The following is a 115,343-nucleotide window of genomic DNA, read 5'->3' as shown; positions in this document are numbered from 1 at the left end:
AAAATGGGACTACGTTGAATCCCTTCCCAGTCGTGAGATTGAAGTCACAGCCAAGGCGCAGGTGGTGTCCGAGATCCCTTATATCATGCAGTGTGGGGCGTACACTAATGCTTCTCAGGCCGAAGCGCGTAAGCTCGATATTGCTTTTCAGGGGATCAACAGCAAGATCCGCAAGAAAGAGGGTAGCAAATGGTATCGTGTGGTGTTAGGGCCATATAAGTTCAAGCGTGATGCAGAACGAGATAAGCACAAACTTCAGCGTGCTAAGATTGAACCTTGTGCGATCTGGAAAGACAGTCAGTAGATAAATGAAGCGAGCCAATTGGCTCGCTTTCTTGTATAGAGCCTAAGTTCGCTAGAGATTTTGTTCTACGCGTTTGTAGCAATATCTTGATGCTCATTGCTTCCTTTAAGCGTGCTCCTTAGCACCGACTGCCCTTGAATTCCCTTTAAGCTAACCTCATATATCTTCTAACACTAAGATGAAAACTATTATGAGGCCCTACTCGTGACTACCATTGTATCTGTACGTCGTAACAACAAAGTCGTCATCGCTGGTGATGGACAAGTATCTCTGGGTAACACAGTAATGAAGGGTAATGCGCGCAAAGTGCGCCGCCTGTACAACAACAAAGTGCTTGCTGGCTTTGCTGGTGGTACAGCGGATGCCTTCACGTTGTTTGAAAAGTTTGAAAGCAAGTTGCAGATGCATCAAGGGCATTTGACGAAAGCGGCGGTAGAGTTGGCCAAAGACTGGCGTAGTGACCGTGCGCTGCGCAAATTAGAAGCGCTATTGGCTGTGGCGGATGAGACTGCCTCTTTGATCATCACAGGTAATGGTGATGTGGTTCAGCCTGAAAATGATCTGATTGCGATCGGTTCCGGCGGTAATTTTGCTCAAGCTGCAGCGACCGCATTACTAGAGAACACCGAACTGGATGCGCGTGATATTGCTGAAAAATCATTGAAAATTGCCGGTGATATTTGTGTGTTTACTAATCATCACCACACTATCGAAGAACTAGAAATTCCAGCTCTATTAAGTGCTGAATAACCCAAGATAGTGGCTACTAGAATTTAAGGAATTTGATTATGTCTGAAATGACTCCTCGCGAAATTGTGCATGAACTGAACCGCCATATTATCGGTCAAGATAATGCGAAACGCTCTGTAGCAATTGCACTACGTAATCGCTGGCGTCGTATGCAGCTAGAAGAAAGCTTGCGTGCCGAAGTTACCCCGAAAAATATTTTGATGATTGGTCCTACGGGCGTGGGTAAAACGGAAATCGCTCGCCGTCTTGCAAAGTTGGCGAACGCGCCATTTATCAAGGTGGAAGCGACCAAATTTACTGAAGTAGGTTACGTTGGTAAAGAGGTCGAGACTATCATTCGTGATCTGACGGATGTTGCCATCAAGATGACGCATCAGCAAGCAATGGAAAAAGTAAAATTCCGTGCTGAAGAACAAGCTGAAGAACGTGTTCTTGATGCGCTTTTACCACCCGCACGAGATGCATGGGGGCAAAACGAGCAACAGGACGAAAGTGCTTCAAATACACGTCAAATTTTCCGCAAGAAGCTACGTGAAGGCAAGCTAGACGACAAAGAGATCGAAATCGATGTGGCAGCTCCTCAGATGGGTGTTGAGATCATGGCGCCTCCTGGTATGGAAGAGATGACTAACCAACTGCAGGGTATGTTCCAAAACCTAGCGGGCGATACCAAGAAGAAGCGTAAACTGAAAATTAAAGATGCCTTCAAGGCGCTCACAGAAGAAGAAGCTGCAAAGCTTGTGAACCAAGAGGAGCTAAAAGAGCAGGCAATCTTTAATGTTGAAAACAACGGTATCGTATTTATCGATGAAATAGACAAGATCTGTAAGCGCGGTGAAAGCTCTGGCCCAGATGTGTCTCGCGAAGGTGTTCAGCGTGACTTACTGCCGCTTATTGAAGGCAGTACGGTCTCAACCAAGCATGGTATGGTAAAAACTGATCACATTTTGTTTGTTACGTCTGGCGCATTCCAAGTGGCAAAACCATCAGATCTTATCCCTGAATTACAAGGTCGCTTGCCAATTCGTGTTGAACTAGAAGCGCTCTCAAGCAATGACTTCAAACGTATTCTGACAGAGCCTAAAGCATCGTTGACAGAGCAGTACATTGCCCTGATGAAAACTGAAGATGTGGATATCGAATTTACCGAGGATGGTATTACTCAAATTGCTGAAGCGGCGTGGACGGTTAACGAAACCACGGAAAACATTGGCGCTCGTCGCCTGCATACTGTGATGGAACGCTTGATGGATGAGATCTCGTTTGAAGCAACGGATAAATCCGGCTCGAAATTGACGATAGACTCTGACTATGTAAAAGCCAAACTGGGCAATACAGTCGAAGATGAAGATCTGAGTCGTTTTATTCTTTAGCTTCACTTAGATAGTAATAAGCCCGCTCCATTGAGCGGGCTTATTTTATCACCAAGAACTCAGTTGTTTAAATCATAAAGATAAAGATCACTGCGAGGGCAGAGATCAAGCCTGCAAATGCGTAACAAGCGATTTTTCCGACCAAACCGGTATGGAATTTAAGGTCGTGCATACCATGATGAACACGGTGCATTGCATGCCACATTGGTAGCGCGAGTGTACCAATGATAAATAGAGCGCCAATGATGCTTGTGGCAAAATCAACCACTCGCTCATAGCTTAGGGCTTCTGCATTGATGATGCCTAATGGAGCAAGTACACCAAGAACCAGAATCGTCACTGGTGTAATCATGGCAAACCAAGTACCGCCAGCGCCAAACAGTCCCCACCAAATTGGTTCATCAGAACGCTTAGGAGCTCTATCTACAGAAAAATTAGGTTTCATAGTCATAGCTCCTTAAGCGATTACTAGCACAATCAGAGAAATAAATGCCACGGCTGCCCATTGAGTAAGCACAATGATCTTCTTATCCACTGGCTTACCTTTTAAGCGAATCGGCATTACCTGCGGCATCATGCTGAAGAACGTTTGAGCATGCAGTAGGCTACCCGCAAGTGCAACGATGTTAATCGCGACTACAAGTGGATTGGCCATAAACTCAATCCAACCTTGCCACGCTTCTGGCCCTTTTACTAAGCAACCTAAACCGAAAGTTAGGAAGAGCGTAAAGAGGATCAGAGGCAGCACCGTTGCTTCACGCAGCATGTAGAAGCGGTAAAATGGATGATCTTTCCACCAAGTGCGTTTTACCTCGCGAACGTAAGGTTTACGGTTACTCATCTTACGCCTCCTGTGTAGTCTTTGTTGGTGTGCCATCAGGCTTGAACATTGAGATCACGAAGTCCATAGAAGACTCGACCTTACCTTGGTTTACTGCAGCTGCAGGGTCTACATTCTTCGGACAAACTTCAGAACAGTAACCCACAAAGGTACAGCCCCAAGCACCGTTCTCGCCATTAATGAGTGACATACGCTCATCTTTACCGTTGTCACGACTGTCGAGGTTGTAACGATGGGCAAGAGTCAGTGCTGCAGGGCCTATGAACTCTGGGTTTAGACCAAACTGCGGACACGCTGCGTAACATAGACCACAGTTGATGCAACCAGCGAACTGCTTGTACTTAGCCATTTGCTCTGGCGTTTGTAGGTTAGTGCCGTCTTCAGGTTTACGATCGTTACCGATGATGTAAGGCTTGATGGCTTCAAGGCGCTCAATGAATGGCGTCATGTCGACAATCAAGTCTTTCTCGATTGGGAAGTTTGCTAATGGCTCGATCTTCACGCCGTTTGGGTAGTCACGGAGGAAGCTTTTGCAAGCAAGTTTTGGTACGCCGTTCACCATGATGCCGCATGAACCACAGATCGCCATACGACAAGACCAACGGTAAGACAGATCTTTATCTAGGTTATCTTTGATGTAGCCAAGTGCATCAAGGGTCGACATAGTTTCATCGAATGGCACTTCAAAGGTCTGGAAATGCGGTTCTGCGTCTTTCTCTGGGTCATAACGCAGGATCTCTACTTTTTGGATGCGATTTGCTGACATTATGCTTGCTCCTCTGCGTTCTTCTGTGCCGCTTTTGCTGCTTCTTCAGCGGCTGCTTTCTCAGCAGCTTCACCGTATAGACGAGCTTTAGGCTGTGACTTAGTGATAGTCACCTTGCTGTAGTCGATAGTTGGCGCTGCATCTGGTTGGAAGAAAGCCAGAGAGTGTTTGAGGAACTCTACGTCATCACGTTCAGTACAGCCATCATCTAGACGCTGATGGGCACCACGCGACTCTTTACGCAGGATCGCAGAGTGAACCATTGCTTCTGCGACTTCTAGGCCGTAACCGACTTCGATAGCGTACAGAAGGTCAGTGTTGAACACTTTGCCTTTGTCTTTGATGCTGATGCGCTTGTAACGTTCTTTCAACTCAGTGATTTTGTCTATGGTGGCTTGCATCAAATCTTCTTGGCGGTAGATACCACAGCCCGCTTCCATGGTATGACCCATTTCAGTGCGGATATCTGCCCAGTTTTCATCGCCTTCTTGGTTCATTAGTGCTGCGATACGCTGCTCAACATCTTTGACTTGAGCTGCAATAGACTCTTCGTTCCAGCCCTTGAATTCTGCTGCACGCTTCACAGCTTGTTCACCAGCAACACGGCCGAATACCACGAACTCAGCCAGTGAGTTAGAACCTAGACGGTTAGCGCCGTGAAGACCAACAGAAGCACATTCACCTACCGCGAATAGACCTTTAATGCGCGTTTCACATTCGCCGTTCGTTTCAATGCCACCCATGGTGTAGTGTACCGTTGGACGAATTGGAATCGGCTCTTTCGCAGGGTCAACGTTAACGTATGCTTTCGCTAGCTCACAGATAAACGGTAGACGCTCTTGCAGGTACTCTTCACCAAGGTGGCGAAGGTCTAGATGAACCACATCACCTAGAGGGTGTTTAATGGTGTTGCCTTTCTGCTGTTCGTGCCAGAAAGCCTGAGAAACCTTGTCGCGAGGACCGAGTTCCATGTATTTGTTCTTTGGCTGGCCAACTGGAGTTTCAGGGCCCATACCGTAATCTTGTAGGTAACGGTAGCCGTTCTTGTTAACGATGATACCGCCTTCACCACGACAGCCTTCAGTCATCAGAATACCTGTTCCTGGAAGACCAGTTGGATGGTACTGAACGAATTCCATATCACGTAGAGGTACGCCATGACGGTAAGCCATTGCCATGCCATCACCGGTTACGATACCGCCGTTAGTATTACAGTGATAAACACGACCTGCGCCACCTGTTGCTAAAACAACAGACTTGGCTTTAATCGTAACGAGTTCACCTTCTGACATGTGAATGGCGATAAGACCTTGCACTTCACCTTCATCGACAAGAAGATCCACCACAAAGTACTCATCAAAACGTTTGATATTGTCGTACTTCATTGATGTCTGGAATAGGGTGTGAAGCATGTGGAAGCCAGTTTTATCTGCCGCGAACCATGTACGCTCAACCTTCATACCACCAAAGCGGCGTACGTTGACTTCCCCGTTTTCTTTACGACTCCATGGGCAGCCCCATTGCTCCATTTGGATCATTTCGCGAGTCGCGTTTTCTACAAAATATTCGACAACGTCCTGTTCACATAGCCAGTCACCACCACCAACGGTGTCGTTGAAGTGATTGTCTAGGCTATCTTCATCCTTGATAACTGCTGCTGAGCCACCCTCTGCTGCGACTGTGTGAGAACGCATTGGATAAACTTTAGAAATTAGTGCGACTTCTAAATCAGGGTTTGCTTCAGCTGCTGCAATAGCAGTGCGAAGACCAGCGCCGCCAGCGCCGATGACTGCGATATCTGTGATGATAGTTTGCACAGTTATCCTCCAGTGTGAAATTGCGGAGTGTTCCGCTTGTTATCATAAAATGAGGGAATTCCCCCAAAAGTGGTAGGGGTAGTGTAGAAGAGTATCGTTATGGAAAAGTTGATGTATTTAGGTTTTTTCCCCAGTAATGCATATGAGAGCATAGAAAATACAGGTTATGTGATTACTATCACGGCAAACTTATTTTAGCTCTAAGTCTCTGCAGAACCCGCTGTTACGGGTATGTTGCGAGTGAGATTTGTTATTAATTTCATCAATGTTAAAGCTGGGGAATTATTTCTTGTAGTACGTTATTTTAACGCTTCAAGCTAAGAGCTGTTCATTTGCAATCTGAGTGAAAGATGATAGTTTGCGCCACAATACATCGTCACGAGAGAAGAGCTATGCAGGCAGATTGGCAACCCACGGCAAGCATTGAACAGTTAAGGCAACGCGCGGATTTGATTGGGCAGATACGTCAGTTTTTTAAGGATAAAAACGTCCTTGAGGTTGATACACCCGCGATGAGTCATGCAACAGTGACAGATATTCATTTGCACACGTTTCAAACCAAATTTGTTGGCCCTGGCTATTCGCAAGGTAAGAATCTCTATCTAATGACCAGCCCAGAGTTTCATATGAAGCGTTTGCTAGCTGCAGGAAGTGGCTGTATCTACCAGATCTGTAAATCTTTTCGCAATGAAGAAAATGGCCGATATCACAACCCTGAGTTCACCATGCTTGAGTGGTATCGGATTGGCTTTGATCACCATCAGTTGATGGATGAGATGGATGAGCTACTGCAACTGATTCTGAAGGTTGGAGCCGCAGATCGTATGACCTATCAACAGGCTTTTCTCTCAATATTGAAAATTTGTCCGCTAGAGGCGTCGATGGAAGAGCTGAAAGTAACGGCTGATTTGTTAGGACTTAGTGATATTGCTCAGCCAGAACAGGACAGAGACACCTTGCTGCAACTATTATTTAGCGTTGGAGTTGAGCCTGAAATCGGTCAGCAAGTTCCTGCCTTTGTGTACGATTTTCCTGCGTCACAAGCGGCATTGGCAAAGATAAACGACCAAGACAGCCGTGTTGCCGATCGCTTTGAGGTGTATTCTAAAGGAATAGAGTTAGCAAATGGCTTCCATGAACTGGATAGGGCCGAAGAGCAGCTTAAACGCTTTGAGCTAGATAACGTTAAACGACAACAAATGGGCCTAACCACACAACCCATTGACCATCATTTGATTAAGGCATTAGAAGCAGGCTTACCACGATGCGCAGGAGTGGCATTAGGTATCGATCGTCTAGTTATGCTGGCAACCAATAATGATCATATTGATAAGGTAACCGCATTCCCTTTCCCTAGAGCGTAAGAGTAAAAGGCTGGCAGCACTGCCAGCCTTCGCCAATTCTACTCAACGGTGCTAGGCCGTTGATACCATTGAGAACGAACGTCTGTTTTCTCAAATAGGTTGTATTGTTTCTTCAGCATTTGCCCGCCATCTCGGGTAATTGGCTCCCAAGAGATGTCAGCGCGACTGGTACTTGGCTTAATCGTCATGATGTCCAGAGGAATCGAAATATAGAAGCCTTTGTTATAGCTTCCTTCACCATACTCTTCTGCTGTCAGATCGGTAAAGGTCGCGTATGCACCGACGATAACTCCAGAATTAAATTGCTTAGAAAAATCGAAGCGAGCTCCTACCTAGCTGAGACTGAGATTTAGAGTGATGTCTAAATTACTAAAGTGCTTTCTTACGGTACATATTTACCGTCAAATAAACCCGTACCGCTAAAATAACGAACTTCAATTGATGTCTCAGGCAGCCAGTCCTCTTCTTGCCAAAGACGGACTTTGGTGTAGATCCCTTTATCGGTTCTCCGCTGTAGAAAGGAGGGCTAATACATAGTAGTTCGGGCCACGTGTGTAGTTTACGTTTGAATCGAACCAGTTCATCAATTGTATTGTCACTGTCAGTATCACTCATTTATCACCTTTTGTTGCTCAGCAATGGACTCAATGGTTAGTTAAGGAGCTGAACTTATGGATGAAAGAAGAATCTTTAACGGAAACCAATCGCAATATTGAGTATCTAGAACAGCAGTTAGAACGAACTAAAGTGGTAGATATGCAGAACGTGTTTTATCAATTGATTGAGGAACAAACTAAGACACTCATGCTAGCTGAGGTGAAAGATGAATATGCGTTTAAAGTGATTGACCCCCCGGTTGTACCAGAAGAAAAAGTTGGACCCAAACGAGCATTGATATGCGTATTAGCGACGTTGCTGGGAGGGATGTTGGGAATTGCTATTGTACTGGTTCGTTATGCATTTGGTCGAGAGAATGATGCGCTTATTGTACATCAAGCTTAAGGTGGCCTCGCCTTAAGTTCTTATCCTCGCTATACTCCCAAACTGAATTTGAGTCCAGAGCTGCTTATATTTAGGCCGCTCTACAATTTAAGAGCACAGGACATGCAAGAATATATCGCATTTTTTCAAGAGAACATGATACTTTCTCTAGTATGGGTGGGCCTTTTGGTTGCCTTAATCATGAATATCGTAAAATCCACAACGGCGGCATATAAAGAAGTGACGGCCTCTCAAACGACACAACTGATGAATCGTGAAAATGGTGTTGTGGTTGATATTCGTAGTAAAGACGAGTTCCGTAAGGGGCATATTACTGATGCAGTTCACATTTTACCTTCTGACATTAAAGCAGGTAATTTAGGTAGTCTTGAAAACCATAAATCTAACCCAATTATTGTGGTATGCAAAACGGGCCAAACAGCGCAAGAGAGTGCTAATCTCCTAGCAAAAGCTGGCTTTGAAAATGTTAGTTTGCTGAAGAATGGTTTAATCGCTTGGAATGAAGCGAATTTGCCTCTGGTAAAAGGCAAGAAGTAAATTGCATGAATTTTACGAAAGCGCTGAATAAAAAATCAGCGCTTATTAGAGAGAGATGTGAACAATTCCACGAATTGTTTGGAAAACCTAGTCACAATCAACTCTCTCAGTTAGTCTCCAAGCAGACGACTTGATCTATTAAAGGATTTTTAAAATGGCTGAAGCAGCACCCCAACAAGAAGCGCAAAATTTCGCAATCCAACGTATTTTCTTAAAAGACGTCTCTTTTGAAGCGCCTAACTCACCAAATATGTTCCAGAAAGAGTGGAACCCTGATGTGAAATTGGACTTAGACACCCAGAGCCGTGAGCTAGGTGAAGGTGTGTACGAAGTGGTTTTACGCCTAACCGTGACGGTTAAAAACGAAGAAGAAACAGCATTTCTATGTGAAGTACAACAAGGTGGTATCTTCACAGCGGAGAAGATGGAAGCAGGCCAGCTTGCGCATTGTCTAGGTGCGTTCTGCCCTAATATTCTATTCCCATATGCTCGTGAGACGATTTCTAGCTTAGTGGTTAAAGGTACGTTCCCACAACTTAACCTAGCACCAGTTAACTTTGATGCTCTGTTTATGAACTACCTACAGCAGCAAGCTCAGCAAGAAGGTACAGCGGAAGCTTAATTGTTTCATCGCTATTTCTTAAAGAAATGCACAGAGCATCGAGGGATGTGCTGTGCATTTTTTATTTATTGCTGATAATAGTGCCTTACACTGAAATCATTCCAAGTTCCACATATTAGATACGATCAGGCGGATTAATGACGGACTCAGACATTCAAAACAGCTATGGTAAAGAGATAGCAATGACAGTGCTTGGCGCGGGTTCCTATGGTACTTCTCTAGCTATTTCACTCGCGAGAAATGGTGCGAATGTGGTGATTTGGGGGCATGACCCTGAGCATATGGCGCGCTTGGAATCTGATAGAGCTAATCACGAATTTTTACCGGCGATTGATTTTCCTGACTCACTGATTATTGAATCAGATCTAGAAAAGGCTGTACAGGCAAGTCGTGACCTATTGGTTGTCGTACCCAGCCATGTTTTTGGTATTGTACTGAATAATGTTAAGCCTTACCTAAGGCCGGACTCCAGAATTTGTTGGGCAACCAAAGGGCTTGAGCCTGAAACAGGTCGATTGTTGAAAGAAGTTGCAGTTGAAGCTTTAGGAGAAAGCCACCCAATGGCGGTTTTGTCAGGGCCGACCTTTGCTAAAGAGCTAGCGATGGGAATGCCAACAGCAATCTCGGTGGCTTCTCCTGATAAAGGTTTTGTTTCTGATCTGCAGGAGAAAATTCATTGCAGTAAGACCTTTCGAGTATATGCCAACAGCGATTTCACCGGTATGCAGTTGGGTGGTGCGGTGAAGAATGTGATTGCTATAGGGGCTGGAATGTCCGATGGCATTGGTTTTGGTGCGAATGCACGTACGGCATTAATTACCCGTGGTCTTGCGGAAATGACACGTCTTGGCGCTGCATTAGGCGCGCAGCCAGAGACCTTCATGGGTATGGCAGGACTTGGCGATTTGGTTTTGACTTGCACAGATAATCAATCACGTAACCGCCGTTTCGGGCTCGCTCTAGGACAAGGTAAAGATGTCGATATGGCGCAGGAAGAGATTGGCCAAGTTGTTGAAGGCTACCGCAACACAAAAGAGGTTTGGTTGCTGTCTCAGAGAATGGGCGTGGAGATGCCGATTGTTGACCAAATTTATCAAGTATTGTATCAAGGAAAAGATGCTCACTTGGCAGCAAAAGATTTGCTTGCTCGAGATAAGAAATCAGAGGCGTAAACGCTGATAGAAATGGAAAGCGATAAGCACTTAAGCCGGCTTAGGTGAAGGGTTGATAAATGAAACATTGTGAAAAACAGAAAGTCTGGCAAGCCATTGTCCGTGAAGCTCGAGAGCTGTCAGAGCAGGAGCCGATGCTCGCAAGCTTCTACCATGCGACGATCATTAAGCATGAGAGCTTAGCTGCTGCTCTAAGCTATATTTTGGCGAACAAGCTGAACACAGCTTCGATGCCAGCGATGGCTGTTCGTGAAGTCGTAGAAGAAGCTTTTAACGCTGATCACTCGATCACGGAGGCCGCGGCTTGTGATATCTGTGCAACAGTGAATCGAGACCCTGCGGTTTCCATGTATTCAATGCCTCTTTTATACCTCAAAGGCTATCATGCTCTGCAAGGCTATCGTGTAGCAAACTGGCTATGGAGCCAGGGGCGCATTGCTTTGGCGACTTACTTGCAAAATCAAATTTCAGTTGCGTGCCAAGTTGATATTCATCCTGCTGCGAAAATTGGCCAAGGCATCATGCTGGATCACGCAACCGGCATAGTGATTGGTGAAACGGCTGTGGTTGAAAATGATGTATCGATCTTGCAAGACGTGACGTTGGGCGGCACGGGGAAAGAGTGCGGTGATCGTCACCCTAAAATCCGAGAAGGCGTAATGATCGGAGCCGGAGCTAAGATTTTGGGTAATATTGAAGTCGGTGAGGGGGCTAAAATTGGGTCTTGCTCAGTGGTGCTGCAAGCTGTCCCTGCTCATACGACAGTGGCTGGAGTACCAGCTAAGATCGTTGGTCGACCTAAAACAGATAAGCCATCATTGGATATGGATCAACAATTCAATGGGCGCTCGCAGAGTTTTATTGGTGGCGATGGTATTTAAGAAGGTTCTTTCTTAAAAGAAAAAGGGTTGAAGCTTTGGCTTCAACCCTTTTTTGTCTCTTTAATCTAGAGAGCTTAGTTCCGCGAGCACTTCTTCTGCCCACTCAATCCATGCTTGGCGCACCAAGAGATTACGGCGAAGCGTTAAACGTTCTAAGCGTTGCTGTTTATCCAGCGTTGCAGGCGTTGAGTAATATGCGTTTTCAATTTCCTGATAGTGAGCAACTAACTTGCGTGATTCTTCAACAAGTTCTGCAAGTTGTTCACGATAAGGCGCTGAAGGCTGAACAGCACAAGCCATCAGCTTCGCAGAGAATTCATCACGAACGGTTGGGTGCGCTGTGGGTTGATCAAACCATTCACCTAATGCAACACGACCGGAGTCGGTAATAGAGTATACTTTTCGGTCTGGCTTGCCTTCTTGAGGTTCTAAAACGCATGTAACCAACTCGTTTTGAGCCATTTTATTTAGCTCACGATAAACTTGTTGGTGGCTGGCTTTCCAGAAGTAGCCAATAGTGGCCGAGAATTCTTTGGTGATATCATATCCAGTTGCGTCGCGCGTGCTTAGAACTGTCAGGATAACGTGTGGTAATGACATGTCTTCAATCCAAATGGTCAAATAACTACTAACAACTGCTTAGTTACTGTCGTGCTTCTTTGGCACTTATCATCAGTGAATGTATTTAAGCAGCGCCAACAAAGTTGGCCATGTCACCTTAAAAAAGCCGTTTTATCACCTAGAGCGATATGTAGATGTTGTTGTGTATCGCAAGGGAGCAACATTATATCTAAATAATAAGCATAAAGTGGAATAGAAGAACAAAATAAACCAAAAAACTGATAATTTGCTCAATAAATAAATATTTTGGATTATTATTCTGTAAAATCTGTATTGTTACTATTTTTTTGTTTAAATAATGCTAATTGCTTTGACGTTTTTAGAATCAGATATAGCAAAGGCTGTCTAGGATGACAGCCTTTTTGTGCTTTGGTAATGGTTTATCCAGTATTACGCATACCTGCTGCAATACCAGCAATCGTGACCATTAATGCTTCTTCAAGTTCAGGAGAAGCTGTTTCACTTTGGCGAGTGCGATAGAGTAACTCAGCTTGCAGCATGTTCAATGGCTCAACGTAGATATTTCTCAGGCGAATAGACTCTTGCCCCCAAGGATCGCTTTGCATTAAGTTTTCATTGTTTTCGACATTCAGTACGGCTTTGATGTCTTTTTGTAGCTGCGTTCGAAGCTTATCGCCAAGAGGTAAGAGCTTTGGCTCGACCAAACGTTCGTCATAGTATCGGGAGATCTCAAGGTTACATTTGGTATAAACCATCTCGAGCATGCCTAGGCGAGTGGAAAAAAACGGCCACTCACGGCACATCTCTTCAAGCAATGTTTGATGGCCCTTGTCGATAGAATACTGAATGGCTTCTCCTGCTCCTAACCATGCTGGCAAGACTAAACGGTTTTGGCTCCAAGAGAAGATCCATGGAATCGCACGCAAGCTTTCTACGCCACCTTTAGGGTTACGTTTCGCTGGACGAGAACCAAGAGGCAATTTGCCGAGTTCTAATTCAGGGGTAGTCTGACGGAAGTAAGGAACAAAGTCAGGTTCACCACGGACGACTCGTCGATAAGCTTCACAACTCACTTCTGATAGGACATTCATCAGATCGCGCCATTCCTGTTTCGGCTCTGGTGGTGGTAGCAAGTTAGCTTCCAAAATTGCACTGGCATATAGGTTGAAGCTGTTTACTGCCACTTCTGGTAAGCCCAGCTTAAAGCGGATCATTTCGCCTTGCTCGGTTACTCGAAGGCCACCTTTCAGGCTTTTTGGTGGTTGAGATAATAAAGCGGCATGAGCCGGGGCACCACCACGGCCAATCGTTCCACCTCGACCATGGAATAGGGTGAGCTCGACTCCTTCTTCTTCAGCGACTTTCACCAAGGACTCCATCGCGTGGTATTGAGCCCAGCCTGCAGACATTACTCCGGCATCTTTCGCTGAGTCAGAATAGCCAATCATGACCATTTGGTGGTTTTGAATAAAACCACGATAGAGATCAATGCCCATCAGCTGCTTGATCACTGACTCTGCATTATTCAGATCGTCCAACGTCTCAAAAAGTGGACAGACATCCATACGATATGGGCATCCCGCTTCTTGCAGTAATAGGTGTACCGCTAAAACATCAGAGGCGGTACGCGCCATCGAAATAACGTAAGCCCCGAATGCTTCACGCGGTTGGGCTGCGACAATCTTACAGGTATCCAGTACTTCTTGGACGGGCTCTGATGGTTGCCAGTCACGTGGGAGAAGTGGACGTTTAGAAGCCAGTTCATTGGTCAGAAAGGCGATTTTGTCTTGCTCACTCCACTGGTTGTAGTCACCAATGCCAAGGTAGCGAGTCAATTCGGATAACGCATCTGAATGGCGGGTACTCTCTTGGCGGATATCCAAGCGTACCAGATGCACCCCGAAGGCTTTGATACGTCGCAGGGTATCGAGTAGAGAACCATCTGCAATAATGCCCATACCACATTCATGTAGAGATTGGTAACACGCATAAAGTGGTGCCCATAGTTGTTCGACACGCTGAAGTGGGGCTTTAACGGCTAGCTTCTGGCCGTTTACTTTTGCATCAAGTATCTCTTTGGTTTCGGTCAGTAGGGCTCGTAGTTGCTTTAGTACCGCGCGGTAAGGCTCATGTTCATCTTCACCAGCTAGTGCACGTACCGCCTCATTACAACGAGTCATTGATAGTTCGCTTACCAACTCATTGATATCATTAAGATATAGATCTGCCGCTTTCCAGCGTGACAGCAGCATCACTTCACGGGTAATGGTGTGAGTGACAAACGGGTTACCGTCACGATCCCCTCCCATCCAAGACGAGAAGTGGACAGGGCGAGCATCAATGGGCAGGCCTTCCTCAAGGTAGCCTCGTAGGCGGCCGTCCAATTCGCGTAGGAAATCAGGCACTGCTTCCCACAGTGAATTTTCTACAACCGCGAATCCCCATTTAGCTTCGTCAAGGGGAGTCGGGCGCTGCTGGCGAATGGTGTCTGAATGCCAACTTTGGGCGATCAATTGTTCGAGGCGGCGTTCTGTCTTTTGACGTTCCTTCACTGACAGATCGTTTAACTCTAATTTCGATAAGCACTTATTGATTTTGACCAGTTTGTTGATCATCGTGCGGCGTGTGATCTCAGTGGGGTGCGCTGTAAGTACCAACTCTATATTGAGGTCACGGACCGCTTGAGCGGTATCGAGTTTACTGATGCCATTTTGGCTTAGTTTGGAAAACAGGGTATTGATGGCATCGGGTTCACAGACGTGCGCATCACAATGACGAGAGATCGTATGGTACTGCTCTGCCATATTGGTGAGGTTGAGAAATTGGTTGAAGGCATGCGCAACAGGAGTGAGTTGCTCATCAGGTAAGCTTTTGATCTCTTCAATCAAGCTTTCACGATCAGATTGATTACCAGAAAGCGCGGATTTAGAAAGTTTACGAATAGTTTCTACTTTTTCTAGAAGGGCATCACCATGCGCATCCTTGATCGTGTTGCCAAGTAAATGCCCTAGCATGCTTACATTACTTCTGAGAGCAGAGTATTTCTCGTTCATTGTCATCCTGCCTTGTAAAAAAATTACATCCATTGTTCCTTGTTAAGTAGACAATCTAGCGAAAAATATCGCTTTGAGTCAAATGGTGTAGGCTAAGTTTGCAGATATTGTGCAAATGAATGTAATCAATTTGGCTAGACGGTGTTTTCTATATTTGTTGAAATTTTATTACAAAAATGCGACTCGCTTAGAATCTATATAGTGACTTAATGCCCTAAATGCTCATGCACATATTGTCGAATGAACGGGACTACTTCATTCTCAAACCAAGGGTTACGCTTTAGCCAGAGCGTATTTCGCGGCGAAGGGTGGGGTAGAGGTAAATAGCGTGGGGCCCATTGTTGCCAGACTCTCACGGTTTCAGTCAGCGTCCTCGGTTTATCTTGCAGGTAGTAATTTTGCGCATATTGGCCGATTAACAATGTCATCCCTACATTGGGTAACTGCTCAAGAATTTTATTGTGCCATTGAGGAGCGCATTCTTTTCTCGGTGGTAGGTCACCACTTTTCCCCTTACCCGGATAGCACAACCCCATGGGCATGATGGCGATATTATTTGAGTCATAAAAGTGAGCTTTGTCGAGATCAAGCCATTGACGAAGCCTGTCACCACTTGGATCATTCCAAGGGATGGAGGTGTTGTGCACTCGGGTACCTGGCGCTTGCCCTATGATTAGCAATTTGGCTTGCTTACCTGCCTGAATGATTGGATTTGCACCGAGCGGTAGCTCTGGCTCACAAAGCTTACACTGGCGAACCTCTTTGAGTAATTTTTCTAGCATTAATAACCTTTCTCGAGATCGACTTCATTGATGAGTGAAAAGCCGTCTCGCCAGCGTTGATAGTTCTCAGCAAAGATCTCGACAACTTGCTCAGGAAAACTGAGCGCGGCGATATGAGGAGTCACTGTAATGGCAGGATGATGCCAAAAGGGATGCTGGGCTTCTAGTGGTTCGTTTTCAAACACATCAAGATAGGCGTGAGTGATAGATTGGTTTTCAATCGCAGATAATAGGCCAGATTCACAGATAGCATTACCACGGCCAACATTGAACAGTAGTGCAGAGCGACAATGAGAAAGAGATTGGCTATTGAGAATATGCAGTGTATCGGGTGTACTCGGAAGCGTGTTAACAATAACGTCGACTCGGCTGAGTACACTTTCCAGCTCTTGAATATGGTAAGTCTCCGCGAAAGGCGAGTGCATGGCCGGAATGCCGCTACGATTAATGCCGATCACTTTTATGCCAAATGCTTGAGCCGTTTTGGCGAGGTGGCTACCTATCGAGCCTGTCCCTAAGACCAATAAAGTGAGTGCGCTTAGAGATTGGTAGGGTCTCGGCACCCATTTGGCCTGATTCTGACTTTCTTGATAGTGCAAAAAGTGGCGATGGTGTTGGATGAGGTATCCCAACACATATTCTGAGATTTGTTGACCAAATATCCCCTTCACATTGGTGAGAAGAAAATCAGACTTTTCTACTGTAGCGAGCGCATCCACTCCTGCATAGACAGATTGCATCCATTCTACGTTGGGAAAGTCACTAAGCCGCTTGGCGACCAGTGGTGGAGAGGCGAGTAAAATAGAAGCATCTTCTGGATTGTCGGTGATCTCGAGATCCGGTAACTGCAGCTTGTCGATCTGCTGCTGGTAAGTTTCGTTGTGCTCAGTCAGTAAATAGACTTTGTTGGTGAAATTGTTCATCGGCTTTGCTTTTTTCCACTATGGTTATCAAGTACACTTCCGCTGTCTTTTTCTGAACCAATGAGTCCCTATGCTACAGAACCCTCTTCAACTTCGTCTCGAGAAGTTAGAACCTTGGAAGCAGATTACCTTCATGGCGTGTCTGTGTGAACGTATGTACCCTAATTATGCGATGTTTTGTGACAGTACGGAATTTGCTGAGGCACGAATTTATCGCGATATTCTCGATAGTGTATGGGAACAGCTGACGGTTAAAAATGCGAAAGTAAACTATGAACGTCAGCTAGAGAAATTAGAAGAGATTATTCCGAGCTCCGAAGATTTCGACTTTTATGGGGTGTTGCCTGCTATTGATGCGTGTGTTGGACTGTCGACATTATTGCATGGTTTGCTAGATCGTGATGACTTGTTTGAAAGTATGCAAAAGGTCAGTCAACAATCAGTACAGACAGTTGCTCAGCTCGAGGAAGCTCAAACGGGTATTGATATAACCAATGAAAATCAGAAAGACAATGAAGCCGTATGTGAAGAGTGGGACGTTCAGTGGGCTATTTTCCGACCACTGAAAGACGCTCAAGAACGAGACATCGATTTAATTAAAGATCTTCGCTTAGAGCTCAGAGAAGAAGGCATGAGTAATATTGGTGTGAGCCTTTAATCTGTAACGGGAGCTCAAGGCTCCCGTTATGATTAATTATCTTCTTTTCTACTGAATTCTGACGCTTGATCCTCGTCGTCGTCTCGACTTTCAATCACACCGTGGGTTTCTTTCCACTTTTCCCAGCGTTCAAAGGCTAATTCTTGCATATCGGTTGCGCGATCCGCTTCATCGACAATTTCTTCTCCCACTAAGTGCTCGAAGATGTCTTCCAAGGTCAGAATACCTTGCACTGTACCATATTCATCAACCACCATCGCGAGCTGGAGACGCTTAGCCATCATCTGCTCGAATGCTTTAGGCAGAGACAAGTTATTTAGTAACACATGGACAGGACGCATTACCGCCCCCAGTTGTTTTTCACCACAGCCTGCTTGTTGGAGTTTGAAGAGTTCTAAGCGATGTGCAAATCCAATGATGTTATCTTTTGATTGGCTATACACCAGCGGGCGTGAAAAAGGCGTTTCTTTATATTCAGAAAGAAACTCATTGATGCTCATTTCAGCATCGACGCGGAATACTACTGGCCGTGGTGTCATTACCTGAGTGACTGGCACATTTTGGATACCCAGTAAGTTGTTAAGGATTTTGGTTTCGCCTTCAGCAAACTCACCACTTTCTTTCGCTAGGATGGCCATCGCCGATAACTCGTCGCGCATTTTTGGGGCTTCGTGGCCACGTGCGAGACGTTTAGTAATCTGCTCTGAAAACCACACAAATGGGGTTAATGCCCAAACCATCCATCGCAATATCACTGCCGCTAGAGGGGCAAGCTGTCGCCAGTAGGTCGCCCCAATCGTTTTCGGCACAATTTCAGATAGCACCAGAATACCCAGTGTCAGGACACCAGAGAACACGCCTAGCCACTCACTGCCGAATACAACAGCTGCTTGAGCACCAGCGCTGGCCGCACCAATAGTGTGAGCAATTGTGTTCAGGGTTAGAATCGACGCCAATGGGCGGTCTATATCTGCTTTGAGCTTAGAGAGTTTGTTGGCCGCAGGGTGTCCCTGCTGACGCAATTGAGCCAAATAGCTCGGGGTAATACTCAAAAGAACCGCTTCCAAAACGGAGCAGATAAAGGATACGCCAATCGCAACAGAGACGTATATGGTTAGCAGTAACATAAGTGTCCTATATAGGTTATACCAGCACCAAATTTTGCAATGCACTCATCAAAATTATCAATCATGAAATGAGCCATTATGCCTGGGCATTATTGGTGTGAGTATTTTATATTCGCTTCAAGCCCCACAATATCAGGCTTCGTGGACCATCAGCGCTTTATAAATAAGGTTAATTATGATGAAAAACAAGCCTTCTCATAGGAGAGGAAGGTAACAAATTGTGAGTTAATACTCATATTATGGTTAAAAGTACGTCATGAAAGCTAAAGATCGCTTACAAACCTTTGCCAGATGGGGCATTTATGCTTTAGAGTGAGTTGAATTCGATAACATATGAGAAGGGAAACCTAATGAACAAGACCCAATTAATCGACTTTATCGCAGAGAAAGCAGATCTATCTAAAGCACAAGCTAAGGCTGCTCTTGAAGCAACTCTTGATGGTGTGACTGATGCACTTAAAGAGGGTGACCAAGTTCAACTAATTGGTTTTGGTACATTCAAAGTAAACCACCGCGCGGCTCGCACTGGTCGTAACCCAAAAACGGGTGCTGAGATCCAAATCGCTGCTGCAAACGTTCCTGCATTTGTTTCAGGTAAAGCTCTGAAAGACGCAGTGAAATAATTTATAATGCGCCAAGGTAGTCTTCTGTCTTGGCGCATCACTGTCTCATGAAAAAATATTTATTCTCTTTACTAATCATCTCTTCTATTGTTGGTTGTTCTTCCAACGCCCCTCGACCTAACTTAGACCAATTCGCATATTATACGGGTGGAAAGAGTATGGGTGATGCGACAAGTTTATATTGGTATACCGAAAAGCAAGCTTCTCCAAGCACTGCAGCAGACTATGTCACTGCTGGAGATTACGGGTGGTACAAGACAGACTATCGCTGGATTGAAGGTGAACTTCGAGAGCTGATTCGTGAAGGTGAGCAATTAAAAGGGGAGCAAGGACTGGTGTCGTACCGAGTTCATGTTCGCTTTAACAAAGAGGGTGAAGCGGTTTACCAGCAATATCGTTTGGATGGAAAAGTTTTTCCTGTGAAACCTGCTGAACTGGAACGTTATAAGAGTGACGCCGAGTCTGTTACCAGTGTAACGAAAGAACAAGATAAAAAAGGTCAAGAACTGATCCAAGGTTACTGGGATGGTACAACCTTTGAAACTTGCTCGGGGCAAAGTTATTCTCGACTTGAGTTTAATCAGACTTTGCCTTCTTTTGTAGTGAATCGTTTGGCGGGTGTTGATAACTATGTCGCATTCTTAGGCTCAACCCGAACCAATCGGGTGACGGTTGAAGACCTATTGATGTTAGCAGATGAAGACCATTCTTGTATCGAGAGGCCAAGTTTGCTTTCGGATTAAGCTACTCAACAAATAAAAGGCGCTTTTAAAGCGCCTTTTTTGATTCTGAGAGGTTATTCGCTTTTTTCGCGCTCTATCGCTCTGTAACCAATGTCATTACGATAGAACATACCATTCCAACTGACTTGCTTAGCTAGCGCGTACGCTTGCTGCTGAGCGTCTGAGACGCTATTGCCGAGAGCCGTTGCACATAGAACACGACCGCCATTCGTCACAATGTCGCCAGCTTCGTTGTTTGCAGTGCCGGCGTGGAAGATCTTCTGACCTTCGACTTCGGTAGCCGGTAGGGAAATCACATCACCTTTTGCGTAGTCTGCTGGATAGCCCCCTGCGGCTAGAACCACACCGATAGACGCACGTGGATCCCATTTAGACTCGGCTTCATCAAGCTTTTCGTCGATAGCCATCAGACAAAGCTCAACAAGGTCAGATTCCATACGCATCATAATAGGCTGCGTTTCTGGATCGCCAAAGCGGCAGTTGTACTCGATGACTTTCGGTGTACCGTCTTTGTCGATCATAAGACCAGCGTAAAGGAAACCAGTATAAGGGTGACCTTCTGCATCCATGCCACGCACGGTTGGGTAGATAACTTCTTCAAGGATACGTTCGTGGATCTCTGGGGTTACCACTGGTGCTGGGGAGTAAGCACCCATGCCGCCAGTGTTAGGGCCAGTGTCTTTATCGCCCACACGCTTGTGATCTTGACTGGTGGCCATTGGCAGAACGCTCTGACCGTCTACCATTACGATGAAACTGGCTTCTTCACCGTCGAGGAACTCTTCGATTACCACACGGCTACCGGCTTCACCAAACGCGTTGCCAGCCAGCATATCTTTGATTGCGTCTTCCGCTTCTTCAAGCGTCATCGCAACAATAACCCCTTTACCTGCAGCAAGACCGTCTGCTTTTACAACAATAGGAGCACCTTGCTCACGAACGTAAGCCAGAGCTGGTTCAATTTCAGTGAAGTTAGCGTACCCAGCCGTCGGAATGTTATGACGCGCAAGGAAATCTTTGGTGAACGCTTTAGATCCTTCTAGCTGCGCAGCGGCTTGAGTAGGACCAAAGATAGGTAGTCCCGCTTCACGGAAAGCATCAACGACACCAATAACAAGTGGCGCTTCTGGGCCAACAATCGTCAGCTCGATTTTCTTCTCTTTGGCGAATGCAACCAGATCAGAGATTGCTTCAACACCAATGTTTACGTTTTCTAGCTTTGGCTCAAGCGCTGTGCCTGCGTTACCAGGCGCAACGAAAACGGTCTCAACGTTCGGGTTTTGTGCTGCTTTCCAACCAAGTGCGTGCTCACGACCGCCGGCACCAATAATAAGTACATTCATTTTATTTATCCTTTGATAGCTGCGCCATATTGTTAATCTCTGCGTCGAGCTTGCTCATTTATAGTTATAAACTCCGCGAGCTCTCCTTGACCTTATCAATATGGCTTTGCTCTAAAATGAAAATTCCTGAAACTAAGAGTATTTCAAATTAGCTAAATTAAATAAGTTTTGCTCAAAGTAGTTGGTGTGTACGCCATTCAACTATTCGAGGTCTCTTTAAATCAGTGGGAGCGCTAACAAGGCGACAAGCGAGCTTATCCCTATGAGCATAGCTCGCTATGTGATTAGGGTAAGCGAGCGTAGTCAACGCAGTTACCGCCCCAATGATGACAAGAGAATTAGTGGCGGAAGTGACGCATGCCCGTAAAGATCATCGCCATGCCGTGTTCGTCCGCTGCAGCAATAACTTCGTCGTCACGCATAGAACCACCTGGTTGGATAACACACTTGATGCCCGCTTCTGCCGCCGCGTCGATGCCGTCACGGAATGGGAAGAATGCATCTGATGCCATCACACAGCCTTCAACTTGTAGGCCTTCGTCTGCAGCCTTAATACCTGCTATTTTCGCTGAGTAAACGCGGCTCATTTGGCCTGCGCCCACACCGATTGTCATGTCACCTTTTGAGTAAACGATCGCGTTTGATTTCACGTACTTCGCTACTTTCCAGCAGAATAGGGCATCTTTTAGCTCTTCTTCTGTTGGTTGACGCTTAGAAACTACTTTTAGGTCGTCTAGGCTTACCATACCTTGATCGCGGTCTTGAACGAGTAGACCGCCATTCACGCGTTTCACGTCAAAGCCCGTCGTCTTAGTTGTCCATTCGCCACACTCAAGCAGACGCACGTTCTTCTTCGCCGCAACTACTTCAATCGCGCCAGCAGAAACAGAAGGTGCGATGATTACTTCAACGAATTGACGCTCAACAATCGCAGATGCTGTTTCAGCATCTAGCTCTTGGTTGAAGGCAATGATACCGCCGAATGCAGATGTTGGGTCAGTTTGGTAAGCGCGGTTGTAAGCTTCTAGAATGTCTTTACCTAGAGCCACACCACATGGATTCGCGTGCTTTACGATCACACATGCTGGCTCGTTGAACTCTTTCACACACTCAAGCGCTGCGTCCGTGTCTGCGATGTTGTTGTAAGAAAGGGCTTTACCTTGGATTTGGCGAGCAGTAGAAACCGAAGCTTCTTCAGGGTTTGCTTCAACGTAGAAAGCTGCTGCTTGGTGACTGTTCTCACCATAGCGCATGTCTTGCTTCTTCTTGAATTGCTGGTTGAAAGTACGTGGGAATTTAGACTCTTCATCACCTTCTTTGTTCTCACCGTAAGATGGAACCATAGTGCCGAAGTAGTTTGCGATCATGCCATCATAAGACGCGGTGTGCTCGAATGCCGCGATAGCGAGGTCGAAGCGCGTTTCTAGCGTAAGAGACGTTTCGTTTGCGTCCATTTCTGAGATCACGCGGTCGTAATCGTGAGCGTTCACAACGATAGTCACGTCTTTGTGGTTTTTCGCTGCAGAACGGACCATTGTTGGGCCACCGATGTCGATGTTCTCTACCGCATCAGCTAGGGCACAGCCTTCTTTAGCAACGGTTTCTGCGAATGGATATAGGTTTACAACAACCATATCGATAGGGTTGATGCCGTGTTTTTCCATCACGTCATCATCTTGGCCACGACGGCCCAAAACACCACCATGAACCTTTGGATGTAGCGTTTTCACGCGTCCGTCCATCATTTCCGGGAAACCCGTATAATCGGATACTTCAGTAACGTTAATGCCTTGCTCAGCAAGTAAGCGGGCTGTACCACCAGTGGATAGGATATCGACACCGCGCTCAGCAAGCGCTTGGGCAAACTCAACAATACCGGTTTTGTCTGATACGCTGATAAGGGCGCGGCGAATTGGACGAGCGTTGTTCATGCTTCCATCTTCCTCAAAGTCATGGAGTTAAACTAAAGATATTTGCCAAAAATGAACTTGTTTTTATCTCGTAGGGATAAAATATTGGCCAGTTTTGGTAAAGACCTTTTTGCCAGTCGAGACTGGGCAGGTATTAGACTCTAAACTTGATGGCGCACATTCTAACTAATTTATTACAAAAAAGCTCGCGCAATCGTTTGGCATCTCAAAAATAATTATGAAAACCGTGCTTTTTAACTTAAAAAGTAACAAGATAGTTAATAAGGAAAGTTATGTTCCATATTGGAGAACTGGCAAAGCGTTGTGGTGTGACCACCGATACTTTGCGCTTCTATGAGAAAAATGAACTGATCCGCCCCATGGGGCGCAGTGAATCGGGTTATCGTCTTTATAACGAAGAAAATCAGAAACAGGTCGGTTTTATCCTAAAAGCCAAAGACCTAGGGCTAAGTCTGGAAGAAATTCGTGAGCTGCTAGAGATAAAGCTAGAAGCCACCGAGCACAGTTGTGCCGAAGTAAAAGCCATCACCTCGGCAAAGCTCGAAGTGATTGATGAAAAAATTGCAGAGCTAAACCGCATTCGCCAAGCATTGAAGAAAATCAACGATGCGTGTTGTGGTCATGTTGATGATGATGCCAGTCACTGTTCGATTTTAGGTGCGCTGGGAAATGAAGAGCATGAACAATCGTGTTGTTCTGAAGATTAACCCGCCTGACGAATTCGAGCTTGGGTAGCCGATTGCACCTTCATATCGGGCAAACTACTGTGGTAAAGCGTAACCTGATTACGACCTGTTTGTTTTGAGTAGTACATGGCTTTATCCGCTTGGATTAGCAGCTGTTTGACATTTTGGATGTCAGGTGTGCTTTCCGCAATGCCGATGCTTACAGTTGGGTGAATAATATGTTCATCGACATAGCAGGGGGTACTCTCGATGGATTGACGAATGCGTTCAGCGATGTCGTAAGCTTTTATCGCATTGATATTAGACAGCACGACACCGAACTCTTCTCCTCCTAATCGCCCAATATAATCACTACCACGGATTTGTTGCTGGCAAATTTTCGCCACATGTGTGATGACTTCATCTCCTGAGAGGTGGCCCACCTGATCGTTAATCTCTTTAAAGTGGTCAATATCAATCATCAAACACGATAGCCTATGCTGTGTGTCTTTGCTGCTAGTCAGCTCACTTTCTAGTGCTTCTAAGAAGGCTCGTCGGTTGAAGATACCCGTGAGTTCATCGGTTTCTGAAAGTCGCTTCAGTTCTTCTTGGCGGTGGTAAGTACTGGTGATGTCGCGTTCTTGCCACAGCACATATTGAGCTCCATCCACGATACACAGAGGTTTGATCGTCGCTTCAAACCACATTTCATCTCGCCCATTTAAATTGTCCAGTTCATTAATGGAGAAGTGCAGACACTCGATAGGGCTAACACTGTACTGCACAATCAGCGGCTTTGCTGATGCTGTTACCGTTTGTATATAGCTGAACAATTGATCGGCTTTATCGTGCGGAAGGAGGTCATGGAGTGTTCTGTTGGTATAGCCACTTTTTTCGAGGCGAACAGAATGGAACGTTCCCCCAAAACCCTCGATAAAGCGCCCCGATTGATCCAAAACGAAAAGTCGGTCAGGAAGTTCATTAAGAATCTGGCTCAGCCATGCTTCCCTTTGCTTATCAAGCATATATATTTATCCAACAATAGGTGAACACCGCATTATATCTAGACAGGTAGTGATGACAATCGTGAGAGATCACAGTTTGCTTACTATTCGCTCAATTATAGGATGTGAAAGTGAGACGTAATATGCGCTTGGTTTGTACGCTTTAGCCTTAAAATCAGTGGACTAGCTGAGCTGGAGAGCCAAATAATTACTATGAAATGAAGTGAATAAATGGCAAGCGATGATAAAGAGAAAAGCCGAATCCCTGAGGAATCGGCTTTCTTAGAAAAACTCGTCAGAACGATTAGTTCATGCCGTATTTTTTAAGTTTCTTGCGAAGAGTACCGCGGTTAATACCCATCATAGTTGCTGCGCGAGTTTGGTTACCGCGAGTGTATTGCATAATGGTATCTAGTAGTGGCTGTTCAACTTCAGCTAGAACTAATTCGTATAGTTCTGTGACTTCTTGGCCGTTTAGTTGAGCCAAGTAGTTTTTAAGAGACGCTTTAACAGAGTCACGTAATGGTTTCTGAGTAATTTGGTCCTGTGACGTTACTGTCGTTACTGTTAATGCTTCTGAAGTCAGATTTTGTTCGAACATATTCGGTCTAGCTCTTCTCTTAATTATGATGCAACGTTTACCTATTGTATCTAAAGCGTTCGCTTCAAATAGTTAGGCTTTATCAAAATACGCTTCTAACGCTTCAAGTTGCAGCTCTGCTGCCTCAATCGCGTTGAAGGTACGGCGAAACTCACTTGCTTGCTCATGCTCTTTTAGGTACCAACCTACGTGCTTACGCGCGATTCGTGGCCCTAAGTACTCCCCATAAAAATCGTGGAGCGCATTCACATGACCCAGCAGAATGTCTTTCACTTCCGTGGACGGAAGGTCAGGCATCGTGGTGCCGTTTTCCAAAAAGTGTTGGATTTCCTGGAAAATCCATGGACGACCTTGGGCGGGACGTCCAATCATCAGAGCGTCTGCACCGGTGTACTCCAGTACGCGCTTGGCTTTTTCTGGGCTATCGATATCACCGTTTGCAATAACCGGTATCGAAATTGCCTGCTTGACTGCTCTGATGCTGTCATATTCTGCCTCACCTTTGTACATACAGGCTTTTGTCCTGCCATGCAGAGCAAGCGCTTGTATGCCGCAGTCTTCGGCTAATTTAGCGATTTGGACACAGTTTTTATTATCTGGGTCCCAGCCTGTTCGGGTTTTGAGTGTCACTGGGACATCGACTGCATTGACTACCGCTTTAAGGATACCTTCGATGATATCTGGAAAGCGAAGCAGTGCAGAACCGGCAAGCTTCTTATTCACTTTTTTTGCTGGGCAGCCCATGTTGATATCGATGATTTGCGCACCGTTCTCAACGCTAAACTGAGCAGCGTCGGCCATCAGTTGTGGATCCGCACCCGCAATCTGTACAGAGCGAATGCCCGATTCACCTTCATGCACCATGCGTTGCTTGGACTTAGACGTTTTCCATAGCTTTGGGTTTGAGGACATCATTTCACTGACGGCCATCCCAGCACCATAGCGGAGGCATAACTCTCGAAACGGTCTATCGGTCACTCCCGCCATCGGGGCGACGATGAGATTATTCTTAAGTTGATGATTTCCGATTTTCAAAACGTCTTCACAGCTTAGTACCAGCAAGGGCGCGCATTTTACGCATTTTTTTCCGCTGTGAAAAGACTAATATTTGAGCATTTACAAATTGTTTTTGTAAATTGTATGAATTTCAAACAATTAGCCCTGAAAGTCTTGTCTAGCCTTGCTTGCAGCCCGAGATTCGACACCACTCACTTTGTTCCTTGATAGGATCAATGTGAAGCTCATCACGGTAATAGTTAGCCACATCTTCTGCTTGTGTATCCAGCACGCCAGACATTGCCAACTGGCCGTTCGGTTTGACTAGAGACTTGATAATCGGCGACAACTCACGAAGTGGACCAGCAAGGATGTTCGCGACGACGACGTCAGCGATCAGGCCCTCTGGTTGATCTTGTGGTAGGAAAACTTCGAGCTTATCGGCAACGCCATTGCGTTCGGCGTTGTCTTTTGAAGCGATGAGAGCCTGAGGATCAATATCGATCCCGATGACCTTTTCAGCACCAAGCTTGATCGCAGCGATCGCTAAGATGCCAGAGCCACAACCAAAATCGATCACGGTTTTACCCGATAGGTCTAGCCCTTCCAGCCACTCCAGGCACAGCGCAGTAGTTGGATGAGTGCCAGTACCAAATGCGAGACCAGGGTCTAACATCACGTTGACCGCATCCGGCTCTGGGACATCTCGCCAGCTTGGGCAGATCCATAAACGCTCACCAAACTTCATTGGGTGGAAGTTGTCCATCCACTCTCGTTCCCAGTCTTTGTCTTCCAACTGCTCCACTTTGTAAGCAAAGCCTTCTGGTAGCAAGTTACTGTTTTTGGTCTGTTCAATAATAAACTGGGTATCTGCTTCAGCATCGTACAAAGCGAGAATATCGGTATCACCCCATAAACGAGTTTCCCCCGGCAATGGTTCAAATACTGGCGTATCCTGCGCGTCTAAGAAGGTTACAGACAGTGCTCCTGTTTCTTCCATTAGCATGTCGCCGATTTGCTCAGCGTTGTCGTTGGTCGCATTGAGTTTGATTTGAATCCAAGGCATGGGTATGTGCTCGTCTAGATAGTTAGATTTAAATTTGCGCAGAGTGTAGCAGAACTCGGGAGAGTATTTGAGCCCAGACTGCACTGAAAACAAAAATGCTCACCGAAGTGAGCATTTGTATCGTGTCAGTAATCGAATTACTGCAGACCGAGTTTCTTCTCTAGGTAGTGGATGTTCGCACCACCATGTTGGAAGTTTTCGTCGTTCATGATGCTTTCTTGCAGCGGAACGTTGGTCTTGATGCCTTCGATGATCATCTCACCGAGTGCGTTCTTCATGCGAGCAATGGCAACATCACGGTTTTCACCGAATGTGATCAGCTTACCGACCATTGAGTCATAGTGCGGTGGCACTGTGTAGCCCGTGTAGATGTGCGACTCCCAACGAACACCCATACCGCCTGGTGCGTGGAAGCGCTCAATCTTACCTGGTGAAGGTAGGAAACGCTCAGGGTCTTCTGCGTTGATACGACACTCAATCGCATGGCCGCGGATCTTGATGTCATCCTGAGTGAATGACAAAGGCTGCCCTGCTGCAACACGAAGCTGCTCTTTGATTAGGTCAACGCCCGTCACCATTTCTGTTACTGGGTGCTCTACCTGAATACGTGTGTTCATTTCGATGAAGTAGAATTCGCCGTTCTCGTAAAGGAACTCGAAAGTACCTGCACCACGGTAACCGATTTCCAAACAAGCACGCGTACAACGTTCACCAATGTACTTACGCATTTCTGCTGTGATACCCGGAGCAGGCGCTTCTTCAACCACTTTCTGGTGACGACGCTGCATAGAACAGTCACGTTCACCTAGGTGGATAGCACCGCCTTGACCATCAGCAATCACCTGTACTTCAACGTGACGTGGGTTTTCTAGGAATTTCTCCATGTAAACCATGTCGTTGTTGAACGCTGCTTTTGCTTCAGCACGGGTCATAGCGATAGCTTCTACCAGCTCAGCTTCAGAGCGAACCACGCGCATACCACGACCACCACCACCACCAGAGGCTTTGATAATGACTGGGTAGCCAATACGCTTCGCGTGAGCTTTGTTTTTCACTTCATCATTGTCAAGTGGGCCATCAGAGCCCGGTACACAAGGCACACCTGCTTTTTTCATCGCAGTGATGGCGGATACTTTGTCACCCATGATGCGAATGGTTTCTGCCTTTGGACCGACAAAAATAAAGCCGCTACGCTCAACTTGCTCAGCAAAGTCAGCGTTCTCAGATAGAAATCCGTAACCTGGGTGGATAGCGACTGCACCTGTTACTTCTGCTGCTGAAATAATGCGTGGAATGTTTAGGTAGCTATCGATACCGCGAGCTGGACCGATACAGATTGCTTCATCAGCAAGAAGTACGTGTTTCAAATCACGGTCTGCTGTTGAGTGTACGGCAACGGTTTTGATGCCTAATTCTTTACATGCGCGAAGAATACGAAGCGCAATTTCGCCTCGGTTCGCGATGACTAATTTATCTAACATAAGAGACAGCCTCTATTATTCGATAACAACAAGTGGTTGGTCGAATTCAACTGGCTGACCATCGTCAACTAGGATTGCAGTAACTACACCAGATTTGTCTGCTTCGATTTGGTTCATCATCTTCATTGCTTCAACGATACATAGAGTTTCGCCAGCTGTTACTGATTGACCTACTTCGATGAATGCTTTCGCGTCTGGGCTTGGAGCACGGTAGAAAGTACCGACCATTGGAGAAAGAACTTGATGACCCGCTGGTACTGCTGCTTCTGCCGCTGGAGCAGGTGCTGCTGCCGGTGCCGCCGCAGGAGCTGCTGGTGCCGCTGCAACTGGTGCTGGTGCATATTGAATTGGAGCTGGTGCCGCTGAACCGTTACGGCTGATTCGTACCGACTCTTCACCTTCAGAGATTTCTAGCTCAGCAATGCCAGATTCTTCAACTAACTCGATAAGCTTTTTGATTTTACGGATATCCATCTTTTCTTTCTCTTTTATCTTGTGAATAAGACAGCTCTAGTGAGCTGCAGAGTGTGTTCATTTACTGTGATAGTAATAAGCTACTGTGCCTGCAATGTGTTTACGGCAGCAGACAAAGCGAATTCGTAACCTTGTGCACCTAGACCGCAAATCACACCTTGCGCCTTATCAGATAGATAAGAGTGATGGCGGAAAGACTCGCGTGCGTGCACGTTAGATAAATGTACTTCAATAAATGGGATTGAGACGCCGAGTAGGGCATCCCGCAGCGCAACACTGGTGTGGGTAAATGCAGCTGGATTGATGATGATGAAGTCAACTTGTCCAAAGGATTCGTGGATCTTCTCAATCAATTCATATTCGCGATTTGATTGCAGATGCTCTAGCTCAACGCCAGCTTTGTGGGCTTGCTCAGTCAAAGTGTCGATAATCTGTGGTAAGGTCTGAGAACCATAATGACCCGGCTCGCGTAGACCTAACAGGTTTAAATTTGGACCATTTAAGACAAGAATGCGTGATTTAGCTGTCATTGTGCTGCCATCTTCCTACTTCATGATATGAAATGGAATCTTCCCATGATATTGCTGACTCAGCGTAATTATATTGTAAAAATTTACGCTAGATCTTTAAAATAGACCCAGATTATAGCTAATTCAGTACATTTAGCAGCAATTTACTGGTCTAATCTCCTGTGGTGAAGACAAAAAACTGCTACTAAGGTAACAAATTTGACCGCTTTACCTTGGACTTTAGGTCGCTAGATATGTTCCAACCAATAAAAAAGCCGCCACAAATGTGACGGCTTAGTCTTATTTTATTATTTCTACGCAAGTTCTGCTTTTTCGGCGATTAACTTATCAACAACGCTTGGATCAGCCAGTGTTGAGGTGTCACCTAAGTTGCTGGTATCACCAGTGGCTATCTTGCGTAGGATACGACGCATGATTTTACCGGAGCGAGTTTTCGGCAGTGAGTCAGTCCAGTGCAGCACGTCCGGCGTAGCGATTGGTCCAATTTCTTTACGTACCCAGTCCTTCACTTCTTTGTGCAGCTCTGCTGATGGGAACTCACCATCATTAAGTGTAACGTAAGCGTAAATGGCTTGACCTTTGATGTCATGTGGGATGCCGACAATTGCTGCTTCTGCAATCTTATCGTGGGCAACCAAAGCCGATTCAATTTCTGCGGTCCCCATACGGTGACCGGAGACGTTGAGTACGTCATCAACACGGCCTGTGATCCAGTAGTAGCCATCTTCGTCACGACGAGCACCATCACTGGTGAAGTACATGCCTTTGAACGTAGAGAAGTACGTTTGCTCAAAGCGCTCATGGTCGCCGTAAACGGTACGCATTTGGCCTGGCCATGAATCAAGGATAACTAAGTTACCTTCAGCTGCGGTCTCTTCAATGATGTGACCCATGTTATCGACTAACGCAGGTTGTACGCCAAAGAATGGACGAGTGGCCGAGCCAGGTTTTAGTGCCGTAGCGCCTGGTAGTGGAGTGATGAGGATGCCACCGGTTTCGGTTTGCCACCAAGTATCGACAATCGGAGATTTCTCATTACCAATCGTCTTGTAGTACCACTCCCACGCTTCTGGGTTAATCGGCTCACCCACAGAGCCCATGATGCGTAGGCTGTCACGAGTAGTGCCATCTACCGCTTCATTGCCTTTTGCCATCAACGCGCGAATCGCGGTTGGCGCAGTGTAAAGAATATTGACTTGGTGCTTATCAACGACTTCACTCATACGGTTGGTGTTCGGGTAGTTTGGTACCCCTTCGAACAGAATGGTTTTTGCACCATTAGCTAGAGGGCCGTAGATAAGGTAAGTGTGGCCGGTTATCCAACCTACGTCAGCGGTACACCAGAAGGTTTCACCTGGTTGATAGTCGAAGACATATTTGAAAGTCATGGTGGCGTAAACTAGGTAACCGCCTGTGGTGTGAAGGACACCTTTAGGTTTACCGGTTGAACCTGATGTGTAGAGGATGAAAAGTGGATCTTCCGCTTTCATCTCTTCTGGTGGGCAATCATCTGAAACAGATGACGTTGCTTCATGCCACCAAACATCACGATGCTCATGCCAGTCAATATCACCACCAGTGCGCTTCAGCACTAGTACTTTATCGATCGTTTTCACTTCTGGGTTGGTCAATGCTTCATCGACGTTCTTTTTCAGCGGAACCGCTCGACCACCGCGCACGCCTTCATCGGCTGTGACAACGACTTTGGCGTCTGAGTCAATGATACGTCCCGATAGTGCTTCTGGAGAGAAACCACCGAAAACAACCGTGTGGACTGCACCGATACGAGTACAAGCTAGCATAGCAACAGCCGCTTCAGGTACCATTGGCATGTAAAGACACACGACGTCGCCTTTACGTACACCTTGCTCTTTTAGAGCGTTAGAGAAACGGCACACTTCTTTGTGCAGTTCGTTGAATGTCAGTGTTTTATCGTCTGCTGGGTCATCACCTTCCCAGATGATTGCTACATCGTCACCGCGCTCAGCTAGGTGGCGGTCAATACAGTTGGCAGAGACGTTGAGCGTACCATCTTCAAACCAGCGAATATCGACATGGCCTGTGTCAAATGACGTGTTTTTTACTTTGGTGAAGGGTTTGATCCAATCAACAATCTTACCGTGCTCACTCCAGAATCCTTCTGGGTCAGAGACAGACTGTTGGTACATGGCGAGGTAGGTGTCATTATCCGCATGGGTATTTGTTTTGATATTGTCCTTTACCGGATAAATATGGGCTTCACTCATTGTTTCTCTCCTTGAGCTTAATTCTGCTCGAATCAAGCAAGTGCTCGTTTAAAACGTTTTCACGTTTGTCGAAAATCCCTATATCTATCACTTTCTAGCACCTAGCTTGATTCGACAATTAGACTTTAGGATGAGAGAGCGGATTCTGCTTATTAATGACGCTGTTATGTTTGATTTTGCGATTTGGATCGACGGAATGATTAGCGAGTGTAGGGGAAATTCAAACTGGGTAGATCTCCCTTAGTGAGGCGAACAAACACTAAAGCAGCAGATATAGCGTCTTGCAAAGCGTCGTGCTTACTCTGCATCGGTAAATCGAGATGCTTGCAAATGGCTTCTAGACTCAGATCGAAATAGGCGTTAGGTAAGTGTTTCTCCAGTTTGTCGTGGTAAATCTGACTGACCTCAATCAAAGGGTTGGGAAGAGGGAACCCTAGTTGACGTTTGCAAGCTAAGTCTAGGATCTTCTTATCATAGCGAATGTGGTATCCCACCAGTGGTCGGTTGCCGACAAAAGCCAGTAACTGGGTCAGTGCCTGTTTTTCATCAATACCATCGGCCAGATCTGAATGGCGAATCTGATGGATCTTGACCGAATTAGAATCCAGCGATTGGGGAGCTCTTAATCTCACTTCGAAAGGTTGGCTGGTGATGATGCGGTTGTCGATGATTTTGGTCGCTGCTATGGTGACCAATTCGGCGCGCATTGGATCTAAGCTGGTGGTTTCACAATCGAGCGAAACATACTCACCCTTTTGGACTGAGGCAAACATGGGCTGATAAGGAGAGCCCTTCAATTTGTGATACCAGTAGCGGCGCTGAATCCAGTTCATTATTAGTCCCGAATTTGATAGTGGTAGCTAAGGAACTGTTTGAATTTTTTGACCACATGCAGGCTGTGGCGCAGTAAGTCACGTTCCGTGCGTTCAAGCAGTTTGAGGTTGATGCGGTTGTGGCTATGTTGATTCGCGACCTGTTGGCTAAGGCGGAGTTTGAAGAACAGCTTCAAAGCTTCATTGAGGTTATCCGCGGTTTCCGGCTCTAAGATGCGTTTGTTACGCAATGCTTCAATCCGGTCAAAGGTGTTGTTTTCTTCTAAGCCATATTCCAGCGCTAGGGTGCGAATCCCGTGAACGATTGGGAAAATACCGCCACTTTTCAGATCGACTCCTTGTTTGTCCGATTTGACGTTGCCAAACAGAGTCAGTGGCAGAGAGAACTGCAACGCGGGTCGAGTGAAGTCCTGTAGCGCCAGCATGTTATTCAGCATCAGCCCTTTGAGGTGTTGTCGCACAGGAGTGAGTAACGTCTTGTTGCCAGCGACAGCGTGAGCATCGGTGAAAATGGCCAGATCCATCACGTGCTCAGCAGAAGAAGGCTTAGACCAACGTGTTAATGTTGTCTGCCAGTCACACTGACTTTTCACCCATTTCGGGTTGTTGACCATCACATTACCTGGGCAAAGTGGGTAGCCTAGTTGTTGTAAAGTGTGGGTCAGTTGAGCCATAACTGTGTCGCACTGAGGCCAGTCCAATCCGTCTCTGATAATCAATGCATTGTCTTGGTCGGTTTTTAAGATCTGTTCCCCACGTCCTTCTGAGCCTAAAACGATCAGACAGCAATGATCGTGAAGGGCAGGAGGAACAATCAGTTCAAACGCTTTTTCGATAATTTGCTCGTTGACCGCAGAAATCAGCTCCATGATAAAACGGGTACGAATGCCGTTTCCTAGCAGGCTATCGACTAACTGACGTTGGCGATTGGATGCCAATGCCAGTTCTTCGATGCTGGATGCGCGGGCTATGCTCAAGGTTAATACATGAGAATGGGTAGAAAAGGCACTGAGAATCTGGGTCATATCCAGCATACCGACCGCTTCTTTACCGTCCGCCACCATGACCCGCTTCATACGCTGACGGGTCATCTTTATCATCGCGTTAAATAGAAAATCGCCATCGTCGACATGAACCACCGGAAAGGTTGCAATCGCGCTGACCTGAGTATCCAGCGGATGACCGTCAAGCATTACGGCATGCAGCATGTTGGTTCGGGTGACGATAGCGAAAGGCAGCTGATTTGGATTGTTGGTCAAGCGTGGGTCGTCGTCATGAAGCCTGACTAAAGCGGCATCAATTCCATTCTGCTTTAATACCTGAGTGACCTCATTAAGTGGCTGCTCAGGGCTAAGAATCATCGGAGGGTGATAGATATCGCGGTCAACTTTAGTGAGAATAAACTCGGCCAGATTCTGTTGTTGTTGGGCGGCTTCAATCAATTGCTGTCGTTTGGCGAGATTGTTATCGAAATAGGCCGCAAACTGGCCATTTTCGTTGTATAGCTCAAGAAAGACCGCTTTAGGTAGCAGATAGGTGAGCGTATCTTCCAGCGCAACGTAGTGATGGCGGACTTTACCTTCAAACAGCGCGCGTACATCAAATAAGTCATCATTGGCGTAATGGGCGAAGACTTCCTCTCCATTAGCACTGCGCTCCTCAACAGCGCCTTTAATCAGAATATGCAGGTGCTGGCTGTCCCCATCGGTTGTCAGCAACACTTCTTTATCTCGGTAGTATGCAACATCCAACGAGGCCCGTAGCTTGTTCTGCTGCCGTTCGTCGAGGCGATCGAACGGTGGAGAGTGCATGTTGAATTTATCTGGCATACCGGACCCGTGTGAGAAAAGAAACCATGCTTTAAGTGTGACAAGTTTCCTTTTAAGTGCCAGACGACTTTGGTCGAATTACTCTAATTTAGGATGGCTGTGCGGAAACAGATTGGTGAGTAATCTTCCCTTTTTATTCAGCAAGTAAGCAGAGATAATGCGGCATCCGCTCTCATATCGCATTCAGAGGTCATAATGCTCAATCCGTCTCCCTACGGCTGGATATCTCAATACTTTGTCGGATTCTTTTTTGCCTATGGTGTCTATTTGCCATTCTGGGCGTTGTGGTTTGAGGAACAGGGCGTTTCCGCCACGGATATCGGCTTATTAGTCGGCATTGGTTTTGCGACTCGCTGTGTCGCCAATATGGTACTAACGCCACGTATCCATAAAGTTGAGCACCTGATGCCCGCGCTGCGCTGGTTGAGCATTGCAGCCCTAATTTTTATCGGTTTTCACTTCTTTACCGGTGGTAGCTTTTGGTTGATGGCGGGTGCCACTGTGCTGTTTAACCTTTGCTGCGGGCCGATTGTGCCGCTCTCTGACGCGATGGCGAACTACTATGCGCGGCTTAAGATGCTCGACTATGGGCGTGCTCGACTGTGGGGATCTGTGGCCTTTATTGCAGGTTCGACTGTGGTCGGCTATCTGGTGGCCAAATTCGGCACTGATATGATTTTGTATACCGCGCTAGCGGGGGTATTTTTTGCCATTTTGGTCGGGATGCGTAACACCAATCCGATGCCTGTCACGACGGAAGAAGAGCAGGCAGAAAGACCGAAACTCACCGAGCTACTAAAGGAGCCTTCCGTCTTGAAGTTCCTCGCTCTGGCTGCTTTGATTCAGGGCAGTCATGCCGCTTACTATAGTTTTAGCTCAATATACTGGAAAGAAGCCGGGCATTCTGAAGATATAATCGGCTATTTATGGAGCTTAGGCGTGGTGGCGGAAGTGGCAGTTTTCGCCTTAAGTAAACGCCTGTTTGCCGGTTGGTCGTTACGTGCACTGTTCTTAGTTGCTGCGATTGGTGTCGCGGTTCGCTGGGGGTTGACCGCTTCGACAACGGTACTGATAGGGCTTGTCTTAATCCAATTACTCCATGGTGTGACGTTTGCCGTCGCACACATTGCTGCTATTCAATACATCCAGCATTCGGAGCCAAGAAAAATGGTCGCCCTTCAAGCACTGTACAATGCGATTCCGCTCGGTGCGTTTATCGCTCTGATGACCGCCTTGAGTGGCTGGGGGTATGAGAATTGGGGCGCGAACGTTTTTTGGGCGATGGCAGTGATGGGCATTCTGGCACTGTTTATTCGTGTTGAACCAAAACGTGAACGTGCCTCGGTTATCGACGTTAAAGCACAGAATTAAGCGGAACTGTTTGAGTTCAATTCGCTTCCTTAGTTAAATGAAACCTCTCCAATATGGAGAGGTTTTTGTTTGTATAAATAACGCAGCAGACTTCAATACGATAAGGAAATCAGATGCAAGGCTGGCTAGTGATCACCGTATCACTGATGTACCTCGGACTCCTCTTTTTCATTGCTTGGTATGGCGATAAGCAGCATCGTTGGCTAGCTCGCTGGCGGCCTTGGATCTACAGTTTGTCGATTGCGGTCTATTGTACTTCATGGACTTTCTACGGCACGGTGGGCCAAGCTAGTGACAATCCGTGGTCCTTCCTGCCGATTTATATTGCGCCGATACTGGTGTTTACTCTTGGTTGGCGTGTACTGGCACGTTTGGTGATCACTGCGAAACGAGAACACATCACATCGATTGCCGACTTTATCGCTGCTCGCTATGGTAAATCTCAAGGCCTGGCTGTGGTGGTTACATTGATAGCGGTTGCGGGGATCTTGCCTTACATCGCCTTACAGCTGCGTGGCATTACCATGGGGCTGGAGATCGTCTCTCCGGAATTACCGGAAGCATTTAACGCTCAGGGCATGGATGTATCTTGGTTTGTGGTTGGTGCATTGGCGATATTTACCATGTTGTTCGGTACGCGCCACATCGACAACACAGAGCACCATCGCGGAATGATGATGGCAATCGCATTTGAGTCGCTCGTCAAGCTGGTGGCATTCCTCGCCGTTGGGTGTTTCATCCTCTATCTGGCACTCAATCGCAGCGACATCGAACTGATGTCGATTGCCTCTGACACCTATCAGTCACCAAACCTGCCGACATTATTAATTCATACTGTGCTGACCATGATGGCGATTGTTTGTCTGCCGCGTCAGTTCCATACCATGGTAGTGGAAAACGAGCGCGCGCAGGACTTGCATACAGCGCGTTGGTTATTTCCTGTGTATCTGGTTTTGATGGGGATCTTTGTTCTGCCTATTGCTTGGGTAGGGCAGGGGCTACTGAGTAGTGCGAGCCCTGATACGTATGTAATTAGCTTACCGATGGCCGTAGGTGCACAGGATATTGCTTTGCTGGCTTTTCTCGGTGGGACGTCTGCCGCTAGCGGCATGGTTATTGTCTCGACCATTGCGTTAGCCATCATGGTGTCGAACGATTTGGTGATGCCGCTGTTGCTGCGCCGAATGAAGCTTGCTCAGCGAAACCACCGCCACTTTTCAGGCTTATTACTGGTTATTCGACGTGGTTTGATTCTATTGCTGTTACTTGGTGCATGGGGCTTCTATCAGGCACTGGGCAATATTCACTCTCTATCGGCAATTGGTTTTCTTTCATTTGCGGCGATTACACAGTTTGCTCCTGCTCTACTGGGGGGAATGTACTGGCGAAATGGTAACCGAAAAGGGGTCTATGTTGGCCTCGCGTTTGGTTTTGGCTTATGGCTTATTACCCTAATGAGTCAGACCGATATGCTGGCAGGCGATGCCAACAGTAACTTCCTTTTGTGGCTCGTGACACCGCCAGAGGTTTTGCAGGCAGCTGGTATTAAAGGTTCTGACTGGGGAATTGTCCTCAGCGTGACGGTCAATGCGCTGTGTTATGTAGTGGTCTCATTAATGACACGTTCAAGTTTGAGTGAGCGTTTGCAGTCGGCGTCTTTTGTCGGTACGCCAATGCCAGAAAGTGAGAACATCAGCCTCTATCAAAGCCGCGTGACGGTGGGAGAACTAGAAATGCTGGCATCGAGATTCGTGGGTCGGCAAAGGGTTCGAAACGCCTTTGAGCAATACTGGGTCCAACAACACGAAACTATGTTGCCAAATCAGCAGGCACCTGCCAGTTTAATCCGCCACACGGAGCGAGTGTTGGCTGGCGTCTTTGGCGCCTCTTCAGCAAAGTTGGTCCTGACCTCTGCCCTGCAAGGGCGCAACATGCAACTGGAAGAAGTTGCGACTATTGTTGACGAAGCCTCTGAATTGTATGACTTTAGCCGCGGGCTTCTCCAAGGGGCGATTGAGCATATTGGCCAAGGCATTGCGGTGGTTGATAAGCAGCTTCGCCTGGTGGCATGGAACCAACGATATCTGGAGCTGTTTGTTTTTCCTCAAGGGTTGATTCAGGTGGGCAGGCCGATCGCGGATGTGATTCGTCACAATGCTGAGCAGGGGCTATGTGGCCCCGGTGACCCAGAAGACCATGTCCGCCGTCGTATCTATCACCTTGAACAAGGCACTCGTCATACTTCTTCACGAGTTCGGCCTGATGGTCGGGTTATTGAAGTACAGGGCAACCCGATGCCCGGCGGTGGTTTTGTGATGAGTTTTACTGACATTACGGTGTTCCGTGATGCAGAGCAGGCACTGAAAGACGCTAACGAAAGTTTGGAAGAACGGGTGCATGAGCGGACTCAAGAGCTGGAGCAACTCAACAAACAGCTGGTCTCTGCCACTCAACGATCCGAGCATGAATCTCAATCGAAATCGCGCTTTCTTGCGGCGGTCAGTCATGATCTGATGCAACCGCTCAATGCCGCACGCTTATTTGCTTCATCATTGTCTGAGGTGGCACAAGAAGAGGAAACCAAGCGCCTCTCCAAGCATATTGAAAGCGCTTTGGAGGCCGCTGAAGATCTGATCGGTGACTTGCTTGATATCTCTCGGTTGGAATCTGGCAAGCTTGATATTAATGTGCATGGCTTTGCAATTAATGATGTTCTCTCAAATCTAAACGCTGAATTCAGTGCATTGGCAAAACAGCAGGGGATTGAGTTTGAGATGGTGCCAAGCCAGCTGATTGTTCAATCTGACCCGAAACTGCTGCGCAGGGTGGTGCAGAACTTCCTGACCAATGCTTTCCGTTACAATCCCAAAGGCAAGGTGGTGCTAGGGGTAAGGCGGGTAGGTCAACAGGCGAGGATTGAAGTGTGGGATAACGGCACCGGTATCGATGAAGACAAACAGCAGGAAATTTTTGAAGAGTTTACCCGCGGTAGTCAGGTGCGTTCGGATCAAGGGCTTGGACTTGGTTTAGCGATTTCGAAAGGCATCGCCCACGTGCTGGGTCATCAGATTGCCATGCGATCTTGGCCAGGTAAAGGTAGCGTGTTCTCAATTACGCTCAATCGTAGCAATGAAGCTTTGGTACAGCCGCAAGCAGCGCCTTCAGCTGCCGTCTCGGATCTTAGTCACCTTAATGTACTCTGTGTCGACAATGAGCCGGAAATCTTGGTCGGGATGGAAAACTTGCTGGCGCGCTGGGGATGTGATGTACGCACGGCGACTGACTTGGTAACGAGTTTGAAGTGTCTAGACGAAGAGTGGCTGCCTGATGTAATTCTCTCTGATTACCGCTTGGATAATGGTCGCACTGGGCTTGAAGTTTTACAGCAATGTCGACTGCGTTTAGGAGATAGTTTTAAAGGGGTGATCATCAGTGCGGATCGAACCAACGACATGATGGAGGGGATTAAATCTAACGGATTTAGCTTTATTCCTAAACCAGTCAAACCGCTCAAGCTCAGGGCAGTCCTCAATCGGGTGTAACTGAGAATAAAGGCTCGCAGCATTAACTCACATCGAGCCATTACAGTGTGCTATTTTCTGAGTAATATTTCTTCTACTCTGTGATCTTGGCCTTTTTTCAAAATCAGCTGAGCACGCCCTTTGGTCGGCAATATATTGGCTGTTAGGTTAATGCCATTGATGGATTGCCAGATTGAATGTGCTTTTTCTATCGCTGCTTTTTCTGTGAGTTCTGTGTAGTGGCTAAAGTAAGAACCAGGTTTGGTAAATGCGCCGAAACGGAACTTTAAGAACCGTTCTACGTACCACTGCTCAATCACATCGCTTTTTGCATCAACGTACAAAGAGAAATCTAAGAAATCGGAAACAAATACACGATGGGGATCATGAGGGTAGTCCATCCCACTTTGAAGTACATTCAACCCTTCAATGATCAACACATCAGGTCGGTCAACGACCTTTACCTCATCGGTAATGTCATAAGTAATATGCGAGTAGACCGGAACTTCGAGGTTGGGCTTTCCGGCTTTTACATCAGAAACAAACTCTACCAAACGCTTGATGTCATAAGACTCTGGGAAACCTTTACGATGCATGATCCCGCGATCATTGAGTATTTTTTTCGGGTACAGAAAACCATCTGTCGTCACCAGTTCGACTTTGGGGTGGTTTTCCCAACGGGATAGCAAAGCTTTTAATAAGCGAGCCGTAGTGCTCTTACCGACCGCAACACTGCCAGCAATACCAATGATAAAAGGTGGCGCACTTTCTTGATTGCCGAGAAAGTTGTTCAGTACAGAATTGCGACTTTGCCTCGCTGCGATATATAAGTTGAGAAGTCGCGCCAATGGCAGATAGATCTCAACAGCTTCTTCCATCGTCAGGCTTTCATTGACGCCTTGTAGCTCGATAAGATCCTCTTCGGATAGCGTCATAGGGACAGAATTACGTAGTTCTGCCCATTGTTGACGGTTAAAAGAGAGATATGGCGTCATAGTCTTCCTAACTGAGATTCGCGATAAGAGCTGCGAAAATACAACAACCTGTGCAAATTGCCAAATGACAAGGCAAGGAAGAGGCCGTTTTGTCGATGATTTTGTGTGATTTTTCAGCAAACAAACCGAAAGTGGATAAAATCTGGTTTTTTTTTAATTTAGCTATTGCAAGGTCGATAATCCTTCAATAGAATGCGCACCACTTATGCCGACTTAGCTCAGTAGGTAGAGCAACTGACTTGTAATCAGTAGGTCACCAGTTCGATTCCGGTAGTCGGCACCATTTCTCCTTTTATGAGAGGAATGGATGAAAAATTTGGAGGGGTTCCCGAGTGGCCAAAGGGATCAGACTGTAAATCTGCTGGCACTGCCTTCGATGGTTCGAATCCGTCCCCCTCCACCATATTCTTAAGGAAATAGCTCTCAGAGTTACGTGTTGCGGGCATCGTATAATGGCTATTACCTCAGCCTTCCAAGCTGATGATGCGGGTTCGATTCCCGCTGCCCGCTCCACTCTAATTTGAGTGCTGATATAGCTCAGGTGGTAGAGCGCATCCTTGGTAAGGATGAGGTCGGCAGTTCGAGTCTGCCTATCAGCACCAGCTCTAAGCAATGTTTCCTTTTGATACTTTCTTTTAACTAAACTACGTTTAGTGATTAAGAGAAGTTTATCACCAAGACTTTTTGGTTGCGTGGTCATCAAAGCCACCTAAATCCGTACCTAGAGGGACAACTCATGTCTAAAGAAAAATTTGAACGTACGAAACCGCACGTAAACGTTGGTACTATCGGCCACGTTGACCACGGTAAAACAACTCTAACTGCTGCAATCTGTACAACTCTTGCTAAAGTGTACGGCGGTGAAGCGAAAGACTTCGCATCAATCGATAACGCTCCAGAAGAGCGTGAGCGCGGTATCACAATNACCAAGACTTTTTTGTCGCGTGGTCATCAAAGCCAACTAAATCCGTACCTAGAGGGACAACTCATGTCTAAAGAAAAATTTGAACGTACGAAACCGCACGTAAACGTTGGTACTATCGGCCACGTTGACCACGGTAAAACAACTCTAACTGCTGCAATCTGTACAACTCTTGCTAAAGTGTACGGCGGTGAAGCGAAAGACTTCGCATCAATCGATAACGCTCCAGAAGAGCGTGAGCGCGGTATCACAATCGCAACATCTCACGTTGAGTACGACACTCCAACTCGTCACTACGCACACGTAGACTGTCCAGGACACGCGGATTATGTTAAGAACATGATCACAGGTGCTGCACAGATGGACGGTGGTATCCTAGTTGTTGCTGCGACAGATGGCCCAATGCCACAAACTCGTGAGCACATCCTACTAGGCCGTCAGGTTGGTATCCCATACATCATCGTATTCATGAACAAATGTGACATGGTTGACGATGAAGAGCTACTTGAGCTAGTAGAAATGGAAGTTCGTGAACTTCTATCTGAGTACGATTTCCCAGGTGATGACCTACCAGTTATCCAAGGTTCTGCACTAGGYGCMCTAAACGGCGAAGAGCAGTGGGAAGCGAAAATCGTTGAGCTAGCAGAAGCACTAGACAACTACATCCCAGAGCCAGAGCGTGCAATCGATCAGCCATTCCTAATGCCTATCGAAGAYGTATTCTCAATCCAAGGTCGTGGTACAGTAGTAACTGGTCGTATCGAGCGTGGTATCCTAACAGTAGGTGACGAAGTAGAAATCGTAGGTATYAAAGAGACTACAACAACTACTTGTACWGGTGTTGAGATGTTCCGTAAGCTTCTAGAYGAAGGTCGTGCGGGTGAGAACGTTGGTGCACTTCTACGTGGTACTAAGCGTGACGAAGTAGAGCGTGGTCAAGTACTAGCGGCTCCTAAGTCAATCAACCCACACACTAAGTTCGARTCAGAAGTATAYGTACTTTCTAAAGACGAAGGCGGCCGTCATACTCCGTTCTTCAAAGGCTACCGTCCACAGTTCTACTTCCGTACAACTGACGTAACTGGTAACATCGAGCTACCAGAAGGCGTAGAAATGGTAATGCCAGGCGATAACATCAAGATGACTGTAGAGCTAATCGCACCAATCGCAATGGACGAAGGTCTTCGTTTCGCGATCCGTGAAGGTGGCCGTACAGTAGGTGCTGGTGTTGTTGCTAAGATCTTCGACTAATTCTTAGGAATTNTGGTAATGCCAGGCGATAACATCAAGATGACTGTAGAGCTAATCGCACCAATCGCAATGGACGAAGGTCTTCGTTTCGCGATCCGTGAAGGTGGCCGTACAGTAGGTGCTGGTGTTGTTGCTAAGATCTTCGACTAATTCTTAGGAATTGCTGAAGACTTCTGAAAAATCTTTGAATAAGATTTGACGAACCAGTAGCAAAAAGGGCATCATTTGATGCCCTTTTTCTGCACTAAATATAATGTTTGCTAATTTCTTATCCAAGCAAATATTAAGCAGGATTTTTTGCCCAAGATGTTGCTTCTTGGTCATTAAGAGAGTTCGCCAATCGAGTAAGGTTAGCGTCTCATGGATTTGCCCTGCAACAGCGGGGTTGTTGTCGTCTATATTAAGACTTGTGACAGGTTTGGTTTTATGAAAGCAAATAATGCTGAAACTCCTGAAAGCTCAAATGGCGCAGATATCTTCAAGTGGATTGTCACTTTCGTTCTGCTGACTGCCGCTGTTGTGGGTAATTACCTGTATGGTGAAATGTCTGTAGTGATTCGCGCTGCAGGTGTTGTTGTATTGATTGCTGCGGCACTAGGTGTTGCTGCTACAACAACAAAAGGTAAAGCTGCGATCGAGTTCGCTAAAGAATCTCGTATGGAAGTTCGTAAAGTGGTTTGGCCTACACGTCAAGAAACTATGCAAACTACTTTGATCGTTTTAGCTGTAAGTATTGTAATGGCTCTAGCACTTTGGGGCATTGACGGCATTATGGTTCGTCTTGTCAACTTTGTGACTGGGGTATAGAGGGTTTTAATTCATGAGTGAAGCTCCTAAAAAACGCTGGTATGTGGTTCAAGCCTTCTCTGGATTTGAAGGCCGTGTAGCTCAGTCTCTTCGCGAGCATATCAAAATGCATGGCATGGAAGAGCTGTTTGGTGAAGTTCTTGTTCCTACTGAAGAAGTAGTGGAAATGCGCGCAGGTCAACGTCGTAAGTCTGAGCGTAAATTCTTCCCAGGTTACGTCCTCGTTCAGATGATTATGAACGATGAATCATGGCACTTAGTACGCAGCGTGCCGCGTGTCATGGGCTTCATTGGTGGTACCTCTGACCGTCCAGCTCCTATCACTGATAAAGAAGCTGATGCTATCCTTAACCGTCTTGAGAAAGCGAGCGAGTCTCCTCGCCCGCGTACTATGTACGAAGCCGGTGAAGTGGTACGTGTTACTGATGGTCCATTTGCTGACTTCAACGGTACGGTTGAAGAAGTGGATTATGAGAAGAGCCGCCTGAAAGTGTCTGTATCGATCTTTGGTCGTGCAACACCAGTTGAGCTTGAGTTTGGTCAGGTTGAAAAACTTGATTAAAAAAACACCTTTTTAGGGTTGTTTAAGGCGCGAATTATGACTATAATTTCGCGCCTTTTTGCTTCTGTCGAAGCAAAAAGTTATTTACGTAAACGGGGAGCTGATCGGTCGATTAGCGTTTGTACCCAAAATTAGGAAAAATCATGGCTAAGAAAGTTGAAGCTTACATCAAGCTGCAAGTTGCTGCTGGTATGGCAAACCCAAGTCCACCAGTTGGTCCTGCTCTAGGTCAACACGGTGTTAACATCATGGAATTCTGTAAAGCGTTTAACGCAAAAACAGAATCTATCGAGAAAGGTCTACCGACTCCTGTTGTTATCACTGTATACAACGACCGTTCTTTCACGTTCATCACTAAGACTCCACCTGCTGCAGTTCTTCTTAAGAAAGCGGCTGGCGTTAAGTCTGGTTCAGGTCGTCCAAACACTGAAAAAGTGGGTACTGTAACTGACGCTCAAATCCAAGAAATCGCAGAAACTAAAGCTGCTGATATGACTGGTGCTGACATCGAAGCAATGAAGCGTTCAATCGCGGGTACTGCTCGTTCAATGGGCCTAGTGGTAGAGGGTTAAGATCATGGCAAAACTAACTAAGCGCATGCGCGTAATCCGCGAAAAAGTTGACGTAACTAAAGAATACGAAATCAACGAAGCTGTTGCTCTTCTTCAAGAACTAGCAACTGCTAAATTCGTTGAGTCTGTAGACGTTGCTGTTAACCTAGGCATCGATGCTCGTAAATCTGACCAGAACGTACGTGGTGCAACTGTACTACCTCACGGTACTGGCCGCGAAATCCGCGTTGCAGTGTTCACTCAAGGTGCAAACGCTGAAGCAGCTAAAGAAGCTGGCGCAGACATCGTTGGTATGGAAGATCTTGCTGAGCAAGTGAAGAAAGGCGAAATGAACTTTGACGTAGTTGTTGCTTCTCCAGATGCAATGCGCGTTGTAGGTCAACTAGGTACTATCCTAGGTCCTCGCGGTCTAATGCCAAACCCTAAAGTTGGTACTGTAACTCCTAACGTTGCTGAAGCAGTTAAGAACGCTAAAGCTGGTCAGGTTCGTTACCGTAACGACAAGAACGGCATCATCCACACTACTATCGGTAAAGCAAACTTCTCTGCTGAGCAGATCAAAGAGAACCTAGAAGCACTTCTAGTTGCTCTGAAGAAAGCTAAGCCATCTTCTGCTAAGGGTACATTCCTGCAGAAAGTAAGCATCTCTACTACTATGGGTGCTGGTGTTGCTGTTGATCAGGCTAGCCTGAACACTCTAGCAAACTAATATATTTGCTTAGGCGCGAAATTTGTGTATAATTTCGCGCCTAATATTTGTGGTTGGGGCTGAACTTTGGTTCTGTAAGAATTAAGACCCAGTCTCCGTCCAAGACCGTAGGCGTCTGAATTTATTTGATAAATAAAGACTTAATTACCCTACGTAGATGGTGCCCGAACTGACAGAAAGCTCTATGTAAATAGTTACCTTTCTTCTGGGAAGCACCTCAATAGCTCTCACTGTTGTGATAATAGTGAGTGGTGTAACGACAACCAGGAGTAAATCCAAGATGGCTTTAAACCTTCAAGACAAAAAAGCAATTGTTGCTGAAGTCAACGAAGCTGCCAGTGGTGCACTTTCTGCAGTTGTAGCTGACTCTCGTGGCGTTGAAGTAGGCGCGATGACTTCTCTACGTAAACAAGCTCGTGAAGCGGGCGTTTACCTGAAAGTTGTTCGTAATACTCTAGCGCGTCGTGCGGTTGAAGGTACAGACTACGAGTGTCTAACAGACACTTTCACTGGTCCTACTCTAATCGCATTCTCTAACGAGCACCCAGGTGCCGCAGCGCGTCTTTTCAAAGACTTCGCTAAAGAGAACGACAAGTTCGAGATCAAAGCTGCTGCATTCGAAGGCGCAGTTACTGATGCTGAAGTACTAGCGACACTACCAACTTACGACGAAGCAATTGCACGCCTAATGATGTGCATGAAAGAAGCTTCTGCAGGCAAGCTGGTACGTACTATCGCTGCACTACGCGATCAAAAAGAAGAAGCTGCGGCATAAGCCTTGCTTTTTACTGGTTGCTAATTAAACTTATTGTTGATTTTAAAAGAGAATTGTTATGTCTATTACTAACGAGCAAATCCTAGACGCAGTTGCAGAAATGTCTGTAATGCAAGTTGTTGAACTAATCGAAGCAATGGAAGAGAAATTCGGTGTTTCTGCTGCTGCTGCTGTTGTAGCTGGCGGCGCTGCTGGTGGCGAAGCTGCTGCTGAGCAAACTGAATTCGACGTAATCCTAGAATCTGCTGGCGGTAACAAAGTTGCTGTAATCAAAGCAGTACGTGGCGCAACTGGCCTAGGTCTTAAAGAAGCTAAAGCTCTAGTAGACGGCGCACCTGCACCTCTAAAAGAAGGCATCGAGAAAGATGAAGCTGAAGCTCTTAAAGCTCAGCTAGAAGAAGCTGGTGCAAGTGTTACTGTTAAGTAATTATTGCATAGTTTCTTAGCCTAACGGCTAATGGCTGGTGGTTTTATAACCACCGGCCTTTTTGCGCTGTAGGGGTTGGGTGATTTTTCCGCTGTTTGAGCACCCAGGTTCCTAGCAAAAAACATTTCATTACAGCTTAATGAAATGTCACTACATTCAAACAGGTGTTAGTCACTGTCTCATAACGATTGGAGACAGTTTGGGTCACTTATCAGCGAGCTGAGGAACCCCATGGTTTACTCTTATACCGAGAAAAAGCGCATCCGTAAGGACTTTGGTACTCGTCCACAAGTGTTGGACATTCCATACCTGCTATCGATCCAGCTCGATTCGTTCGAAAAATTCATCGAACAGGATCCTGAAGGTCAATACGGTCTTGAAGCTGCTTTCCGTTCTGTATTTCCAATTCAGAGCTACAACGGCAATTCCGAGCTGCAATACGTTAGCTACCGTCTTGGTGAGCCAGTTTTTGATGTTAAAGAATGTCAAATTCGCGGCGTAACTTACTCAAAACCACTTCGCGTAAAACTACGCCTAGTTATCTTTGATAAAGACGCGCCAGCAGGTACTGTAAAAGACATTAAAGAACAAGAAGTCTACATGGGCGAAATTCCGCTTATGACAGACAATGGTACCTTCGTTATCAATGGTACCGAGAGGGTTATCGTATCCCAGCTGCACAGAAGCCCAGGTGTATTCTTCGACAGCGATAAAGGTAAGACCCACTCTTCAGGTAAAGTTCTATATAACGCACGTATCATTCCTTACCGTGGTTCATGGCTTGATTTCGAGTTTGATCCTAAGGACAACCTATACGTACGTATTGACCGCCGTCGTAAGCTACCAGCATCTATCATTCTTCGCGCACTAGGTAAGACGACAGAAGAGATCCTGGACATCTTCTTTGAGAAGGTGAACTTCGAGGTTAAAGATCAAACTCTACTTATGGAGTTGGTTCCTGATCGTCTACGTGGTGAAACTGCGTCATTCGATATCGAAGCAAACGGCAAGACTTACGTTGAAACAGGTCGTCGTGTAACGGCACGCCACATCCGTCAGCTTGAAAAAGATGGCGTTGAGCACATCGAAGTACCAGTAGAGTACATCGTAGGCAAAGTGTCTTCGAAAGACTACATCAACGAAGCGACTGGCGAGATCATCGTTGCGGCTAACCAAGAAATCAGTCTTGAAGCACTAGCGAATCTATCTCAGGCAGGCCATAAAGCTCTAGAAGTTCTATTTACGAACGACCTAGATCACGGTCCATTCATGTCAGACACGCTACGTATCGACAGCACTGTTGATCGTATTTCTGCACTGGTAGAAATCTACCGCATGATGCGCCCTGGTGAGCCACCAACGAAAGAAGCTGCTGAAGCACTATTCGACAGCCTATTCTTCTCAGAAGAGCGTTACGATCTATCGACTGTTGGTCGTATGAAGTTCAACAGCTCTATCGAACGTGAAGATGCTCAAGAGCAAGGCACACTTGATGAAACAGATATCATCGAAGTGATGAAGAAGCTGATCGCTATTCGTAACGGCATCGGTGAAGTGGACGATATCGACCACTTAGGTAACCGTCGTATCCGCAGCGTTGGCGAAATGGCAGAAAACCAATTCCGCGTTGGTCTAGTACGTGTTGAACGTGCTGTTAAAGAGCGTCTAAGCCTTGGTGACCTTGATGCAATCATGCCTCAAGATCTAATCAACGCTAAGCCTATCTCTGCTGCGGTTAAAGAATTCTTTGGCTCTTCACAGCTTTCACAGTTCATGGACCAAAACAACCCGTTATCAGAAGTAACGCACAAGCGTCGTATTTCTGCACTGGGTCCTGGCGGTCTGACTCGTGAACGTGCTGGCTTCGAAGTACGTGACGTACACGTAACTCACTACGGTCGTCTATGTCCTATCGAAACGCCTGAAGGTCCAAACATCGGTCTGATTAACTCTCTATCTGCGTTTGCGCGTTGTAACGAGTACGGTTTCCTAGAGACTCCATACCGTCGCGTAGTAGATGGCGTAGTAACAGACGAAGTCGATTACCTATCTGCTATTCAGGAAGGTCAGTACGTTATCGCTCAGGCGAACACGGTTCTTACTGAACAAGGTACATTTGCTGAAGAGCTAATCACAGCTCGTCAGAAAGGTGAATCTGGCCTACACCCACGCGAACATGTTGACTACATGGACGTTGCAACTAACCAGGTTGTATCTATCGCTGCATCGCTTATCCCGTTCCTAGAACACGATGATGCGAACCGTGCATTGATGGGTGCGAACATGCAACGTCAGGCAGTTCCAACACTTAAGGCTGACAAGCCTCTAGTTGGTACTGGTATCGAGCGTAACATCGCCGTTGACTCTGGTGTTACAGCGGTAGCGAAACGTGGTGGTGTAATCCAGTCTGTAGATGCCTCTCGTATCGTTGTTAAAGTTAACGAAGACGAGCTGATCCCTGGCGAAGCAGGTATCGATATCTACAACCTAACTAAATACACTCGTTCTAACCAAAATACGTGTATCAACCAGCGTCCATGTGTGATGCCGGGTGAACCTGTAGCACGTGGCGACGTTCTTGCTGACGGTCCTTCAACAGACCTTGGTGAACTAGCTCTTGGTCAGAACATGCGTATCGCGTTTATGCCTTGGAACGGTTACAACTTCGAAGACTCGATTTTAGTATCTGAGCGCGTAGTTCAAGAAGACCGTTTCACGACTATCCACATTCAAGAGCTATCTTGTGTGGCGCGTGATACTAAGCTTGGTGCTGAAGAAATCACAGCTGACATTCCAAACGTAGGTGAATCTGCTCTGTCTAAACTAGACGAGTCAGGTATCGTTTACATCGGTGCGGAAGTGAAAGGCGGTGATATCCTTGTAGGTAAAGTAACGCCTAAAGGTGAAACTCAGCTAACGCCTGAAGAGAAGCTACTACGTGCTATCTTCGGTGAGAAAGCATCAGACGTTAAAGACACGTCTCTACGCGTACCAAACTCTGTATCCGGTACGATCATCGACGTTCAAGTATTTACTCGTGACGGTGTCGAAAAAGACAAACGTGCACTTGAAATTGAACAGATGCAGCTAAAAGAAGCGAAGAAAGACCTGACTGAAGAATTCCAGATTCTTGAGGGTGGCCTTCTAAACCGCGTTAAAGCTGTACTCATCGATGGTGGTTACACTGAAGCGAAACTAGACACTATCGATCGTAAGAAGTGGCTAGAGTTAACGCTTGAGGATGATGCTCAACAGACTCAACTTGAACAGCTTGCTGAGCAGTATGACGAGCTACGTGCTGATTTCGATAAGAAGTTTGAAACCAAGCGTCGTAAGATCACACAAGGTGATGATCTCGCACCTGGCGTACTGAAGATCGTTAAGGTTTACCTTGCGGTTAAACGTCGTATCCAGCCTGGTGATAAGATGGCGGGTCGTCACGGTAACAAGGGTGTAATCTCTAAGATCAACCCTGTTGAAGACATGCCTTACGATGAGAAAGGCCAGCCGGTTGACATCGTACTGAACCCACTGGGTGTACCTTCGCGTATGAACATCGGTCAGATCCTAGAAGTTCACTTAGGTCTGGCAGCGAAAGGCATCGGTGACAAGATCAACCAAATGGTGAAAGAGCAGCAAGAACTGGCTAAGTTCCGTGACTTCCTACAGAAAGTTTACGATCTTGGCGAAACTCGTCAGCAAGTCGATATTGCATCGCTTTCTGATGATGAAGTTCGTACGCTGATCAACAACCTGCGTGGTGGTCTGCCGATCGCGACACCAGTATTTGATGGTGCGAATGAAACGTCAATCAAAGAGCTTCTCAAACTCGGTGACTTGCCAGAATCTGGTCAGTTAACGCTGTTTGATGGTCGCACAGGTGATGCGTTTGAGCGTCCTGTAACGGTTGGTTACATGTACATGCTGAAACTGAACCACCTTGTTGATGACAAGATGCACGCTCGTTCTACTGGTTCGTACAGCCTAGTAACTCAGCAACCACTTGGTGGTAAAGCTCAGTTCGGTGGTCAGCGTTTCGGTGAGATGGAAGTATGGGCACTAGAAGCATACGGTGCTGCTTACACGCTTCAAGAAATGCTAACGGTTAAGTCGGATGACGTTAACGGCCGTACTAAGATGTACAAAAACATCGTAGACGGTAACCACAGCATGGAACCTGGCATGCCAGAATCGTTCAACGTACTGTTGAAAGAGATTCGCTCGCTAGGTATCAACATCGAGCTAGAAGACGAAGAGTAATCCCCACGGGGTTATTTGGTTGAAGGTGCTCACCTAGTTTTGCGGGTGGGCTCCTTTTAACTCCTTACAGGAGCTGATTGTGAAAGACTTATTAAACTTTCTAAAAGCACAGCATAAGACCGAAGAATTTGATGCAATCAAAATCGGTCTATCTTCACCGGACATGATCCGTTCATGGTCTTTCGGTGAAGTTAAAAAACCTGAAACGATCAACTATCGTACGTTCAAACCTGAACGTGATGGTCTGTTCTGTGCGCGTATCTTTGGTCCAGTTAAAGACTACGAATGTCTTTGTGGCAAATATAAGCGTCTGAAACACCGTGGTGTTATTTGTGAGAAGTGTGGCGTTGAAGTTACACAAACTAAAGTTCGTCGTGACCGTATGGGCCACATCGAGCTTGCTTCACCAGTTGCTCACATCTGGTTCCTAAAATCATTGCCGTCTCGTATCGGTCTACTAATGGATATCCCTCTACGTGATATCGAGCGTGTTCTTTACTTCGAAATGTACGTAGTAACTGAACCGGGTATGACGGATCTAGAAAAATCTCAGATGCTGACTGAAGAAGAGTATCTGGATCGTCTAGAAGAGTGGGGCGATGAATTCACGGCTAAGATGGGTGCAGAAGCGATCAAAGACCTACTTGCGTCTATGGATCTGCCTGCTGAAATCGAAGAAATGCGTGAAGAGCTTCAGTCTACTAACTCAGAGACTAAGCGTAAGAAGATCACTAAGCGTCTGAAGCTAGTTGAAGCGTTCGTTCAATCTGGTAACAACCCAGAGTGGATGATCCTAACTGTGCTTCCGGTACTTCCGCCAGATCTACGTCCTCTAGTACCACTAGATGGCGGTCGCTTCGCGACTTCTGATCTGAACGATCTATACCGTCGCGTAATCAACCGTAACAACCGTTTGAAGCGTCTACTAGAGCTTGCTGCTCCGGACATCATCGTACGTAACGAAAAACGTATGCTGCAAGAGTCTGTTGATGCGCTACTAGACAACGGTCGTCGCGGTCGCGCGATCACAGGTTCGAACAAGCGTCCTCTGAAATCTCTTGCTGATATGATCAAGGGTAAACAAGGTCGTTTCCGTCAGAACCTTCTAGGTAAACGTGTAGACTACTCTGGTCGTTCTGTAATCACAGTAGGTCCATACCTTCGTTTGCACCAGTGTGGTCTTCCTAAGAAGATGGCACTTGAGCTATTCAAACCATTTATCTACAGCAAGCTTGAGACTCGTGGCCTAGCAACGACAATCAAAGCGGCTAAGAAGATGGTAGAGCGTGAAGAAGCGGTCGTTTGGGATATCCTAGACGAAGTAATCCGTGAACACCCAGTACTATTGAACCGTGCCCCTACACTTCACCGTCTAGGTATCCAGGCGTTCGAACCAGTACTGATAGAAGGTAAAGCGATTCAGCTACACCCACTTGTGTGTGCGGCGTACAACGCGGACTTCGATGGTGACCAAATGGCGGTTCACGTGCCTCTAACTCTAGAAGCACAGCTTGAAGCTCGTACTCTGATGATGTCGACAAACAACATTCTGTCGCCAGCGTCAGGTGATCCGATCATCGTACCTTCGCAGGACGTTGTATTGGGTCTTTACTACATGACTCGTGACAAGATCAACGTCAAAGGCGAAGGTATGTACCTTGCTAGCCCAGCTGAAGCTGAGAAAGCATACCGTACTAAGTCTGCAGAGCTACACGCTCGCGTTAAAGTTCGTATCACTGAGACAGTGAAAGATGAAGATGGCAACAGCACTACAGAGACTAAGCTAGTTGATACTACTATCGGTCGTGCAATGCTATGGCAAATCGTGCCATCTGGTCTTCCGTTCAGCATCGTTAACCAGAAGCTAGGTAAGAAGCAAATCTCTCACCTACTTAACGAGGCTTACCGTAAGCTAGGTCTGAAAGATACGGTTATCTTCGCTGACCAAATCATGTACACAGGTTTTGCTTACGCAGCACTTTCTGGTGTATCGGTTGGTATCGACGACATGGTTGTGCCAGATGCGAAATACACTGAGATCGAAGAAGCGGAAGCAGAAGTTCGCGAAATTCAAGAACAGTACCAATCTGGTCTTGTAACTGCGGGTGAGCGCTACAACAAAGTGATCGATATTTGGGCTTCAACCAACGATCGTGTCGCTAAGTTGATGATGGAAAACCTTTCATCTGAAACGGTAGTGAACCGTGAAGGTGAAGACGAGCAACAAGAATCGTTCAACAGCATCTACATGATGGCTGACTCGGGCGCACGTGGTTCTGCAGCTCAGATTCGTCAGCTTGCAGGTATGCGTGGTCTAATGGCTCGTCCAGATGGTTCAATCATCGAAACGCCGATCACTGCGAACTTTAAAGAAGGTCTAAACGTACTTCAGTACTTTATCTCAACGCACGGTGCTCGTAAGGGTCTTGCGGATACAGCACTGAAAACAGCGAACTCGGGTTACCTAACTCGTCGTCTAGTAGATGTTGCTCAAGACGTTGTTGTACACGAGCATGACTGTGGCACGCACGAAGGTATCGACATGATGCCGCACATTGAAGGTGGTGACGTTAAAGTTGCGCTTTCTGAGCTTGCTCTAGGCCGTGTTGTTGCAGAAGACGTACTGAAGCCAGGTACGGACGATGTTCTGATCCCACGTAACACTCTAATTGATGAGAAGTGGTGTCAGATCATGGAAGAGAACTCAGTTGACCGCATGAAAGTGCGCTCTGTAGTTACTTGTGATGCGGACTTCGGTTGTTGTGCACAGTGTTACGGTCGTGACCTAGCACGTGGTCACCTAGTGAACCAAGGTGAAGCTGTCGGCGTTATTGCTGCTCAGTCTATCGGTGAACCAGGTACACAGCTTACAATGCGTACGTTCCACATCGGTGGTGCAGCATCGACTGCAGCTGCAGAGAACAGCATCCAAGCTAAGACTACAGGTACGGTTAAGCTTCATAACGCGAAATTCGTTACAAACAAAGATGGCAAGCTAGTGATCACTTCTCGTGCATCAGAGCTAACCATCATTGACGAATTTGGCCGTACTAAAGAGAAGCACAAACTGCCATACGGTTCTCTACTTTCTAAAGGCGACAACGATGCCGTTGAAGCTGGTGAAACAGTAGCGAACTGGGAAGCGCACACCATGCCAATCATTACTGAAGTGGCAGGTCGCATCCAGTTTGTAGACATGATCGATGGTGTGACAGTTTCTCGTCAAACCGATGATCTAACGGGTCTATCTTCAAGCGAAGTTACAGAAGCTGCCGCTCGCCCAGCAGCAGGTAAAGATATGCGTCCAGCTATCAAACTTGTTGATGAGCAAGGTAACGACGTAATGATCCCTGGTACAGATATGCCAGCTCACTACTTCTTACCTGGTAAAGCGATTGTAAACATCGAAGATGGCGCAGAAGTAGGCGTGGGTGATACGCTATCTCGTATCCCTCAGAAATCTGGCGGTAACAAAGATATCACCGGTGGTCTACCACGCGTAGCTGACCTATTCGAAGCTCGTAAGCCTAAAGAGCCTGCGATCCTTGCTGAGCACACAGGTACTGTGAGCTTTGGTAAAGAAACGAAAGGTAAGCGTCGTCTAGTAATCACTCGTGAAGGCGGTGACGCTTACGAAGAGATGATTCCTAAGCATCGTCAGCTTAACGTATTCGAAGGCGAGAAAGTTGAACGTGGTGACGTGATCGCAGATGGTCCAGAGTCTCCACATGACATTCTTCGTCTACGTGGCATCCACGCTGTGACTCAGTACATCGCGAACGAAGTTCAAGAAGTATATCGTCTGCAAGGCGTTAAGATTAACGATAAGCACATTGAGACTATCGTTCGTCAGATGCTACGTAAGTGTACAATCACTCACGCAGGTGACTCTACAGAGTTCCTAGTTGGTGAACAGGTTGAATACGCGAACGTTAAGATTGCTAACCGTCAGCTAGAAGCTGAAGGTAAAGAGTTAGTACGTTTCGAGCGTGAGCTACTTGGTATTACTAAGGCATCTCTAGCGACTGAATCGTTCATCTCTGCGGCATCGTTCCAGGAGACAACTCGCGTACTAACAGAAGCAGCTGTTTCTGGTAAACGTGATGAGCTACGTGGTCTGAAAGAAAACGTCATTGTTGGTCGTCTAATCCCAGCAGGTACAGGTTTCGCTTACCACCAAGATCGTCAAGCTAAGCGCACTGAAGAACAAGAAGGTCCTTCAGCAGAGCAAGCCACTGACAATCTTGCAGCATTGCTAAACGCAGGTTTCTCTGCTGACGAGTAATCGCGGACTAATAAGAAGATAATAAAAATCCCCAAGCTTAGCTTGGGGATTTTTTTATGTCGGGAGGTTCGTTTTTCCCTTTGGTTAGATAAGTAAACCACCGAAAGTGAAACCTAATCCAACCGCTGAAGCAATGGTCACCACACCCGGAATGAAGAATGGGTGGTTAAAGACATAGCTGCCGATGCGAGTTGAACCTGTGTCATCCATTTCCACTGCGGCAAGCAGAGTTGGGTAAGTCGGTAGAACGAATAGTGCGCTTACTGCGGCGAAAGAAGCCACTGCTGTGAGCGGAGCGACACCGATTGCAAGTGCTGCTGGCATCAGAGCCACTGTGGTTGCTCCTTGCGAGTAAAGCAGCATAGAAGCAAAGAACAGTACCATCGCCAGTAGCCATGGGTAATCAGACAGCAGCGCGCCTGCGACTTCTTTAATGCCATCCACATGCGCGTTGACGAAGGTTGAACCTAACCAAGCCACACCTAGAACACACACACAAGCGGTCATTCCAGAACGGAACGTTGAGGCGTTAGGAATTTTTGCAGCATCAATCTTTGTAAATAAAACGATCGCTGCTGCTGCGGCCAGCATCACTGTCATGATGGCTTCGTTACGGCCAAGTGCTGGATCAACAATCAGGCCTACGGATTTAGAGATGGCCGCCGCGTAGCAAACCACGAAACCAATTGCTGCAAGGAAGATATATGTGGCTGTTTTCGCTGTTGGAAGAATGTCACGCTGCTTTTCCGTTGCGAGTTTGATCAGACCTTTCTCCAAGCGCTCCTGATAAATCGGGTCATCTTTTAATTCACTCCCCATAAAGTTAGCGACGAATGCGCCAATCATACAAGCAATGAAGGTGGTTGGGATGCACACCGCAAGCAGTGTCAGGTAATCAACCCCCATTGGTGCCAGCATCGCAGCGAATGCCACGACGGCTGCTGAGATTGGGGAAGCGGTAATCGCGATTTGCGATGCGACCACAGCAATAGAGAGAGGACGCGATGGACGCACCCCTTGACCTTTTGCGACTTCCGCAATAACAGGCAGTGTGGAAAATGCGGTGTGACCCGTACCTGCCATTAATGTCATAAGGAAAGTGACGATAGGCGCATAAAAGGTGATGCGCTCTGGGTTTTTGCGCAAGAAGTTTTCTGCCAGTTGTACTAACCAATCCATACCACCGGCGACCTGCATCGCGGCAATCGCTGTGATGACCGACATGATGATCAGAATTACATCCACAGGAATGTAGGCCTGACTGGTCGGTACGCCAAGAATTAATGACAATGCGATAACGCCTGCACCCCCCGCAAAGCCAATGCCAATCCCACCTATTCTGGCTCCTAAAAAGATAAAGAGCAGAACGACTAATAGTTCGACCGCTACCATGATAATTACCTCATATTGTTAACTTAAATTCGATTATCTGAACACTCAGTGCCTAAACGTTTAGATAATTGAAGGAGGGAGCCATTGGATAGGTATTAACCCTTATCAAACTGCGGTTAACCGTATTGGTGCCTAAAAAAGGGCCCTGTTGGGCCCTCCTTGGTAGCAATCTTATTCGTAGCGTTTCGCTTTATACTTAGGATGCATAAAGTTTTCCACGTTCAAGATATCGTCCAACTCTTCTTCGGTCAGCAAGCCACGCTCTAGCACGACTTCACGGACGCTCTTACCGGTTTCCGCACAGATCTTACCAACGATGTCACCTTCGTGGTGACCAATGTATGGGTTCAGGTAAGTCACGATACCGATTGAGTTGTACACGTAGCCTTCACAGATTTCTTTGTTGACTGTGATGCCATCGATACATTTATCACGCAGGTTGACACACGCGTTAGACAGTAGAGAAATGGACTCGAACATGCTTTGCGCAATGACAGGTTCCATCACGTTTAGCTGTAGCTGACCACCTTCTGCGGCAAATGAGATGGTGTTGTCATTACCCAGTACTTTGAAACAGACTTGGTTGACCACTTCTGGTACCACAGGGTTAACCTTAGCTGGCATGATAGAAGAGCCTGCTTGTAGCTCTGGCAGGTTAAGTTCGTTGAGTCCGGCACGTGGACCAGAAGAAAGCAGACGCAAATCATTACAGATCTTAGACAATTTAACCGCCAAACGCTTCAGTGCACCATGTGTCATTACATAAGCACCACAGTCTGATGTCGCTTCAATCAGATCTTCCGCTGGGACTACATCTAGGCCTGTCACGTCAGCTAAGTGTTTCACTGCCAGTTTCTGATAGCCTTCAGCTGCGTTCAAACCAGTACCGATCGCAGTGGCACCTAAGTTGATTTCTAGCAGTAGTTTTGAAGTGTACTCAAGGGCGCGGATTTCTTCATTCAGAGTCACAGCCCATGCGTGGAACTCTTGGCCAACTGTCATTGGTACCGCGTCTTGAAGCTGAGTACGACCCATTTTAAGCACGTCTTTGAACTCTTGGCTTTTAAGTTCAAACGCACCTTTCAGGTATTCAATCGCTTCAATCAGAGTGTGAACGCTATTGTAAACGGCGATACGGAAACCCGTTGGGTAAGCACAGTTGGTCGACTGGCTCTTATTAACATGGTCATTTGGGTTAATGAATTCGTACTGACCTTTTTCCTTGCCCATCAGCTCAAGTGCGACGTTGGCGATCACTTCGTTAGTATTCATGTTGACTGATGTGCCAGCACCGCCTTGGAAGACGTCTGAAGGGAATTGATCCATGCACTTACCTGTTTCAAGGATCAAATCACACGCTTCTACTACGTATTTCGCGACATCTTTAGGAATAACGCCTAGCTCTTTGTTTGCTAACGCCGCGGCTTTCTTGGTCATAACCATGCCACGGACAAATTCAGGGACATCTGAAATCGTGACATTAGAGATGTTGAAGTTTTCGATAGCGCGTAGTGTGTGGATGCCGTAGTAAGCATCGGCAGGAACGTGGCGTTCGCCAAGTAGGTCTTCTTCGATACGAGTGGCAGCGGTAGTGCTAGGAGTATCAGTTAGGGTAGCCATCACAGGATCCTTAGATAATTATTCTGATGATAAAGTAAAATGCTAGCCATTCTGCAGTGTAAGAATCCTTTCGTCAGAATTTTTGGCTGTAAAATCCGTCCTGACTTATGGGGCTCATAATACTGTACCCAGCAGATAAAAATAGTAGCTTGATCACCTTTTTTGCTTTTGTTTAGTTAAACTTTTGCAAGATATGAACAGGGTATTAATAACCACAAAGTAGTAGTGGTTTGTTGGGATTTCTATCACTCTTTTTTACAGCTTTAATTTGAGCTTGAATCAGCTTTGGGCTTACACTGGGCCTAACAAAGGAGGGCGTGTGTTTCCTATCTTATTATTGATGTTTATTTTCGTTCCTATTATTGAAATAGGCCTGTTTATTTCGGTCGGCGGTTACTTAGGATTGTGGCCGACGATCGCACTGGTACTGATCACCGCGTTTGCCGGTGCGTCTTTGGTACGCAGCCAAGGTTTGCAGACCTTGATGTCAGTGCAAAACCGCTTGCAGCAAGGCGAGCTGCCTGCTCAGCAAATTCTTGAAGGTGTGATGCTTGCGGTCTCAGGGGTACTACTGCTGACACCGGGCTTTATGACCGATGCGCTCGGCATGTTAGTGCTATTACCGGCACCACGCGCTGCGATGGCAAAATACCTTATGAGTAAGATGACGGTGCAGTCTGTCGGTGGTGGCTTTCAAGGTGGCTTCGGTTCTGGAAACTTCCAACAAGGCCCTTTTGATCAAGACCCGTTTAATCACCAACCTAAAGACGGTAATACGTTTGAAGGGGAATATGAGCGTAAGGATGGGGACGATAATAATCGCCTCAATTAACAGATAAAAACTCGCGAACACTTGATAAATAAAGGCGCAATCACCGCGCCTTTATTTGTATTTTCCTCTAGAGCTTTAATTCTATTTATAAGCAAAAGCTAAACTAAATCAGCGATCTATTCTCATTTGTGCAACAAACGTTTCACCTTATGTTTAAACTTTGAAGTCTCTTCAAATATTCAGCATATCTATGAGATCGAAATCTCACTGTCACTGAATGTTGTTTTTAGTTTCATGAAAAAGATAAACACTTGTCGTGCTTTATAAGTCTTTTCTCAATAGAAAAGGTGATTTGGAACACGCTTTCTCAACCCTATACAACACGGAAAGCGATGCAAGGTGGACAGAATGAAACAAAAACTAACCCCAACCTTACTTGCAGCAGTGGTCGCAAGTGCTCTCTCCGCTCCAGCAATGGCGGATATCGTAATTTCTCAGTACGTTGAAGGTAGCAGTAACAATAAAGCTATTGAGATTGCCAACACTGGTGATTCAGCAGTGACGCTGGATGGCTATGAGCTAGCGAAATCGACCAACGGCGGCGGTGAGTGGGGCAGCAAACTGGCTCTAGGTGGCCGTGTACTGGAAGCACAAAGCGTTCTGGTTGTTGCACACACAAGTTCAAGTGATGAAATCAAAGCAGTAAGCGACATCCTAAATGGTTCAGTGATCGGATTTAACGGTAATGATCCGATTGCGCTACTGAAAGACGGCAACGTACATGACATCTTGGGTAACATGGGCGGCTCAGATTTCGCAAAGGATGTCACTCTAGTACGTAATGTTGATGCGATGACGCCTTCTTCTACTTATGACGCTTCTCAATGGTCATCGCTGGCAAAAGACAGTATCGAAGGTTTAGGAGTACTGGATGGCGGTGAGACACCAGAGCCGTTCGCTTGTACTCAAGATGGTGCTGAGCCTGTCTTTACATCGATTCAAGAAATTCAAGGTGAAGGTGATACTTCTCCATTCATCAATGGCTATCCATACATCACAGATGAAGATTTCTTCGTCAAAGGTGTGGTTAGTGCAGTGACCACAGGACTAACAAAGGGCTTCTATCTACAAGCACTGGAAGATGACTACAACCCGAAAACATCGGAAGGGTTATTCGTCCACACTAACCAGTCAAGCTCTGATCTTCAGCCTGGCGATGTAGTGTGTGTCAAAGGTAAGGTTCAGGAATACTACAATCTGACGCAACTGAAAGCCGAAAACAACAACTGGGTGAAACAAGGCGAGCAAGCAGCCCCATCAGCGACGGCAGTTGAAGTGATGGCGGATGACGCTAACTTCGATCAGACGTTAGAGCGCTATGAAGGCATGCTGGTTAAGACGACTGAAGCGTTGGATATGCGCGTGACTCGCACCTTTGGTTACGATTACGCATCGCGTCGTAATAACATGGTGGTTGCTCAAGGCCGTATCAATATGCACCCTAACCAGAACTTTGCTGCAGGTTCTGACGAAGCGAAACAGCAGAGCACTGAAAACGCACAGCGTCGCCTGTTCATTGAGTCTGATGCCAAGGCCGCGGATGGCACGGTTCCTTACTACCCAGACTTTGGCCGCACGGACGCTGACCAGAATGGTTCCACAGAAGATTACATCCGTATCGACGATACCATCGTTGGTCTAGAAGGTGTCCTAAGCTACAGCTACGGTGATTACCGTCTGATTGCTACCAACACGCTAACTAACGACAACTTCGTACGTAACGATCCTCGTACTGAAGGCATCGATATGGAAGAAGGCGATCTGCGTATCGCGACATTCAACGTACTCAACTACTTCAATTCCCCATTTGGTGGTGACGCTAACCAGCATGGTGATAACCGTGGTGCCAACAGTTATGAAGAGTTCGAAGTTCAGCAGGCGAAGATTGTTAACGCTATTCTACGCCTTGACGCTGATATCATCGGTTTGATGGAAATCGAAAACAATGGCTTTGGTGACAGTGGTGCTATTCGCCAGCTTGTTGAACAGCTAAACCAGCGTATCGATAAGAAGAAAGACCGTTACGACTTCGTTGCTGTTGACAGCAATGGCGATAAAGTGACGGATAAGAACGACTCAATTGGTACCGACGTTATCACAACAGGCGTTATTTACCGTTCTAAAGTGGCGAAGCTGAAAGAAGTACGCGTTATCGAGATGCCAAGTCAGCAAGCACCTGAAGTACTAGATGACGACGGTAAAGTGATCGAAGATGGTAAGAACTATCAGCGTAACTCTCTAGCGCCAACGTTCAAGATCAAAGGCACTAATGAGAAGATCACGGTTGCGATTAACCACTTCAAATCGAAAGGTTCTAAATGTTGGGAAGACGCAGCACCCGTTGACCAAGGTGGTCAGGGCGGTGTCGATGCAGACCAGCAAGGCTCTTGTGAAAACTTCCGTGTTGCAGCGGCGGTTGCACTGGGCGACGCGCTGAAAGACATCAAAGGTCATAAAGTGATTCTTGGTGACTTGAACTCTTACGGTATGGAAGATCCGATGCTGGTTCTGACCGATTACAGTGAAGAGAAATACGGTAAGCAGATCAAAGCGGCACGTAATACCTTTATTGGTGACACCGAGCAGTTTGGTGATAACGGTGCGGTGATTACTGAAGGGTACAATTACATTAATGCTGTTGCGATGAAGCACCCAAATAGCTGGAGCTACTCGTACAATGATGAAGTGGGCGCGCTAGACCACCTACTAATCAGCCCAAGCCTGAAGAAGCACTTTGTGGATGCGACAGACTGGCATATCAATGGCGGTGAATCGACACTATTTGATTACAACGATGAGTACAAAGGTGACTTGCCGAAGTATAACGATCACTTCCGCTCTTCTGACCACGATCCAGCAGTCCTAGAACTGAACATGGCAGGTTCGTTCGGCTTTGGTGCGCTAATGTCATTGTTTGGCTTAGCACTATGGCGTCGTCGTAAGTAAGCCAAGCTTTATAGAGACCAAGTAAAAACCGCCACATTCAGTGGCGGTTTTTTTATTGATTAAGAGTTTGTCATTCTCCTATCTACGGATGCGAATAAAGTCCCCAGCTGCACTATCAAAGATGCTTCCTTCGCTTACACCGCATCTAGTAAACAGGTGTTCCCATGATTGGCGCGCCTTTATATGGATTGTTAAGTTTTGAGAATAAGCCATCAAGATCATAGACGTGGACATATTGTTTTCGTAGTCATTTGCTCCGCCATAGTAGTCGGCCCAAATGCCAAACCACTTGTTGTCAACTTTAAACTGCAACGTTCTAAACCACGAGTTATTTGATTGCTCACCTGTTGCACAGATCTGAATCTCCTCTATCGTTCCCGTCGCTTCCTGAGAAAAAGATAAAGGGGAAGTTAATAGTAATATTGTCAATAATAGTATTCTCATCAAAGTAAAATCCTAAGAAGTAGTGAGACCGAATATAGGGTTAATGTTAATGGCAGAAATACTACTGTGCATTAACGCATGCTAATTAAGCATTTTAGTAATCAATTATTTAGCCTTATTATATTGTGATATGTCTTATAGTTAAACAATTCATAATTTTCGATTATGAAATAACATGTAATCGAATGTACCAAATGCAACGCTTTGCCAACCGGCACTAAAGATTACAGTGAAGAGAAATACGGTAAGCAGATCAAAGCGGCACGTAATACCTTCATTGGTGGTACAGAGCAGTTTGGTGACAACGGTGCGGTGATTACTGAAGGGTACAACTACATTAATGCTGTTGCGATGAAGCACCCAAATAGCTGGAGCTACTCGTACAATGATGAAGTGGGCGCGTTAGACCACCTGCTAATCAGTCCAAGTCTGAAGAAGCATTTCGTGGATGCCACAGACTGGCATATCAATGGCGGTGAATCGACTCTATTTGATTACAACGATGAGTACAAAGGTGACTTGCCGAAGTACAACGACCACTTCCGCTCTTCGGACCACGATCCAGCAGTCTTAGAACTGAACATGGCTGGTTCGTTCGGTTTTGGTGCGCTAATGTCATTGTTTGGCTTAGCACTGTGGCGTCGTCGTAAATAAGCCACTCTTTTACAGAGACAAAGTAAAAACCGCCACATTCAGTGGCGGTTTTTTTATTCGTATAAATCCGTTGGAACTTCGGTCTCACAACGTGTTAGGTCGTAGTCTTGTGTAGATCCGCCACTACCTCTATGGTGCATACGCACAATCATACCGCGCTCAATATACCAGCGTAGGTTTTCACAAGAGACTCTGTAGCTAATTTCATTGATATGAGACGTTTGCCAGCGAGAGCTGCCAGGTAAGGTTCTAACGTAATAGATCACACCATTGTCCATCACCTTCAATCCTTTGACGTCGCTCAGATGCTCTTTAGCGGTATCAATAGTTTCTTGGCTAGCTGTTGGTTGTAAATCTTCTATCTTCGTAGTTTGGCAAGCGCTCAAAGCTAACGCTGAAAGGCTCGCCACTGCGATGTGTTTTAGTTTCATTTATGACTCTCGATTGATATTAGATTAAGGACGAGCCTTAAGGAAAAGAGGATTTTATTTATAACTTAAATCAATGTGTAGTGATAATTTTATAGAGACAAAAAAGTGTGAATCAGAGTGTATTTAGTCTTTCAGGTACGACTTGAGTTAATGGAGGCTTAAGCGACCAAATTTTCCTTGCCCTTATCCGATTCTTATATTCGTTTTTACTAATTTAACTAACTGAAACCAAAGTACTATTTACTGATTTATATTGTGATTCATCTCATAGCCATTAAATTATATTTTGAATTTATATAAGTATTAATTATTATCGACGTTAATTTATATTATCTACCTATTGTTAGTCTGACGACGAAAAGCGTAGGCGCACCTAATTTCCGCGTTAAAGGCTGGGATTTAATTCATATGACTAAAAAGCACTATGTCCTAGTTGTGGCTTTGTTCGCTTCTATCGCTGGCGCCCTATATGTGACTTTCTTCAAACCTTCACCTCAATCAATCACTGATGAAGTACCTGCTCTGAGCGACAAGAGTAGTAATGCATTGCCAAAAATAACATTGAGTCAAGATGCGAATTTCCCTTCACCGGTGATTCAGCTTCAGCAAACCATTGCCCATGGCCTAGTTGAAGTGGAGAAAGCGGAACTCCCACTCCTTCGTGGAGATCTCGCTGAATTTTCACAAAGCAATATCCAAGAACAATATCAGCCCCCCGCAGAGCTTGAGAATCTGCAACTGAGGCTGAAAAGACTGCAATCCATCAGTCAATAATCAATTCGCGACCTGATCTTTCAGAGTAACAAGCGAAATCCAATTAAGAATATAAACAGCAGTGGCTTATATGAAATCGAATCGTTTCACTCATACCTATGTGGTGTATGTTGTTTCACTACTGGCGGCAGCCTTTTCGCACCCGGCTCTCTCGCTAACCTCAGAAGAAGGAAAAAGCATTGAGCTATCTGGCGATTTTTCTGCGTCAGGCGGTCAGGCAACATACTCGCTGCCAATCGCGGTATCTCCGGGCCGTGCAGGATTACAACCTTCTGTGAGTTTGGAATATCGTAGTGACTCTCCTAACGGCATGCTCGGTATGGGTTGGAGTTTAGGTGGGCTTTCTTCGATTTCTCGTTGTGGTAAAAACCTCAATAAAGATGGCCGCTGGGGAGGGGTTCGATTTAATGCGGATGATCGCTACTGTCTTGATGGGAAACGTTTGATTGCCGTTTCTGGCCGTGATGGCGAAAACTTAACTGAGTATCGATTGGAAACAAACGGCTATTCGAAGATCGTCTCATTTGGCCGTGCTGGAAATGGGCCTAAAAGTTTCAAGGTTTGGTACAAAGACGGCTCGGTTTATGAATATGGTGCGACGTCCGATTCGCGAGCGGAATTGCCCGGTCAGTCGCACGTTTATAAATGGTCACTGAATAAGATCACTGATACCAGCAAAAACAACCACGTACAGTTCAGCTACCGTGAAGACAATAGAAATGGTACGCATCGAATTGACAATATCAGCTATGTGGGCGGTAAGGTTAGCTTTGAGTATGAAACGAGAACGGATCAAATCGCGCAATATCTGTTTGGTAGCCAGTTAAAACGAAATGTACGCTTAAAAACTATCAAGACTTTTGATGCCAGCAATGCCTCCGTCGGAAGCTATAACCTTAAATATACTTACTCTGGGATCACCGCTCGAAGCCTTTTAAACACGGTAGATTACTGTAGTAATGGCCAGTGCAGTACAGAAATCAATTTCTCTTGGAATAATAGCCATTCCAATAGCCGAAAATCATCTTCATTAGGGTTTCAAGAAGTTAGCTTTTTTGATAGCAATCGAGATGGCCGTTTTGAGGCATATGGATTGACTCAAAAAGCTCAGAACCCTATTTGTACCAGAATAAAGCCTTCGACTCCTTCGGGAATTGCCAAAGGTTTGAAGGGAGAGACGGTTAATAATATTGCTGCTTATGCTCTTTCAGGCAGTTTGGATTCTCCAAACTTAGTGACTACAAAATATGACTATGTTAGAGGCGAATGGTGCGGAGAGTCTGGACCACCAGATCGCGAACGACCTAAATACAACCATTACCTTGATGTTAAGAAGCCACTCAGAACCTATTCGCCTAACAACAATGGGGTAATAGCCACATATACATCAGAGCAGTCCGCTGCCGATTTAAATGGAGATGGAAAGGAAACGCTCTTCTCATCACCAAAGGGCTCGTCTTATCCTATATCTGGTATTGCTGATATCGATAATGATGGTAAAGATGACTACTACGTTAAGTATACGAGTGATTTGGTCTTCTATTTATCAAGTCGCTCTTATAAAGAGTATGTGTTCCGCAGTGAAACAAGTCAGTGGCGACCAGATTTAGCTTTTCTCGCAGACGTAAACAACGATGGTTACAAAGACCTGATTGCAGCGGGTGGTAACCAACGCACCATTCGCGTTTACCTATTTAATGGTCATAGTTTTGTACATAGATTTACTTCTGGGCGCTTGCATGGCGATGATTTAAAGAAAATCAAAGCCATCGACTACAACGCTGATGGTTACCCTGAAATCTACGTTAACGGACGTTTCTACAAAAACAATTTCGGTAATATCAATTTCAGTCAGACCATTGGTTCAAATGTTTCAAAAATTGAGCAATTGGTTGACTACAACTCCGATGGCATCGTTGATTTTGTTCGTAATGATAACGACAAGCTCTACTTGCTAACGTCCAGCGCATATCCGACAGACAAAATATCTAAGATTGAAGAGTTTGCGATCGAGTACCGCGTTAGTTACAAAGTCGCGACAGATACGAGCGTCCACAAACAAAAGCGTTACTACAGCTTCCCTTACGTTAACTCAACCCCAACCGCTTACCTTGTCTCTAGCGTTGTTAAGCAACCTAAAGGCTATGCTTCCACCTCATATAGCTATCAGTATGAAGGGGCGAAGTCACACTATTTGGGTGGTGGCTTCCTTGGGTTTGAAAAAATCACCGAAACAGAAAATGCAGAGGTCACCACTCGTACAGAAACCATATTTGAACAGCTAGATGTGGTGAAGGCGGGTGAGCCAAAGCTCGTATCTGTATTCAAAAACAATAAGAAAGTATCGGAAACATCGTACAGCTATCAAAAGTTGACCAATCAAGGCTACGGAGCCAAGTACTACCAGCTTTATGCTAATAAAGTCGTTAAGAAAAAGTATGGTTTGAGCAGTAGTGCAGTTGAGCGTCAGGAAGTGATTACTCGTTCAATGGATCGCTTTGGCAACTTAATCAATGAAAAATCAGAATTATCCAGTGAATTAGAAGGCGCGGGCAGCTTTACCAGCAACACCCAATATCAATACGTCTCAACGGGTGTAAATCAGAACCATTACATTTACGACATTACCAGCGTTAGTAACGTCAACAATTTAGACACTCTGCTTCGTACTTATAAAGCGGGCATGGGGCGCTATTGTGGTGAAAACGGCGAAGTGTTCTTTAAGCCCAATGACTACATTGTGTTGATCCACAGTGATGTTGATATTCCTCTCGTTCTGGAGCGCTACGATAGTTATTTCAAATACCAGAGCAGTTCTTACAGTGTTGATCTCGATGGTTTAACGGTCTACAAAGGCCAACTTGCCAGCTCAACCGCCAGCGAATTTAACAACTCAAACGCTAAGTCGTGTGGAAGCTATTCGTATAATGACTATGATGGTGACGGTAATATGGAGTTCACCACATCGTCTATGACGCGTGTGCAGACTGTCGGCCAAACGGGCGAGAATTATTGGAAGATCGGCGCCGTTGCCAGCTCTATCTCTACTATTGTTGATAACACCACCAATCTGAAGAGAACCATCGCGAACCAGTATGATTACAGTAGCAATGGTTTCCTTATCTCAGACAAAACAACCAGTTCGGATTATGAGTCAAGTGGTGATATTGCCTTGGCTGGGAAATCGATTACCACACAATATAGCTATGATGATTGGGGTAATGTTGTCAGCCAAAGTGTAGAAGGCGCTGATTTGGCTAAACGCACGACGACCACCCAGTTTGATGCACAAGGCTTATTCTCAACAGCTTCCACCAATGCCGTTGGTCACCGTACGTCAACACAGTTTGATGCTCAAGGACGGCTTAAACAGTCAGTGAGTCCGCTAAAAGGCCGTACCACAGGTTACACCTATGACGTTTTCAGTCGCGTATTGACAGAAACCCTACCGGGTACCAGCAATATCAACCACACCAGCTACGGTTTGGGTAGCCAATGTAAAGATGGAACGTCGCAAACCGTAAGCTGTGTGACGACATCGCCTGCGACTGGCGGTAAAGTAGTGACGCATTTTGACTACGCTGGAAGAGAAATCCGCAAACTGCATACAGGGTTTAGTGGCCAGCTTGTGGTAGTGGATACTCGTTGGGACCGTAATGGCCGTAAAGTCAGCGTAACGCGACCTCAGTTCCTTAGCAAAAAATCGCCTGCGCCAATAGTCACTTTCAGCTACGACGAGTTAAACCGTGAATTGACTAAGTCGGAGCCTGCAAGCAACGGTGGTGTAGCCAGCTTTACCACCCGTTATCAAGGCTACTTAACTTCTGTGACTGATGCCCGAGGTTTTGAACACAGTACTTTGACCAATATCATGGGTCATATACTGCGTAAAAATGAGCCAGATGGTGCCTACCAAACCTATCAGTACTATCCGGATGGAAAACTACGTTCAAGCACGGATTCCGCGGGTAACAAGACTCATATCCGCTATGACAATTTAGGTCATCGTAATTCATTGGATGACCCAGATATGGGCCAGTGGAGTTACAACTACAACGCAGCGGGTGAACTGGTTTACAAGCGTGATGCGAAGGGTACTATCACCACGATTGAGTACGATAGTCTTGGCCGAAAAGTGAAGCTGACCGAAGGGAGTAACGTGTCTACCTGGCGTTACGATGAACGCGGCGCGCTTGGCACCCTATCTGGTTTTGCTGGTAATGGCAGTGAGACGGACTATTACTACAATACTGCTGGTCTTACTGAAGAAGTGGCCGTTCAAGTTGGTGACGAGAAGTTCAGTACCCATTATTTCTACGATAAGTTCGAGCGTGTTGCTAGGGAAGTTCGACCAAACGGCATGGATACCACGCTTGCCGGTGCGGCCAAGTTATTGAGCAGCACCAACAGCAACGATCGCTTGGCAGTCGAATATGTTTATAACCCTTATGGCTACGTTGCTGGGGTACGCAGTCCGCGAAATTATGCAGATGAAGTCTTTACCAAGGCCAGTTTCCGAGAAAATATTGAAAAGCTACTTGACGCTGCAAAAGCACAAGCAACAGAGTACTTAGTCAAAGCGGAACGTTATGCTAAACAAGAAAGCTTCTTTGTCGGAAAGGCAGCTGAGTACAATAGCAAAACCGTCAATGTGCACAGCCTGGATACCTCCTCACAAGCCTTGTTGGGTGACGGCTATCGCTATAAGCAATGGTGTAACAACCAAGGCGAATGTTACTTACGTCCAGCAACTTGGGTATTACTCCATGATGATGTGTCTATCCCACTGGATATTACGCTGGAAGGCGCGATTTATCGCCTAACGACTACCTTAGCCAATACCCAACCGGGAATCCGCAACTACAATGCGACCGTTCATACGGTGCCTGCTTCTGAGTTTAATGCGCAAAGTTTGAGTGCTTCACATGACTTCTTATTGGCTGATTATGACAATAATGGTCAGAAAGATCTGATGAGTAGTAATGATATCTATATTGCTCAGGCGGACAGTGAGACTAGAGAAAATTTACTTTTCAGTGCTGAGGATCTATCTGAAGCTGCTGTCATTGCGAATACTCGCTATAAGTTCTACACCGATCTTGCCAGCCAGTTGATTAACCTGTCAGAAAAAGTGGCAGAGTTGAGTGGCCTGAACTGTGAATATGCGAATCAGTTAGGGGGAAATCAGCTAGAAGCCTCTTCTCGTAATCATTGTGAGAATACTCAGCAATCTAGCCAAGCTGATCACCTTAATATGATTCTGACTCAGTCAAAAATGGAAGAATCATTAGATAACCCAGCCTACCTTTACTACTGGCAGCGTCGTGAAACCGATGCGTACGATCATACATTGTCGGAAACGCTGGGTAATGGTTTAGTTAACACCTACAGCCATGATGCCAATACCGGTCGCCCGAATTATATTACTACCCATGCAGCGAATGTATTGTTTGACCCACGTATTGCTGGTGTTACAAACACTGGTCGCCATAAGCGATTTATTCAGTATCGCTACGACAATCACAACAACGTGACCTACCGATACGATGAGCAGTTGGGCATCACCGATACTTGGACGTACGATGGTTTAGATCGCGTCACCAGCAATACCATCAGTTTGGCGAATAAAACACAACACGGTGTAGACAACCCAGACTTAGCGGGGCCGTTTCATTATCGTTATGACAAGCTGGGCAATCTGATCCATAAATCCGACATTGGAGACTACCACTACAGCGGCCAGCAGGCAGGGCCACATGCTGTGACAAAAGCCAATGGGCTGAATTACCAATATGACGATAACGGTAACATGCTACGCGCATGGGCAGATGGTAACTCGACCAACGAGCGAGAGCTGGAATGGACAGAATTCAACAAGCCAAACAAGATCACCCGCAACGGTAAAACCGTCGAGTTTTTCTATGACGCTAACCATAACCGTTACCTGAAGAAAAACAGCGACGGCATTGAAACCTTCTACTTCGGCAAGAGCTATGAGCGAGTCAAGGATACCAATACAGGGATTGTTCAACACAAACACTTTGTTTATGCCGATGGCAAGCTAATCGCACTCAATACTCAGACTAAGGGTGCAGAAGACGACTTGCAGGACAAACAAGTCCGTTACCTTCATTACGATGCGTTGAACTCGGTCGATTTGATCACCGATGGCTATGGCTTGGTGGTAGAGCGCCGCAGTTACGATACTTGGGGTAAGCAGCGTAAAGTCGCGTGGTCTGATAATGGGCCGTTGGATGTGGTACAAAACGCCATCACTAACCGTGGTTATACCGGACATGAAGAAATTACCGAAGTTGACTTAGTTCATATGAATGGTCGTGTTTATGACCAAGAGTTGGGTCGGTTTATTAGTCCCGACCCTGTAGTACAAGCTCCATACGTTACCAATAGCTTCAATAGATATGCCTATGTAATGAACAATCCTCTTAAATACACTGATCCTTCAGGTTACTGGTGGAGGGATAGCAGTGGGAGCGGAGCAACTGGTGAATGTCGTACAGATGGCACCAATCACGACGGAATATCTGGAAGTAACTCTAATAGAAACGATAGAGGTAGCGACAATGGCTCCAATGAGAAAACGGGTGCTGCAAAAGAAAACAAACCTGAAGAAAGTAATGACAAAGTATCTGAAGATTCTAGTAACTCGAATAGTACAAAGTCTTCCAAGGGAGAAGGAATATCTGAAGAGCAAGTCGCTAGAGAGTTAGGTTACATAAATGAGGTGATGAACCGAGTAGATGAAGAGCTGGATGCAGAAGCCGAGAGGTATGCATATACAAATGCCATGAATGACTTGTTCGACGACATGGATTTCAAAAAGGTTCTTGATGTTGAGTTTAGTGCAGGTTATCAGTCTGGCCCTGTGAATTCAGGTACAAATGGTAAGTCTGGATCAGTTGGATCTAGTTTTGATGCAGGGCCAGTAAACGTATCAGTTAATCATGATTTAAAATCAAACACGACGACGACTAAGGTCAGTGTTGGCCGAAGTGTTGAGACTCCCGTAGGAGGAGCAGGGGTATCGGGCTATGCTGCCTCAGATGGTAAGGTTGGAGTTGAGGCCTCAGCCAATTTAGGAAAGGCTAGTGCTGGAGTAGATGTTTCTGTGGATATCAAATCTGGAATATCGAATGTGTCTAGTCTAGATGCTAGGATCAACAGATATTTCAAAGAAAAATTTAAGTTTAAATATAAGTAGAGTTGATGTGTTCTTATGAAAAGAATCTTGTTTATAGTGCTTTGCCTGTTGTCTTATAGCTCTTATTCCAACTCAATAGATCTTAACATTGATAGTAGCTATATGGATGAGGATTGTAAGTCTGATATTGAGGGATGCTTTTTATCTGGTATAGATTCTGTCATTCCAAATAAAATTATTCGCTCAGTTTTAATATATGTAGATAATTATACTCTCCTTTCAGAAAAATTTAGTTCAGATAAAGTTATTAGTGCTTTAAAAAAGGTGTCAAAATTAGGTAATTTAGACGCTCTTCACCTAGAAGCATCAGTTTATTATGTCGGTAATATTGTTGAAAGAGACGTAAATAAATCTATAGATTTACTTGAATCTATTAAATATGATGAAAGGAATTCAGTGACATTTAATTTACTAGGAAAGTTCTATCTCTATAAACTAAATACTGAAAAATCTGAATATTTGAAGAATGAATACTTCAAATTATCTAAGGATAACTTTTATAGAGCTCATTTATTAAATGACATAGACTCAACTAGAGCTCTTGCTATTGTTATGCTTAAGTATGGAGGGAGTGAGGATTATTTTGAAGCAGGTAAGCTTCTTAAGTACTTAAGTAATGTTGGTGATGAAGAAGATGCAAAAAGATATGAGAAATATAAATCTATAAAAAGAAGAAATTAATGTGTATATAATGTTGTTGTATTTTGTATAAAAATAATAGCCGTGACTTTATAAAAATATTTTGTATTCTATCATGTCTTATTTTTATTTATCCATTAATATTAGTGGCTTATTGGCGTGCACGCTGCCTTTCGAAAGTTGTTGTGCTCATGGTTGTGGGAAGTTTATCTTTCGCTAATGATTTGATAAAGCTAAAGATCTGCCCCGAATCATTGAGTAAAACTGGTTAACCAATTTACCGTGACCAATATTAAAGGACCAACAATGAAAAAATATTTTATATTTATTATTCTACTGCTTAGCTTCGGTGTAAGCGCAACAGAAGAATCACCAACTGGGTTGATTAAAAGAATACAAGCTTATTCTGTTCATGGGGATATTTTTATTAGTATGGAAACTAACGGGCAGCAATGTAGCACTGGATACTTTATAGATAAAGTCAGCCCAGGCTATGAATCAATTTTAAGTATGTTACTTGCGGCCTACCAAGCCAATACACCAATATCAATATTTGCCTATGAAGACCAACGATGGTCGGGGACTACTGCCCCTGTATGTAAAATATTTAGCGTGGTTTATGCGCGTTAGCAGATAACTTAGATGTGTAGAAAAGGATAAAGGTGCTTCTTGAAGATGGTTAGATTTACCTTAGTACTATTTATTTTATTGTCATTTACAGCCAATGCGGCTCGATTTGATATAACTGGGGATATTGGCCAAATTCGATATCATGAAGCCTCTAATTCATTAGCTCCATTATGGCGAAAACACACTTGGTTTGAAATCGTCACCCCAAATGGAAAGCCTAACTGTTACTCTTCTTCGTCAGGAAAATATTCAGTATCGATACCTGAAAATAATGAAACAGTGTTAACTATGTTGTTATCTGTGAAAATGGCAAATAAAAAAGTCATGGTTACACTAGATGACTCAATTCGCTTTCCGAACGATGGACATTGTAAATTACAGTATTTAACTATTTTGTAAACTATACATAAGGAATTAATTATGAAAAAACGCCTTTTGGCTCTTTGGCTTATATCGTCATCCACTTTTGCTGGATCCTCAATGGATGTTGGCACTATAAAAGGTGTTTTTGTTAAACCTAATGGAACGATTGCAGTGAGTCTTCAGCAAGGTTTCCCGAATGCAAAAACATCAGGTCAGTGCGCAAACAGCAATGGATGGGCTGGGTTAGGGACATCGGAAAATATTTTTAAATCCGCATTACTTTCAGCGAAAGCGACGCAAGATACGGTAAAAATNATGCAAAAACATCAGGTCAGTGCGCAAACAGCAATGGATGGGCTGGGTTAGGGACATCGGAAAATATTTTTAAATCCGCATTACTTTCAGCGAAAGCGACGCAAGATACGGTAAAAATTGTGATAGAAGGGTGTGAAGGTGGATGGTATAGGATTAAAGAGTTGTACATAGAGTAGAGCGCAGATCTTAATGGGATTTATTTGACTCACTAAACCAAAGTACCATTTTTTCATATTCGTTGTGATTTGAATCTTGTCTGTGTTTTTTTGATTTGAATCTATTTAAAGGTCAATTATTATTTATGTGTATTACAGGCTTTTCTGTTAATCATATAACGACGAGTAATTAAACTGTCGTTAGAGGAATACGTCAATTACTAAATCTATCAATAAATTTCTGTGGACGTTGTATCTACGAGTGGTGGTTATATTTAAGATTAAATAGTTAACCACTTATAAATTAACTATTAAAGGCTATCTAATGAAGCGATTATTTTTTATTGTGTGTTCCCTAATGAGTTCGGTTGCTTATTCTTTAGAGTGGACAGAACCACATATAGTAGAGCGAGTCCATATCACCACTAATGGTACATACTATTTTAAAGTGGCCGATGGGTGGGGGGCTGAGAGTTGTAAAAAAGCGGCTTATGTCTTCTTACATAAAAACGAAGCCGTTGCTGCAGACGCGGTGCTAAGTCTTGTTCTGGCATCTCAGGCTACTGGTAAGGTAATAAAAGCGCGTGGAGTTTGTCAAGATAGCGGGCACTTTCGCATGGATTATGTCATTCAAATGGAAGCTGAGTAATTTGCCTCTTATACACACCCCCCAAGTTATAGCTTGGGGCTTTGAGCAATATTCAGGCACCATATAAGACCTATAGTTACAATCGTTATTCTTATGTATGGAATAACCCAATTAAGTTTATAGACCCTACAGGCTATAAAATATATGAGCATTCTTATCGCATTGAACACTCAAGTGGTTCAGGTGGAAAGAGACGTCCTAGAAATGGAGAAGACAAAGGCGTAGATGCAAAGGATAAGCTCGCTCCAGAACCACAGCTCCCTAATAGGAAAGAAAATGATAGTAATGTTGAGAATACTGTTAGAGTGAAAGATGGAAGTTGGCAGCACGATGAGTATCGAGAAGGTAAGGTAAAACCTCTCGTAGATAGTATTCCGAATAGATATCAGCGAGTAGATATAGTTAGGTTATCTAATTGAGTCAAAGAAGAACTAAAGGTGACAGAGAAACCCATGGATGGTTCTGTTAATGAGATTGCTAATAAACTGGCAGATCCTGCGCAATTTTTTACTAGAACTATACCGGAGAAAATTGCGGTGGAAACTGCTCGGTAAGGTATCAACTATTCTAATCGAGAAGAATACCTTCGTGAAGAGGTTCGTGAAACAACTTATAATACAACAACCCAAGAAGGTTTACTTGATACTAAGACCGGATATGTTTTTTCTACAGGAAATAAAAAAGACCATGATCTAAAAGTTGTTGTAGAGAAAGTAGAAAAAACTGATGTTACAGTGAGGCCTGCTGGTACAAAGGAAACTAGTAGTAATATGGATTTGGGTAGTTATGATTATGATTAATGCTTTTTTTAGAGTTTGTATTTTCTTCTCTTTCTCTGCTTTGGGTTCTTCTTGTGTATTTGCATACGATGTCGATTTACAAAAATCAGGAGTTATGGACTTTTATCCTAGTTGTAAACTTGAGAAAAAAAGTAGCCTATGTATCGAAAGAATTAACATTGATGAAGAAAAAAGAGTTTTTATTACTGTGAATAGTAATTTTGATTCTACACCTGAACTCTTAGAACATGATTTAAAAGATACATCATCTAAAATTAGATTGGCTACTTTTGTTTTAAGGATTCTTATTGGAAAATTCAACCCTAGGTTTAGCGAGGAATTTTCAGGAGAGAAAATTCGAATAAAATTAGATAATGCAAGTTTAGATAATATTACAGTTTTAATGAAGGCTAACATTAACAAATCGACTTATTCAGGATTTTCATATATTGACGATGATGGGGTGCTATTAATTTCAGTTAAAGAAACAGATATTGAACCCGATGATTATTTTTATTCTGAGTTGAGGAATAAAAATAATTAGCCTGCATGTCGAAGAAGTAACAAGTGTAGTTAACCAGTTTAACCCTCCACTATGGTCAAATGGGCTAGCACCATTTTATATTGATGGAGAGAGCGAAACATTATTCTCTCTCGCATTAGCAGCTAAGTTAGCCGATAGAAAAGTTAAGGTCTATGTTCGCCACTGCGGCACAAAAAGGGCTACAGTCTGTAAACTAGAGGATTTGGGCTTAGATAATAATTAGAAAAGCTGCTTTCTATTTTTAATTAATTTCCCACTAAAATAGGAGTATTACTACTATTTTTAGTGCTTATAAAACTAGCCTAAAAGGTGAAACTATGAAGAAAATTTATACATTGTTATTTTTACTCTGTTCTTTACTTTTCAGTATTAACAGTTCATTAGCGGGAACGCCGCCTTTCGAAGGTTGCCGTTCTAGTGGTTGTGTGGGAAAAATTGATTCTATTTACCTGCACCGAGATGGAAGTATTAAGTTCCCACCACCAGGAAAAGTGTTTGGATATGTACCCAGTGAGCTTCATTGTAAGTTAGGAGAAGGTGTTTACTTCGTTTTAAAACAATCTCATCCTCACTTTAAAAATACTTACAGTATGTTGCTCACAGCTCACTCATCAGAGAAACAGGTATTTGCCCGTATTGTTGAAGGTTCCAACGATTGTCAGCTTGATTATATGGTTATTTATTAACGTTTTATAAATTACATAAGGAATTAATTATGAAAAAACGCCTTTTGGCTCTTTGGCTTATATCGTCATCCACTTTTGCTGGATCTTCAATGGATTTCGGCACTATAAAAGGTGTTTTTTTTAAACCTAATGGAACAATTGCAGTGAGTCTTCAGCAAGGTTTCCCGAATGCAAAAACATCAGGTCAGTGCGCAAACAGCAATGGATGGGCTGGGTTAGGGACATCGGAAAATATTTTTAAATCCGCATTACTTTCAGCGAAAGCGACGCAAGATACGGTAAAAATNATGCAAAAACATCAGGTCAGTGCGCAAACAGCAATGGATGGGCTGGGTTAGGGACATCGGAAAATATTTTTAAATCCGCATTACTTTCAGCGAAAGCGACGCAAGATACGGTAAAAATTGTGATAGAAGGGTGTGAAGGTGGATGGTATCGGATTAAAGAGTTGTACATAGAGTAGAGCGCAGATCTGAACGGGATTTATTTGACTCACTAAACCAAAGTACCATTTTTTCATATTCGTTGTGATTTGAATCGTATCTATGTTTTTTTGATTTGAATCTATTTAAAGGTTGATTATTATTCATGTGTATTATGATTTTTCCTGCTAATTAGATAACAATATGGGGTGGAAGTGTAGCCCATTTCCACTTTTCACCAGAGTGAAATCAATGATGACTCAAATACACTATCTCCCTATCGTGGTTTTACTCGTTTTTATTACCACTGTCTTACACACCATACACTCAGCGCCTTTATTTTTATTATCAATTGATGGCTTGGGTTTGAATAAAAACCGTCGAAAGCCGTCCCCAAAATAAAATGCAGTGATTTTCCTCACCGTTTGCTTCAGAAATGCCTCATACACAGCTCAAATTGATAGCTTTCTGAGTTTTTAGAGTGGTCAACAAATCCAAATCAAGAAAATAACCGCAGTGGCTTATATGAAATCGAATCGTTTTCCTCATATTTATGCAGTACATGTAGCTTTACTTCTAGCAGTCGTCTTTTCTTATTCTGCTTTGGCTCTCACCTTAGAGGCTGGAAAAAGCATCAAACTATCAGGTGACTTTTCGGTCTCAGGCAGCCAAGCAAGCTACTCATTGCCCATCTCAGTAGCACCGGGCCGAGCGGGCCATCAACCTAGGTTAAGTATCGAGTATCGCAGTGATTCCCCTAATGGCATGCTTGGAATGGGGTGGAGCTTAGGCGGGTTATCTTCGATTTCTCGTTGTGGCAAGAGCTTATATAAAGACGGTCGTCGGGGCGGGGTGAATTTTGATGACAATGACCGATTCTGCCTTGATGGACAAAGGTTGATCGCGATTTCAGGTAGGGACGGCGAAGACCTGACGGAATATCGAGTGGAAAATAATGGCTATGCCAAGATTGTGTCGTTTGGTCGCGTAGGAAAGGGGCCATCGAGCTTTAAGGTTTGGTACAAGGACGGCTCTATTTATGAGTATGGTGTAACGGAAGACTCGCGAGTCGAACTCCCCACACAACTTGATGTATATAAATGGGCGCTGAATCGAATCACGGATGCCAGTAAGGCAAATTATATCGATTTTGTTTACAGCGAAGACAATGGGGCGGGTAAACATAAGCTCACACAGATCACCTACGTAGGGGGAAAAGTTAACCTTGTTTATGAAAACCGCTCAGATACAACTTCTCACTATCTTGGCGGTAAGCAACTTAATAGAACAGAGCGACTAAAGCAGATCGAAACCTTTGACAGCAAAGGGGAGAAAATTGGCACATATGATCTCATTTATCAGACGTCTCCTACGACTTCTCGCAGCCAACTGACCAAGATTAATTACTGTGCTGAAGGCCAGTGCTCTAGTGATATTCGCTTTACTTGGACTGGTCGAAGTCATCCGGGGCTAGGTGGGGCAACAAGTACAGGTTTTAATAGCCCCAGATACTTAGAGGTAAATGGGCAAGTAAAAACGTACGGTGAGTTGAGCCGTAACAGCAATGGCACCATGTCAGTCAGAGGCTTAAACGGTGTAACACATACCAATGTGAAGTCATACAGCTTGAGTGGTAGTGTCATCTCGCCTAGTGTTGCTTTGAACCAATGTAGTATCAATACCGCGAGTTCGTATAACAAGGGGAATGGTCAATTAGGTCACTATTGTCAGTTTAGTACCTGTTCAGGTGATAGCTGCAAACATGCTTCCAATGGCGTGAATTATGGTGACTTTAATGGTGATGGTGTTGAGACCTATCAAAAAGGTTACGCAACCATTGATATCAATGGTGATGGGATTGATGACTTACATAAGTTTGATGTGGCAAATGGTGGATATCGTTATCGAATAACGGGAGGGGCTTGGCAAACGTTGCCCTCTGCGGAGGGACGAGTTTTAAAGTCGTTTGCTGATGTGAATGCTGATGGTTATCTTGATGTGGTGATGGGCTCAGGAACATCGAAAGGTAAGCTCTACATTCACCTGTTTAATGGTAAATCATTTAATTCTCCTTTTGCTATTAGTCATAGCGTCTTACACGATGAGAGTATCTACTTCTCCGACTTAAATAATGACGGTTACCCAGAATTGGGCTATGGCCGTTACTTCTACCAAAATACTCAGAATAACCAGTTTTCGACCAGCGTATTTCTCGATGTCGGCGAAAAGATTTATTCGGTTCAAGATGTGAATGGCGATGGCTGGCCGGATGTATTAACTCGTGCTGATGGTAACAACGCTAAAGCTCATATTCGCTATTCCTCGCAGCATGCCCAAGACAAAATTACGCATTTTTCTGAAGTGGGTGTTGATTATACGGTGACTTACAAAGCTGCCAGTGACAACAGTGTTTACACGGCTTCTAATATCAGCTCGTACCCATTTCAAGTGATAACGCCAAGGCGCTATTTAGTCGCGAGTATGGTTAAAGCGCCAAAAGGCTATGCTACGACTCACCATCGCTACCAATATCAAGACGCAAAGACGCATCTTAATGGAGGAGGCTTCTTAGGTTTTAAAATGATGACTGAAACAGAAAATGCGGATGTTATCACGACCACTAAAACCACGTTTGAGCAAGAAGATCTTGCGATAGCCAGCAAGCCACTTGAGGTCGAAATCTTTAAAAATGGTAAGAAAGTCGCTGAGAATCGTTACCAATACAAATTGCACACTCATCAAGGCTATAACGCTAAGTACTACCAAGTGTACGCAGACAAAGTTGTTAAAAGTCAGTTTGGCTTGAACAGTGATGTGGTCGAAAGAAAAGAGACCATGAGCAGTATCATGGACCGCTTTGGGAATTTGCTTGAAGAGACAACCGTTATTTCAAGTGAGCTTGATGGCGCAGGTCAATTTACTCGAACGAATAAGCTTGATTATCTCTCAACTGGTGTGAACAACAATCATCATATTTATGATATTTCGGCAGTCAGCAACATCGATAATCTAGCGGCCGTGCTGAGCTCTTTCAAAGCGGGGCTTGGGCGTTATTGTGCCGCGAACGGTGACGTTTACTTTAAAGCCAATGATCATATCGTGCTCATTCATAGCGATGTCGATATTCCTTTAGTGCTACAACGTTACGACTCTTACTTTAAGTATCAAGTCACAGAATCTAGCACTGATCTAGATGGGCTCACGGTGTACGCTGGAACGTTAATCCACTCTTCCGCCGCAGATTTTAATACCGCTAACCCGAAATCATGTGGTAGCTACGCGATTGGTGATTTTGACGGTGATGGAAATATGGAGTTCACTACCTCAAGGACGACACGTACTGAACTGGTCACGGAAACGGGTGATAGCTTTTGGAAAATTGGCGCTGTGGTCACGTCAACAGCTACGATAACCGACGATACAACTCAACTGACCCGTACGACCAGTAATAGCTATCACTACGATAACCATGGTTTTTTGATTTCCAGTTCTGTGAATAGCTCTAACTATGAGTCAAGCAGTGATATTACGTCAGGCGGTAAAAGCGTTACTAATCGCTATCATAATGATCAATGGGGCAATGTTGTGTCGCAAAGCGTAGAAGGCTCTGACCTTGTTGCGCGAATCTCAACCACTCAATATGACAGTCAAGGGTTATACGTTACAGAATCTGCCAATGCATTAGGGCATGTCTCATTTACTCAATTTAATGCTCAAGGCTTGCTGAGCCAATCAATTGGTGCACTGAAAGGCCGTACCAAGAGCCTTACTTATGACGCTTTTGGTCGTGTAATTAGTGAATCTCTGCCCGGTACGGGGAATACCAATCACACCCAATACCAACTGGGAGAGCAATGTGGTCCGCACTCAACAAGTCAGACGGTGAGCTGCGTTACTCTTAACCCCGCCTCTGGTGGCCAGGTGATGACATTTTTTGACTATGCAGGCCGAGAAATTCGTAAACTGCATACTGGCTTTAGCGGTCAGTTAGTCGTGGTCGATACTCGGTGGGATCGCAATGGTCGAAAAGTTAGCCTTTCTCGACCTCAGTTTGTTGGTAGCAAAGCCTCGGCACCTCGAGTTGCTTTTACTTATGATGCCTTAAACCGAGAAATTCAAAAGCAAGAGCCTGCCAATGCTGGGGGAATCGCCACTTTCGACACAAGTTATGATGGATACAAGACCAGTGTTAAAGATGCACGAGGCTTTATTCATACGACAGTAACGAATGTGATGGGTCATACTTTACGTAAAGAAGAGCCAGATGGTGCATACCAAACCTATCAGTACTATCCGGATGGAAAACTACGTTCAAGCACGGATTCCGCAGGTAACACGACTCACATCCGCTATGACAATTTAGGTCATCGTCATTCGTTGGATGACCCAGATATGGGCCAGTGGAGTTACAACTACAATGCCGCGGGCGAACTGGTTTATAAGCGCGATGCGAAGGGCACTGTCACCACGATTGAGTACGATAATCTTGGCCGAAAAGTGAAGCAGACCGAAGGGAGTAATGTATCTACCTGGCGTTACGATGAACGCGGCGCGCTTGGCACCCTATCAGGCTTTACTGGTAATGGCAGTGAAACGGACTATTACTACAACTCTGCAGGTCTTACTGAAGAAGTGGCCGTTCAAGTTGGTGACGAGAAATTCAGCACCCATTACTTCTACGATAAGTTCGAGCGTGTTTCTAGGGAAGTTCGACCAAACGGCATCGATACCACGCTTGCCGGTACGGCCAAGTTATTGAGCAGCACCAACAGCAACGATCGCCTAGCGGTTGAATATGTTTATAACCCTTATGGCTACGTCGCAGGGGTACGCAGCCCACGAAATTATGCAGATGAAGTCTTTACCAGTGCTAGCTTCCGTGAAGGTATTCGTGAGCTGCTGAATGACGCAATTGCACAAGCCAATGTTTACCTCACTAAGGCAGAACGCTACGCCACTCAGGAAAGCTTCTTTACTACTAAAGCAGCTGAGTACAACAGCAAAACCGTCAATGTGCACAATCTAGATGCCTCCTCGCAAGCCTTGTTGGGTGACGGCTATCGCTATAAGCAGTGGTGTAATGAACAGGGCGAATGTTATTTACGCCCAGCAACTTGGGTACTGCTCCATGATGATGTCTCTATCCCGCTGGATATTACGCTGGAAGGGGCGATTTATCGCCTAACGACTACCTTAGCCAATACCCAACCGGGAATCCGCAACTACAACGCGACCATTCATAAGGTGCCAGCTTCGGAGTTTAATGCGCAAAGTTTGAGTGCTTCACATGACTTCTTACTGACTGATTATGACAGTAACGGTCAGAAAGATTTAATGAGCAATAACGATATCTATATTGCTCAGGCGGACAGTGAAACACGTGACGAACTCTTATTTGCTGCCGATGATTTATCTGAAGCAGCAACGGTGGCAAACACTCGCTATAAGTTCTACACCGACCTTGCCAACCAGTTAATTAACCTGTCAGAAAAAGTGGCAGAGTTGAGTGGTTTGAACTGTGAATATGCGAATCAGTTGGGGGGGAATCAGCTAGAGGCCTCTTCCCGTAATCATTGTGAGAACACTCAGCAATCTAGCCAAGCTGATCACCTCAATATGATTCTGACTCAGTCAGAAATGGAAGCGTCATTAGATAACCCTGCCTACCTTTACTATTGGCAACGTCGTGAAACCGATGCTTATGATCATACGTTGTCGGAAACACTGGGTAATGGATTGGTTAACACCTACAGCCATGATACCAATACCGGTCGACCGAATTATATTACCACCCATAAAGCGAATGTGTTGTTTGATCCACGCCTCTCTGCAAGTACCAGCCAAGGGCGTAATGTCCGCTTTATTCAGTATCGCTATGACAATCACAACAACGTGACCTACCGATATGATGAGCAGCTGGGCATAACCGATACTTGGACCTACGATGGTTTAGATCGCGTTACCAGCAATACCATCAGCTTGGCGAATAAAGCGCAGCACGGGGTAAACAACCCAGACTTAGCAGGGCCGTTTAATTACCGTTATGACAAGCTGGGCAATCTGATACATAAATCCGACATTGGAGACTACCACTACAGCGGTCAGCAGGCAGGGCCACATGCCGTGACAAAAGCCAATGGGCTGAATTACCAATATGACGATAACGGTAACATGCTGCGCGCATGGGCAGAGGGCAACTCGACCAACGAGCGAGAGCTGGAATGGACGGAGTTCAACAAGCCAAACAAGATTACCCGCAACGGTAAAACCGTCGAGTTTTTCTATGACGCTAACCATAATCGTTATTTGAAGAAGAACAGCGACGGTGTCGAAACCTTCTACTTTGGTAAGAGCTATGAGCGAGTCAAGGATACCAATACAGGGGTTGTTCAACACAAGCACTTTATTTATGCCGATGGCAAGTTGATTGCTCTGAATACTCAAACTGACGATGGTGAGAGCCAGCTGAAAGACAAACAAGTCCGTTACCTTCATTACGATGCGCTGAACTCGGTCGATATGATCACTGATGGCTACGGCTTAGTGGTAGAGCGCCGCAGTTACGATACTTGGGGTAAGCAGCGTAAAGTGGCGTGGTCTGATAATGGGCCGTTGGAGGTAGTACAAAACGCCATTACTAACCGCGGTTATACCGGACATGAAGACATTACCGAAGTTGGTTTAGTTCATATGAATGGACGAGTCTACGATCAAGAGTTGGGTCGATTTATTAGCCCGGACCCATTTGTTCAACAGCTTTATACAGTTGGCAGTTTCAATCGATATAGCTATGTGCTTAATAATCCGCTGAGTTATACCGATCCAAGTGGCTACTTTTTCAAATCCTTGAAAAAAATAGTAAGGAGAGTGATTAAGAAAATAGATTATGGCATTGCTAGAGCCATTATGACTGCTGGTTCTGCATTCTGCGGGCCATGGGCACCAGCATGTGCAGCAGTTGGGACTTATGAAATTAATAGAGCTCATGGTGTCTCCTCTTCAGATTCACTTAAATCGGCAGCCGTAGCCGGAGGTGCGCAATGGGTTTTCGGTAGCTCAGGTGCGGATTTAACAGTACAACAAGCTGCGATAAAAGCGGGCACTATGGTCGCTGGCTCGCAAGATCCTAAGTTAGGGCAAGCCTTAATGTTTCTTCAGGGTAACTGGGGAGCAAGCATTGGGACCATGGTTCAAAATGGCGTGGGTAGTTCGTTGCAATACTTAGCTCAAGCAGAGCTACAACGGCATGCGGCTCGTTGGGGGATGAGCTTAGAAGAGTTTAATTTAATTCTTGGACTAAATTCGAAAGCGGGCTTGTCTATTGCCGGTGGCTCATACAGTAATAAATCACATGTAGAAGGCTTTACGAGCCGGTTTATTAAGCCAGGATTAGGTGTGTTTTGGGATATCAATGACTCACTACTAAACGTTCAAGGTTTACTGGACGCGGTCTCATCTCAAATTGTTAGAGAAGGGACAAAAAACGGTCACTTGATTGGTCATTCGTTAGGCGCTTGGAGAACCAATAATTTACAGCGGCATGGCTATATTAAGTCTTCTTATCTTCTTTCATTACCGGGATTTGCCTATCCGGCTGCAGGGAGCCGCGGGTCCTGTGCCTCTCTGGACTTCATTTGTGGCACTGCCCTAATGTCGATAGTTCGTCCCAATACGACTATTGTATCGAGCCCTGCCAGTTTAATCCCTAACGTGTTGAATGGTGTATCGGCTAACCATTCTAAGGACACTGTTCCTGGATATTCTACCCAGTGGAATCAATGATGAGAATTAGTTCTTTAATGATTAATGATGTTGGCAACTATTGCTTTTTCTTCTCAAAAATAAGCTTTATTGATGGTAGGGGAAGCAACCGAATGCTAAGCAAAAAAACATTCAGATATAATTAAGTAATAATTTATTAACCCCTTAAGTGAAAATATGAAAACATTATATAAGTTAATTTTTCTTGTCCCTTTAGTATTTTTCTCTGTAGTAGTGAATGCAGAGAAAGGATTTGTAAAAGGGGAAATCGAATATATTCGCACACATGACGGCGGTGAGATTACTTCTTGGAGACCGCCAGCATTCTGGTTTACGTTAAAAGGCGTAGATAAAGCCGGAACATGTAATCGATGGGCTTCTAGCAATACGGTGTTATTTGCGGCAACAGATAGTGCTGCTTATTCAATGATTTTAGGCGCGTTTATGGCAGGTAAAGAGGTGTCGGTCTCTTTTGACGACTCTGTTAAATACGCTGGCAACTGTAAAGCAAGGTACATCACGCTTGGAAACCCACCGCCGGTAAACTAGGAAACAATAATGAAAAAAATACTGCTACTGACAGCAATTCTATTTAGTACGCCCTCAATGGCTGCTATTAGCTGCCAAGGCACCATCAAGCATATTTTGCAATATGCTAATGGTGATATTAACGTAGCGACCTCATATAGGGGCACATACACTGTAATGTGTAATATTGAAAAGCATTGGAAAGGGATTAGCCCTGAAGCATGCCAAGGGATGTTAAGCGTATTGTTGACTGCGCAATCAACAGGCAAGGCTATAGCGACTTACTACAACACTGATAAATATACTTGTAGCAATCTGCCTCATTATGGCAGTGCACCTGGTCCTGGTTATGTTGGAATTATGGGAGAGTAATGATGATACGCGGAATCGCATTTTTAACTCTTGTTGCATTATCTAACTTTGCTTTGGCATCAGGTGCTTTTATTGCCGAAGGTTCAACTATAGAATCTATTGCCAATACGTACAACAATACCGATAGTTTTTCTATATCAGTGAAAGGTGGTACAGGTGTATGTGGAAATACCACAATACTATTTCCACGTAATGCAACTACCTCTTCCGAAGTACATAACCGTGCCTATTCGACTGCGCTGACCGCATTTTCTATGGGGGCTAAAGTAAAGGTCTATAACTATATTGGGAGAGATTGTAAGAACGCTTCGTACATCGAAATAGTTCGTTAGCCTAGATGACTGTAAACCCATAACGCCAGCTTATGCTGGCGTTATTTTTATCGATTGCGGAGTTATTGCTTGCCTTTCCGTCTTGGTATTGCACAATACCGCCCCTGACAAGCAATTTTATCAACACCAATCCAGACCCATGCTGTTAATCATCGATAACTACGATTCCTTTACTTATAACCTGTACCAGTACTTTTGCGAGTTGGGTGTAGAGGTAAAAGTTGTGCGTAACGATGAAACAGACATTGCGGCGATTGAAGCGATGCAGCCGACTCATCTCGTGATCTCACCAGGGCCGTGTACTCCCAATGAAGCAGGGATCACCCTGAAAGTGATCGAACACTTTGCCGGTAAACTGCCGATACTTGGAGTGTGCTTAGGCCATCAAGCAATTGCTCAGGTGTTTGGTGGTAAAGTGGTGCGAGCTCGTCAGGTGATGCATGGAAAAACTTCCCCAATTCGACACAATGGCCGTAGCGTCTTTACTGGTTTGAAGAACCCTCTCACAGTTACGCGCTATCATTCGCTGGTGGTACAAAACGGTACGCTACCCGAGTGTTTTGAGCTCACCGCTTGGACGGAACGAGAAGATGGCTCGATGGACGAAATTATGGGCTATCAGCATAAGACATTACCTATTGATGCGGTGCAATTTCACCCTGAATCGATCAAAACCGAGCAAGGGCATGAGCTACTTGCTAACTTTTTACGTCGCTAACCCTCTCTTTTTGACTCAATAAACTCTGATTGAGATCACTTTTTTTAACATTTCTTTCATATTTTTGCGCGCGGATATTATGTGAAAAACTATTCGCAGGCATTGTCCTGTCTGACTCTGCGCCCTTGTTATTACTATGCTTAACTACAGCTTATCTTTGTTATAAGAATATATTGCTTCATAAAAGCAGTGGCTTAATGCATAAATACTCAACGCTGATGCAGAACAAGCTTTTAGTGGTGAAGTAAAAAGAATAATTCACTATTGAAATGGTTAATTAAATGTAAATACAATGCCGCAATTGCTGAAATGCAAAACAATATGTGCTTTCGTTAAATGAAAGCAAGGATGCAAAAATTACCTGGCATGCGGTATCGAGAGGGAATGTGCAATGACAGTCGAAAATAAAGTAGAACGCGGTTTGTTTGATGAGGTGATGGTCCCTTGTTATAACCCAATGGAAATGGTTCCAGTCAAGGGCGAAGGTGCTCGTGTTTGGGATCAGGAAGGCAAAGAGTACATCGACTTTGCTGGTGGTATCGCCGTGAGCTGTCTGGGTCATTGTCACCCTGCAATGGTTAACGCTCTGACGGAGCAAGGCCAAAAACTGTGGCATCTAAGTAATGTCATGACAAACGAACCTGCGCTTCGCTTGGCGAAGAAGCTGACAGAGGTGAGCTTTGCAGAAAAAGTGTTCTTCGCTAATTCAGGCGCAGAAGCAAACGAAGCGGCGCTAAAGCTGGCACGTCGCTATGCGGCTGACAAGTTTGGTCCTGAGAAATCTGAAATCATCGCGTTCAAGCAAGGCTTCCACGGTCGTACTTTCTTTACTGTCACAGTGGGTGGGCAAGAAGCTTACTCGGACGGTTTTGGTCCTAAGCCTGGCGATGTTACTCATCTGCCATACAATGATGTGGAAGCACTACGCGCGCACATTTCTGACCGTACTTGTGCGATCATGATGGAACCGCTTCAAGGTGAAGGCGGTATCATCTCTCCAACCGATGAGTTCGTTCAAACGGTTCGTGAATTGTGTGATAAGCACAACGCGCTGCTTATCTTTGACGAAGTTCAGACGGGTAACGGTCGTACTGGTCACTTCTATGCTTACCAAGGTCTGGGTGTCACACCAGATATTCTGAGCACAGCGAAATCGCTCGGTGGTGGTTTCCCTATCGGCGCGATGTTGACAACTACAGAGCTGGCTAAACATCTGAAAATTGGTACACACGGTTCAACGTACGGTGGTAACCCACTCGCGTGTGCGGTTGCTGAAGCGGTTGTTGATGTTGTCAGCACACCAGAAACTCTAGCGGGTGTTGCAGAGCGTGAAGCGCTGTTCCGTGACGGATTAACTAAACTTAATGATAAATACCAAATCTTCGCTGAAGTACGTGGTAAAGGTCTTCTACTTGGTGCTGCTCTGAATGATGAATGGCAAGGCCGCGCGCGAGATGTACTGGTTGCAGCAGGCAAAGAAGGCCTGATGGTGCTAGTGGCTGGCGCAAATGTGGTTCGCTTTACGCCTTCACTGGTTATCAGCAAAGAAGAAATCGCAGAAGGATTAGCAAAACTAGATAAAGCACTCGCCACTCTAGTTAAATAATAAATAAACAAACTGGGAGAGCTGTATCGCAACAGTTCTCCCAATACCAGTGCTATCGGTCATGTGTTTGGGTAGTTACTCAGGAAAAATTGCTTAGAACAAGGCGTAGCTTGCAGCAAGCTAGCGAGCCTAACTTCCAAAACTACAACGTAGTGATTAGCGATTTGCCAGCAACAACAAATAGATGACCGATAGCATTGGTATCCTGCATCAGGAGGGAGTATCGATGCTGGTTGTTCGCCCTATAGCAATGTCGGACTACGATGCGCTGCACACTTGTGCGGTTGAGTCGGGTCATGGATTCACATCTCTTCCGGTTAACGAGGAACTGTTAACCAACCGTATTACTCATTCTGAGTATAGCTTTGCCAAGCCTAATGTAACGGAACCGGGTGACGAAGGTTACTTAATGGTCGGTTTCGATAGTGAAACTGGTGAAGTGGCTGGTTGTACTGGTATTGAAGCTTCAATTGGTTGGGATGTACCGTTTTATTCTTACCACATCAGTACCATAGTGCATTCATCACCAAAATTGGGGGTGAATAATGTGGTTAAACTGTTGACCTTCGGTAATAACTACACAGGTTGCAGTGAGATCTGTACTTTGTTCTTGCGCCCGAATTTCCGTGGTGGCTTAAATGGCCGTTTGATGTCTAAATGTCGTTTTCTCATGATGGCAGAGCACCCGCATCGTTTCTCTAAAACGGTGTTTGCTGAGATGCGTGGCGTGTCCGATGAAAATGGTAACTCGCCATTCTGGCAGTGGTTGCAAGAGCATTTCTTCTCGATTGATTTCACTATGGCCGATTACCTGACGGGTATCGGCAAGAAAGGCTTTATCGCCGACCTAATGCCTAAGTTGCCGATTTATATCAACTTGCTGAGCAAAGAGGCTCAGGCCGTAATTGGTCAGGTTCACGAAAATACCAAGCCTGCATTGCGCTTGCTTGAGAAAGAAGGCTTCACTTGCCGTAACTACGTCGATATCTTTGATGGCGGCCCGTCGGTAGAGTGTGATGTGCGTAATATTGAGTCGGTCCGCCACTCATTCCGCGCGAAAATCACCATTGCTGAGCACACCAGCTCGCAAGATTACCTTATCTCAAACACGTCGTTTGAAAACTTCCGTGCCGTGGCTGCTAAAGCCGCGTATGACCAAGCTTCTGAGTCTGTGATTCTATCACCGGATGTTGCCAAAGCATTGGAAGTCAACGAAGGCGAATACGTTCGCATGCTAGCTCAGTAATCGAAAGGAACAGAAACATGACACATTGGATTGCAGGCGAGTGGCTTGCAGGGCAAGGCGAAGCGATGAGCTCTACCAGCCCATACAACAATGAAGTAATCTGGCAAGGTGACAGTGCGTCGCCTGCGCAGGTTGAAGCGGCCGTCAGTGCAGCACGCAGCGCCTTCCTTAGCTGGAAGAAAATGACTTATGCTGAGCGTGAGGCTATTGTTCTGGCCTTTGCCGAAAAAGTTAAAGAAAACAGCGAGCAAATCGCTGAAATCATTGCAAAAGAAACCGGAAAGCCTATTTGGGAAACACGCACAGAAGCGGCTGCGATGGCGGGTAAGATCGGGATTTCTATCCGTGCTTACCATGAGCGTACGGGTGAAGCAACACGTGAAGCGGCAGGCAACCAGATTGTTCTACGTCACCGCCCTCTAGGTGTGATGGCGGTATTCGGCCCTTATAACTTCCCTGGTCATTTACCAAATGGCCACATTGTTCCGGCGCTACTTGCTGGTAACACGGTCGTGTTTAAGCCTTCAGAGCAAACGCCACTCACCGGCGAGTTCGCGATGAAACTATGGCAACAAGCAGGCTTACCAGCAGGTGTAATCAACCTTGTTCAGGGCGCGAAGGAAACTGGTGTTGCGCTGGCAGATTCGAAAGGTATTGATGGCGTATTGTTCACGGGTAGTGCAAACACAGGTCATATCCTGCACCGTCAGTTTGCAGGGCAGCCGGGTAAAATGTTGGCGCTAGAAATGGGTGGTAACAACCCTATGGTGATCTCTGAGAACTATGGCGAGTTGGATGCAACCGTGTATACCATTATTCAGTCTGCTTTCATTAGTGCAGGTCAACGTTGTACTTGTGCCCGTCGCCTTTACGTACCTGTTGGTGAGAAAGGTGATCAACTGGTGAGCAAGCTGGTTGAAGCAACACAAAAGATTCGTGTTGATCAGCCATTTGCTGAGCCTGCACCATTTATGGGCCCTCAGATTTCTAAAGCAGCGGCTGACTTTATTCTTAATGCGCAAACAAACTTGCAAAGCCTTGGCGGTGTGAGCTTGCTGGAAGCGAAAGCGGGTGAAGCAGCGTTCGTTTCTCCTGGCATCATTGATGTAACACCAATCGCTGATCTGCCAGATGAAGAGTATTTTGGACCACTACTGCAAGTGGTGCGTTACCAAGGCTTAGAGAAAGCCGTTGAACTGGCAAACGATACGCGCTTTGGCTTATCGGCGGGGCTGGTTTCAACCGATGACAGTGAGTGGGATTACTTTGTTGACCACATTCGCGCAGGTATCGTCAATCGCAACCGTCAGCTAACTGGCGCAAGCGGTGATGCACCATTCGGTGGTCCAGGTGCTTCGGGTAACTTACGCCCAAGTGCTTACTACGCAGCAGATTACTGCGCATACCCAATGGCATCAATGGAAGGTGGGGAAACTCTACTACCTGCTACATTGAGCCCGGGTGTTGAGTTATAAAAATATTTTAAGGGTTTCCCTTACCGCCTCCCTGTTGGGGAGGCTTTTAAACGTCACAGGTTGAAGGCTATCTGATCAGATTTCTGGACAAATTTGGTCAGATAGCCTCATTTATAAAATTAAATAAACAATAAATATAACTCCGTTAACGTAGACAAACCCAAACAAGGAGGCGTTATGACGCCACAAGTTTTATTCCAGTCGTTATGGAATGACTATATTCAACGCTTATGTCCCTCTGCTGATAAAGTTCACCATCTGCTTCAGGAAAATGAGCCATTGATCAATGACCACATTGCGCTGCGTACATTTAATGTCGCACCTCTAGGTATTGAGACTCTGGCCAAACCGTTTATCGACGTTGGCTATAAGCCATGCGGTGATTACGAGTTCGAAAGTAAGAAGTTAGTGGCGAAGCACTTTGAGCATCCAGACCCGAAACAGCCAAAAGTTTTTATCAGTGAACTAAAAGTGAACGAGTGTTCTCCAGAGCTTCAGGCCATCGTTGCCAAGCTGGTTGAGCAATTGGACACCGATAAGCTAAAAAGTCATGAGTTCTTGTCTGGTGGGCGTCTATGGGATCTGAGTTTTTCTGATTATCAGCTGCTGGCAAAAGAGAGTGAATACGCTTCTTGGCTAGCGGCACACGGCTACGGTGCTAACCACTTTACGGTTAGTGTAAATCAGCTGGACGCTTTTGAAGAAGTGAAAGGTGTTAATGACCACCTACGTGAAGCTGGCTTTACGATCAATGAATCAGGCGGTGAAGTGAAAGGCTCGCCAGACGTGCTGCTTGAGCAATCTTCTACTATGGCGGATAAAGTGCCAGTGACCTTCACTGAAGGTACTGAGATGGTTCCTGGTGGCTTCTATGAGTTTGCTAAGCGTTACCCAATGAGCAACGGTGAACTCTACCCTGGGTTTGTTGCCGCTTCCGCTGATAAGATTTTCGAAAGTACCAACGGTTAGTAGAAAGCCCTAAAGTACACTTCGCTTGAGAGAATTGAGCAGGTAGCCAGTCATGGAGTGTTCCTGCTCACTCGACTATGCTGATAGAGAATGAAACAGCCCCGATAGTCGGGGCTGTTTTGTTTATTCTTGTTCTTGCTTGGCCAGATGGGCATAAGGCGTACCCATCACCGTTGTTTGGCCGTTAGCCATGGAATCGTCGAATTTTATCGCGTCCTTAGCAAACAGGTTGATAACGGTCGAACCTAACTTGAAACGGCCCATTTCTTCGCCTTTCTTAAGAATCACGGCTTTGTCCCCTTCGCTTGGGTAATCCCATTTGTAGACCGTATTGCCGCGTGGCGGGGTAATCGTGCCAGCCCAGATTTGCTCTATACTACCGACGATCGTTGCACCCACTAGTACTTGAGCCATTGGACCAAATGCGGTATCGAAGACACACACCACACGCTCATTACGAGCAAACAGGTTTGGGACATTTTCAGCGGTCAGAGGGTTGACTGAAAACAGATCGCCCGGCACGTAGATCATCTGACGCAGTGTACCATCACATGGCATATGGACTCGGTGGTAGTCACGTGGTGACAGGTAAAGTGTTGCAAATTCACCGTCGGCGAACTCTTCTGCTAGCTCAGCGTCGCCACCCAGTAGCTCCTGCGCTGAAAAATTGTGACCTTTTGCTTGAATCAGCTTGCCGTCAGTAATTGGACCAAACTGACTGACGCATGCATCTGCAGGGTGGGTGATAATAGACTCGCCTTCAGTGACCGGGCGCGCGCCTTCTTTCAACTCACGAACAAAAAAGTCGTTGAAAGTTTTGAAGTGCTTGGGATCTGAGTGCTTAGCCTCGTCCATGTTGACATTGTATTGCTTGATGAACCAGCGAATGATAGCTGTGGTTAGGCCGCCAGCTTTTGCGGATGCCAGCTTACCGACGAGACGGGTTAAGCCGTGTTGAGGGATCCAGTATTGCAGTCCAACTTTTATCTTATCCATTGTCATTAATTCCAATGCTAACTGTATGTTTGCTTACTTTTGGGCGCGAGATACTACTTAAATTTGTTAACGAAGTCAGTATCTAGCACCGATGATTTGTGCAAGAAGCCGTTACAGATCGGCTTTTTTACTGCGTGAGTACTGACGGTTGGCTTTCACTTCCGCCATACTCTCGAGGATGCGATGATAGTTTTCGAAGCGTACTTCACTGATCTCGCCACTTTCAACGGCTTCGCGCAGCACGCAGCCAGGGTCATCATTATGCTTACAGTCTCGAAACTTACACCCACCTAAATAGCGGCGAAATTCAACGAATGCTTTGGTCACGTCTTCTGCGTCTAAGTGCCATAAACCAAATTCACGCACTCCGGGAGAATCAATCAAATCACCACCTGTCGGGATATGATACAGGCGCGAGGCGGTTGTAGTGTGTTGACCTAGCCCCGAGTTTTCAGAGACTTCACCTTCTTCGACATTAAATTCAGGCATAAGTGCGTTGACGAGGCTTGATTTACCCACACCTGACTGGCCGACAAAAATATTGGTGCGATCTTTGAGTTCAGCCTCCAGCGCAGCGATACCCTCGCCAGTTTGCTTACTCACAAACAGTACTTTGTAACCGATACGTTCGTATTCACTGAGCCACTCTTGATATAAGGCTCGTTGCTCATCTTCCAGCAAGTCAATTTTATTCAGTACGAGTAACGGAGAAATGTTGAGTGTTTCTGATGCGACCAAATAGCGATCAATAATATTCAATGACAGCTCAGGCAATACCGAAGAAACAATGATCATTTGATCGACGTTAGCCGCGACAGGTTTTAAACCATCGTAATAATCAGGACGAGTTAAAACGGAAGTACGCGGCTCGACAGCTTCGACAACACCATTGATGCCTTCCATAGACTCCAGTCCAGCGCGCCAAATCACCTTGTCGCCAGAAACTAAGGTCTCGATACCGCGGCGCAAATTGCAGCGCTGGATTTCGCCACTTTCTATATCTTCAATGTCGGCATGTTGCCCGAAACGTGTTATCACTAGACCTTTCTGGGCTGTACCCAACATGGACTCTTCCCATTGAACGGAATCTTCCTTGGTGAGTTTTCGCTTCTGGTTGCTCCTAACTCGTCTAACTTGACCTTTGGTTAGTTTTTTCTTCTTTGCCACAATTTGTCTACTTAACTTAATTCGCCTTGATGGATCCTAGGATAACTACCCTGAAGATCAGAATTTGGGTATAGTACCTCTTTTAGCATAAAACCAATAGGCAACGATTTATGTCCTTTAGCGATCAAAATTTGATTTGGATTGATCTCGAGATGACAGGTTTAGACCCAGAAACCCATAAAGTCATCGAAATCGCTACTATCGTCACGGATGGTGAGTTGAATATTTTAGCTGAAGGACCGGTACTTGCCATTCACCAATCAGAACAAGAGCTGGCCAAGATGGATGAGTGGTGTACGACCACACATACTGGCAGTGGCTTAGTCGAGCGTGTACGTGCTAGTGATGTAAGTGAGCAGGAAGCGGTTCGTCAGACAATTGAATTCCTTGAGCAATGGGTGCCGAAAGGGATGTCCCCAATATGTGGTAACAGTGTTGGCCAAGATCGCCGCTTTTTGTATAAGCACATGCCTGAACTGGAAACGTATTTCCACTATCGCTATATCGATGTCAGTACACTGAAGGAGTTGACACGTCGTTGGAAGCCTGAGGTATTAGAGGGCTTTTCTAAGAAAGGAAGCCACTTAGCTTTGGATGACATTCGGGAGTCAATTTCTGAGTTAAAGTACTACCGCCAAACAATTTTTAACATCTAATATCAGCAACTCTTTATCAAAGATGATGATGGAAAAGCCAAGCTTAGATGGAAAAATATTCTAATCTGTGTGCTTTTTCATCAAACAGAAAAAAAACGCCTTTTTTTTGCTGGAAGGACTTGCATCACAAAAAAATGCTCTTATAATTCGCAGCCCTAAACGACGAAAACGTTGTTGATGCGACACTAGCTCAGTTGGTAGAGCGCAACCTTGCCAAGGTTGAGGTCACGAGTTCGAACCTCGTGTGTCGCTCCAAATTAAGAAGCTTTCATCATGCTTTGAATGATGATTACGGACGCGGGGTGGAGCAGCTTGGTAGCTCGTCGGGCTCATAACCCGAAGGTCGTCGGTTCAAATCCGGCCCCCGCAACCAAATTTTAAGGTGTTGTGATTCGAGCTCGTCGGGCTCAGCCATTCATAAAACCTAGCGATGGTTATCGATTCAAATCTAGCCTCCGCAACCAAATGCGACACTAGCTCAGTTGGTAGAGCGCAACCTTGCCAAGGTTGAGGTCACGAGTTCGAACCTCGTGTGTCGCTCCAAATTAAAAAGCTTTCATCATGCTTTGAATGATGATTACGGACGCGGGGTGGAGCAGCTTGGTAGCTCGTCGGGCTCATAACCCGAAGGTCGTCGGTTCAAATCCGGCCCCCGCAACCAAATTTTAAGGTGTTGTGATTCGCTAGCTCGTCGGGCTCAGTCATTCATAAAACTTGGCGAAGGTTATCGATTCAAATCTAGCCTCCGCAACCAAATGCGACACTAGCTCAGTTGGTAGAGCGCAACCTTGCCAAGGTTGAGGTCACGAGTTCGAACCTCGTGTGTCGCTCCAAATTTATAGGCTTTCATCATGCCTTGAATGATGACTACGGACGCGGGGTGGAGCAGGCTCCAAATTTATAGGCTTTCATCATGCCTTGAATGATGACTACGGACGCGGGGTGGAGCAGCTTGGTAGCTCGTCGGGCTCATAACCCGAAGGTCGTCGGTTCAAATCCGGCCCCCGCAACCAAATTTTAAGGTGTTGTGATTCGCTAACTCGTCGGGCTCAGCCATTCATAAAACCTAGCGAAGGTTATCGATTAAAATCTAGCCTCCGCAACCAATGCGACACTAGCTCAGTTGGTAGAGCGCAACCTTGCCAAGGTTGAGGTCACGAGTTCGAACCTCGTGTGTCGCTCCAAATTTATAGGCTTTCATCATGCCTTGAATGATGACTACGGACGCGGGGTGGAGCAGCTTGGTAGCTCGTCGGGCTCATAACCCGAAGGTCGTCGGTTCAAATCCGGCCCCCGCAACCAAATTTTAAGGTGTTGTGATTCGCTANGCTCCAAATTTATAGGCTTTCATCATGCCTTGAATGATGACTACGGACGCGGGGTGGAGCAGCTTGGTAGCTCGTCGGGCTCATAACCCGAAGGTCGTCGGTTCAAATCCGGCCCCCGCAACCAAATTTTAAGGTGTTGTGATTCGCTAGCTCGTCGGGCTCAGCCATTCATAAAATCTAGCGAAGGTTATCGATTCAAATCTAGCCTCCGCAACCAATGCGACACTAGCTCAGTTGGTAGAGCGCAACCTTGCCAAGGTTGAGGTCACGAGTTCGAACCTCGTGTGTCGCTCCAAATTCTTCTCAGACCACAAATGTCTGAATCGACCTCATTGGTCACCGCTCTTTATCTAATGCTGTGAAGCATAAACCAATCAAAAATCATATTAAGTCCTCCGAATAGGTGGGCATTTTTATGTCTAAAAATCAAATCAGTACGAGATGTGCTTATTTATATCTTGATGACAAGCCTCGGTGAGTCAGGGTTAGCTGTAAAGATTAACAGAGTTATCCACAAAATTTATACTGTGGATAAGTTGGTGGGTAACCTGATTATTTTCACAAATAAGTGTGGCTGAGAAATGATCTTTTGTTTTATGAAAGTTTCTTTCTAGTTGGATATTTTTTGTAAGTTACTGTATTTATTTAATATTATTAATATTCACTACAACTTATAGAGAATCTCATTCGATCATTAAGTGATTGTTTTTTGATCTTAGTCATTTATAGCTAATGTGATTAACTTCTTCAGCTGAAAGAAAACAAGCAATCGCCCTTTGTTTTTTCCACATTTTCATTTTTAGAGCTAAATCAAACTCTGCTGAAGAAAGTTAGGCAAAGTTTATGCATCTCTGGGAAGCCCTTTCTGTACAATTCGAATGAGCCTATTGAGCTTAGTCGAAGAGTTAGGAACCTGAGCAATTTGTTGCTCCAATGCCCAGCGAATATGTTCATCTAATAGGTCATTTAATCCTAAGCGTTGTTTGAGTGCCTCAATAATATTAGCTGAATATGGCGCATTGCCCATGGCGATCGATAAATTTCTTAGCCATTGAATATAACCGATTCTACGAATGGCTGAGCCTTGCATATTGTTGAGGAAGGTTTCTTCATCCCATTCAAATAGAGCTAGAAGGTCAGGTGAAGTTAGAGTTTGCCGACGATGGAAGTCTTCCTGCTCTGTGACATCAGAAAACCGATTCCATGGGCAAACCAACTGGCAATCGTCGCATCCGTAAATACGGTTGCCCATCGGCTTACGAAACTCTTCTGGGATTACACCATCGAACTCAATCGTCAGATAAGAAATACAACGACGAGCATCGACCACTCCATCCTCGATGATGGCCTGAGTGGGGCAAGAAGTCATACAGGCGGTGCATTTACCACAGTTACCCTGATGAACGTCATCAACAGGCAAAGGCAGGTCAATCAGTAGTTCGCCAAGGAAGAACCATGAACCACAATCTTTATCTAGAATGAGAGAGTGTTTTCCCGTCCAGCCTAGGCCTGCTTTTTGAGCTAAGGGACGTTCAAGTATCGGTGCTGAATCGACAAAAGGGCGGTAGCCGAACTGGCCCACTTCCTGTGCTATTTTTTGGCCAAGTTTCTTTAACTGATTACGTACCAGCTTGTGGTAGTCGCGACCCAGTGCATAGCGGCTGATATAAGCTTGGGTAGGATCTGCTAGATTGGCTGCAAACAAGGCTTCAGGGGGAAGGTAGTCCATACGAACACTAATAACGCGTATTGTACCTGGTAACAGCTCAGCAGGTCGCGCACGCATCATACCGTGACGAGCCATCCAGTCCATTTCACCGTGATGTCCAGCATCAAGCCACTTTTGTAACGCAGCTTCATGTTCACTCAGGTCAATATCGCAAATACCGGCCTTTTGGAAGCCAAGCTCTTTTGCCCAAACTTTGATCTTGTTTGCGAGCTCTTGGTAGTTCATTCTAATGACTCTGGTGAAATGGGGAGCGGATCTTAACGGATCTTTTTCGTTGAATCTAGACGCGAAAACGAAGAAGTCTTGGCAGAATTACAGGAATTTGGCTTTTACTTACACAACAGACCTTGTCTCTCAATTCCAACCCAGTTTACTATTCCTGTTCTTTTGATTTTTATATAGTCACCCACTAGAGATTGATCTTCATGACCACGAAACATTTTGCCCTTAAAGATGAACACGCAACGATTCAATTAGGGACAGTCTTGGCAAACCTATGCTCTCAACAAACGACCATCTATTTGCATGGTGATTTGGGTGCGGGTAAAACGACGTTCAGTCGCGGGTTTGTACGTGCACTGGGTCATCAGGGCAATGTAAAAAGTCCAACCTATACATTGGTAGAACCGTACCAGTTGGACCAATGGCAGGTGTATCACTTTGATCTGTATCGCTTAGCTGACCCAGAAGAACTCGAGTTTATGGGAATCCGAGATTACTTTACTCCTGATGCTATCTGCTTAGTTGAGTGGCCAGAGAAAGGCCAAGGTTTACTACCTTGTGCTGATTTAGATATTGAACTGCGCTATGACGGTGAAGCGCGTGTGGTCGATCTCACCGCCAATAATAGTTATGGTTCTAAATTACTTGAGCAGTTGGAGTTATGATAATCAGTAAATTTGTTCGAGCTGTCTCTGTTTCTCTTCTTTTCGTTCTGTTTCTTTTGCCCATACGCGTGTGGGCAAATGCTCTGGAAAGCATACGTGTTTGGCCTTCTCCAGATGAAACCCGTGTCGTAATCGACTTGGCTTCCGAAGCCGAATACAGCTATTTTACGCTTAGCAGCCCAGAACGTTTGGTTGTCGATCTACCGCGAACTTCGCTTAATACCAAATTGCCGATCAATGTGTCGGATAGCCCTGTATTGAAGAAAATACGTAAAAGTTCACCCCCACAAAAGGGCACTTATCGTTTGGTGTTTGAACTCAAGCGTAAAGTGGCACCGCGCTTATTTAAGTTAGCGCCCACTCCTGGTGGACAGTATGGTCATCGACTCGTGATTGATCTGCCGCATGGCACTTCCGCTACCTCTTCCGCCAAGATTTCGTCCAACTCTTCACCTCAAGTGAATAGAGATGCTTCCCAGTTATTAGGCACTGCGGACATTGTGGTCGCTATTGATGCTGGTCATGGTGGTGAAGATCCAGGCTCTATTGGCCCAAGTCGCAAGTATGAAAAGCACGCCACTTTGGCGATTTCTAAGAAAATTGCTGCTCAGATTAATGCTGTTCCAGGAATGAAGGCCGTTTTGACTCGTCGCGGGGATTATTTTGTCAATCTCAATAAACGCTCCGAGATTGCACGTGGCAATAAAGCGCACTTATTGGTATCAATTCATGCTGATGGTTTCCGTAGCCCTCAACCTCGTGGGGGATCTGTATTTGTTCTGAATACCCGCCGTGCGAATTCAGAAATTGCACGCTGGGTAGAAAATCATGAAGAACAGTCTCAGTTATTAGGCGGAGCGGGGGAAGTTCTTTCGAAAAACACCAGAGACAGAAACATCAGCCAGACATTGTTAGATTTGCAGTTTAGTCATTCACAAAAAGAAGGCTATAAACTGGCGACAAAGATCCTAAAACAGATGAGCCGTGCGGGGATAAGGCTACATAAAAAACAGCCAGTGAATGCAAGCCTCGCGGTATTGAAGTCTCCCGATATTCCTTCAGTGCTTGTTGAAACCGGTTTTATTACGAATCCAACCGAAGAAAAACTGCTCTTCCAGCGTAGCCATCAAGATAAATTGGCCAGAGCGTTGACGAAAGCGATTGTCGAATACTTCGAAGCTAACCCTCCTGAGGGGACTTTGTTTGCGAACCGATGGAAGACGATCAAGCATAAAGTGAAACGAGGTGAGTCGCTTTCTGTGATTGCTAAGAAGTACGGTACAACGACGAAGGCCATTATGCAGTCCAATAAGCTGAAAAGCTCTGGTTTAGCGATTGGTCAGGTATTGACCATTCCTGGCTCCAAAGGCGCAGTGCCTGTACCTAAAGTGACGAACCCTGTGGAAACTAAGACCATCACGCACGTGGTTCAGAGTGGGGAATATCTCGGTAAGATTGCTGAGCGATATAAAGTCTCAGTTGCCCATATTAAACGAGAAAATAAATTGCGCTCGGATACACTTAAACTTGGCCAAAAGCTACGCATTACAGTGAGTTTGAAAGATCAGCCGCTGCGCAAGCATAAGGTGAAGCGGGGTGAGTTCTTAGGCAAAATTGCCAGCCAATACGATGTCAGTGTCGGTGCGATCCGTAAGGCAAATAACTTGCGTTCGGACGAATTGGCGATAGGGCAAGTTTTGGTGATTCCGAATAAGTAGCTATTGGTATGACGATTAAGATTCTTCCAGCGCGGCTGGCTAACCAAATTGCGGCAGGGGAAGTGGTTGAGAGGCCGGCTTCTGTGGTCAAAGAGCTGGTTGAAAATAGTTTAGACTCTGGCGCGACCCGAATTGATGTTGATATCGAAAAAGGTGGTGCTAAGCTCATTCGTGTGCGTGATAACGGTAAAGGGATCATTAAAGATGAACTTGGACTAGCACTGAGTCGTCATGCCACGTCAAAGATCCACACTTTGGACGATCTGGAAGCGATCATGAGCCTAGGCTTTCGCGGTGAAGCGCTGGCCAGTATCAGTTCAGTTTCTCGTCTTACTCTGACTTCGCGTCCCGCGACACAAGATCAAGCTTGGTCTGCTTACAGCGAAGGCCGTGAGATGGCGGTCAAGTTGCAACCCACAGCACACCCTATTGGCACCTCTGTTGAAGTCTTGGATTTGTTTTTTAATACGCCGGCACGACGTAAATTTCTTCGCACAGAAAAGACTGAGTTCACTCATATCGATGAGCTGCTAAAGCGAATTGCCTTGAGTCGGTTTGATGTCACGATCAATTTGCGACACAACGGCAAGGTGATTAAACAGTACCGAGCGGCGAAGACTCAGCTCCAAGAAGAAAAACGCATTGCTGCTGTGTGTGGTAACCCGTTCGTGCGTAATATGTTGAAAATCGAACTCGAACATCAGGGGCTAAAGTTACATGGCTGGATCACAACACCGGAAGGTGCTCGTCAACAAAGTGATCTGCAGTACTGCTATGTGAATGGGCGGATGATGCGTGATAAATTGATCAATCACGCAATTCGTCAAAGCTATGAAAGCAGTCTACGGCCAGATCAGTTTGCGACTTATGTGTTATTTATTGAAATCGACCCACACCAAGTGGATGTCAATGTTCACCCGGCAAAACATGAGGTTCGTTTTCATCAAGCTCGCTTGGTTCACGATTTTATTTATCAGGCACTCAGTGACGCTCTAGTACAAAGTGCCCACATTGATAAACCTGAAATCAATGCATCCGCTTTCCACACAGAAAAGGATACGCAAACACAGGCAGAAAGTTCAGCACCTGCTGACTCTGTCAGCCATGAGGTGCCTGAGACTGTCTATCAAGCAATAGAGAAAGTTCCGGCTTATCCTGGGCAGCAAGACTATCAAGAAAAACGTCAGGCTCAACAGGTGAGAGAATCGATTCCAAGAGGTGACTGGGTTGAATCACGCTCGTCCTCTAAGCCTAAGGTTGCATCCGAAGAAAGATACGGAGAACCTGCGCCAAGCAAGCAAGAAGTCAAAGCATATAAGGAGTTATTAACAACTCCTCATCTCCCTCAAACCAGTCCATGCATCGAATTGGATGCGGAGGTTGATCGTTCATGTTTAACATCCGAGCAGGCTTGTCAATCCATTGAGGCGCTGGGCAAAGTGATTTGTGTGACTCAAGGACAATATGTGCTGATGGGAGATAAACAGGGGGCGAGATTAGTTTCACTGGCGAAAGCGGAATGGTTGCGTATTAAAGGGCAGTTATCGACCACTGGCGGTGGACTAAAAAGCCAGCCGCTGTTGGTCCCTTTGTCATTGAAGCTCAGCACAGTGCAGATTGAAGCCGCTCAGATTCACCAAGAAGCATTACTCCAGTTTGGTATAGAGTTGAAAAGTCGTCATGCATCTGCGTTGATGGTGATGGGGGTACCTCAACCACTTCGTCAGCAAAACTTGCAACAATTGATACCAGATCTGTTATCTTACGCCGCTTTGACGTCAGAGAGTGGGCAGAGATTGCAGCTCTCTGATTGGCTAACGAACCACGTCACACAGGTAAAAAACGACTACACTTTGTCGGAGGCGATACAAGTCATCGCTGAGATAGAGCAGTTGTGGCAAGGTAACCTCCCTTTGGATGACCGCAGCTTTGTGTATCCTGTTGATTTTTCTGCAACGATTGCAGCGATGAAGTTATGAATAATGAACTACCTTTGGCCCTTTTTTTAATGGGGCCAACCGCCTCTGGCAAAACCGACCTAGCTATCCGCTTGCGGAGAAAATATCCAGTAGAGATTATTTCTGTTGATTCTGCTTTGATTTACAAAGGGATGGATATAGGCACCGCGAAGCCAGATGAACAAGAGCAAGCACAGGCTCCACATCGACTGATTGATATTCTTGACCCAAGTGAAGCATACTCGGCAGCCGACTTTCGTCGTGATGCATTAAATGAAATGCATCACATTGTTGAGCAAGGAAAAATTCCATTGCTGGTAGGGGGCACCATGCTCTACTACAAAGCACTACTGGAAGGTTTATCACCTCTTCCGGCTGCAAACTCTGAAATACGCCAGCAAATTGAGCAGGAAGCATTGACTCATGGCTGGGACGTACTGCACGATCAACTGAAAGAGATCGATCCTGTTTCCGCTGAACGAATCCACCGAAATGATCCACAAAGATTGTCTAGGGCATTGGAAGTTTATCGAATTTCAGGTAAAACTCTTACTGAACTAACTCAAACGAAAGGTGAAAGCCTGCCGTTTAGAGTGAAACAGTTCGCGATAGCTCCCAAGGAAAGGGCAGAACTCCACCGCCGAATTGAGTTGAGATTCGACAAAATGATAGAAGCAGGGTTTGAACAGGAGATGCGAGGGCTGTACGCCCGAGACGATCTTCACGCTGATCTTCCTTCTATTCGTTGTGTCGGTTATCGGCAAATGTGGGACTATTTGGATGGGAATTGCACACTTGAAGATGCCATTTTTAAAGGTATCTGTGCGACCCGCCAGTTGGCCAAGCGACAAATCACCTGGTTGCGCAGCTGGGATGATTTAACTTGGTTAGATAGCGAAAACATAGAACAGGCTCTAGAAACCGTATCAAATGCCATAGCGTCTGAAGGTTTTAGCCGTGTATAATGTGATCGCTTTTGCGTGAATGTGCTCTGTAAAGGATCTGTTACTTGAAATTTGCTAGCAAAGCCGTCATAACAGGTAACGACAGGGTGTTTTTTATTCGTTTAGCTCAGATGCAAAGGCGCACCTAGTTTTTTCAGTGCACCACTAGCTAAATAACTAGAACAAAATTACAAAATAAGGAAAATAAAATGGCTAAGGGGCAATCTCTTCAAGACCCATTCTTAAATGCATTACGTCGTGAACGTATCCCAGTATCAATCTACCTAGTAAATGGAATTAAACTTCAAGGTCAGATTGAATCTTTCGATCAATTTGTGATCTTGCTGAAAAATACAGTAAATCAGATGGTATATAAACATGCTATCTCGACAGTTGTTCCTGCTCGTCCAGTTAGCCACCACAGCGGTGAGCGTCCTCAGGGCGGCGAGCGTCAGCAAGAGAAATCAGAAGATTAATTCTCTGAAAAAGAAAATTAGTATTATTTTAAGGAGTTGATTGCTTGTTTGACCGTTATGAAGCCGGTGAGCGAGCCGTACTTGTTCATATCAACTTCACGCAAGAAGGGGAGTGGGAAGATCTCAGTGAATTTGAAATGCTGGTATCTTCGGCTGGAGTCTCATCGTTACAAGTTGTAACCGGCAGTCGCCAGTCACCACACCCTAAATACTATGTCGGAGAGGGTAAAGCTCAGGAAATTGCCCAAGCGGTGCAACTTGCTGGCGCTGATATAGTGATATTCAATCACGCCCTTTCTCCTGCCCAAGAACGTAACCTAGAATCGTTGTGTAAATGTCGAGTGCTTGATCGCACCGGTCTTATCTTAGATATTTTTGCCCAACGCGCCCGAACACATGAAGGTAAATTACAAGTTGAGCTTGCTCAACTTCGTCATATTTCTACTCGACTTATTCGCGGTTGGACGCACCTTGAACGACAAAAAGGTGGTATTGGTTTACGTGGTCCAGGTGAAACTCAGCTAGAAACTGACCGACGTTTATTGCGTGATCGTATAAAGGCTATTTTGCGCCGCTTGGAAAAAGTGGCAAAACAGCGTGAACAAGGTCGCCGAGCCAGAAATCGAGCGGAAATCCCAACGATTTCTCTGGTTGGTTATACCAACGCGGGTAAATCCACCATGTTTAACCGCATTACTGAAGCGGGCGTATATGCAGCTGACCAGCTGTTTGCCACTTTGGATCCAACGTTGAGAAAGATTGAGCTTGCGGATGTAGGGACAGCCATTTTAGCTGACACGGTTGGGTTCATCCGACATTTACCCCATGATCTGGTTGCTGCTTTCAAAGCAACCCTGCAAGAAACTCAGGAAGCTGACATTTTGTTACATGTTGTCGATGCCAGTGATGAGCGTTTTCGTGAGAATATTCAGGCTGTTCATGAAGTGCTTGAAGAGATTGATGCCCATGAGGTGCCGGCTCTTCTAGTGATGAACAAAATTGACAATCTCGAAGATCAGAAACCTCGTATTGAAAGGGACGAAGAAGGTATTCCTCGTGCCGTTTGGGTTTCGGCAATGGAAGGCATTGGTATTGAACTGCTATTTGAAGCCCTGACTGAGCGTTTAGCCAGTCAAATGGTTCAATATCAATTGCGAATTCCGCCACAACATCAGGGGCGTATTCGTAGTACATTCTTCCAAATGAAATGTATTCAACGAGAAGAGTATGATCAGGATGGTAACTTGTTGATTGATGTTCGCATGCAGCAAGTGGATTGGTCTAGACTTGAAAAAAGAGAAGGGGCAGTTTTACGTGACTTTATAGTTACTTAAATGACTGCTACAGTATAACGTCATATCAAATGATGGAGCTTTCTAATGGCGTGGAATGAGCCTGGTAATAACAACGGCAACAATGGCCGCGATAACGACCCTTGGGGGAGTAATAATCGTGGTAACAAAGGTGGCCGTGATCAAGGACCGCCAGACTTAGACGAAGTATTTAATAAACTGAGTCAGAAACTGGGTGGAAAGTTTGGTGGTGGAAAAGGAGGCAAAGGATCTTCTATCGGCGGTGGCGGCGGTGCACTAGGTTTTGGTGTCATTGCAGTAATCGCGATAGCAATCTGGTTCTTCGCTGGCTTTTACACCATCGGTGAAGCTGAGCGTGGTGTCGTTCTACGACTGGGTAAATACGATCGAATCGTCGATCCTGGTCTGAACTGGCGTCCTCGCTTCATTGATGAAGTAACCCCTGTTAACGTACAGGCAATCCGCTCGCTACGTTCATCTGGTCTTATGTTGACGAAAGATGAAAATGTTGTGACCGTTGCTATGGATGTTCAGTACCGTGTTGCTGACCCGTATAAATACCTATTCCGCGTGACCAACGCTGATGACAGCTTACGCCAAGCGACAGATTCTGCGCTACGTGCTGTAATTGGTGACTCTTTGATGGACAGCATTTTGACCAGTGGTCGTTTGTCGATTCGTCAAAACACGCAGACAACACTCGAAGATATTGTCGCTAGCTATGATATGGGTATCGAAGTGGTCGCAGTTAACTTTGAAGATGCTCGTCCACCGGAAGAGGTTAAAGCTGCTTTCGATGATGCCACGGCATCTCGAGAAGACGCACAGCGATTTAAGCGTGAAGCGGAAGCGTATCAAAACGATATTATCCCTAAAGCTAAAGGCCGTGCAGAGCGACTGCTAAAAGAAGCGCAGGGTTATAGTGAGCGAGTCACGAATGCCGCCTTAGGTGAAGTTGCTCAGTTCGAAAAACTGCTACCAGAGTATCAAGCAGCTCCTGAGGTTACCCGTAATCGTCTGTACTTAGATACTATGGAGCAAGTCTACTCCAATACTTCTAAAGTCCTGATTGACTCAGAGTCGAGTGGTAACCTTCTATACTTGCCGATCGATAAGCTGGCAGGTCAAGAAGGTAAAGCACAAACTAATCGTAAATCGAAATCTTCTTCGTATGATCAAATCGAACTGGAGCCTCAACGCACAGAGACAACCTCAGATTCACAATCTCGTTCAACGGGTTCACGTCAAGGGAGATATTAAGAATGCGTAAGTTAATGATCCCTGTACTAGTCGTCGCACTGGTTTTGATGCTGATGTCGCTATTTGTCATCCCTGAAGGTGAGCGCGGTATTGTCATTCGCTTCGGTCGTGTGTTGAAAGACAACAATGAGATTGCACGAATTTATGAACCGGGCTTACATTTCAAGATGCCATTGTTTGATCGTGTAAGAACATTAGATGCACGTATCCAAACTATGGATGGCCGTTCGGATCGTTTCGTTACGTCCGAGAAAAAAGACGTAATCATTGATTCCTACGTGAAATGGCGTATCGAAGATTTCGGTCAGTATTATCTTGCAACCGGTGGCGGTAATTCATCAACGGCACAAGCTCTTTTGAGTCGTAAAGTGACCGATGTACTTCGTTCTGAAATTGGTTCGCGTGAAATTAAGCAGATTGTTTCAGGCCCGCGCAATGACGATGTCTTACCGGATAGTGCTGATAGTGAAGTTGTAACGACTAAAGCAGCAAAAGAGGCCTTAGAAGTTGATGGTGAGCGCGATATCATTATGAAAAATGTACTGAATGATACGCGTAAAGATGCCATGGAAGACTTAGGTATTCATGTCTTCGACTTCCGCATGAAGAAAATTAACCTTCCGGACAGCATTAGTAAGTCAATATACGATCGTATGAGAGCTGAACGTGAGTCGGTTGCAAGGCAATTCCGTTCTCAAGGTCGTGAGCAAGCTGAAATTATTCGCGCTCAAGCTGAACTTGAAGTGGCGACCATTTTGGCTGAAGCAGACAAAACAGCTCGTGTGACACGAGGTGCGGCGGATGCAGAAGCTGCGAAGGTTTATTCTGAAGCGTATAACAAAGCTCCTGAGTTTTACAGTTTCCTACGTTCACTAAAAGCGTACGAAGAATCATTCAGTGAGAAGAGTGATATTTTGGTGTTAGATCCTAAGAGTGAGTTCTTCCAGTACATGAACAACTCAGCAGGCGCTCCAGCAAAATAAACTCAAATTTATAAATAGCAAAGGCTCCTTCACGGAGCCTTTATTTTTTCGAGGGAATCATGATGTCAAACTCACTTTGGATAGCGCTTGGTCTGGTGTTAATTGTTGAAGGAATCGGGCCTTTAATTGCCCCGAATGGTTGGCGCAACATGGTTGCGCAATTGAGTGAACAGCCGAACAATCAATTGAGGCGTATTGGTGGGGGTCTAGTGGTTGCAGGCGCTGTTATTGCTTACGTGTTCAGTTAGTAATGAGGTGGTGGAGTTTCTTCGGATGGATCGGCCATATTCGAAGTATCCATATTCTTGACTTTACCCACTACGTACTTCATCTGATCTTGCATTTTTGTGATCAGCAACTGTTGTTGGCTCAACGCATCGTTAAGTGAATCAATGGTTTGCTCTTGAAACGCCAATTGGCACTCCATGTCATTGATACGGTTTTCTAGTTCTGCTACACGCTTTTCGGTCATGATTAGTCGTCCACATTCCAAGCTTGGGCTATTCCTGCGGATGTGCCCGATATTACTCGATTCTGGTTGTCAAAGGCTGCATCATACACCACTGCGCGTGGAGGGCGAGTATCTTTTAACGGCTCAGCTTCAAATCCATCGACACGTTTGCCCGTATTGGTTTCCCAGACCATAATTCGGCTTGAAGGTGTTCCTGTCACCAAGTATTGGCCATCATCTGAAAAGCGGGCTGTAGAAAAGATCAATTGACGCGAAAAGCTTCGCAGCTGCGATAATTTCTCCCCAGTACGTAGGTTCCAAATAATTGCTTGGTTTCCACCATCGGACGTAAAGGCATAAAGACCATCTCTTTGTAAGGCAACGCGATTAATTCGTTGCTCGTGTTCGAAGCTTTTGAGAATCTGACCTGTACGGGTATCCCATAAGTAGGCGGTGTAATCATTGCCACCAGATAACGCAAAACGACCATTGGGTGAAAGTGCCACGGAGTTGACTTTTTCATTGTGGGCAAGGAACTCTAGTCGTCTTCCGGTGACTAAGTTGACGTAAATGGCTTTGCCATTCGATAAACCAAGCAGTACTTGTTCGCCGTTACTAGCAATATCAACGTCACGAATCAGTCCGTCAGATATCGACCATAGCCCTTGAGCTTGGGTCCAAGCCAAATCCCAAACAGCAAAGTTTATTTGTGTTGCGGTGACGGCAAATCGGCCATTATCTGAGATACGGATTCGAGAAACGGTACTCGCTTGAGGATCTTGTTCACCTAATGAGGCAAGCTGCTGGCTTTCATAGAGATCCCACAGTACTAGTTGATGCTCTTTGGAGTACAATAGGGCGAAGCGGGCATCTCGGCTTAAGGCGAAGCTAGTTGTTCCTAGGGGCTCTATAACCCAACGTTGATCATCTTGCGTGGAGAAAAAGCAACCATTTAACGTTGTGATGACAAACGTAAGTAATAGAGTATGAAAAATAGTTCGCATTAAATACAAAGATCCGCTTTAGTTAACGTTTAATTAAAACGCATATTGGTTATAGTGGTACAACATGCTTATAAGCACCAGTCGAAATTAAAGATTTGTGCGCAAAGACAAATGGTTAGCCATTAATTGGAGAATTCAATGAAATCTATTTTTAAGGTGTCACTGCTTGCAGCAACAGTAATGTTGGCGGTTGGCTGTCAGAAAGAAGAAGCTAAAACAGAGGCTGCACCAGCAGCAGAACAAGTGCAAGCAGAAGCCGGTAAAACGGTTCACTTTAAAACCGACGATGAAAAAGCGGCTTACGCAATTGGCGTATCATTCGCAAACTATCTAAACACTAGTCTAGATAAGCCAAACGAGATTGGTATCAATCTAGATAAAGACCTTGTACTTAAAGGCATTGAACATGTGTTTGCGGGTAGCCCTGAGCTAAATGAAGAAGAAACACGCGCAGCCCTTGAATCGCTAGATAAGCGTGTTGCTGAAACAATGCAAAAGCAAGCGGCAGAAAAAGCAGCTGAAGCGAAGAAAGCAGGCGATGACTTCCGTGCTGACTTTGAAAAGCAAGAAGGCGTGAAGAAGACAGAATCTGGCCTATTGTATCAAGTCATGACTCCTGCCGAAGGCGACCAGCCTAAAGATACTGATACTGTACAAGTCCATTATAAAGGCACTTTAATCGACGGTACTCAGTTTGATAGTTCATACGACCGTGGTGAACCTGCGACTTTCCCACTGAACCGTGTGATTTCAGGTTGGACGGAAGGTGTGCAGCTGATGCCTGTTGGCTCTAAATTCAAGTTCGTTATTCCGCCAGAGCTAGCATATGGTGAGCAAGACACGCCAAGTATTCCTGCTAACTCGACACTTGTCTTCGAAGTTGAATTACTGAAAATCGATAACGGTGAAGGTGAGCAAGCGGTTCAATAAGCCACTTCCCTCTGAAATAAACCCAAAGGCCTGATGAAAATCAGGCCTTTTTTCATTTTTTGGCGCTGTATCGCGTGAATAGTTTGTTCTAAATCACTAGATAGTGGCATTGCTAGATGTTCAATTCAAAATTTCTGATAAACTTACACCAATTTGTTGATTTTTCGCTCGAAGGCTTAAAAAGTGACAACTACAGACACAGTTAACACGGATATGTTGCTCGAAATGGAATCTGTCAATGTGATGCCATTTAGCGAGCACGATAAAATTATTCTCAGATCGTATGAAGCCGTGGTGGACGGTATCGCCAGTCTTATCGGCCCTTTTTGTGAAATCGTTCTGCATTCTTTGGAAGATCTCAATACGTCAGCCATTAAAATTGCCAATGGTGAAAATACGGGTCGTCAGGTTGGCTCACCCATCACTGATCTAGCGTTGAAAATGCTGCGAGATATCGAAGGCTCTGAGCGTAATTTCTCCCGTTCATATTTTACTCGTGCGAAAGGTGGCGTGTTGATGAAGTCGATTACGGTTGCGATCCGTAATGGTGAGAACCGAGTGATCGGCCTGCTATGTATCAACGTTAATCTTGACGCGCCTTTTTCTCAGGTACTGCAATCTTTCATGCCAACAGAAGAAGCTAAGCAAGCTGCATCGTCAGTGAATTTTGCCAGCGATGTCGAAGAACTGGTTGATCAGACGGTTGAACGCACAATTGAAGAGATCAATGCGGATAAGTCAGTATCAAACAATACCAAAAATCGTCAGATTGTGATGGAGCTGTACGACAAAGGGATTTTTGATATTAAAGATGCAATAAACCGTGTCGCAGATCGTTTAAATATCTCTAAGCACACCGTCTATCTTTATATTCGTCAGCGTAAAACTGAGGACGACGAAAGTTGAGTGCATTGAGCTATACCTTAGTCGTCAATGGGCCGGTATATGGTAGTCAGTCGGCTAGAACGGCTTATCAATTTGCACGCAGCCTGATTACTAAAGGGCATCAATTGGTCAGTGTATTCTTTTACCAAGATGGCGTGACCAATGGCACAGCACTCAGCGTCCCTGCTAATGATGAGTTTGATTTGGTGAAGGCGTGGCAAGCTCTAGCTACAGAGCATAATGTGCGGTTAGAAACGTGTGTGGCGGCAGCGCAGCGCCGTGGGATTGTCAGTCAGGATGAATCCAATCAGCACAACTTAATCCAAAGTAATTTGGCCGATGGCTTCCATCAAGCGGGCTTAGGTAGTTTGGCGGAAGCCATGCTGACACAAGATAGGGTTGTACAGTTTTGAGTCAGTTAACCTACTTATTTCGTAGCGCTCCGCATGGAAGTGCATCTGGACGTGAAGGTGTTGATGCTTTATTAGCCGCATCCGCATATTGTGAAGATATTAGCGTACTGTTTATAGGGGATGGTGTTTATCAGTTGATTGCCGGTCAGCAAACCAGTGACATCCTGAGTAAAGATTATTCACCTATGTTGAAGCTGTTCGATCTTTACGATATAGAGCAAGTGTATGTATGCGCGCAATCTCTGGCTGAGCGTGGTCTGGCGCAAGCGGATTTGATTATTGATGCTCAATTGCTCGACGACGATGAGCTCAAAACGCAGATACATAGTGCGAGAAAAATACTTTCATTCTAGAGGTCTTATGTTACACATCGTCAAATCCGTAGCGGCTGTAGAAGAGGTGAGAAAAGTATCTAAAGAGAGCGACACCTTACTGTTTATTGAAAATGCCGTTTATGCACTCAACCCTCAACACAGGTCATACCCCATGGTAAAAGGCTTCAATATCGCAGCACTTCGCAGTGATTTAGAAGCGCGTGGCATCCTTAATCGCGTCAGCCCTTCAGTTGAGGTTATCGGCTATGATGGGTTTGTTGATCTTACTGTGGCACAGGAAACTTCTCTGACTTGGGATTAGCCTTATCCTCTTTTCAATCGGTGTGGAAGAACATTTACGGTATGAAGGTTTGAGTTGAACAAAAAAGATCCGTATATTTCTTGACACACCTCTCACTGCTGCATAGAATTTTGCGTCCCTAATTGCCATTGGTGATTAGGGATAGATTTTTCACAAAGCTTACTTTCAAGTAAATCAGGAGCTAGTTAATGGCAACTATTAACCAGTTGGTACGTAAGCCTCGTGCAAAGCAGGTTGTTAAAAGCAACGTGCCTGCACTAGAAGCGTGTCCACAAAAACGTGGTGTATGTACTCGTGTTTACACTACTACACCTAAAAAACCTAACTCAGCACTTCGTAAAGTATGTCGTGTTCGTCTAACGAACGGCTTCGAAGTGACTTCGTACATCGGTGGTGAAGGTCACAACCTTCAAGAGCACTCAGTTGTTCTAATCCGTGGCGGTCGTGTTAAAGACCTTCCGGGTGTACGTTACCACACAGTTCGCGGTGCACTAGACTGTGCTGGCGTTAACGACCGTAAACAAGGTCGTTCTAAGTACGGTGTGAAGCGTCCAAAATCTTAATGGTATCCGTTAAGTAAGGCCAAACACTAAATTAAATTTAATTTTTGAAGAAACTGAAAAGTTTTGGATAACCTGAAGAAGACAACGGAGAAAATCCATGCCACGTCGTCGCGTCATCGGTCAGCGTAAGATCCTTCCAGATCCAAAGTTCAAATCTGAACTGCTGGCAAAATTCGTTAACATCCTTATGGTTGACGGTAAAAAATCTACTGCAGAGAAAATTGTTTACACTGCACTAGATGCAATGGCTGAGAAATCTGGTAAAGATCACTTAGCTGTATTTGAAGAAGCTCTTGAAAATGTTCGCCCTGCGGTAGAGGTTAAATCTCGTCGCGTGGGTGGTTCAACTTACCAAGTACCTGTAGAAGTACGTCCGGTTCGCCGTAACGCACTTGCTATGCGTTGGGTAGTTGAAGCTGCGCGTAAGCGTGGTGAAAAATCTATGGCTCAACGCCTAGCTGCTGAAATGCTAGATGCGTCTGAGAACAAAGGTACTGCTGTTAAGAAACGTGAAGACGTTCACCGTATGGCAGAAGCGAACAAAGCATTCGCTCATTACCGCTGGTAATACCTTTCAGTGCCGCGAGAACCCTCGCGGCGCAACTCTAGTTCCTATGCGCAAGCTTAGGAACTATTGCTATATCTAGGGCACGTGAAAATTGCCATGAGCAGGCTAAAATGCAACTAGAAATAGCAATAGTCCCTAATTCAAGAGGATTCAATCGTGGCTCGTAAAACACCTATTGAGCGCTACCGTAACATTGGTATCGTCGCTCACGTAGACGCAGGTAAAACAACCACAAGTGAACGTATTCTGTTCTACACCGGCCTTTCTCATAAAATCGGTGAAGTTCACGATGGTGCTGCTACCATGGACTGGATGGAGCAGGAGCAAGAGCGTGGTATCACAATCACCTCAGCGGCTACGACCACTTTCTGGCGTGGTATGGATGCACAATTCCAAGACCACCGCATCAACATTATCGATACTCCTGGACACGTAGATTTCACTATCGAAGTAGAGCGTTCACTTCGCGTACTTGATGGTGCTGTCGTAGTGTTCTGTGGTTCATCGGGTGTTGAACCTCAATCTGAAACTGTATGGCGTCAAGCTGACAAGTACCACGTTCCTCGTATGGTATTTGTTAACAAGATGGACCGTGCAGGTGCTGACTTCCTTCGTGTTGTTGATCAAATCAAAAACCGTCTTGGTGCGAACCCTGTTCCTATCCAACTTAATGTTGGTGCGGAAGAAGACTTCAAGGGTGTTATTGACCTAATCAAGATGAAGATGATCAACTGGAGTGAAGCTGATCAAGGTACAACTTTTACTTACGAAGACATTCCAGCGGACATGCTTGAGCTTGCTGAAGAGTGGCACAACAACCTTGTTGAGTCAGCGGCAGAAGCTAGCGAAGAGCTAATGGATAAGTATCTTGAAGAAGGCGAACTAACGGAAGCTGAAATCAAGCAAGCATTACGTACTCGTACACTAAACAATGAAATCGTACTGGCCACTTGTGGTAGTGCGTTTAAGAACAAAGGTGTTCAAGCGGTACTCGATGCAGTAGTCGAATTTTTACCATCGCCAATTGACGTTCCAGCGATCAAAGGTGTGGATGACAACGACAACGAAGTTGAGCGTCATGCAGACGACAACGAGCCGTTCTCAGCACTAGCATTTAAAATCGCGACAGACCCGTTTGTAGGTACGCTAACCTTTATGCGTGTTTACTCTGGTGTGGTTAACTCTGGCGATGCTGTTTACAACTCTGTTAAACAGAAGAAAGAACGCTTTGGCCGTATCGTACAGATGCACTCAAACAAGCGTGATGAAATTAAAGAAGTTCGCGCAGGTGATATTGCTGCGGCAATCGGCCTGAAAGACGTAACTACAGGTGACACACTATGTGACCAGAACCACAAGGTGATTCTGGAGCGCATGGAGTTCCCTGACCCAGTAATTCAGATCGCGGTAGAGCCTCGCTCTGTTGCCGATCAAGAAAAGATGGCTATTGCGCTAGGTAAACTAGCCGCAGAAGACCCGTCTTTCCGCGTCGAAACGGATGACGAAACAGGTCAGACACTGATCTCTGGTATGGGTGAACTTCACCTAGATATCATCGTTGACCGTATGAAACGTGAATTCAGCGTTGACTGTAATGTTGGTAAACCTCAGGTTGCTTATCGAGAGACGATTCGTGGTAACGCGGAAGTTGAAGGTAAATTTGTACGTCAATCTGGTGGTCGTGGTCAGTATGGTCACGTATGGATCAAACTGGAGCCATCTGAACCTGGTGAAGGTTTTGTCTTTGTTGACGAAATTGTGGGTGGTGTTGTTCCTAAGGAATACATCAGTTCGGTAGCGAAAGGTATCGAAGAGCAAATGAACAGTGGTGTTCTAGCGGGTTACCCGGTTCTAGACATTAAAGCAACACTGTTTGATGGTTCTTACCACGATGTTGACTCTAACGAGATGGCGTTTAAGATCGCTGGCTCGATGGCATTCAAGAAGGGTTCATTAGAAGCACAGCCTGTACTTCTTGAGCCAATGATGAATGTTGAAGTAACTACGCCTGAAGATTGGATGGGTGACGTTGTTGGTGACCTAAACCGCCGTCGCGGTATGATCGAAGGTATGGACGATGGTGTGGCTGGTATTAAGATCATCCGCGCTCAAGTACCACTATCTGAGATGTTTGGTTACGCAACTGATCTACGTTCTGCAACTCAAGGCCGTGCGTCTTATTCTATGGAGTTTAACGAGTACGCTGAAGTACCGAAAAACTTTGCAGATAAAATCATTGCAGACCGTGGTTACTAATAAATCGTATTAACCTTTAAAAATAGCAAGACTTTTTTAAAGATCAATACGTCCAAATATTGCGCTGACGGACGTTGACGCATAAAATAGCAAATTCTGGCGCGTCGTGATCAATAATGTTCGCGGCGAATCATAACTAGGAAGGAACACGATCGTGTCTAAAGAAAAATTTGAACGTACTAAACCGCACGTTAACGTTGGTACTATCGGCCACGTTGACCACGGTAAAACAACTCTAACTGCTGCAATCTGTACAACTCTTGCTAAAGTGTACGGCGGTGAAGCGAAAGACTTCGCATCAATCGATAACGCTCCAGAAGAGCGTGAGCGCGGTATCACAAT

92 protein-coding genes, 14 tRNA genes and 4 pseudogenes (1 of these 110 running past the window's edge) are annotated in these 115,343 nt (G+C 45.4%); 79 read left to right on the top strand and 31 right to left on the bottom strand.

The window, feature by feature from the left end; translation table 11 throughout:
• From L1D23_RS13275 to hslU, 3 genes are all read left to right on the top strand, one after another.
• Positions 1–304: the 3' portion of an SPOR domain-containing protein gene (locus L1D23_RS13275; protein ID WP_239866974.1), read on the top strand. It extends 245 nt beyond the left edge of the window; 304 of the gene's 549 nt are visible here — the last part of the coding sequence; its start codon lies beyond the left edge, outside the window; its stop codon occupies positions 302–304.
• A 204-nt stretch (positions 305–508) separates the two neighbouring features.
• Positions 509–1,054, top strand: a complete 546-nt coding sequence (hslV, locus tag L1D23_RS13270; RefSeq protein WP_239837981.1) for an ATP-dependent protease subunit HslV — start codon at positions 509–511, stop codon at positions 1,052–1,054.
• 38 nt (positions 1,055–1,092) lie between these two features.
• The gene (gene hslU / locus L1D23_RS13265) at positions 1,093–2,427 is read left to right on the top strand and encodes an HslU--HslV peptidase ATPase subunit (protein ID WP_239866972.1); all 1,335 of its coding nucleotides are present in this window, start codon (positions 1,093–1,095) and stop codon (positions 2,425–2,427) included.
• A 67-nt stretch (positions 2,428–2,494) separates the two neighbouring features.
• Here hslU and frdD read toward each other — a convergent pair whose 3' ends face one another.
• The 4 genes from frdD to frdA are packed head-to-tail and all read right to left on the bottom strand — an operon-like array spanning position 2,495 to position 5,851.
• Complete coding sequence (gene frdD, locus L1D23_RS13260) at positions 2,495–2,872, bottom strand: fumarate reductase subunit FrdD (RefSeq protein WP_239866970.1); 378 nt, start codon at positions 2,870–2,872, stop codon at positions 2,495–2,497.
• A gap of 12 nt (positions 2,873–2,884) precedes the next feature.
• Positions 2,885–3,268, bottom strand: coding sequence for a fumarate reductase subunit FrdC (gene frdC, locus L1D23_RS13255; RefSeq protein WP_239866968.1), 384 nt, complete (start codon positions 3,266–3,268; stop codon positions 2,885–2,887).
• A gap of 1 nt (position 3,269) precedes the next feature.
• The gene (locus L1D23_RS13250) at positions 3,270–4,034 is read right to left on the bottom strand and encodes a succinate dehydrogenase/fumarate reductase iron-sulfur subunit (protein ID WP_239866966.1); all 765 of its coding nucleotides are present in this window, start codon (positions 4,032–4,034) and stop codon (positions 3,270–3,272) included.
• Positions 4,034–5,851, bottom strand: a complete 1,818-nt coding sequence (gene frdA / locus L1D23_RS13245; protein WP_239866964.1) for a fumarate reductase (quinol) flavoprotein subunit — start codon at positions 5,849–5,851, stop codon at positions 4,034–4,036. Before frdA ends, L1D23_RS13250 begins: the two co-directional genes overlap by 1 nt.
• Positions 5,852–6,243: 392 nt before the next feature.
• On the opposite strand from frdA, the gene epmA reads away from it, so the two are divergent.
• A complete protein-coding gene (gene epmA / locus L1D23_RS13240; RefSeq protein ID WP_239866962.1) occupies positions 6,244–7,215 on the top strand; it encodes an elongation factor P--(R)-beta-lysine ligase in 972 nt (323 codons plus the stop codon).
• Positions 7,216–7,253: 38 nt separating this feature from the next.
• Here the strand turns inward: epmA and L1D23_RS13235 are convergent.
• Positions 7,254–7,544 (bottom strand): annotated as a pseudogene (locus L1D23_RS13235) (YjbH domain-containing protein); the annotation flags it as partial.
• A 262-nt stretch (positions 7,545–7,806) separates the two neighbouring features.
• Between L1D23_RS13235 and L1D23_RS13230 the strand changes: the two are divergent.
• The 5 genes and pseudogenes from L1D23_RS13230 to cysE form a co-directional block, all read left to right on the top strand.
• Positions 7,807–8,217 (top strand): annotated as a pseudogene (locus L1D23_RS13230) (GNVR domain-containing protein); the annotation flags it as partial.
• Between the two features lie 102 nt (positions 8,218–8,319).
• The gene (locus L1D23_RS13225) at positions 8,320–8,754 is read left to right on the top strand and encodes a rhodanese-like domain-containing protein (RefSeq protein ID WP_239837999.1); all 435 of its coding nucleotides are present in this window, start codon (positions 8,320–8,322) and stop codon (positions 8,752–8,754) included.
• Positions 8,755–8,908: 154 nt separating this feature from the next.
• Entirely contained in the window at positions 8,909–9,376 is a 468-nt protein-coding gene (gene secB / locus L1D23_RS13220) for a protein-export chaperone SecB (protein WP_239866960.1), read from the top strand.
• 137 nt (positions 9,377–9,513) lie between these two features.
• The gene (gpsA, locus tag L1D23_RS13215) at positions 9,514–10,548 is read left to right on the top strand and encodes an NAD(P)H-dependent glycerol-3-phosphate dehydrogenase (protein WP_239866958.1); all 1,035 of its coding nucleotides are present in this window, start codon (positions 9,514–9,516) and stop codon (positions 10,546–10,548) included.
• A 59-nt stretch (positions 10,549–10,607) separates the two neighbouring features.
• Complete coding sequence (gene cysE / locus L1D23_RS13210) at positions 10,608–11,429, top strand: serine O-acetyltransferase (RefSeq protein WP_239866957.1); 822 nt, start codon at positions 10,608–10,610, stop codon at positions 11,427–11,429.
• 60 nt (positions 11,430–11,489) lie between these two features.
• Here the strand turns inward: cysE and L1D23_RS13205 are convergent, their stop codons facing one another.
• The 4 genes from L1D23_RS13205 to L1D23_RS13190 form a co-directional block, all read right to left on the bottom strand.
• Positions 11,490–12,029 (bottom strand): PadR family transcriptional regulator, encoded by a 540-nt coding sequence (locus L1D23_RS13205; protein ID WP_239866956.1) that lies wholly within the window; start codon positions 12,027–12,029, stop codon positions 11,490–11,492.
• A 401-nt stretch (positions 12,030–12,430) separates the two neighbouring features.
• Positions 12,431–15,064 (bottom strand): phosphoenolpyruvate carboxylase, encoded by a 2,634-nt coding sequence (gene ppc / locus L1D23_RS13200; protein ID WP_239866955.1) that lies wholly within the window; start codon positions 15,062–15,064, stop codon positions 12,431–12,433.
• A gap of 206 nt (positions 15,065–15,270) precedes the next feature.
• Positions 15,271–15,846 (bottom strand): uracil-DNA glycosylase family protein, encoded by a 576-nt coding sequence (locus tag L1D23_RS13195; protein ID WP_239866954.1) that lies wholly within the window; start codon positions 15,844–15,846, stop codon positions 15,271–15,273.
• Positions 15,846–16,769: a D-2-hydroxyacid dehydrogenase gene (locus L1D23_RS13190; protein WP_239866953.1), complete on the bottom strand. Its 924-nt coding sequence runs from the start codon at positions 16,767–16,769 to the stop codon at positions 15,846–15,848. Before L1D23_RS13190 ends, L1D23_RS13195 begins: the two co-directional genes overlap by 1 nt.
• 70 nt (positions 16,770–16,839) lie before the next feature.
• Here L1D23_RS13190 and L1D23_RS13185 point away from each other — a divergent pair, with 70 nt between their 5' ends.
• Positions 16,840–17,427: a DUF416 family protein gene (locus tag L1D23_RS13185; protein WP_239866952.1), complete on the top strand. Its 588-nt coding sequence runs from the start codon at positions 16,840–16,842 to the stop codon at positions 17,425–17,427.
• Between the two features lie 32 nt (positions 17,428–17,459).
• On the opposite strand, the gene L1D23_RS13180 is transcribed toward L1D23_RS13185, so the two are convergent.
• Positions 17,460–18,554 (bottom strand): hemolysin family protein, encoded by a 1,095-nt coding sequence (locus L1D23_RS13180; protein WP_239866951.1) that lies wholly within the window; start codon positions 18,552–18,554, stop codon positions 17,460–17,462.
• A 350-nt stretch (positions 18,555–18,904) separates the two neighbouring features.
• Between L1D23_RS13180 and hupA the strand changes: the two genes are divergently transcribed.
• Positions 18,905–19,177: a nucleoid-associated protein HU-alpha gene (gene hupA / locus L1D23_RS13175; RefSeq protein WP_239838011.1), complete on the top strand. Its 273-nt coding sequence runs from the start codon at positions 18,905–18,907 to the stop codon at positions 19,175–19,177.
• Positions 19,178–19,224: 47 nt separating this feature from the next.
• Complete coding sequence (locus tag L1D23_RS13170) at positions 19,225–19,920, top strand: DUF1481 domain-containing protein (protein WP_239866950.1); 696 nt, start codon at positions 19,225–19,227, stop codon at positions 19,918–19,920.
• Between the two features lie 53 nt (positions 19,921–19,973).
• Here L1D23_RS13170 and purD read toward each other — a convergent pair whose 3' ends face one another.
• The gene (purD, locus tag L1D23_RS13165) at positions 19,974–21,263 is read right to left on the bottom strand and encodes a phosphoribosylamine--glycine ligase (protein ID WP_239866949.1); all 1,290 of its coding nucleotides are present in this window, start codon (positions 21,261–21,263) and stop codon (positions 19,974–19,976) included.
• A gap of 338 nt (positions 21,264–21,601) precedes the next feature.
• Positions 21,602–23,194: a bifunctional phosphoribosylaminoimidazolecarboxamide formyltransferase/IMP cyclohydrolase gene (purH, locus tag L1D23_RS13160; protein ID WP_239866946.1), complete on the bottom strand. Its 1,593-nt coding sequence runs from the start codon at positions 23,192–23,194 to the stop codon at positions 21,602–21,604.
• A gap of 272 nt (positions 23,195–23,466) precedes the next feature.
• Here purH and zntR point away from each other — a divergent pair, with 272 nt between their 5' ends.
• Positions 23,467–23,901: a Zn(2+)-responsive transcriptional regulator gene (gene zntR, locus L1D23_RS13155; protein WP_239866944.1), complete on the top strand. Its 435-nt coding sequence runs from the start codon at positions 23,467–23,469 to the stop codon at positions 23,899–23,901.
• Here the strand turns inward: zntR and L1D23_RS13150 are convergent.
• From L1D23_RS13150 to L1D23_RS13105, 10 genes are all read right to left on the bottom strand, one after another.
• Positions 23,898–24,884, bottom strand: coding sequence for a sensor domain-containing diguanylate cyclase (locus L1D23_RS13150; protein WP_239866942.1), 987 nt, complete (start codon positions 24,882–24,884; stop codon positions 23,898–23,900). The genes zntR and L1D23_RS13150 overlap by 4 nt on opposite strands.
• A gap of 283 nt (positions 24,885–25,167) precedes the next feature.
• On the bottom strand, positions 25,168–25,464 hold the full coding sequence (gene fis / locus L1D23_RS13145) for a DNA-binding transcriptional regulator Fis (RefSeq protein ID WP_000462885.1): 297 nt from the start codon (positions 25,462–25,464) through the stop codon (positions 25,168–25,170).
• Between the two features lie 72 nt (positions 25,465–25,536).
• Positions 25,537–26,499, bottom strand: coding sequence for a tRNA dihydrouridine synthase DusB (gene dusB / locus L1D23_RS13140; RefSeq protein WP_239866940.1), 963 nt, complete (start codon positions 26,497–26,499; stop codon positions 25,537–25,539).
• A gap of 139 nt (positions 26,500–26,638) precedes the next feature.
• Complete coding sequence (gene prmA, locus L1D23_RS13135; protein ID WP_239866938.1) at positions 26,639–27,526, bottom strand: 50S ribosomal protein L11 methyltransferase; 888 nt, start codon at positions 27,524–27,526, stop codon at positions 26,639–26,641.
• 137 nt (positions 27,527–27,663) lie between these two features.
• Complete coding sequence (gene accC, locus L1D23_RS13130; protein ID WP_239838026.1) at positions 27,664–29,007, bottom strand: acetyl-CoA carboxylase biotin carboxylase subunit; 1,344 nt, start codon at positions 29,005–29,007, stop codon at positions 27,664–27,666.
• A gap of 15 nt (positions 29,008–29,022) precedes the next feature.
• Positions 29,023–29,481 (bottom strand): acetyl-CoA carboxylase biotin carboxyl carrier protein, encoded by a 459-nt coding sequence (accB, locus tag L1D23_RS13125; protein WP_239866936.1) that lies wholly within the window; start codon positions 29,479–29,481, stop codon positions 29,023–29,025.
• Positions 29,482–29,561: 80 nt separating this feature from the next.
• Positions 29,562–30,011: a type II 3-dehydroquinate dehydratase gene (gene aroQ / locus L1D23_RS13120; RefSeq protein ID WP_239866934.1), complete on the bottom strand. Its 450-nt coding sequence runs from the start codon at positions 30,009–30,011 to the stop codon at positions 29,562–29,564.
• A gap of 293 nt (positions 30,012–30,304) precedes the next feature.
• Positions 30,305–32,257: an acetate--CoA ligase gene (gene acs, locus L1D23_RS13115; RefSeq protein ID WP_239866932.1), complete on the bottom strand. Its 1,953-nt coding sequence runs from the start codon at positions 32,255–32,257 to the stop codon at positions 30,305–30,307.
• A 200-nt stretch (positions 32,258–32,457) separates the two neighbouring features.
• The gene (locus L1D23_RS13110) at positions 32,458–33,090 is read right to left on the bottom strand and encodes a 3'-5' exonuclease (protein WP_239866930.1); all 633 of its coding nucleotides are present in this window, start codon (positions 33,088–33,090) and stop codon (positions 32,458–32,460) included.
• Positions 33,091–33,092: 2 nt separating this feature from the next.
• Positions 33,093–34,919: a DUF294 nucleotidyltransferase-like domain-containing protein gene (locus L1D23_RS13105; protein WP_239866928.1), complete on the bottom strand. Its 1,827-nt coding sequence runs from the start codon at positions 34,917–34,919 to the stop codon at positions 33,093–33,095.
• A 195-nt stretch (positions 34,920–35,114) separates the two neighbouring features.
• Here L1D23_RS13105 and L1D23_RS13100 point away from each other — a divergent pair, with 195 nt between their 5' ends.
• Positions 35,115–36,290 carry a 3-phenylpropionate MFS transporter gene (locus L1D23_RS13100; protein ID WP_239866925.1) on the top strand — a complete coding sequence of 392 codons (1,176 nt, stop codon included), beginning with the start codon at positions 35,115–35,117 and terminating at the stop codon, positions 36,288–36,290.
• 113 nt (positions 36,291–36,403) lie between these two features.
• On the top strand, positions 36,404–39,832 hold the full coding sequence (locus tag L1D23_RS13095) for a PAS domain-containing hybrid sensor histidine kinase/response regulator (RefSeq protein WP_239866922.1): 3,429 nt from the start codon (positions 36,404–36,406) through the stop codon (positions 39,830–39,832).
• A gap of 50 nt (positions 39,833–39,882) precedes the next feature.
• Here L1D23_RS13095 and coaA read toward each other — a convergent pair whose 3' ends face one another.
• The gene (coaA, locus tag L1D23_RS13090; RefSeq protein WP_239838035.1) at positions 39,883–40,806 is read right to left on the bottom strand and encodes a type I pantothenate kinase; all 924 of its coding nucleotides are present in this window, start codon (positions 40,804–40,806) and stop codon (positions 39,883–39,885) included.
• 207 nt (positions 40,807–41,013) lie between these two features.
• Here coaA and L1D23_RS13085 point away from each other — a divergent pair.
• The 14 genes and pseudogenes from L1D23_RS13085 (at position 41,014) to rpoC (ending at position 55,376) form a co-directional block, all read left to right on the top strand.
• Positions 41,014–41,089 (top strand) — tRNA-Thr (locus L1D23_RS13085).
• A gap of 35 nt (positions 41,090–41,124) precedes the next feature.
• A tRNA-Tyr gene (locus L1D23_RS13080) sits at positions 41,125–41,209 on the top strand.
• Positions 41,210–41,244: 35 nt separating this feature from the next.
• Positions 41,245–41,319, top strand: a tRNA-Gly gene (locus L1D23_RS13075).
• A gap of 13 nt (positions 41,320–41,332) precedes the next feature.
• A tRNA-Thr gene (locus L1D23_RS13070) sits at positions 41,333–41,408 on the top strand.
• 134 nt (positions 41,409–41,542) lie between these two features.
• Complete coding sequence (gene tuf / locus L1D23_RS13065; protein ID WP_239866919.1) at positions 41,543–42,979, top strand: elongation factor Tu; 1,437 nt, start codon at positions 41,543–41,545, stop codon at positions 42,977–42,979.
• Positions 42,980–42,985: 6 nt separating this feature from the next.
• Positions 42,986–43,129: pseudogene (gene tuf, locus L1D23_RS13060) on the top strand (elongation factor Tu); the annotation flags it as partial.
• Positions 43,130–43,405: 276 nt separating this feature from the next.
• Positions 43,406–43,786 (top strand): preprotein translocase subunit SecE, encoded by a 381-nt coding sequence (gene secE / locus L1D23_RS13055; RefSeq protein ID WP_239838038.1) that lies wholly within the window; start codon positions 43,406–43,408, stop codon positions 43,784–43,786.
• A gap of 13 nt (positions 43,787–43,799) precedes the next feature.
• Positions 43,800–44,348, top strand: coding sequence for a transcription termination/antitermination protein NusG (gene nusG, locus L1D23_RS13050; RefSeq protein ID WP_239838041.1), 549 nt, complete (start codon positions 43,800–43,802; stop codon positions 44,346–44,348).
• Positions 44,349–44,491: 143 nt separating this feature from the next.
• Positions 44,492–44,920 (top strand): 50S ribosomal protein L11, encoded by a 429-nt coding sequence (gene rplK, locus L1D23_RS13045; protein ID WP_006957115.1) that lies wholly within the window; start codon positions 44,492–44,494, stop codon positions 44,918–44,920.
• 4 nt (positions 44,921–44,924) lie between these two features.
• Positions 44,925–45,629, top strand: coding sequence for a 50S ribosomal protein L1 (rplA, locus tag L1D23_RS13040; protein ID WP_004747603.1), 705 nt, complete (start codon positions 44,925–44,927; stop codon positions 45,627–45,629).
• 280 nt (positions 45,630–45,909) lie between these two features.
• Positions 45,910–46,404 (top strand): 50S ribosomal protein L10, encoded by a 495-nt coding sequence (rplJ, locus tag L1D23_RS13035; protein WP_006957114.1) that lies wholly within the window; start codon positions 45,910–45,912, stop codon positions 46,402–46,404.
• Positions 46,405–46,462: 58 nt separating this feature from the next.
• On the top strand, positions 46,463–46,831 hold the full coding sequence (gene rplL, locus L1D23_RS13030; RefSeq protein WP_006957113.1) for a 50S ribosomal protein L7/L12: 369 nt from the start codon (positions 46,463–46,465) through the stop codon (positions 46,829–46,831).
• A gap of 231 nt (positions 46,832–47,062) precedes the next feature.
• Positions 47,063–51,091 carry a DNA-directed RNA polymerase subunit beta gene (gene rpoB, locus L1D23_RS13025; RefSeq protein WP_239866916.1) on the top strand — a complete coding sequence of 1,343 codons (4,029 nt, stop codon included), beginning with the start codon at positions 47,063–47,065 and terminating at the stop codon, positions 51,089–51,091.
• 79 nt (positions 51,092–51,170) lie between these two features.
• A complete protein-coding gene (rpoC, locus tag L1D23_RS13020) occupies positions 51,171–55,376 on the top strand; it encodes a DNA-directed RNA polymerase subunit beta' (RefSeq protein WP_239866913.1) in 4,206 nt (1,401 codons plus the stop codon).
• Positions 55,377–55,460: 84 nt separating this feature from the next.
• Here the strand turns inward: rpoC and L1D23_RS13015 are convergent, their stop codons facing one another.
• Positions 55,461–56,768: an anaerobic C4-dicarboxylate transporter gene (locus tag L1D23_RS13015; protein WP_239866910.1), complete on the bottom strand. Its 1,308-nt coding sequence runs from the start codon at positions 56,766–56,768 to the stop codon at positions 55,461–55,463.
• Between the two features lie 171 nt (positions 56,769–56,939).
• Positions 56,940–58,388 carry an aspartate ammonia-lyase gene (gene aspA, locus L1D23_RS13010; RefSeq protein ID WP_239866907.1) on the bottom strand — a complete coding sequence of 483 codons (1,449 nt, stop codon included), beginning with the start codon at positions 58,386–58,388 and terminating at the stop codon, positions 56,940–56,942.
• A 319-nt stretch (positions 58,389–58,707) separates the two neighbouring features.
• On the opposite strand from aspA, the gene L1D23_RS13005 reads away from it, so the two are divergent.
• The 3 genes and pseudogenes from L1D23_RS13005 to L1D23_RS12995 form a co-directional block, all read left to right on the top strand.
• A complete protein-coding gene (locus tag L1D23_RS13005) occupies positions 58,708–59,220 on the top strand; it encodes an FxsA family protein (RefSeq protein ID WP_239838046.1) in 513 nt (170 codons plus the stop codon).
• Positions 59,221–59,568: 348 nt separating this feature from the next.
• Complete coding sequence (locus L1D23_RS13000) at positions 59,569–62,166, top strand: ExeM/NucH family extracellular endonuclease (protein ID WP_239866904.1); 2,598 nt, start codon at positions 59,569–59,571, stop codon at positions 62,164–62,166.
• Positions 62,167–62,832: 666 nt separating this feature from the next.
• Positions 62,833–63,264: pseudogene (locus L1D23_RS12995) on the top strand (nuclease); the annotation flags it as partial.
• Between the two features lie 53 nt (positions 63,265–63,317).
• Here the strand turns inward: L1D23_RS12995 and L1D23_RS12990 are convergent.
• The gene (locus L1D23_RS12990; protein ID WP_239866901.1) at positions 63,318–63,695 is read right to left on the bottom strand and encodes a hypothetical protein; all 378 of its coding nucleotides are present in this window, start codon (positions 63,693–63,695) and stop codon (positions 63,318–63,320) included.
• Between the two features lie 408 nt (positions 63,696–64,103).
• Between L1D23_RS12990 and L1D23_RS12985 the strand changes: the two genes are divergently transcribed.
• The 18 genes from L1D23_RS12985 (at position 64,104) to L1D23_RS12900 (ending at position 91,880) form a co-directional block, all read left to right on the top strand.
• The gene (locus tag L1D23_RS12985) at positions 64,104–64,469 is read left to right on the top strand and encodes a hypothetical protein (protein WP_239866898.1); all 366 of its coding nucleotides are present in this window, start codon (positions 64,104–64,106) and stop codon (positions 64,467–64,469) included.
• A gap of 70 nt (positions 64,470–64,539) precedes the next feature.
• Positions 64,540–71,691, top strand: a complete 7,152-nt coding sequence (locus tag L1D23_RS12980) for an RHS repeat-associated core domain-containing protein (protein WP_239866895.1) — start codon at positions 64,540–64,542, stop codon at positions 71,689–71,691.
• 15 nt (positions 71,692–71,706) lie between these two features.
• A complete protein-coding gene (locus L1D23_RS12975; RefSeq protein WP_239866892.1) occupies positions 71,707–72,372 on the top strand; it encodes a hypothetical protein in 666 nt (221 codons plus the stop codon).
• 264 nt (positions 72,373–72,636) lie between these two features.
• The gene (locus L1D23_RS12970) at positions 72,637–72,960 is read left to right on the top strand and encodes a hypothetical protein (protein WP_239866889.1); all 324 of its coding nucleotides are present in this window, start codon (positions 72,637–72,639) and stop codon (positions 72,958–72,960) included.
• A gap of 45 nt (positions 72,961–73,005) precedes the next feature.
• Positions 73,006–73,359, top strand: a complete 354-nt coding sequence (locus L1D23_RS12965; RefSeq protein ID WP_239866885.1) for a hypothetical protein — start codon at positions 73,006–73,008, stop codon at positions 73,357–73,359.
• Between the two features lie 792 nt (positions 73,360–74,151).
• Positions 74,152–74,442 carry a hypothetical protein gene (locus tag L1D23_RS12960; RefSeq protein ID WP_239866881.1) on the top strand — a complete coding sequence of 97 codons (291 nt, stop codon included), beginning with the start codon at positions 74,152–74,154 and terminating at the stop codon, positions 74,440–74,442.
• 41 nt (positions 74,443–74,483) lie between these two features.
• Complete coding sequence (locus L1D23_RS12955; protein ID WP_239866878.1) at positions 74,484–74,861, top strand: hypothetical protein; 378 nt, start codon at positions 74,484–74,486, stop codon at positions 74,859–74,861.
• Between the two features lie 367 nt (positions 74,862–75,228).
• Entirely contained in the window at positions 75,229–75,765 is a 537-nt protein-coding gene (locus L1D23_RS12950; RefSeq protein ID WP_239866875.1) for a hypothetical protein, read from the top strand.
• 317 nt (positions 75,766–76,082) lie between these two features.
• Positions 76,083–76,451 carry a hypothetical protein gene (locus L1D23_RS12945; RefSeq protein WP_239866872.1) on the top strand — a complete coding sequence of 123 codons (369 nt, stop codon included), beginning with the start codon at positions 76,083–76,085 and terminating at the stop codon, positions 76,449–76,451.
• Between the two features lie 947 nt (positions 76,452–77,398).
• Entirely contained in the window at positions 77,399–84,655 is a 7,257-nt protein-coding gene (locus L1D23_RS12940) for an RHS repeat-associated core domain-containing protein (RefSeq protein ID WP_239866869.1), read from the top strand.
• A 156-nt stretch (positions 84,656–84,811) separates the two neighbouring features.
• Positions 84,812–85,183, top strand: coding sequence for a hypothetical protein (locus tag L1D23_RS12935; protein WP_239866867.1), 372 nt, complete (start codon positions 84,812–84,814; stop codon positions 85,181–85,183).
• Between the two features lie 9 nt (positions 85,184–85,192).
• Complete coding sequence (locus L1D23_RS12930) at positions 85,193–85,534, top strand: hypothetical protein (RefSeq protein ID WP_239866864.1); 342 nt, start codon at positions 85,193–85,195, stop codon at positions 85,532–85,534.
• Positions 85,534–85,866 (top strand): DUF5992 family protein, encoded by a 333-nt coding sequence (locus L1D23_RS12925; RefSeq protein ID WP_239866861.1) that lies wholly within the window; start codon positions 85,534–85,536, stop codon positions 85,864–85,866. The genes L1D23_RS12930 and L1D23_RS12925 overlap by 1 nt, the downstream gene beginning before the upstream one ends.
• Before the next feature lie 139 nt (positions 85,867–86,005).
• Positions 86,006–86,584, top strand: a complete 579-nt coding sequence (locus tag L1D23_RS12920; protein ID WP_239866858.1) for an aminodeoxychorismate/anthranilate synthase component II — start codon at positions 86,006–86,008, stop codon at positions 86,582–86,584.
• Between the two features lie 391 nt (positions 86,585–86,975).
• A complete protein-coding gene (locus L1D23_RS12915; RefSeq protein WP_239866855.1) occupies positions 86,976–88,190 on the top strand; it encodes an aspartate aminotransferase family protein in 1,215 nt (404 codons plus the stop codon).
• A gap of 226 nt (positions 88,191–88,416) precedes the next feature.
• Positions 88,417–89,436 carry an arginine N-succinyltransferase gene (gene astA, locus L1D23_RS12910; protein WP_239838083.1) on the top strand — a complete coding sequence of 340 codons (1,020 nt, stop codon included), beginning with the start codon at positions 88,417–88,419 and terminating at the stop codon, positions 89,434–89,436.
• Positions 89,437–89,453: 17 nt separating this feature from the next.
• On the top strand, positions 89,454–90,911 hold the full coding sequence (gene astD, locus L1D23_RS12905) for a succinylglutamate-semialdehyde dehydrogenase (protein ID WP_239866852.1): 1,458 nt from the start codon (positions 89,454–89,456) through the stop codon (positions 90,909–90,911).
• 177 nt (positions 90,912–91,088) lie between these two features.
• Positions 91,089–91,880, top strand: coding sequence for a DUF1338 domain-containing protein (locus L1D23_RS12900; RefSeq protein ID WP_239866849.1), 792 nt, complete (start codon positions 91,089–91,091; stop codon positions 91,878–91,880).
• Positions 91,881–92,003: 123 nt separating this feature from the next.
• Here the strand turns inward: L1D23_RS12900 and asd are convergent, their stop codons facing one another.
• Entirely contained in the window at positions 92,004–92,876 is an 873-nt protein-coding gene (asd, locus tag L1D23_RS12895) for an archaetidylserine decarboxylase (protein ID WP_239866846.1), read from the bottom strand.
• Positions 92,877–92,987: 111 nt separating this feature from the next.
• A complete protein-coding gene (rsgA, locus tag L1D23_RS12890) occupies positions 92,988–94,043 on the bottom strand; it encodes a small ribosomal subunit biogenesis GTPase RsgA (protein ID WP_239866843.1) in 1,056 nt (351 codons plus the stop codon).
• A 110-nt stretch (positions 94,044–94,153) separates the two neighbouring features.
• On the opposite strand from rsgA, the gene orn reads away from it, so the two are divergent.
• From orn to L1D23_RS12835, 11 genes are all read left to right on the top strand, one after another.
• On the top strand, positions 94,154–94,699 hold the full coding sequence (orn, locus tag L1D23_RS12885; RefSeq protein ID WP_239866840.1) for an oligoribonuclease: 546 nt from the start codon (positions 94,154–94,156) through the stop codon (positions 94,697–94,699).
• 179 nt (positions 94,700–94,878) lie between these two features.
• Positions 94,879–94,954 (top strand) — tRNA-Gly (locus L1D23_RS12880).
• A gap of 41 nt (positions 94,955–94,995) precedes the next feature.
• Positions 94,996–95,072: transfer RNA gene (locus L1D23_RS12875), tRNA-Met, on the top strand.
• Between the two features lie 94 nt (positions 95,073–95,166).
• Positions 95,167–95,242, top strand: a tRNA-Gly gene (locus tag L1D23_RS12870).
• Between the two features lie 41 nt (positions 95,243–95,283).
• Positions 95,284–95,360 (top strand) — tRNA-Met (locus L1D23_RS12865).
• A 96-nt stretch (positions 95,361–95,456) separates the two neighbouring features.
• Positions 95,457–95,532: transfer RNA gene (locus tag L1D23_RS12860), tRNA-Gly, on the top strand.
• Positions 95,533–95,635: 103 nt separating this feature from the next.
• Positions 95,636–95,712: transfer RNA gene (locus tag L1D23_RS12855), tRNA-Met, on the top strand.
• A gap of 95 nt (positions 95,713–95,807) precedes the next feature.
• Positions 95,808–95,883 (top strand) — tRNA-Gly (locus L1D23_RS12850).
• A 41-nt stretch (positions 95,884–95,924) separates the two neighbouring features.
• A tRNA-Met gene (locus tag L1D23_RS12845) sits at positions 95,925–96,001 on the top strand.
• A 73-nt stretch (positions 96,002–96,074) separates the two neighbouring features.
• Positions 96,075–96,151: transfer RNA gene (locus L1D23_RS12840), tRNA-Met, on the top strand.
• 95 nt (positions 96,152–96,246) lie between these two features.
• Positions 96,247–96,322: transfer RNA gene (locus L1D23_RS12835), tRNA-Gly, on the top strand.
• 546 nt (positions 96,323–96,868) lie between these two features.
• Here L1D23_RS12835 and queG read toward each other — a convergent pair.
• On the bottom strand, positions 96,869–97,981 hold the full coding sequence (queG, locus tag L1D23_RS12830; protein WP_239866839.1) for a tRNA epoxyqueuosine(34) reductase QueG: 1,113 nt from the start codon (positions 97,979–97,981) through the stop codon (positions 96,869–96,871).
• Between the two features lie 200 nt (positions 97,982–98,181).
• On the opposite strand from queG, the gene tsaE reads away from it, so the two are divergent.
• The 9 genes from tsaE (at position 98,182) to L1D23_RS12785 (ending at position 107,543) form a co-directional block, all read left to right on the top strand.
• Positions 98,182–98,643 carry a tRNA (adenosine(37)-N6)-threonylcarbamoyltransferase complex ATPase subunit type 1 TsaE gene (gene tsaE / locus L1D23_RS12825; RefSeq protein WP_239838065.1) on the top strand — a complete coding sequence of 154 codons (462 nt, stop codon included), beginning with the start codon at positions 98,182–98,184 and terminating at the stop codon, positions 98,641–98,643.
• Complete coding sequence (locus L1D23_RS12820; RefSeq protein WP_239866837.1) at positions 98,640–100,361, top strand: LysM peptidoglycan-binding domain-containing protein; 1,722 nt, start codon at positions 98,640–98,642, stop codon at positions 100,359–100,361. The genes tsaE and L1D23_RS12820 overlap by 4 nt, the downstream gene beginning before the upstream one ends.
• 8 nt (positions 100,362–100,369) lie before the next feature.
• Positions 100,370–102,340, top strand: coding sequence for a DNA mismatch repair endonuclease MutL (mutL, locus tag L1D23_RS12815; protein WP_239866835.1), 1,971 nt, complete (start codon positions 100,370–100,372; stop codon positions 102,338–102,340).
• Positions 102,337–103,284 carry a tRNA (adenosine(37)-N6)-dimethylallyltransferase MiaA gene (miaA, locus tag L1D23_RS12810; protein ID WP_239866834.1) on the top strand — a complete coding sequence of 316 codons (948 nt, stop codon included), beginning with the start codon at positions 102,337–102,339 and terminating at the stop codon, positions 103,282–103,284. The genes mutL and miaA overlap by 4 nt, the downstream gene beginning before the upstream one ends.
• A gap of 188 nt (positions 103,285–103,472) precedes the next feature.
• Positions 103,473–103,739 carry an RNA chaperone Hfq gene (gene hfq, locus L1D23_RS12805; RefSeq protein WP_006957051.1) on the top strand — a complete coding sequence of 89 codons (267 nt, stop codon included), beginning with the start codon at positions 103,473–103,475 and terminating at the stop codon, positions 103,737–103,739.
• A 44-nt stretch (positions 103,740–103,783) separates the two neighbouring features.
• Entirely contained in the window at positions 103,784–105,073 is a 1,290-nt protein-coding gene (gene hflX, locus L1D23_RS12800) for a ribosome rescue GTPase HflX (RefSeq protein ID WP_239866832.1), read from the top strand.
• Positions 105,074–105,118: 45 nt separating this feature from the next.
• Positions 105,119–106,312: an FtsH protease activity modulator HflK gene (gene hflK, locus L1D23_RS12795; protein WP_239838070.1), complete on the top strand. Its 1,194-nt coding sequence runs from the start codon at positions 105,119–105,121 to the stop codon at positions 106,310–106,312.
• A 2-nt stretch (positions 106,313–106,314) separates the two neighbouring features.
• Positions 106,315–107,295: a protease modulator HflC gene (gene hflC / locus L1D23_RS12790; protein ID WP_239838071.1), complete on the top strand. Its 981-nt coding sequence runs from the start codon at positions 106,315–106,317 to the stop codon at positions 107,293–107,295.
• 62 nt (positions 107,296–107,357) lie between these two features.
• Positions 107,358–107,543, top strand: coding sequence for a DUF2065 domain-containing protein (locus tag L1D23_RS12785; protein WP_239866830.1), 186 nt, complete (start codon positions 107,358–107,360; stop codon positions 107,541–107,543).
• On the opposite strand, the gene L1D23_RS12780 is transcribed toward L1D23_RS12785, so the two are convergent.
• Both L1D23_RS12780 and L1D23_RS12775 read right to left on the bottom strand, forming a co-directional pair.
• Positions 107,540–107,767 carry a SlyX family protein gene (locus tag L1D23_RS12780; RefSeq protein WP_239838072.1) on the bottom strand — a complete coding sequence of 76 codons (228 nt, stop codon included), beginning with the start codon at positions 107,765–107,767 and terminating at the stop codon, positions 107,540–107,542. The two genes, L1D23_RS12785 and L1D23_RS12780, sit on opposite strands and share 4 nt — an antisense overlap.
• A gap of 2 nt (positions 107,768–107,769) precedes the next feature.
• Complete coding sequence (locus L1D23_RS12775; protein WP_239838073.1) at positions 107,770–108,750, bottom strand: hypothetical protein; 981 nt, start codon at positions 108,748–108,750, stop codon at positions 107,770–107,772.
• A gap of 138 nt (positions 108,751–108,888) precedes the next feature.
• Here L1D23_RS12775 and fkpA point away from each other — a divergent pair, with 138 nt between their 5' ends.
• The 9 genes from fkpA to L1D23_RS12730 form a co-directional block, all read left to right on the top strand.
• Positions 108,889–109,680 (top strand): FKBP-type peptidyl-prolyl cis-trans isomerase, encoded by a 792-nt coding sequence (gene fkpA, locus L1D23_RS12770; RefSeq protein ID WP_239866829.1) that lies wholly within the window; start codon positions 108,889–108,891, stop codon positions 109,678–109,680.
• A 183-nt stretch (positions 109,681–109,863) separates the two neighbouring features.
• Positions 109,864–110,586: a transcriptional regulator gene (locus L1D23_RS12765; protein WP_019275011.1), complete on the top strand. Its 723-nt coding sequence runs from the start codon at positions 109,864–109,866 to the stop codon at positions 110,584–110,586.
• Positions 110,583–110,978, top strand: a complete 396-nt coding sequence (gene tusD, locus L1D23_RS12760; RefSeq protein ID WP_239866827.1) for a sulfurtransferase complex subunit TusD — start codon at positions 110,583–110,585, stop codon at positions 110,976–110,978. The genes L1D23_RS12765 and tusD overlap by 4 nt, the downstream gene beginning before the upstream one ends.
• The gene (gene tusC, locus L1D23_RS12755) at positions 110,975–111,331 is read left to right on the top strand and encodes a sulfurtransferase complex subunit TusC (protein ID WP_239866824.1); all 357 of its coding nucleotides are present in this window, start codon (positions 110,975–110,977) and stop codon (positions 111,329–111,331) included. The genes tusD and tusC overlap by 4 nt, the downstream gene beginning before the upstream one ends.
• Positions 111,332–111,338: 7 nt before the next feature.
• The gene (gene tusB / locus L1D23_RS12750) at positions 111,339–111,614 is read left to right on the top strand and encodes a sulfurtransferase complex subunit TusB (protein ID WP_239866821.1); all 276 of its coding nucleotides are present in this window, start codon (positions 111,339–111,341) and stop codon (positions 111,612–111,614) included.
• Positions 111,615–111,802: 188 nt separating this feature from the next.
• Positions 111,803–112,177, top strand: a complete 375-nt coding sequence (gene rpsL, locus L1D23_RS12745; protein WP_004399892.1) for a 30S ribosomal protein S12 — start codon at positions 111,803–111,805, stop codon at positions 112,175–112,177.
• Between the two features lie 97 nt (positions 112,178–112,274).
• Entirely contained in the window at positions 112,275–112,745 is a 471-nt protein-coding gene (gene rpsG / locus L1D23_RS12740; RefSeq protein WP_006957063.1) for a 30S ribosomal protein S7, read from the top strand.
• A gap of 156 nt (positions 112,746–112,901) precedes the next feature.
• Positions 112,902–115,001: an elongation factor G gene (fusA, locus tag L1D23_RS12735; RefSeq protein WP_019275016.1), complete on the top strand. Its 2,100-nt coding sequence runs from the start codon at positions 112,902–112,904 to the stop codon at positions 114,999–115,001.
• Positions 115,002–115,155: 154 nt separating this feature from the next.
• On the top strand, positions 115,156–115,343 hold a 188-nt coding region (locus tag L1D23_RS12730; protein ID WP_232425018.1), incomplete at its 3' end, for a GTP-binding protein.

This window comes from Vibrio sp. Isolate24 (genome assembly GCF_022398215.1).
Taxonomy (GTDB): domain Bacteria; phylum Pseudomonadota; class Gammaproteobacteria; order Enterobacterales; family Vibrionaceae; genus Vibrio; species Vibrio coralliilyticus_A.
This window is presented reverse-complemented; position numbering and strand designations above follow the sequence as displayed.

Excerpts from the sequence above, each read along its gene's own strand:
- hslU (WP_239866972.1), top strand. The coding sequence starts at position 1,093 with ATGTCTGAAATGACTCCTCGCGAAATTGTGCATGAACTGAACCGCCAT.
- frdD (WP_239866970.1), bottom strand. The coding sequence starts at position 2,872 with ATGAAACCTAATTTTTCTGTAGATAGAGCTCCTAAGCGTTCTGATGAA.
- frdC (WP_239866968.1), bottom strand. The coding sequence starts at position 3,268 with ATGAGTAACCGTAAACCTTACGTTCGCGAGGTAAAACGCACTTGGTGG.
- L1D23_RS13250 (WP_239866966.1), bottom strand. The coding sequence starts at position 4,034 with ATGTCAGCAAATCGCATCCAAAAAGTAGAGATCCTGCGTTATGACCCA.
- epmA (WP_239866962.1), top strand. The coding sequence starts at position 6,244 with ATGCAGGCAGATTGGCAACCCACGGCAAGCATTGAACAGTTAAGGCAA.
- L1D23_RS13225 (WP_239837999.1), top strand. The coding sequence starts at position 8,320 with ATGCAAGAATATATCGCATTTTTTCAAGAGAACATGATACTTTCTCTA.
- secB (WP_239866960.1), top strand. The coding sequence starts at position 8,909 with ATGGCTGAAGCAGCACCCCAACAAGAAGCGCAAAATTTCGCAATCCAA.
- gpsA (WP_239866958.1), top strand. The coding sequence starts at position 9,514 with ATGACGGACTCAGACATTCAAAACAGCTATGGTAAAGAGATAGCAATG.
- cysE (WP_239866957.1), top strand. The coding sequence starts at position 10,608 with ATGAAACATTGTGAAAAACAGAAAGTCTGGCAAGCCATTGTCCGTGAA.
- L1D23_RS13205 (WP_239866956.1), bottom strand. The coding sequence starts at position 12,029 with ATGTCATTACCACACGTTATCCTGACAGTTCTAAGCACGCGCGACGCA.
- ppc (WP_239866955.1), bottom strand. The coding sequence starts at position 15,064 with ATGAACGAGAAATACTCTGCTCTCAGAAGTAATGTAAGCATGCTAGGG.
- L1D23_RS13195 (WP_239866954.1), bottom strand. The coding sequence starts at position 15,846 with ATGCTAGAAAAATTACTCAAAGAGGTTCGCCAGTGTAAGCTTTGTGAG.
- L1D23_RS13190 (WP_239866953.1), bottom strand. The coding sequence starts at position 16,769 with ATGAACAATTTCACCAACAAAGTCTATTTACTGACTGAGCACAACGAA.
- L1D23_RS13185 (WP_239866952.1), top strand. The coding sequence starts at position 16,840 with ATGCTACAGAACCCTCTTCAACTTCGTCTCGAGAAGTTAGAACCTTGG.
- L1D23_RS13180 (WP_239866951.1), bottom strand. The coding sequence starts at position 18,554 with ATGTTACTGCTAACCATATACGTCTCTGTTGCGATTGGCGTATCCTTT.
- hupA (WP_239838011.1), top strand. The coding sequence starts at position 18,905 with ATGAACAAGACCCAATTAATCGACTTTATCGCAGAGAAAGCAGATCTA.
- L1D23_RS13170 (WP_239866950.1), top strand. The coding sequence starts at position 19,225 with ATGAAAAAATATTTATTCTCTTTACTAATCATCTCTTCTATTGTTGGT.
- purD (WP_239866949.1), bottom strand. The coding sequence starts at position 21,263 with ATGAATGTACTTATTATTGGTGCCGGCGGTCGTGAGCACGCACTTGGT.
- purH (WP_239866946.1), bottom strand. The coding sequence starts at position 23,194 with ATGAACAACGCTCGTCCAATTCGCCGCGCCCTTATCAGCGTATCAGAC.
- zntR (WP_239866944.1), top strand. The coding sequence starts at position 23,467 with ATGTTCCATATTGGAGAACTGGCAAAGCGTTGTGGTGTGACCACCGAT.
- L1D23_RS13150 (WP_239866942.1), bottom strand. The coding sequence starts at position 24,884 with ATGCTTGATAAGCAAAGGGAAGCATGGCTGAGCCAGATTCTTAATGAA.
- fis (WP_000462885.1), bottom strand. The coding sequence starts at position 25,464 with ATGTTCGAACAAAATCTGACTTCAGAAGCATTAACAGTAACGACAGTA.
- prmA (WP_239866938.1), bottom strand. The coding sequence starts at position 27,526 with ATGCCTTGGATTCAAATCAAACTCAATGCGACCAACGACAACGCTGAG.
- accC (WP_239838026.1), bottom strand. The coding sequence starts at position 29,007 with ATGTTAGATAAATTAGTCATCGCGAACCGAGGCGAAATTGCGCTTCGT.
- accB (WP_239866936.1), bottom strand. The coding sequence starts at position 29,481 with ATGGATATCCGTAAAATCAAAAAGCTTATCGAGTTAGTTGAAGAATCT.
- aroQ (WP_239866934.1), bottom strand. The coding sequence starts at position 30,011 with ATGACAGCTAAATCACGCATTCTTGTCTTAAATGGTCCAAATTTAAAC.
- acs (WP_239866932.1), bottom strand. The coding sequence starts at position 32,257 with ATGAGTGAAGCCCATATTTATCCGGTAAAGGACAATATCAAAACAAAT.
- L1D23_RS13110 (WP_239866930.1), bottom strand. The coding sequence starts at position 33,090 with ATGAACTGGATTCAGCGCCGCTACTGGTATCACAAATTGAAGGGCTCT.
- L1D23_RS13105 (WP_239866928.1), bottom strand. The coding sequence starts at position 34,919 with ATGCCAGATAAATTCAACATGCACTCTCCACCGTTCGATCGCCTCGAC.
- L1D23_RS13100 (WP_239866925.1), top strand. The coding sequence starts at position 35,115 with ATGCTCAATCCGTCTCCCTACGGCTGGATATCTCAATACTTTGTCGGA.
- L1D23_RS13095 (WP_239866922.1), top strand. The coding sequence starts at position 36,404 with ATGCAAGGCTGGCTAGTGATCACCGTATCACTGATGTACCTCGGACTC.
- coaA (WP_239838035.1), bottom strand. The coding sequence starts at position 40,806 with ATGACGCCATATCTCTCTTTTAACCGTCAACAATGGGCAGAACTACGT.
- secE (WP_239838038.1), top strand. The coding sequence starts at position 43,406 with ATGAAAGCAAATAATGCTGAAACTCCTGAAAGCTCAAATGGCGCAGAT.
- nusG (WP_239838041.1), top strand. The coding sequence starts at position 43,800 with ATGAGTGAAGCTCCTAAAAAACGCTGGTATGTGGTTCAAGCCTTCTCT.
- rplK (WP_006957115.1), top strand. The coding sequence starts at position 44,492 with ATGGCTAAGAAAGTTGAAGCTTACATCAAGCTGCAAGTTGCTGCTGGT.
- rplA (WP_004747603.1), top strand. The coding sequence starts at position 44,925 with ATGGCAAAACTAACTAAGCGCATGCGCGTAATCCGCGAAAAAGTTGAC.
- rplJ (WP_006957114.1), top strand. The coding sequence starts at position 45,910 with ATGGCTTTAAACCTTCAAGACAAAAAAGCAATTGTTGCTGAAGTCAAC.
- rplL (WP_006957113.1), top strand. The coding sequence starts at position 46,463 with ATGTCTATTACTAACGAGCAAATCCTAGACGCAGTTGCAGAAATGTCT.
- rpoB (WP_239866916.1), top strand. The coding sequence starts at position 47,063 with ATGGTTTACTCTTATACCGAGAAAAAGCGCATCCGTAAGGACTTTGGT.
- L1D23_RS13015 (WP_239866910.1), bottom strand. The coding sequence starts at position 56,768 with ATGGTAGCGGTCGAACTATTAGTCGTTCTGCTCTTTATCTTTTTAGGA.
- aspA (WP_239866907.1), bottom strand. The coding sequence starts at position 58,388 with ATGGCTACCCTAACTGATACTCCTAGCACTACCGCTGCCACTCGTATC.
- L1D23_RS13000 (WP_239866904.1), top strand. The coding sequence starts at position 59,569 with ATGAAACAAAAACTAACCCCAACCTTACTTGCAGCAGTGGTCGCAAGT.
- L1D23_RS12990 (WP_239866901.1), bottom strand. The coding sequence starts at position 63,695 with ATGAAACTAAAACACATCGCAGTGGCGAGCCTTTCAGCGTTAGCTTTG.
- L1D23_RS12985 (WP_239866898.1), top strand. The coding sequence starts at position 64,104 with ATGACTAAAAAGCACTATGTCCTAGTTGTGGCTTTGTTCGCTTCTATC.
- L1D23_RS12980 (WP_239866895.1), top strand. The coding sequence starts at position 64,540 with ATGAAATCGAATCGTTTCACTCATACCTATGTGGTGTATGTTGTTTCA.
- L1D23_RS12975 (WP_239866892.1), top strand. The coding sequence starts at position 71,707 with ATGAAAAGAATCTTGTTTATAGTGCTTTGCCTGTTGTCTTATAGCTCT.
- L1D23_RS12970 (WP_239866889.1), top strand. The coding sequence starts at position 72,637 with ATGAAAAAATATTTTATATTTATTATTCTACTGCTTAGCTTCGGTGTA.
- L1D23_RS12965 (WP_239866885.1), top strand. The coding sequence starts at position 73,006 with ATGGTTAGATTTACCTTAGTACTATTTATTTTATTGTCATTTACAGCC.
- L1D23_RS12960 (WP_239866881.1), top strand. The coding sequence starts at position 74,152 with ATGAGTTCGGTTGCTTATTCTTTAGAGTGGACAGAACCACATATAGTA.
- L1D23_RS12950 (WP_239866875.1), top strand. The coding sequence starts at position 75,229 with ATGATTATGATTAATGCTTTTTTTAGAGTTTGTATTTTCTTCTCTTTC.
- L1D23_RS12945 (WP_239866872.1), top strand. The coding sequence starts at position 76,083 with ATGAAGAAAATTTATACATTGTTATTTTTACTCTGTTCTTTACTTTTC.
- L1D23_RS12940 (WP_239866869.1), top strand. The coding sequence starts at position 77,399 with ATGAAATCGAATCGTTTTCCTCATATTTATGCAGTACATGTAGCTTTA.
- L1D23_RS12935 (WP_239866867.1), top strand. The coding sequence starts at position 84,812 with ATGAAAACATTATATAAGTTAATTTTTCTTGTCCCTTTAGTATTTTTC.
- L1D23_RS12930 (WP_239866864.1), top strand. The coding sequence starts at position 85,193 with ATGAAAAAAATACTGCTACTGACAGCAATTCTATTTAGTACGCCCTCA.
- L1D23_RS12925 (WP_239866861.1), top strand. The coding sequence starts at position 85,534 with ATGATGATACGCGGAATCGCATTTTTAACTCTTGTTGCATTATCTAAC.
- L1D23_RS12920 (WP_239866858.1), top strand. The coding sequence starts at position 86,006 with ATGCTGTTAATCATCGATAACTACGATTCCTTTACTTATAACCTGTAC.
- L1D23_RS12915 (WP_239866855.1), top strand. The coding sequence starts at position 86,976 with ATGACAGTCGAAAATAAAGTAGAACGCGGTTTGTTTGATGAGGTGATG.
- astA (WP_239838083.1), top strand. The coding sequence starts at position 88,417 with ATGCTGGTTGTTCGCCCTATAGCAATGTCGGACTACGATGCGCTGCAC.
- astD (WP_239866852.1), top strand. The coding sequence starts at position 89,454 with ATGACACATTGGATTGCAGGCGAGTGGCTTGCAGGGCAAGGCGAAGCG.
- L1D23_RS12900 (WP_239866849.1), top strand. The coding sequence starts at position 91,089 with ATGACGCCACAAGTTTTATTCCAGTCGTTATGGAATGACTATATTCAA.
- asd (WP_239866846.1), bottom strand. The coding sequence starts at position 92,876 with ATGGATAAGATAAAAGTTGGACTGCAATACTGGATCCCTCAACACGGC.
- orn (WP_239866840.1), top strand. The coding sequence starts at position 94,154 with ATGTCCTTTAGCGATCAAAATTTGATTTGGATTGATCTCGAGATGACA.
- queG (WP_239866839.1), bottom strand. The coding sequence starts at position 97,981 with ATGAACTACCAAGAGCTCGCAAACAAGATCAAAGTTTGGGCAAAAGAG.
- tsaE (WP_239838065.1), top strand. The coding sequence starts at position 98,182 with ATGACCACGAAACATTTTGCCCTTAAAGATGAACACGCAACGATTCAA.
- L1D23_RS12820 (WP_239866837.1), top strand. The coding sequence starts at position 98,640 with ATGATAATCAGTAAATTTGTTCGAGCTGTCTCTGTTTCTCTTCTTTTC.
- mutL (WP_239866835.1), top strand. The coding sequence starts at position 100,370 with ATGACGATTAAGATTCTTCCAGCGCGGCTGGCTAACCAAATTGCGGCA.
- miaA (WP_239866834.1), top strand. The coding sequence starts at position 102,337 with ATGAATAATGAACTACCTTTGGCCCTTTTTTTAATGGGGCCAACCGCC.
- hfq (WP_006957051.1), top strand. The coding sequence starts at position 103,473 with ATGGCTAAGGGGCAATCTCTTCAAGACCCATTCTTAAATGCATTACGT.
- hflK (WP_239838070.1), top strand. The coding sequence starts at position 105,119 with ATGGCGTGGAATGAGCCTGGTAATAACAACGGCAACAATGGCCGCGAT.
- hflC (WP_239838071.1), top strand. The coding sequence starts at position 106,315 with ATGCGTAAGTTAATGATCCCTGTACTAGTCGTCGCACTGGTTTTGATG.
- L1D23_RS12785 (WP_239866830.1), top strand. The coding sequence starts at position 107,358 with ATGTCAAACTCACTTTGGATAGCGCTTGGTCTGGTGTTAATTGTTGAA.
- L1D23_RS12780 (WP_239838072.1), bottom strand. The coding sequence starts at position 107,767 with ATGACCGAAAAGCGTGTAGCAGAACTAGAAAACCGTATCAATGACATG.
- L1D23_RS12775 (WP_239838073.1), bottom strand. The coding sequence starts at position 108,750 with ATGCGAACTATTTTTCATACTCTATTACTTACGTTTGTCATCACAACG.
- fkpA (WP_239866829.1), top strand. The coding sequence starts at position 108,889 with ATGAAATCTATTTTTAAGGTGTCACTGCTTGCAGCAACAGTAATGTTG.
- tusB (WP_239866821.1), top strand. The coding sequence starts at position 111,339 with ATGTTACACATCGTCAAATCCGTAGCGGCTGTAGAAGAGGTGAGAAAA.
- rpsL (WP_004399892.1), top strand. The coding sequence starts at position 111,803 with ATGGCAACTATTAACCAGTTGGTACGTAAGCCTCGTGCAAAGCAGGTT.
- rpsG (WP_006957063.1), top strand. The coding sequence starts at position 112,275 with ATGCCACGTCGTCGCGTCATCGGTCAGCGTAAGATCCTTCCAGATCCA.